At 36.7% G+C, this 115,343-nt stretch carries 102 protein-coding genes and 1 tRNA gene; 59 read left to right on the top strand and 44 right to left on the bottom strand.

Features of this window, described 5'->3' with window-relative positions:
• Positions 1-26: 26 nt before the first annotated feature.
• Positions 27-1,208: an acyltransferase family protein gene (locus ACT9TX_RS05470; RefSeq protein WP_481337225.1), complete on the bottom strand. Its 1,182-nt coding sequence runs from the start codon at positions 1,206-1,208 to the stop codon at positions 27-29.
• 289 nt (positions 1,209-1,497) lie between these two features.
• On the opposite strand from ACT9TX_RS05470, the gene ACT9TX_RS05465 reads away from it, so the two are divergent.
• The 12 genes from ACT9TX_RS05465 to ACT9TX_RS05410 all read left to right on the top strand — a co-directional run bounded on the left by ACT9TX_RS05465 (position 1,498) and on the right by ACT9TX_RS05410 (position 15,519).
• Complete coding sequence (locus tag ACT9TX_RS05465) at positions 1,498-3,945, top strand: SLBB domain-containing protein (RefSeq protein ID WP_481337224.1); 2,448 nt, start codon at positions 1,498-1,500, stop codon at positions 3,943-3,945.
• Between the two features lie 2 nt (positions 3,946-3,947).
• Complete coding sequence (locus ACT9TX_RS05460) at positions 3,948-4,970, top strand: hypothetical protein (RefSeq protein ID WP_481337223.1); 1,023 nt, start codon at positions 3,948-3,950, stop codon at positions 4,968-4,970.
• Between the two features lies 1 nt (position 4,971).
• Complete coding sequence (locus ACT9TX_RS05455) at positions 4,972-5,889, top strand: glycosyltransferase family 2 protein (protein ID WP_481337222.1); 918 nt, start codon at positions 4,972-4,974, stop codon at positions 5,887-5,889.
• Positions 5,876-7,099: a hypothetical protein gene (locus tag ACT9TX_RS05450; protein ID WP_481337220.1), complete on the top strand. Its 1,224-nt coding sequence runs from the start codon at positions 5,876-5,878 to the stop codon at positions 7,097-7,099. The genes ACT9TX_RS05455 and ACT9TX_RS05450 overlap by 14 nt, the downstream gene beginning before the upstream one ends.
• Complete coding sequence (locus tag ACT9TX_RS05445) at positions 7,086-8,375, top strand: oligosaccharide flippase family protein (protein WP_481337219.1); 1,290 nt, start codon at positions 7,086-7,088, stop codon at positions 8,373-8,375. The genes ACT9TX_RS05450 and ACT9TX_RS05445 overlap by 14 nt, the downstream gene beginning before the upstream one ends.
• Positions 8,362-9,093 (top strand): class I SAM-dependent methyltransferase, encoded by a 732-nt coding sequence (locus ACT9TX_RS05440; protein WP_481337218.1) that lies wholly within the window; start codon positions 8,362-8,364, stop codon positions 9,091-9,093. Before ACT9TX_RS05445 ends, ACT9TX_RS05440 begins: the two co-directional genes overlap by 14 nt.
• 99 nt (positions 9,094-9,192) lie before the next feature.
• Positions 9,193-10,341, top strand: a complete 1,149-nt coding sequence (locus ACT9TX_RS05435; RefSeq protein WP_481337217.1) for a glycosyltransferase — start codon at positions 9,193-9,195, stop codon at positions 10,339-10,341.
• 14 nt (positions 10,342-10,355) lie between these two features.
• The gene (locus ACT9TX_RS05430; protein ID WP_481337216.1) at positions 10,356-11,444 is read left to right on the top strand and encodes a glycosyltransferase; all 1,089 of its coding nucleotides are present in this window, start codon (positions 10,356-10,358) and stop codon (positions 11,442-11,444) included.
• Positions 11,444-12,574: a glycosyltransferase family 4 protein gene (locus tag ACT9TX_RS05425; RefSeq protein WP_481337214.1), complete on the top strand. Its 1,131-nt coding sequence runs from the start codon at positions 11,444-11,446 to the stop codon at positions 12,572-12,574. The genes ACT9TX_RS05430 and ACT9TX_RS05425 overlap by 1 nt, the downstream gene beginning before the upstream one ends.
• 7 nt (positions 12,575-12,581) lie before the next feature.
• Positions 12,582-13,295 carry a nucleotidyltransferase family protein gene (locus tag ACT9TX_RS05420; protein ID WP_481337213.1) on the top strand — a complete coding sequence of 238 codons (714 nt, stop codon included), beginning with the start codon at positions 12,582-12,584 and terminating at the stop codon, positions 13,293-13,295.
• A 103-nt stretch (positions 13,296-13,398) separates the two neighbouring features.
• Complete coding sequence (gmd, locus tag ACT9TX_RS05415; protein WP_481337211.1) at positions 13,399-14,511, top strand: GDP-mannose 4,6-dehydratase; 1,113 nt, start codon at positions 13,399-13,401, stop codon at positions 14,509-14,511.
• 75 nt (positions 14,512-14,586) lie between these two features.
• Positions 14,587-15,519: a GDP-L-fucose synthase family protein gene (locus ACT9TX_RS05410; protein WP_481337210.1), complete on the top strand. Its 933-nt coding sequence runs from the start codon at positions 14,587-14,589 to the stop codon at positions 15,517-15,519.
• Between the two features lie 4 nt (positions 15,520-15,523).
• On the opposite strand, the gene ACT9TX_RS05405 is transcribed toward ACT9TX_RS05410, so the two are convergent.
• Together ACT9TX_RS05405 and ACT9TX_RS05400 are read right to left on the bottom strand one after the other, a co-directional pair.
• Positions 15,524-16,795: a hypothetical protein gene (locus tag ACT9TX_RS05405; RefSeq protein WP_481337209.1), complete on the bottom strand. Its 1,272-nt coding sequence runs from the start codon at positions 16,793-16,795 to the stop codon at positions 15,524-15,526.
• Between the two features lie 3 nt (positions 16,796-16,798).
• The gene (locus ACT9TX_RS05400; protein WP_481337208.1) at positions 16,799-17,917 is read right to left on the bottom strand and encodes a glycosyltransferase family 4 protein; all 1,119 of its coding nucleotides are present in this window, start codon (positions 17,915-17,917) and stop codon (positions 16,799-16,801) included.
• Between the two features lie 326 nt (positions 17,918-18,243).
• Here ACT9TX_RS05400 and rfbB point away from each other — a divergent pair, with 326 nt between their 5' ends.
• The 12 genes from rfbB (at position 18,244) to pheS (ending at position 28,939) form a co-directional block, all read left to right on the top strand.
• Positions 18,244-19,296 (top strand): dTDP-glucose 4,6-dehydratase, encoded by a 1,053-nt coding sequence (rfbB, locus tag ACT9TX_RS05395; protein WP_481337207.1) that lies wholly within the window; start codon positions 18,244-18,246, stop codon positions 19,294-19,296.
• Between the two features lie 107 nt (positions 19,297-19,403).
• Positions 19,404-19,961 (top strand): dTDP-4-dehydrorhamnose 3,5-epimerase, encoded by a 558-nt coding sequence (rfbC, locus tag ACT9TX_RS05390; protein WP_481337206.1) that lies wholly within the window; start codon positions 19,404-19,406, stop codon positions 19,959-19,961.
• A 98-nt stretch (positions 19,962-20,059) separates the two neighbouring features.
• Positions 20,060-20,917 carry a glucose-1-phosphate thymidylyltransferase RfbA gene (rfbA, locus tag ACT9TX_RS05385; protein WP_481337205.1) on the top strand — a complete coding sequence of 286 codons (858 nt, stop codon included), beginning with the start codon at positions 20,060-20,062 and terminating at the stop codon, positions 20,915-20,917.
• An 851-nt stretch (positions 20,918-21,768) separates the two neighbouring features.
• On the top strand, positions 21,769-22,224 hold the full coding sequence (locus ACT9TX_RS05380) for a MarR family winged helix-turn-helix transcriptional regulator (RefSeq protein ID WP_481337204.1): 456 nt from the start codon (positions 21,769-21,771) through the stop codon (positions 22,222-22,224).
• Positions 22,225-22,274: 50 nt separating this feature from the next.
• Positions 22,275-22,988 (top strand): pirin family protein, encoded by a 714-nt coding sequence (locus ACT9TX_RS05375; RefSeq protein ID WP_481337203.1) that lies wholly within the window; start codon positions 22,275-22,277, stop codon positions 22,986-22,988.
• Positions 22,989-23,000: 12 nt separating this feature from the next.
• Positions 23,001-23,873 carry a pirin family protein gene (locus ACT9TX_RS05370; protein ID WP_481337202.1) on the top strand — a complete coding sequence of 291 codons (873 nt, stop codon included), beginning with the start codon at positions 23,001-23,003 and terminating at the stop codon, positions 23,871-23,873.
• A gap of 95 nt (positions 23,874-23,968) precedes the next feature.
• Positions 23,969-24,496 carry a YceI family protein gene (locus ACT9TX_RS05365; RefSeq protein ID WP_481337201.1) on the top strand — a complete coding sequence of 176 codons (528 nt, stop codon included), beginning with the start codon at positions 23,969-23,971 and terminating at the stop codon, positions 24,494-24,496.
• A gap of 41 nt (positions 24,497-24,537) precedes the next feature.
• Positions 24,538-24,774 (top strand): pirin family protein, encoded by a 237-nt coding sequence (locus tag ACT9TX_RS05360; protein WP_481337236.1) that lies wholly within the window; start codon positions 24,538-24,540, stop codon positions 24,772-24,774.
• Between the two features lie 75 nt (positions 24,775-24,849).
• Complete coding sequence (locus ACT9TX_RS05355) at positions 24,850-25,401, top strand: NADPH-dependent FMN reductase (RefSeq protein ID WP_481337200.1); 552 nt, start codon at positions 24,850-24,852, stop codon at positions 25,399-25,401.
• 51 nt (positions 25,402-25,452) lie between these two features.
• Entirely contained in the window at positions 25,453-27,300 is a 1,848-nt protein-coding gene (locus tag ACT9TX_RS05350; RefSeq protein WP_481337199.1) for an amidophosphoribosyltransferase, read from the top strand.
• 23 nt (positions 27,301-27,323) lie between these two features.
• Positions 27,324-27,830 (top strand): FKBP-type peptidyl-prolyl cis-trans isomerase, encoded by a 507-nt coding sequence (locus tag ACT9TX_RS05345; RefSeq protein WP_481337198.1) that lies wholly within the window; start codon positions 27,324-27,326, stop codon positions 27,828-27,830.
• 80 nt (positions 27,831-27,910) lie between these two features.
• Positions 27,911-28,939: a phenylalanine--tRNA ligase subunit alpha gene (pheS, locus tag ACT9TX_RS05340; RefSeq protein WP_481337197.1), complete on the top strand. Its 1,029-nt coding sequence runs from the start codon at positions 27,911-27,913 to the stop codon at positions 28,937-28,939.
• 72 nt (positions 28,940-29,011) lie between these two features.
• On the opposite strand, the gene ACT9TX_RS05335 is transcribed toward pheS, so the two are convergent.
• The 3 genes from ACT9TX_RS05335 to ACT9TX_RS05325 all read right to left on the bottom strand — a co-directional run bounded on the left by ACT9TX_RS05335 (position 29,012) and on the right by ACT9TX_RS05325 (position 31,100).
• Positions 29,012-30,160: an acyloxyacyl hydrolase gene (locus ACT9TX_RS05335; RefSeq protein ID WP_481337196.1), complete on the bottom strand. Its 1,149-nt coding sequence runs from the start codon at positions 30,158-30,160 to the stop codon at positions 29,012-29,014.
• A gap of 155 nt (positions 30,161-30,315) precedes the next feature.
• Positions 30,316-30,585, bottom strand: coding sequence for a hypothetical protein (locus ACT9TX_RS05330; protein WP_481337195.1), 270 nt, complete (start codon positions 30,583-30,585; stop codon positions 30,316-30,318).
• 83 nt (positions 30,586-30,668) lie between these two features.
• The gene (locus tag ACT9TX_RS05325) at positions 30,669-31,100 is read right to left on the bottom strand and encodes a hypothetical protein (protein ID WP_481337194.1); all 432 of its coding nucleotides are present in this window, start codon (positions 31,098-31,100) and stop codon (positions 30,669-30,671) included.
• Positions 31,101-31,383: 283 nt separating this feature from the next.
• Between ACT9TX_RS05325 and ACT9TX_RS05320 the strand changes: the two genes are divergently transcribed.
• Positions 31,384-32,157: a fatty acid desaturase gene (locus tag ACT9TX_RS05320; protein ID WP_481337193.1), complete on the top strand. Its 774-nt coding sequence runs from the start codon at positions 31,384-31,386 to the stop codon at positions 32,155-32,157.
• A gap of 416 nt (positions 32,158-32,573) precedes the next feature.
• The gene (gene dnaB, locus ACT9TX_RS05315; RefSeq protein ID WP_481337192.1) at positions 32,574-34,166 is read left to right on the top strand and encodes a replicative DNA helicase; all 1,593 of its coding nucleotides are present in this window, start codon (positions 32,574-32,576) and stop codon (positions 34,164-34,166) included.
• Between the two features lie 159 nt (positions 34,167-34,325).
• Here the strand turns inward: dnaB and ACT9TX_RS05310 are convergent, their stop codons facing one another.
• A complete protein-coding gene (locus tag ACT9TX_RS05310; RefSeq protein ID WP_481337190.1) occupies positions 34,326-34,706 on the bottom strand; it encodes a DUF4783 domain-containing protein in 381 nt (126 codons plus the stop codon).
• Between the two features lie 103 nt (positions 34,707-34,809).
• On the opposite strand from ACT9TX_RS05310, the gene gpmI reads away from it, so the two are divergent.
• The 3 genes from gpmI to ACT9TX_RS05295 all read left to right on the top strand — a co-directional run bounded on the left by gpmI (position 34,810) and on the right by ACT9TX_RS05295 (position 37,567).
• Positions 34,810-36,330 carry a 2,3-bisphosphoglycerate-independent phosphoglycerate mutase gene (gpmI, locus tag ACT9TX_RS05305; protein ID WP_481337189.1) on the top strand — a complete coding sequence of 507 codons (1,521 nt, stop codon included), beginning with the start codon at positions 34,810-34,812 and terminating at the stop codon, positions 36,328-36,330.
• A gap of 11 nt (positions 36,331-36,341) precedes the next feature.
• Positions 36,342-36,842, top strand: coding sequence for a heme-binding domain-containing protein (locus ACT9TX_RS05300; protein ID WP_481337188.1), 501 nt, complete (start codon positions 36,342-36,344; stop codon positions 36,840-36,842).
• Positions 36,843-36,937: 95 nt separating this feature from the next.
• The gene (locus ACT9TX_RS05295) at positions 36,938-37,567 is read left to right on the top strand and encodes an RluA family pseudouridine synthase (protein WP_481337187.1); all 630 of its coding nucleotides are present in this window, start codon (positions 36,938-36,940) and stop codon (positions 37,565-37,567) included.
• On the opposite strand, the gene ACT9TX_RS05290 is transcribed toward ACT9TX_RS05295, so the two are convergent.
• From ACT9TX_RS05290 to ACT9TX_RS05250, 9 genes are all read right to left on the bottom strand, one after another.
• Positions 37,562-38,086 carry a GrpB family protein gene (locus ACT9TX_RS05290; RefSeq protein WP_481337186.1) on the bottom strand — a complete coding sequence of 175 codons (525 nt, stop codon included), beginning with the start codon at positions 38,084-38,086 and terminating at the stop codon, positions 37,562-37,564. The two genes, ACT9TX_RS05295 and ACT9TX_RS05290, sit on opposite strands and share 6 nt — an antisense overlap.
• Before the next feature lie 21 nt (positions 38,087-38,107).
• A complete protein-coding gene (locus tag ACT9TX_RS05285) occupies positions 38,108-38,629 on the bottom strand; it encodes a thioredoxin family protein (protein WP_481337185.1) in 522 nt (173 codons plus the stop codon).
• 21 nt (positions 38,630-38,650) lie between these two features.
• Positions 38,651-39,535 carry a MerR family transcriptional regulator gene (locus tag ACT9TX_RS05280; RefSeq protein ID WP_481337184.1) on the bottom strand — a complete coding sequence of 295 codons (885 nt, stop codon included), beginning with the start codon at positions 39,533-39,535 and terminating at the stop codon, positions 38,651-38,653.
• 108 nt (positions 39,536-39,643) lie between these two features.
• Positions 39,644-42,052: a penicillin-binding protein 1C gene (gene pbpC / locus ACT9TX_RS05275; RefSeq protein WP_481337183.1), complete on the bottom strand. Its 2,409-nt coding sequence runs from the start codon at positions 42,050-42,052 to the stop codon at positions 39,644-39,646.
• Positions 42,053-42,066: 14 nt separating this feature from the next.
• Entirely contained in the window at positions 42,067-42,366 is a 300-nt protein-coding gene (locus tag ACT9TX_RS05270; protein WP_481337182.1) for a hypothetical protein, read from the bottom strand.
• A gap of 370 nt (positions 42,367-42,736) precedes the next feature.
• Positions 42,737-43,144, bottom strand: a complete 408-nt coding sequence (locus ACT9TX_RS05265) for a hypothetical protein (protein WP_481337181.1) — start codon at positions 43,142-43,144, stop codon at positions 42,737-42,739.
• Between the two features lie 55 nt (positions 43,145-43,199).
• Positions 43,200-44,792: a hypothetical protein gene (locus ACT9TX_RS05260; protein WP_481337180.1), complete on the bottom strand. Its 1,593-nt coding sequence runs from the start codon at positions 44,790-44,792 to the stop codon at positions 43,200-43,202.
• Between the two features lie 94 nt (positions 44,793-44,886).
• Entirely contained in the window at positions 44,887-47,172 is a 2,286-nt protein-coding gene (locus ACT9TX_RS05255; protein ID WP_481337179.1) for a TonB-dependent receptor, read from the bottom strand.
• A gap of 196 nt (positions 47,173-47,368) precedes the next feature.
• Positions 47,369-47,743 carry a hypothetical protein gene (locus ACT9TX_RS05250; RefSeq protein ID WP_481337178.1) on the bottom strand — a complete coding sequence of 125 codons (375 nt, stop codon included), beginning with the start codon at positions 47,741-47,743 and terminating at the stop codon, positions 47,369-47,371.
• Positions 47,744-47,865: 122 nt separating this feature from the next.
• Here ACT9TX_RS05250 and ACT9TX_RS05245 point away from each other — a divergent pair, with 122 nt between their 5' ends.
• Together ACT9TX_RS05245 and ACT9TX_RS05240 are read left to right on the top strand one after the other, a co-directional pair.
• Positions 47,866-48,168, top strand: a complete 303-nt coding sequence (locus ACT9TX_RS05245) for a hypothetical protein (protein ID WP_481337177.1) — start codon at positions 47,866-47,868, stop codon at positions 48,166-48,168.
• A gap of 110 nt (positions 48,169-48,278) precedes the next feature.
• Positions 48,279-49,181, top strand: a complete 903-nt coding sequence (locus ACT9TX_RS05240; protein ID WP_481337176.1) for a diacylglycerol/lipid kinase family protein — start codon at positions 48,279-48,281, stop codon at positions 49,179-49,181.
• A gap of 71 nt (positions 49,182-49,252) precedes the next feature.
• On the opposite strand, the gene ACT9TX_RS05235 is transcribed toward ACT9TX_RS05240, so the two are convergent.
• From ACT9TX_RS05235 to ACT9TX_RS05220, 4 genes are all read right to left on the bottom strand, one after another.
• On the bottom strand, positions 49,253-51,661 hold the full coding sequence (locus ACT9TX_RS05235) for a hypothetical protein (RefSeq protein ID WP_481337175.1): 2,409 nt from the start codon (positions 51,659-51,661) through the stop codon (positions 49,253-49,255).
• Between the two features lie 277 nt (positions 51,662-51,938).
• A complete protein-coding gene (locus ACT9TX_RS05230) occupies positions 51,939-52,706 on the bottom strand; it encodes a peptidase associated/transthyretin-like domain-containing protein (RefSeq protein ID WP_481337174.1) in 768 nt (255 codons plus the stop codon).
• Positions 52,707-52,811: 105 nt separating this feature from the next.
• Positions 52,812-53,246 carry an IPExxxVDY family protein gene (locus ACT9TX_RS05225; protein WP_481337173.1) on the bottom strand — a complete coding sequence of 145 codons (435 nt, stop codon included), beginning with the start codon at positions 53,244-53,246 and terminating at the stop codon, positions 52,812-52,814.
• Positions 53,247-53,281: 35 nt separating this feature from the next.
• Positions 53,282-55,642 carry an ATP-dependent helicase gene (locus ACT9TX_RS05220; protein WP_481337171.1) on the bottom strand — a complete coding sequence of 787 codons (2,361 nt, stop codon included), beginning with the start codon at positions 55,640-55,642 and terminating at the stop codon, positions 53,282-53,284.
• A gap of 290 nt (positions 55,643-55,932) precedes the next feature.
• Here ACT9TX_RS05220 and ACT9TX_RS05215 point away from each other — a divergent pair, with 290 nt between their 5' ends.
• On the top strand, positions 55,933-56,835 hold the full coding sequence (locus tag ACT9TX_RS05215) for an OmpA family protein (RefSeq protein ID WP_481337170.1): 903 nt from the start codon (positions 55,933-55,935) through the stop codon (positions 56,833-56,835).
• Between the two features lie 72 nt (positions 56,836-56,907).
• Here ACT9TX_RS05215 and ACT9TX_RS05210 read toward each other — a convergent pair whose 3' ends face one another.
• On the bottom strand, positions 56,908-57,780 hold the full coding sequence (locus ACT9TX_RS05210; RefSeq protein ID WP_481337169.1) for a biotin--[acetyl-CoA-carboxylase] ligase: 873 nt from the start codon (positions 57,778-57,780) through the stop codon (positions 56,908-56,910).
• A 16-nt stretch (positions 57,781-57,796) separates the two neighbouring features.
• Between ACT9TX_RS05210 and rsfS the strand changes: the two genes are divergently transcribed.
• The 8 genes from rsfS (at position 57,797) to ACT9TX_RS05170 (ending at position 65,336) form a co-directional block, all read left to right on the top strand.
• The gene (rsfS, locus tag ACT9TX_RS05205; protein WP_481337168.1) at positions 57,797-58,198 is read left to right on the top strand and encodes a ribosome silencing factor; all 402 of its coding nucleotides are present in this window, start codon (positions 57,797-57,799) and stop codon (positions 58,196-58,198) included.
• 67 nt (positions 58,199-58,265) lie between these two features.
• Positions 58,266-60,323 (top strand): ATP-dependent zinc metalloprotease FtsH, encoded by a 2,058-nt coding sequence (gene ftsH, locus ACT9TX_RS05200; protein WP_481337167.1) that lies wholly within the window; start codon positions 58,266-58,268, stop codon positions 60,321-60,323.
• Between the two features lie 6 nt (positions 60,324-60,329).
• Positions 60,330-60,959: a LutC/YkgG family protein gene (locus tag ACT9TX_RS05195; protein WP_481337166.1), complete on the top strand. Its 630-nt coding sequence runs from the start codon at positions 60,330-60,332 to the stop codon at positions 60,957-60,959.
• A 28-nt stretch (positions 60,960-60,987) separates the two neighbouring features.
• Positions 60,988-61,746 (top strand): UDP-2,3-diacylglucosamine diphosphatase, encoded by a 759-nt coding sequence (locus ACT9TX_RS05190; RefSeq protein WP_481337165.1) that lies wholly within the window; start codon positions 60,988-60,990, stop codon positions 61,744-61,746.
• Positions 61,734-62,555 (top strand): hypothetical protein, encoded by an 822-nt coding sequence (locus ACT9TX_RS05185; RefSeq protein ID WP_481337164.1) that lies wholly within the window; start codon positions 61,734-61,736, stop codon positions 62,553-62,555. Before ACT9TX_RS05190 ends, ACT9TX_RS05185 begins: the two co-directional genes overlap by 13 nt.
• Positions 62,556-62,564: 9 nt before the next feature.
• A complete protein-coding gene (locus ACT9TX_RS05180) occupies positions 62,565-63,659 on the top strand; it encodes a mechanosensitive ion channel family protein (RefSeq protein WP_481337163.1) in 1,095 nt (364 codons plus the stop codon).
• Between the two features lie 67 nt (positions 63,660-63,726).
• Positions 63,727-64,914 (top strand): amidohydrolase family protein, encoded by a 1,188-nt coding sequence (locus ACT9TX_RS05175; RefSeq protein WP_481337162.1) that lies wholly within the window; start codon positions 63,727-63,729, stop codon positions 64,912-64,914.
• Between the two features lie 113 nt (positions 64,915-65,027).
• Positions 65,028-65,336 carry a hypothetical protein gene (locus ACT9TX_RS05170; RefSeq protein ID WP_481337161.1) on the top strand — a complete coding sequence of 103 codons (309 nt, stop codon included), beginning with the start codon at positions 65,028-65,030 and terminating at the stop codon, positions 65,334-65,336.
• Here the strand turns inward: ACT9TX_RS05170 and recO are convergent.
• Positions 65,311-66,051 (bottom strand): DNA repair protein RecO, encoded by a 741-nt coding sequence (gene recO, locus ACT9TX_RS05165; protein WP_481337160.1) that lies wholly within the window; start codon positions 66,049-66,051, stop codon positions 65,311-65,313. The two genes, ACT9TX_RS05170 and recO, sit on opposite strands and share 26 nt — an antisense overlap.
• A gap of 117 nt (positions 66,052-66,168) precedes the next feature.
• Between recO and fabD the strand changes: the two genes are divergently transcribed.
• Entirely contained in the window at positions 66,169-67,062 is an 894-nt protein-coding gene (fabD, locus tag ACT9TX_RS05160) for an ACP S-malonyltransferase (protein ID WP_481337159.1), read from the top strand.
• Positions 67,063-67,470: 408 nt separating this feature from the next.
• On the opposite strand, the gene ACT9TX_RS05155 is transcribed toward fabD, so the two are convergent.
• Both ACT9TX_RS05155 and ACT9TX_RS05150 read right to left on the bottom strand, forming a co-directional pair.
• Positions 67,471-68,550 carry an ABC transporter permease gene (locus ACT9TX_RS05155; protein WP_481337158.1) on the bottom strand — a complete coding sequence of 360 codons (1,080 nt, stop codon included), beginning with the start codon at positions 68,548-68,550 and terminating at the stop codon, positions 67,471-67,473.
• 203 nt (positions 68,551-68,753) lie between these two features.
• Positions 68,754-69,893, bottom strand: a complete 1,140-nt coding sequence (locus tag ACT9TX_RS05150; RefSeq protein ID WP_481337156.1) for a glycosyltransferase — start codon at positions 69,891-69,893, stop codon at positions 68,754-68,756.
• A 108-nt stretch (positions 69,894-70,001) separates the two neighbouring features.
• Between ACT9TX_RS05150 and ACT9TX_RS05145 the strand changes: the two genes are divergently transcribed.
• The 10 genes from ACT9TX_RS05145 (at position 70,002) to ACT9TX_RS05100 (ending at position 84,924) form a co-directional block, all read left to right on the top strand.
• Positions 70,002-70,442, top strand: a complete 441-nt coding sequence (locus tag ACT9TX_RS05145; protein ID WP_481337155.1) for a MarR family winged helix-turn-helix transcriptional regulator — start codon at positions 70,002-70,004, stop codon at positions 70,440-70,442.
• 165 nt (positions 70,443-70,607) lie between these two features.
• On the top strand, positions 70,608-72,401 hold the full coding sequence (locus tag ACT9TX_RS05140; RefSeq protein ID WP_481337154.1) for an acyl-CoA dehydrogenase family protein: 1,794 nt from the start codon (positions 70,608-70,610) through the stop codon (positions 72,399-72,401).
• A 547-nt stretch (positions 72,402-72,948) separates the two neighbouring features.
• Positions 72,949-73,716 (top strand): GNAT family N-acetyltransferase, encoded by a 768-nt coding sequence (locus tag ACT9TX_RS05135; RefSeq protein ID WP_481337153.1) that lies wholly within the window; start codon positions 72,949-72,951, stop codon positions 73,714-73,716.
• A gap of 236 nt (positions 73,717-73,952) precedes the next feature.
• Positions 73,953-75,254 (top strand): SWIM zinc finger family protein, encoded by a 1,302-nt coding sequence (locus ACT9TX_RS05130; RefSeq protein ID WP_481337152.1) that lies wholly within the window; start codon positions 73,953-73,955, stop codon positions 75,252-75,254.
• Between the two features lie 10 nt (positions 75,255-75,264).
• On the top strand, positions 75,265-76,746 hold the full coding sequence (locus ACT9TX_RS05125; protein ID WP_481337151.1) for a DUF5691 domain-containing protein: 1,482 nt from the start codon (positions 75,265-75,267) through the stop codon (positions 76,744-76,746).
• A 15-nt stretch (positions 76,747-76,761) separates the two neighbouring features.
• Entirely contained in the window at positions 76,762-77,838 is a 1,077-nt protein-coding gene (locus ACT9TX_RS05120) for an ATP-binding protein (protein WP_481337150.1), read from the top strand.
• A 105-nt stretch (positions 77,839-77,943) separates the two neighbouring features.
• Positions 77,944-80,196, top strand: coding sequence for a DUF5682 family protein (locus tag ACT9TX_RS05115; RefSeq protein ID WP_481337149.1), 2,253 nt, complete (start codon positions 77,944-77,946; stop codon positions 80,194-80,196).
• Positions 80,197-80,284: 88 nt separating this feature from the next.
• Positions 80,285-81,427 carry a vWA domain-containing protein gene (locus tag ACT9TX_RS05110; RefSeq protein WP_481337148.1) on the top strand — a complete coding sequence of 381 codons (1,143 nt, stop codon included), beginning with the start codon at positions 80,285-80,287 and terminating at the stop codon, positions 81,425-81,427.
• 195 nt (positions 81,428-81,622) lie between these two features.
• The gene (gene pta, locus ACT9TX_RS05105; RefSeq protein WP_481337147.1) at positions 81,623-83,710 is read left to right on the top strand and encodes a phosphate acetyltransferase; all 2,088 of its coding nucleotides are present in this window, start codon (positions 81,623-81,625) and stop codon (positions 83,708-83,710) included.
• 17 nt (positions 83,711-83,727) lie between these two features.
• Complete coding sequence (locus ACT9TX_RS05100; protein ID WP_481337146.1) at positions 83,728-84,924, top strand: acetate/propionate family kinase; 1,197 nt, start codon at positions 83,728-83,730, stop codon at positions 84,922-84,924.
• A gap of 815 nt (positions 84,925-85,739) precedes the next feature.
• Here the strand turns inward: ACT9TX_RS05100 and ACT9TX_RS05095 are convergent.
• From ACT9TX_RS05095 to ACT9TX_RS05080, 4 genes are all read right to left on the bottom strand, one after another.
• The gene (locus ACT9TX_RS05095) at positions 85,740-86,492 is read right to left on the bottom strand and encodes a DUF6261 family protein (RefSeq protein ID WP_481337145.1); all 753 of its coding nucleotides are present in this window, start codon (positions 86,490-86,492) and stop codon (positions 85,740-85,742) included.
• Between the two features lie 549 nt (positions 86,493-87,041).
• The gene (locus ACT9TX_RS05090) at positions 87,042-87,374 is read right to left on the bottom strand and encodes a DUF2442 domain-containing protein (RefSeq protein ID WP_481337144.1); all 333 of its coding nucleotides are present in this window, start codon (positions 87,372-87,374) and stop codon (positions 87,042-87,044) included.
• The gene (locus ACT9TX_RS05085; RefSeq protein ID WP_481337143.1) at positions 87,355-87,594 is read right to left on the bottom strand and encodes a DUF4160 domain-containing protein; all 240 of its coding nucleotides are present in this window, start codon (positions 87,592-87,594) and stop codon (positions 87,355-87,357) included. Before ACT9TX_RS05085 ends, ACT9TX_RS05090 begins: the two co-directional genes overlap by 20 nt.
• A 169-nt stretch (positions 87,595-87,763) precedes the next feature.
• Positions 87,764-88,264 carry a hypothetical protein gene (locus ACT9TX_RS05080; RefSeq protein ID WP_481337142.1) on the bottom strand — a complete coding sequence of 167 codons (501 nt, stop codon included), beginning with the start codon at positions 88,262-88,264 and terminating at the stop codon, positions 87,764-87,766.
• 196 nt (positions 88,265-88,460) lie between these two features.
• Here ACT9TX_RS05080 and ACT9TX_RS05075 point away from each other — a divergent pair, with 196 nt between their 5' ends.
• From ACT9TX_RS05075 to ACT9TX_RS05065, 3 genes are all read left to right on the top strand, one after another.
• Positions 88,461-88,904: a hypothetical protein gene (locus ACT9TX_RS05075; RefSeq protein WP_481337141.1), complete on the top strand. Its 444-nt coding sequence runs from the start codon at positions 88,461-88,463 to the stop codon at positions 88,902-88,904.
• Between the two features lie 76 nt (positions 88,905-88,980).
• Positions 88,981-89,730 (top strand): hypothetical protein, encoded by a 750-nt coding sequence (locus tag ACT9TX_RS05070; protein ID WP_481337140.1) that lies wholly within the window; start codon positions 88,981-88,983, stop codon positions 89,728-89,730.
• 231 nt (positions 89,731-89,961) lie between these two features.
• Entirely contained in the window at positions 89,962-91,002 is a 1,041-nt protein-coding gene (locus ACT9TX_RS05065; protein ID WP_481337139.1) for a hypothetical protein, read from the top strand.
• Positions 91,003-91,281: 279 nt separating this feature from the next.
• On the opposite strand, the gene ACT9TX_RS05060 is transcribed toward ACT9TX_RS05065, so the two are convergent.
• Both ACT9TX_RS05060 and ACT9TX_RS05055 read right to left on the bottom strand, forming a co-directional pair.
• Positions 91,282-96,843 carry an alpha-2-macroglobulin family protein gene (locus ACT9TX_RS05060; RefSeq protein WP_481337137.1) on the bottom strand — a complete coding sequence of 1,854 codons (5,562 nt, stop codon included), beginning with the start codon at positions 96,841-96,843 and terminating at the stop codon, positions 91,282-91,284.
• A gap of 115 nt (positions 96,844-96,958) precedes the next feature.
• Positions 96,959-97,450, bottom strand: coding sequence for an Lrp/AsnC family transcriptional regulator (locus ACT9TX_RS05055; RefSeq protein ID WP_481337136.1), 492 nt, complete (start codon positions 97,448-97,450; stop codon positions 96,959-96,961).
• Between the two features lie 326 nt (positions 97,451-97,776).
• On the opposite strand from ACT9TX_RS05055, the gene ACT9TX_RS05050 reads away from it, so the two are divergent.
• The gene (locus tag ACT9TX_RS05050) at positions 97,777-97,941 is read left to right on the top strand and encodes a hypothetical protein (RefSeq protein WP_481337135.1); all 165 of its coding nucleotides are present in this window, start codon (positions 97,777-97,779) and stop codon (positions 97,939-97,941) included.
• Positions 97,942-98,001: 60 nt separating this feature from the next.
• Here the strand turns inward: ACT9TX_RS05050 and ACT9TX_RS05045 are convergent, their stop codons facing one another.
• From ACT9TX_RS05045 to ACT9TX_RS05030, 4 genes are all read right to left on the bottom strand, one after another.
• On the bottom strand, positions 98,002-98,448 hold the full coding sequence (locus ACT9TX_RS05045; RefSeq protein WP_481337134.1) for a hypothetical protein: 447 nt from the start codon (positions 98,446-98,448) through the stop codon (positions 98,002-98,004).
• A gap of 342 nt (positions 98,449-98,790) precedes the next feature.
• On the bottom strand, positions 98,791-101,922 hold the full coding sequence (infB, locus tag ACT9TX_RS05040; RefSeq protein WP_481337133.1) for a translation initiation factor IF-2: 3,132 nt from the start codon (positions 101,920-101,922) through the stop codon (positions 98,791-98,793).
• A 201-nt stretch (positions 101,923-102,123) separates the two neighbouring features.
• Positions 102,124-103,383, bottom strand: coding sequence for a transcription termination factor NusA (nusA, locus tag ACT9TX_RS05035; protein WP_481337132.1), 1,260 nt, complete (start codon positions 103,381-103,383; stop codon positions 102,124-102,126).
• Positions 103,384-103,442: 59 nt separating this feature from the next.
• Complete coding sequence (locus ACT9TX_RS05030; protein ID WP_481337131.1) at positions 103,443-103,913, bottom strand: LSm family protein; 471 nt, start codon at positions 103,911-103,913, stop codon at positions 103,443-103,445.
• A gap of 194 nt (positions 103,914-104,107) precedes the next feature.
• Here ACT9TX_RS05030 and ACT9TX_RS05025 point away from each other — a divergent pair, with 194 nt between their 5' ends.
• Complete coding sequence (locus ACT9TX_RS05025) at positions 104,108-104,344, top strand: hypothetical protein (RefSeq protein ID WP_481337130.1); 237 nt, start codon at positions 104,108-104,110, stop codon at positions 104,342-104,344.
• 40 nt (positions 104,345-104,384) lie between these two features.
• On the opposite strand, the gene ACT9TX_RS05020 is transcribed toward ACT9TX_RS05025, so the two are convergent.
• On the bottom strand, positions 104,385-104,999 hold the full coding sequence (locus tag ACT9TX_RS05020) for an HAD family hydrolase (RefSeq protein ID WP_481337129.1): 615 nt from the start codon (positions 104,997-104,999) through the stop codon (positions 104,385-104,387).
• A gap of 131 nt (positions 105,000-105,130) precedes the next feature.
• Between ACT9TX_RS05020 and ACT9TX_RS05015 the strand changes: the two genes are divergently transcribed.
• Positions 105,131-105,204 (top strand) — tRNA-Ile (locus ACT9TX_RS05015).
• 213 nt (positions 105,205-105,417) lie between these two features.
• On the opposite strand, the gene ACT9TX_RS05010 is transcribed toward ACT9TX_RS05015, so the two are convergent.
• The 9 genes from ACT9TX_RS05010 to traJ all read right to left on the bottom strand — a co-directional run bounded on the left by ACT9TX_RS05010 (position 105,418) and on the right by traJ (position 112,737).
• Positions 105,418-105,744 carry a helix-turn-helix domain-containing protein gene (locus tag ACT9TX_RS05010; RefSeq protein ID WP_481337128.1) on the bottom strand — a complete coding sequence of 109 codons (327 nt, stop codon included), beginning with the start codon at positions 105,742-105,744 and terminating at the stop codon, positions 105,418-105,420.
• A 29-nt stretch (positions 105,745-105,773) separates the two neighbouring features.
• Positions 105,774-106,067: a hypothetical protein gene (locus ACT9TX_RS05005; protein WP_481337127.1), complete on the bottom strand. Its 294-nt coding sequence runs from the start codon at positions 106,065-106,067 to the stop codon at positions 105,774-105,776.
• 28 nt (positions 106,068-106,095) lie between these two features.
• Positions 106,096-107,295 (bottom strand): hypothetical protein, encoded by a 1,200-nt coding sequence (locus ACT9TX_RS05000; protein WP_481337126.1) that lies wholly within the window; start codon positions 107,293-107,295, stop codon positions 106,096-106,098.
• A complete protein-coding gene (gene traN, locus ACT9TX_RS04995) occupies positions 107,292-108,134 on the bottom strand; it encodes a conjugative transposon protein TraN (protein WP_481337125.1) in 843 nt (280 codons plus the stop codon). The genes ACT9TX_RS05000 and traN overlap by 4 nt, the downstream gene beginning before the upstream one ends.
• A gap of 49 nt (positions 108,135-108,183) precedes the next feature.
• Positions 108,184-109,503 (bottom strand): conjugative transposon protein TraM, encoded by a 1,320-nt coding sequence (traM, locus tag ACT9TX_RS04990; RefSeq protein ID WP_481337124.1) that lies wholly within the window; start codon positions 109,501-109,503, stop codon positions 108,184-108,186.
• A gap of 11 nt (positions 109,504-109,514) precedes the next feature.
• Positions 109,515-110,258 (bottom strand): DNA-methyltransferase, encoded by a 744-nt coding sequence (locus ACT9TX_RS04985; protein WP_481337123.1) that lies wholly within the window; start codon positions 110,256-110,258, stop codon positions 109,515-109,517.
• Positions 110,259-110,340: 82 nt separating this feature from the next.
• Entirely contained in the window at positions 110,341-110,841 is a 501-nt protein-coding gene (locus ACT9TX_RS04980) for a hypothetical protein (protein ID WP_481337122.1), read from the bottom strand.
• A gap of 3 nt (positions 110,842-110,844) precedes the next feature.
• Positions 110,845-111,462 (bottom strand): conjugative transposon protein TraK, encoded by a 618-nt coding sequence (gene traK / locus ACT9TX_RS04975; RefSeq protein ID WP_379015527.1) that lies wholly within the window; start codon positions 111,460-111,462, stop codon positions 110,845-110,847.
• 39 nt (positions 111,463-111,501) lie between these two features.
• A complete protein-coding gene (traJ, locus tag ACT9TX_RS04970) occupies positions 111,502-112,737 on the bottom strand; it encodes a conjugative transposon protein TraJ (protein ID WP_481337121.1) in 1,236 nt (411 codons plus the stop codon).
• An 833-nt stretch (positions 112,738-113,570) separates the two neighbouring features.
• Here traJ and ACT9TX_RS04965 point away from each other — a divergent pair.
• Together ACT9TX_RS04965 and ACT9TX_RS04960 are read left to right on the top strand one after the other, a co-directional pair.
• On the top strand, positions 113,571-114,641 hold the full coding sequence (locus ACT9TX_RS04965) for a helix-turn-helix domain-containing protein (RefSeq protein ID WP_481337120.1): 1,071 nt from the start codon (positions 113,571-113,573) through the stop codon (positions 114,639-114,641).
• Positions 114,638-115,138, top strand: coding sequence for a PIN domain-containing protein (locus ACT9TX_RS04960; protein WP_481337119.1), 501 nt, complete (start codon positions 114,638-114,640; stop codon positions 115,136-115,138). The genes ACT9TX_RS04965 and ACT9TX_RS04960 overlap by 4 nt, the downstream gene beginning before the upstream one ends.
• Positions 115,139-115,343 lie beyond the last annotated feature (205 nt).

Here is a 115,343-nt window from a genome sequence, read left to right as displayed (position 1 = left end):
ATTGTTTTTGATACCTATAAAGAAAATTAAACTTTTACGTAAATCTTCTTCTTGTCTAAGATGTACACTATTAGCCAATAAAAAGCAATCATGCATAGTGCATATAATAGAGAGCCATATCGTAAATCGGCTGAAACAATATTTTTACAAAAGTGATTGTAAAACCAAGGAAACGGTGAGGCATATACTTTCGTTCCATCAGGCCCTATGCTTTCAACCCACCTTATTAGCCCTAATACTCTTGGTAAAAAACCACTGAGAACAAAGATGAAAAGAGGGTTTTTGCCAAAAACATCGAAGAATTTACTCCATTTACCAGATGCATTTTTAAACTCTATACAAAAAATTAAAATTGCGATAGTAATAATTGCTAGGCCAGAAGTGTAAAGGGTGTAACTGCTTGTCCATATTTTTTTATTAATAGGAAAAACCATATCCCACAAGTAGCCTACTAATATTAGCGTAGCGCCAGCTACAAATAGGTTGGTAAGCATTTCATAAGACTTGCCTTTTTTTTGAATATAACTACCAACATAGTAGCCAATCATTACCTCAACAATAGTTGCAAATGTGCTAGCTAAACCTTCAGGATCAAAAGGTACACCCTCACCTTTGTACACATGCGGTGTGCCGAATAAGTTAATATCTACTACTGTACCAAAGAAGCCTGATAAACTATAAGGATCCGTTTTGCTACCTAAGCCCAAGCAAAGAAGCCAGTAACCTAAAAGTATTAGCACCGCAATAACCTTAGACCATACATTTTTACTAAAAAATACAATAAAGGCAGCCAAACAATAGCACAAGGCAATACGCTGTAATACGCCCATAATTCTTATACCCGAAATACCATTATCATTATTTATCCAGGTCCAAGTTTTGGCTACTAGTTGTCCATTTTTGTACATGATAAAAGGGCTCCAATTTAAAAACAGCCCAATTAGAAAAATAAGCACGGTACGTTTTAAAACTTTTTTTAGAAAGTAAACTGTTCCTACTTGTTCAAACTTTTGCATTGCAAAAGCCATTGCATTACCTACAGCAAATAGAAAAAATGGAAATACCAAATCAGTAGGTGAGCAGCCGTGCCATTCAGCATGGTCAAGCGGTGCAAAAATGTGTTCCCAACTGCCAGGGTTATTTACTAATATCATTAAGGCAACCGTTGCGCCTCTAAATACGTCTAATGAGTAGTAGCGTTGGTTCATAGCAAAAGCATTTGAGTATATAAATATAGGCTTTGTAGTAACATTTACATAAAAGCGAAACGAGTAGTGTTCTATAGCGTTGTTATTTTATTTGGTAACAATAATATTTTGTACCTATAACGTAGGCTGTTGTTATATATTTGTAAGCCATATTTTTGAGTACGTTAATTGATTAGCCAATGCTGTTTTTATAAGTGCATTCTGTGATTAACGTTGCGAAGCTATGTATATGATAAAAAATTATAACTCAGTCAGAATCTTGTTTACTATCATTAAAAGTCTAATAGTTGTGGATATTAATCGATTAAATGTTACAAAAATCGCTCTCATACTTTGCCTATTTTTAGGCTCGCAATACGTTGTAAGGGCTCAGGATATTTTAAAAGCAAAAGATTTATCTACGTTAAAAGTAGATGCATTGAGCGATGAAGAAGTGGGTAAAATAAGGCAACAATTAATACAAAGTGGTTTAACAGAATCGCAAGCTGAAGAATTAGCCATACTAAAAGGATTACCACCAATTGAGGCACAAAAGTTACGAGCAAGGTTAGCTAGTGAACCGTCTACGGGCTCAGTAAACAAGGCTAGTACCGCCAATATAGTAAAAAATATAAGTAGAACTGTTGATACTAGTGGCTTGAGATACAATGGTGGTGAGCCCAACAAAAGCAATGTATTTGGTAGCGAATTATTTACCAATAACCGCTTAATTTTTGAACCAGATTTACGTATTGCTACCCCAAAAAACTACGCCATTGGCCCAGATGATGAATTGGTAATAGATGTATTTGGGTATCAAGAAGCCAACTATCGCTTACAAGTTTCTGCCGAAGGTACAATAAATATTCCACTAATAGGTATAGTTTATGTTAATGGATTAACCGTAGAACAAGCATCAAAAAGAATAAAAGATAAAATGCAGCAAAATGGTTACGCCAATATTGCTACAGGAAAAACGCTAGTGCAAATAAGTATTGGTAAAATTCGTACCATAAACATTACAGTCATTGGCGAAGCGAAAAAGCCTGGCACATACAGCATTTCGTCTTTATCAACTGTGTTTAACGCCTTGTACCTAGCGGGTGGTCCTACTGATAAAGGTTCGTTTAGAGAGATAGAAATTGTTCGTAATAGTAAAGTATTTGCAAAGCTAGATGCTTACGATTTTTTACTGAAAGGTGACCAAAGTAAAAACGTGCGTTTACAAGACCAAGATGTGATACGTATACCTGTTGCAAAAGTGCAAGTAAGTTTAAGTGGTGAAGTAAAAAGAGAAGGTGTTTTTGAGATTTTGCCAAATAACAGCTTACAACAACTGATAGACTTTGCGGGTGGTTTTAGTAGCGAGGCTTACACTGCATCAGTACAAATAAAGCAAGTTACTGATAAAGAAAGACGCGTTAAAGATTTGCCAAAGGCTGAATTTTTAAGTTATGTACCAACAAAAGGGGACTCTATTTTTGTGGGTAAAATATTAAATAGATATACTAATAGTGTCAACATAAAAGGTGCTATTTACAGACCTGGCACATACGAATTAAGTACTGGACTAACAATATCAAAGCTTTTAGCAAAAGCTGATGGATTAAAAGAAGAAGCATTTAAAAACAGAGGCTTAATTATCCGTACCAATGAGTTGGACTTAACTAAGAAGATTTTACCGTTTAGTGTTCAAAATATCATTAATAAAACGGACGAAGATATTTTATTGCAAAAAGATGACCAAGTTATTATTGGTGCTGCTGATGTCTATAAACAAAACTATACACTAGGATTGCAAGGCGAAGTAAAGAAACCCGGTACATTCACTTATTTTGATGGTATTACGCTAAAAGATTTATTGTTTTTAGCTGAAGGTTTTACAGATGCCTCTGCAATTGATAAAATTGAAATTGCTAGACGCTATGCTGGTGATTCTGTAACAAATGCCAATAATATTGCTGTAATTGTAGATGCTTCATCGGAAAAAAATCTCTCAACCATTGGCGCAGATGTGACTCTAAATCCCTGGGACATTGTGATTGTAAGAAGAAAGCCCAACTATCAAGAGCAAATCAGCATAAAAATTTTAGGCGAGGTAAAATATCCTGGTAATTATACACTTACCACTAAAAATGAAAGAATAAGTAGTATACTAAAAAGATCTGGCGGCCTTACTAGCTTTGCATTTACCGAAGCTGCTAGCCTTACGAGGATAAACAAAGTAGAATCGCGTATTTTGAATGAGGAGAAGTTAAAGAAATTGCAGAAAGATATTGACGATTCAAGCCGTACATTATCGACAGAAATATTTAAACCTACCATAAAAGTTGGTCTCGATTTGCAAGAAATTATAAATCATCCAGGTGGTATAGATGATGTGATATTGCAAGAAGGCGATATATTAAATATCCCAAAGCAACAGCGTGAAGTAAAAGTGAATGGCGAAGTGATGGTACCGTCTGAAGTGGTGTTTAAGCAAGGCGCGAGTTTAAATTATTATATAGATAAAGCTGGTGGATTTACAGATAATGCAAAGGGAGGAAAAGTTTATGTAATATACCCTAATGGAAGTGCTGCAAGAATAAAGAAGTTTTTATTTTTTAAGTCAAATCCTAAGGTAACAGCAGGTGCAGAAATATTAGTGCCGCAAATGCCAGAACGTAAAAAGTCAGGCTTATCTACCACAGAAATAATAGCACTAACAAGCGGTGTTGCTAGCTTGGCAGGTGTAGTAATAGCTATATTAAGATTGTAAATATGAGTAATAACGCCCTTAGTGTTAAAGAGTTATTGAGATTAATAGTGGATAATGTTAAATATTTATTGACAAAATGGCTATCTATAATGTTACTTGGTCTAATTACAGGTGTCATAACCATTTTTGCTGTAAAGTTTTATATCAAACCAATGTATAATGCTAAAACGGTATTCGTTTTGGCTAGTAAGGGAGGCTCTGGCTTTCTTTCTGGTCTAGCAGGTCAATTTGGTCTAGATATAGGGGGTAGCGGTGATGGACCTTTTGATGGCGATAATATAGTAGAAATGTTTAAATCCGAAAATATTTTTAGAAGAATAGCTTTTAAATCAATAGGAAAAGATGTTTTTATAAACTTAATAATTACTCATGAACGTCTTGACAAAGCTCTGATGGCAAAACCCTATTTAGCAAAAGCATATCCTTTTCCTAATGATATAGAAAAACTTAGTCCTTTGCAAGATAGTTTACTCAGACAAATTCATCAGGTTGTAATCAAAAATTATGTAACAGTTGATAAGTTAGACAAAAAATTATCCTACTATTTTATAGAGGCAAAATCTCAAGACCCTAAAATTTCTTATTATCTAAATCAATTCCTTTTAGATGAAACATCTCAGTTTTATATTGAAACTAAGACAAAATCAGCTGTGAATAATTTGAATATGATAGCGCATGAGGCAGACAGTATAAGTCAAATTATGTCAACTAATATTTTGAATACAGGCGAAGAGCTTGACAAATTATATAACTTAAATCCATTACAACAGCGACAAAAGGCAACCTACCAGAAAGGACAGTATAATATAGCTGCACTTTCTGCTGCTTATACAGAAGCCATTAAAAACTTGGAGATAGCTAAAATAACTCTTCAAAGAGAGCGCCCACTTTATCAAATTATTGATAAGCCTTATTTCCCTTTAAAAGCTGAAAAGCCTGGTGCTTTAAAATCAGCACTTTTAGCATCAATTTTCGTTTGCTTTGTCTATACTTTAGTTCTCGTTTTAAAAAGAAATATCGTATAATTTGGAATACACTACATTTATAATATTAATAAATTATAATTCAGATACTCACACGATAGAATGTATTGATTCTATTTTTCAATCCGACGATAGTAATTTTAAAATAATTATAATTGATAATTCAGTCGCCAATGATTCTTCTCAGCGTTTAATTTCTCATTACGATTTAGATTACTGCAACTCGTTTTATCAAGCAGATAATGGTAAAATTATACTTCAAACTGTTAATTACAATTGCGGGTTTGCCATAGCAAATAATATCGGCTATAGCTTAATCAAAAGACATTTTGCAGTATCAAACTTTTATATTTGGGTTTTAAACAATGATACAATTATTCCTTCCGTTGCACTATCAGTACTAAAAAATAAATACAATGAATTAAATCGTACTTGTATTGTGACGAACAAAATAGTTGATTTAGATAATAATATCTGGTATAATGGGGGTGTAATAAAAAAGTTAAAGTGTACAGGTTATCATATAACTGAACCTATATCAGAAAGTGGATTTACAGAGTTTGCTACTGGATGCTCCTTGTTTTTTGAAAATGAGATGGTAGAAAAAATTGGTGGAAAAATATTCGATGAATCTTTTTTTATGTATGCAGAGGATTATGACCTTTCACTAAGACTGGCAAGCCTTAATATTTCTTTATTTGTAGAGCGTTCTTTTGATATTAAGCACAAAATTTATGGCTCATCTGGTTCTAATAAGATCTCTGCATTTGCATATTTCTATATGAATAGGAATAGATTTATCATAGCTAAGCGCTACCTGAATATAGTAGAAATTTTTATTTTTTTATTATATTTTATTCCATCAAGATTATTTTTAGCAATCATAAGTAAAAATATTACGCATATTAAAGGTTTAAATGCAGGTTTTAAAATTCTATTAAAAAAAAATGAAGCTTCCTAAGATAGATTATGTTTTGTTTTTTTTGATGTGTGGACTTTTTTTATCTCCAAGTAGAGTGTCGACGCAAGGCATCTTAGAAATTGATTATGAAAACATAGGATATGCATTTTCCTTTGTTTCCTACTATACCATTATAATAATTATAACAAGTCTTTACATCGGGTTGCGATATAAGATACCTTTAACGATAAAGAAGAGCTATGCTTTCTTTGTATTTGCATTCGTTGGTATTCAAATTATCGCTTTTTTAAAGCATCCAGATATTAGTTTTTTAGAAACCCTTAGTCACATTTTCACCTTTTTATTGGCTACTTTTTTAGTTTCTCAAATTGTTACTGCTCTTATTTTAGAGTTAACGGCTTACTACGCGTGTTTAATATCATTATTTATCGTATGTATAGTAAGCCCGCTGGGGCTTACATTTTATACTCTTTATGGTGAGGGATTTAAGCGAGCAGGAAGCCTTGGTTTTTCACCTAACGATTTAGCAATAGTAGCATTGGTAATGTTAGTTTTTTCAAGGTTTATAAAGCATAAAGTTTTTAAAACACTCATTTTTATTTCAGGAGCCACAGGTTTAATTTTTTCTGCTTCTAGAAAAGCATTATTAATATTATTGACTTATTTGCTTTCAAGAAGTAAAAAAGCCTTATTCATTTGCTCTGTAATTGGGTTAATTATATATATAAATGCATCTGCAATAATAGAGTGGATTTTAAATATTGCTAGCGAGAGTTCAATACCCTTTTTATCGAGATTTGCTTTTATTGCTTCTGATAAAAATACTAATTTGCAAGAAGCATTTACAGATTACGATAGAATAGATTTTTATTCTATTTTTTTTAAAAGATTTAATGAAGTTTTTTTTTTAGGTGAATACTCTATTAACAACGTTTCTCAGAGGTTTTTAAAAGGAAGTACTATGCATTTTCATAATTTTTTATTTGAATGGATTTTACTCTTTGGATTTATAGGAGCCTTTATACTTTTAATATGGGTTTACAATGTTTTTAGTGTGTCTTATAAACTTTATACACGAGGTAAGCTTAATAATAGTAATATTTTATTCTTTCATTTGTTTGCAGCATTTTTAGTTTTTAATTTGTTAGACTATTCGTTTTTTAATCAAAAACTAATTTTTATTCTTATTTTCAGTGGTGAAATGCTTGTGCAATCCTTTTCCTCAAAAGCTATAAATGAACAAGCGTAATATTTTAACGAGGATAGGGTTTTCATTCTCAGGCTCTGTATTTAATCAAGCATCAAACTTACTCTGTGGCATACTATTAATGCGAAGCTTATCTGTGGAGGCATTTGGTATTTATGCATACGTTTATGAATTGGTGACTATTTTAGCTTTTGTATCTGATGGTGGCGTTAGCCAGTTTTTAGTAAAAAAATATGCCAATGAAGGACTTAAAGATCATGACAAAAATCAAGGGTTTCAATTAATTGTTTCTATTTCAATATTTATAATTAGCTTCTTAATTTCTCTTTCAAGCCATGATGTAAATATTGTAAAATATGCTTTTATACTAATGATTGGCTATTTCGTCAATTCATTTTTAAATCAAATTCACTTATATCTATTAGCTCAAGGGCAACTAAAAAGTCTTTTTGTTAAAGACGTAACCTTGAGTATAATCAGAATATTATTTTTTCTAATTGGCTTCTACTGTCACTTTTCTGTTAACTATTTTCTTTTTGCTCAATTTGTGTTAGCGGCCTCTACAATTTTCTTGTGGTTATGTGTGAAGAAGAAGCTGAGTATTTCTTTCATTTTTTCTATTAACATAGATAAAATATACATATTTGAACTACTAAAAAAAAGTGGCTTTCTTATCTGTTTAAATGTTTTGTATTTTTTTTATATGCGCATTGATTTAATAATGATTAAACAGTTGCAAGGTTTTGAAATGGTAGGTTTATATAGTGGTGCCACAAGATTCTTTTTTCCACTATTAATTGTTTCTTCTTCTTTATATCAAGCATTTTGTTCTATTTTGGTTAAATCTAAAGAAGGTACTACATTGGCAAGTTTGCAGAATAAATTAATAAACTTACATTTTTTCATAGGATTAGCAATTGCAATATTTTTTTATTTTTTTTCCGATGTCCTATTCAGTTCATTGTTTGGAATTAAATACAGCGAATCCATACAATATTTTAAAGCGCTTATTTGGATTTTACCTTTACTACTTGTCTTAGAAAGTGTAAATGCTTATTTTATTACTCAAAGCCAATATGAGTATTTATTTCTTATGATAATTCTAATAGTTTGTATTAAAGTTGGGCTAAACTTTATATTGATGCCCAAATTTAAAACATTGGGTAATATTTATAGTTTTGGTATTGCTACATTTAGTATATTACTATTGCATCAAGCAAGGCTTTATAAAAAAGGTATTCGTTTTTATTATATACTTTTAGCTATTTTATTTGCAATAATTGTAAGTTTTATAAAAATACAATATGTCTACGAATAACATCTCAATTGATTTCGAAAAGGATTCTTATTATCATAAACCAAAGGATTCAAAAGCGGCTAAGTCTCTTTCATTTTTTTACAAAGTAAAATATGGTACTTATATTTCAGCATTTTCTAAACATTTTAAAAAGCTAAATAAGCAACCATCTTTTGTTTTAGACATAGGTTGTGGTTCTGGCTATTTTTTACAGTCCATTGATACTTGGTTTCCTACAGCTAAAAAATATGGTCTAGAATACGATTATAGATTAATACCAGAAGCAAAAGAGGTAAACAAGAATTTTGAAATTTGCCAAGGTGATGCATCAAACTTTTCATTTAACCAAAAATTTGACATAATAACCTGCTTACATGTGGTTGAGCATTTAAGCGATCCATCTCATTTTTTTGATTGCGTAAAAAAGCACCTATCTAACGATGGAATTTTTTTAGTAACAACTCCTAATTTAGGTGGGTTAGGGAAAATAGTAATGAAAGAATGTTGGGAGGGATTTAGAGATGATCACATTTCATTAAAAGATTATTCTAATTGGAGAAAATTTATTGAACAATCGGGATTTGAAATCATAAAATCGAGAACAACTTTTTTATCAGGGATACATATTTTTAAGAAGTATAAAGCGCTTAAATACTTTAATTTCTTAGTGCTTTATTTATTCGGTGGCTTTTCTTGGAAATATGGCGAATCTTGTGAATTTTTTTGTAAACACATGTAAGAATAAGGATTTTTCAAATTATTTTGTATAACTATATTGTAAATACGCAGTTTTGACAATATGAAATAATGCAACTTGAATTCTATATGTATGAAGATTATGATAGCATTAATAGTGTCAGATTATGTATTTATTGAGTATGATGGGTGTTATTACAATGCTTTTAATTATAATTATACTTACTATCAATTTTTTAGTCAATTTAAGTATGTTAATTTATATGGCTCCATAAAAAAAGGAACTAATAAACAAATATTAAACTTGCATAAAGTTGACATTACTTATTTTAAAGTATGTGATACGTATGCTAAAAGCTTGATTTGTAAAATTTTAAATGTTAGAAAAATATATTCAGCTATAAGAATGGCTGATTTTGTCTACTTTAAAATGTTTTACATAAACTCAGTTTTAGGTATTATCATCAACAAAGTGTTTTTACAAAAGCCAAGCATACAACTTTTGGTAGGTAATCCAGCACTAGCTTTTTTAGATCGCTCAGATATTATTTCAAACTATGTAATTAGAAGAGCAATTAGTAAATTTATTTTGTTGCTAGTTAAACGTTTGCAGTCTCTAACTAATTTAACAGGATATGTGTCTAATAATCTAAGGCAGATTTATGGGCGTAAACTTAAGAGTGATAGGACATATGTAGAAAATGAATTTATGTTTGCTGAATCATCCTATTTTGAAGGTGCAAAATCTCAAAGTTGCATTGAGTTTCTCTTTGTAGGTAGATTGGTAACCTTGAAAAGAGTAGAAATGATGATCGAAACATTTGAAGAAATTCACAAAGTATACCCAAATACGGTTTTTAATATTGTTGGTGATGGGCCATTAAGAAATGAACTTGAAAAACTTGCATTAAGTACAACAGCATCTAATTGTATACATTTTAAAGGTTGGTTAAAGGGTGATGAAATTTTAAAAATCTATAAGTCGAGCAATATTATGCTTCTGTGTTCAACATCTGAAGGTCTACCATTGGTTTTGTTAGAAGCAATGGCAAACAATATTCTTGTAATAGTAAATAATGTGGGCGGGATAAGTGAAATTGTCACAAATGAGCTTGGTTTTTTAATAGATGATATTAGCAAAGAGAAAATAATAAGGGCTGCCACATATTTTTTTAATAATCCTGAGGAAATGTTGAATAAAACTACACAAGCCTTTGCCTTTGCTAAAAAGCAAGAACTAACACAAAAGATTTCAAATTTTAAGAATAGGGTTTCTTGCATTCTTAACTAATATACATAGGTACTATGCGAATTGGATTAATTTGTTTTAATAATACAGCGTTTAGTGTGATTGCAGATCAGTTTTTAGGATTAGCAATTAGCTGTTCTGAGGTTGATGAGAATAATGAATATTATACCATTGTTTCTAATCAATTAGCCGCAAATCCAGACAGTAAGCATGTTAAAAATATAATTAAATTATCGTATAGTAAAACTAATTTTTTTAAATTATTTAAAACGGCATGGCAGATACATAAGACATTGAAAAATAATAAAGTTGATAGAATTTTTGTTTTTGGCGAAAACCCTCTACATGCTTTAGTTTGTTTGTTGTTCAATGGGATATCCGTTGCAACCATTTTAGATCCAAAAGACCATTCTGGCTATAACCGATTTAATAATGTACTTTATTTTACCTCTAGGGTAATATTAATATCAAACTGCAGACGAATTTTATTAGCTTGTCCTTGCTTGTATGAAATGCTAATAGAAAACTTTAAGAAACTTTTTGGTAAAGATTATATTGAAAAAAAATTAGGGCATCTTGATTATGGTAATTTTTACAATATTGAAGATATATCAATATGTTTAAAAAGTGATGTAGAGAAAGAGTTCGACTTGTGCTATTTTGGACGTATTGAGAAGTATAAAGGTGTTGATTTTTTGATAGACGTTTTGAAAGAATGGGAAAATCAAAATAATAGTGCTTTGAAGTTACTCGTTATTAGTAAAAATTTCGAGATTAAAAATACTACTGAAAATATAACAATTATTAACGATTATTTGAGTACACAAGAATTACTAAATAAAATTGCGTCATCAAAATTTGTAATTATGCCATATTTAGATGCAACAGGTACTTATACTGTACATTTAGCGAATATAGCAGGCGTTCCAGTTATTGCATCAGATAGTGGTTGTTTTCCTTACTTCATAAAAGATCAGGTAAATGGATTTACTTTCAAAGCAGGTGATAAAAGCGCTTTATTAGAAACCCTTATTAAAATGAATACTCTACAATTTAGTCCAAGTGAAATACGAAATTATAATATTAAGCGACATGCTTTAAAAATTACAACTCCCAATTTTGTTAACACAATTACTGGTTGTTGATGTCAAAAAAAAATTCTACAGTTCTCGTTGCTTTTAACCTAAGTGTAGGGATGGAACTTTACTACAAATCCTTGTATGAATGGCTGTCCAAAGAAATATATGTTTATAGTGCATTGGCAGATTATGTTAAAGATGATATATTTTATAGTTCAAAAGATATATCTTGGTTCAAAACAGGTCGTTCTAAGGTTGATTTTATTATATCTTTCTTTAACCCGATTATATATTATAAATATATTAGTGTAATATTTAGTTCAAAATCGCATACAGTTTTTTTTATTTCTAGCCATCCTTTGAACATAATTTTAGTGCCAATAACACGCTTTTTACTAAATAAAAAAGTAGTTGTTCATATTCATGACCCTTTGCCGCATAGTGGCTACAGTTATACATGGAAGTTATTTATACTTTTAACCAACTATTGCCAGTCTTTTTGCGCTAATCATATTGTTGTATTTAGCCAATCTCTTAAACTTATCATAGAAGAAAAATATCGATTACCTAGCTCAAAAATAAGCGTTATTAAACATGGTGCTTGTAGGCAAGAAATAAATCAGCCTCTTGTTAAAGGTTTAAGAAGACAGTATATATCAATGCTTGGAATCATACGAGAATATAAAGGACTAGATGTTTTTTTAAATGCCATTCTTCTTGCACAACCACAATGGGATAACCTCAAACGAAAATCTATCAAATTTTTAATTAAAGGTGAGGGTAATATTGAGTTATACCGTCATCTTATTGATCAAATTGACGAGGATTTGCTTATAATAAATAACGTTAGAATTAGCAATGAGGAGTTTGATGAAACCTTGCAAAAATCTTTGGTATTAGTATTGCCATATAAAGATGCAACTCAAACGGGGAACATTCCATTAGCATATTATAATTCTTGTCCCGTAATTATTTCAAATGTTGGAGGATTGCCAGAACTTGTACTACAGGGCCAAACAGGTTTTATTTTAAAAGAAAATTCGCCTCAAGAACTTTTAAACGAAATCATGTATTTTATTTACAATGAAGAGGTTAACGAAAAATATCAGAATGCAGCCTTTGATTATTATATCCGAAATCTTAAATGGTCAACAATAAGTAAAAAAATCTTTGTAACATTATCGTTGAATAATTGAACAATTAATGCAAGCAATCATCCTCGCAGGCGGCTTAGGTACAAGACTAAGAAGTGTTATTAACCAACAGCCAAAAGCACTAGCACCTGTAGTTGGCAAGCCTTTTTTATATTGGTTAATTACTTATTTACAAAAGCAAGGGGTTACCAACTTTATATTTTCGCTTGGTTACTTACACGAGCAGGTAGAAATATTTTTAAAGGATCAATTTCCCACGCTTACATATCAAACTGTTGTAGAAAATGAGCCTTTAGGTACTGGTGGGGCTATTAAATTATGTTTAAATTTTTGTAATCAAGAGGATATTATGTTAGCAAATGGTGATACCTTTTTTGAATTGAATATTTCGGCTTTTTATCAAAATTTTATTAAAACAGCGTCAGATTGTTCAATTGCCCTAACACCTATGCAACACTTTGATAGATATGGTTCTGTGACAATCACACAAGAAAATATAATTACTGAATTTAATGAGAAACAATATTGCGAAAGCGGTCTGATTAATACAGGATTAGTACTATTTAAGAAGTCGGTATTTGAATCAAAAACTAATTATGCTTCAAATAAATTCTCATTTGAGAAAGATTTTATAGAGCCTAATACATCAAATTTAAAAATAACAGGGTATATTGCAAACGGATATTTTATTGATATTGGTATACCAGAAGACTATCAAAAAGCACAAGTTGAGATAGAATCCCTATTTTTTCGACGTGGCTAATAGCAGATTATTAGATTTAATATTTCAAAGAACACATCTAACGATTATTGTAGGTTTGAAATAATAATCATTTTTTTGAAATTAAACAATAAATACAACACACATGAAAGTAGCTTTAATTACAGGTATTACTGGTCAAGATGGTGCTTATTTAGCAGAATTATTGCTAAGAAAAGGCTATCAAGTACACGGTATCAAACGCAGAAGTTCGTTATTTAATACTGGTAGAATTGACCATTTCTACCAAGATCCACACATACCAGATCGTAATTTAGTTTTACATCATGGCGATTTAACAGATAGCACCAATTTAATACGTATTATACAAGAGGTTCAGCCCGATGAAATTTACAACTTGGCCGCTATGAGCCACGTGCACGTAAGTTTTGAAGAGCCAGAATATACAGCCAATGCTGATGGTATTGGTACTTTGCGTATACTAGAAGCTGTGCGTTTGTTGGGCATGATTAAAAAAACCAAAATTTATCAAGCTTCTACGTCAGAATTATATGGATTGGTGCAAGCTGTACCACAAAGCGAAACCACACCTTTTTATCCACGTTCGCCTTATGCCGTAGCTAAATTATATGCTTATTGGATTACTGTAAACTACCGTGAAGCGTATGGTATGTATGCTTGTAACGGTATTTTATTTAACCATGAAAGCCCATTACGTGGTGAAACATTTGTCACTAGAAAAATAACACGTGCCACCGCAAAAATTGCTTTGGGTTTGCAAGACACAATATATTTAGGTAATTTATCTGCACGTAGAGATTGGGGCCATGCAAAAGACTATGTAGAAGGGATGTACTTGATTTTACAGCAAGAAGTTCCTGAAGATTTTGTATTGGCAACAGGCGTTACTACCGAAATTAGAAACTTCGTTAAAATGTCTTTCGAACAAGTTGGTGTAAACATTGAATTTAGAGGTGAAGGCGAAAACGAAGAAGGCTTTGTTGTGTCTTGCACAGGTGAGTACCAACTACCTGAAGGTAAAGTAGTGGTAAAAGTAGACCCACGATATTATCGCCCTACTGAGGTTGAATTATTGATAGGTGACCCAACTAAAGCCAACGAAAAACTAGGCTGGAAACCTAAATATGATTTACAAGCTTTGGTTACTGAAATGGTAGCTAGCGATTTAGATTTATTTAAGAAAGAGAAACACTTGCGTGACAATGGATTTGCACACAAGAACGAATTTGAAAATTAATATTACAATATTTGTAAAACAGCAGGAAACTTCATCCTGCTGTTTTTTATTTAACAAACATCCAAACAACACAACATGGATAAGCAAGCTAAAATATATATAGCCGGCCATAGAGGAATGGTTGGTAGTGCCATACAAAGGCGACTGGTAAAAGACGGATATACCAATATCATCACAAAAACTTCTAAAGAATTAGACTTACGTAATCAGCAAGCTGTAAATGCTTTTTTTGAAACCGAGAAGCCTACGTATGTTTTTTTAGCCGCCGCAAAAGTGGGTGGCATTGTTGCGAATAATACCTATAGAGCAGATTTTATTTATGAGAACTTAATGATTGAAGCCAATATTATTCATGCATCTTATGTAAATAAAGTAGAGAAATTATTATTCCTTGGTTCGTCTTGCATTTATCCAAAATTGGCACCTCAGCCATTAAAAGAGGAATATATATTAAGTGGTTACTTAGAACATACCAATCAACCTTATGCCGTTTCTAAAATTGCTGGTATAGAATTGTGTGATGGTTATAGAGCGCAATACGGTTGCAACTTTATCTCAGCTATGCCTACCAATTTGTATGGCCCAAATGATAACTACGATCTTCAAAAGTCGCATGTGTTGCCAGCTATGTTGCGTAAGTTTATTACAGCTAAACGTAACAATGTGTCAACTGTAGAATTATGGGGCACGGGTAGCCCTAAAAGAGAGTTTTTATATGTAGATGAAATTGCTGACGCTTGTATGTTTTTAATGGATAGTTATAACGACAAAGGATTGGTAAATATTGGTTGTGGTTACGATGTATCTATTAAAGAATTGGCATTGCTTATAAAAGATGTTGTTGGTTATGAAGGCGAAGTGATTTTTGATACCACTAAGCCAGATGGTACACCAAGAAAATTGATGGATGTAAGCAAGATTAATCAACTAGGGTGGACATCTAAAATTACATTAGAACAAGGTATCAAAATGGTGTATGAAGATATAAAAGACACTATTTGGGATTAAGTATCTAGTATAAACGAAGCCATTTATTTAGCCAAGTTTCAAGTTTGTTGTTGCTATCGCAAATGATGAGCATTGGTAGTAACAACATTACTTCAAAAAATACACGGTAACGCACAATTGCACCTGCAAAAGGTACGGTATATCCAATCATTAAATAGTTTATCAAAGCTAAAAACAGTAGCAGCATCAGTAATGGATGTTCAGCTATTGTTTTTAGCTTTTTTATTTGTAGCAATGCAAGCGCTATGATTATTAATACAAACAAAGTTTCTACAGCTGCAAATAGCAATAATGGGCTTTTAGCTTCGGTTATATAAGGTCGTAAGAAGGTATGATTAAGAGCGAACGGCAGCACATTTGCGTAGCTAGAAAATGTACCTACGAGTTGCGGTACAAACATGTACGAGCCACCCTCTAAGTGCTGAAAAGCCTCTTGCCTTTCGGCCATTTTTTGTGGTAAATTAAACCCGTTTGGCCCCAAACTAGACAGAAAAAAAAGCGTAGCAAATCCGAATGTACAAGCACAAAAAACGTACAATGGTTTTGCTTTTAAATATTTACAAGCTGCAAATGCAATTAATACAGGTATTAACGATAAAGCAATAAAATTTCTTACAAGAAGTAGTAACCCAAAGTAAAGAGCAGCTTTAATAATGTGGCTAATTCTGTCGTGTTTGGTGTATTCAACAAAGTAGTACAAGCAGCCACTTAACCCAATAAATGCTAGACCATCTTTTCTAATGCCACTTTGCCAAAAAACAAAGGGTAGAAAAAGAAAAATGATTACGAACGCAATGGCTTTTTTTTGAGGAAAATAATTGGTAAATAACTTGTAAAAAAAATAATGCCCCCAAAAGGTAAGTAGATTAAAAAACAAGACGTTGGTGTAGTAATTACCTCTACTAAAGATATTGAATACAGCAAGCAATTTTATTAAAATACTGTACTGTAAATCTTTCCAATAGTTGTTGGTGGTATCAAAAAAAGTACTTGCTTGGCTTTTGTGATATGAATGGGTAAATAAATCTTGTACAAACTGCCAAGGATGATGCGATAAGGTTTGGTATTCTTCTAAAGATTGACGGTGGTAAGACCAAGTATCATCACCATTGTAAAACCTTAAAAACAAATAGCCATAAATACAACCAAGAATAAGCTTAATAATGAGTATTACACTCGCTTGTTTAAAGCTTAAATCTATAATTCTCTTTTTTGTAAGAAAATAAAACAGTGCAAGAGATAGCAAGAAATATATTGGCAGCAATAGCATCGTCATACCTTAATTTCTAAAGATTGAATTTGTAAGTGCTTGCTCAATTACCTGATTCATTTTGGCACTTATTTTTTCGTAGCTGTAGCGTTCCTCGTACAATTTACCACTGTTTTCGCCAAATTTGACAATACAATTTTGCTGATAAAATTGTGTAATTAGCTTCGCTAATGTAATGTAGTCACCAACTTCAACTGTATTACCATTAAACCCTTCATCTATTATTTCTGCAATACCACCAACTTTTGTGGCTATTATGGGTTTGTGCTTTTGTATAGCCTCAATTAAAGCAATTGGCAAGCCTTCGTAAAAAGTAGGTAGAATCACAATATCGCAATGGTTGTAACAGTTATCTATATCGCTTACTTCACCAAGTAAGCTAATAAAAGTTGCTAGCTGGTATTGTGCAATTAATTGCTCAATATACTGCCTTTGAGGCCCATCACCAGCAAAAGTAAAATGAATATTGGGCAAGCTTTTTTGGTCAACAATATATTTAAGTGCCTTAATAGCAGTGTGGTGGTCTTTCTGTTTTCTAAAGCAAGCTACCATCAACACATTATTAAACACTGTCGTTTGGTATTCACCGTTACTCGATGGCTTGTGCATGTTTGGGCAAACAAATACATGTTTATCATTTAAACCTAACACTTGTTTACCATAACTAGCCGTATGGTCAGATACACAGAAATAACTGTCGCTAAATGGTTTTAAACACCATTCGCTAAGCCTACCAAATAATTGCTGATACCAAGGCGTTCCTTTTTCAAAAGACCAACCATGTACTGTAAAAATATTAGGTGTTTTAGTGCTATAGCACACCATTCTTGCAATAATCCCAGCCTTGCTTGAGTGTGAAATGACAATATCTGGTTGATAGTTTTTTATAATTTCTTTTAAACTAATAGCAGCCTTAATATCATTAAAAATATTGTATGAGTTTTTTAAAGTAGGCAAATGCTGAACGTGGATGTTCATTGCTTCAATTTCTGCAGAAGCAATACCAATTTCGCCACTTACTACTAGGCAATTGTGCTGGTGTGCCAAATGGTCTCTTACACTTTCTACAACATGCCGCTGTGCACCATACATTTTGTCAAGTTGAGTAATTACATGTAAAATCCGCATTCGCTGTATAAAATTATTCTAGCCTATTTTGAGCCGAAATTAAAGGGAATTGCTAATTAAATGGTTTTTATGGAATAAAATAAACAAGAGATACCACGCCTGCTATTTATTGCATCCGTTACTTTAACGAGGGTTCAATAAGTTGGGTTGGCTTTAATTTTAATTTATACATAAATCTTCCAGTAAAGTCTACTATTTTTACAAGAACAAAATGGTGTTTTAATTAGCAATGTTTTGTGATAATATATTTTACCTAAAACCTTTTGAATCGTTTATTTTGCAAGCCTATATTCTTTTTTAAATACTAAAACCTACATCCAACTAGTATGAAAAATATTTTAATTACCGGTGGTGCCGGCTTTATTGGCAGCCACGTTGTGCGTTTATTTGTTACCAAATATCCCGATTATAACATTGTAAATTTAGATGCGCTAACCTATGCAGGTAACTTAGAAAATCTAAAAGATATTGATCAATCGGATAACTACAGTTTTGAAAAAATAAACTTGCTAGATGTTGAAGGCTTGGTAACCGTGTTTGACAAACACCAAATTACCGATGTTATACACCTTGCGGCAGAAAGCCATGTAGATAGAAGTATTGAAAGTCCACTAGACTTTGTGCATACCAATATTATCGGCACGGTAAATTTGTTAAACGTAGCTAAAACCAAATGGGCTGCTAATTTTAGCAAGCATTTGTTCTACCATATTTCTACCGATGAGGTTTATGGCGCATTAGGTGCAGAAGGATTTTTTACAGAAACAACACCTTATCATCCTAACTCACCTTACTCTGCAAGTAAAGCCGCGTCGAACCATTTTGTACGTGCTTATGCAGAAACCTACCATATTCAAACAGTGATTTCTAACTGTTCAAACAATTATGGACCCTTTCATTTTCCAGAAAAATTGATACCGTTGTTCATCAACAATATCATCAACAAAAAGCCTTTGCCTGTATATGGTGATGGCTTGTATACACGTGATTGGCTGTTTGTAAAAGACCATGCAACAGCTATTGATATCATTTTTCACAATGGTAAAGTAAACGATACCTACAATATCGGTGGCTTTAATGAGTGGAAGAACATTGACTTGGTGAAACTACTTTGTGCTTTGATGGATAAGAAGCTAGGCAGAACTACTGGTGAAAGTAAGCAACTTATTACTTACGTGAAAGACCGCCCTGGCCACGATAGACGCTATGCGATAGACGCAACCAAACTGAATAAAGAATTAGGCTGGAAGCCTTCAGTAACCTTTGAAGAAGGACTAGCACAAACCATAGATTGGTACTTAGATAATACAGAATGGTTAAACAACGTTACTAGCGGTAACTACGCAAAGTATTACGAGTCAATGTACGCAAATAGATAAGATAATAGCAACACGGATAAAAGGGATACAATAGATATTTCGGATTATTTGTACACAGGCAGTTATTACAAATCACATTAAAATTCCCCTTTAGGGGCTAGGGGCAAATGAAGGTTCAGGAAACAAAATTGAAAGACTGTTTTATTATCCATGATACAGTTTTTAAAGACGATAGAGGTTATTTTTTTGAGAGCTTTAACTTACAGCGCTTTGCAAGCTTAACAGGCATTACACCCAACTTTGTGCAAGACAATCAGTCAAAATCTAGCCGTGGTGTGTTGCGTGGTATTCACTTTCAGCAAGGTGAACATGTACAAGCAAAATTAGTGCGTGTGCTAGAAGGTAAAGTGTTAGATGTAGCAGTAGATTTACGTAAAAACTCACCCACATTTGGTGAACATGTAGCGGTTGAATTATCCGAAGATAATCATACACAACTGTTTGTACCAAGAGGTTTTGGCCATGCGTTTGTGGTGCTAAGCCCTACAGCTACTTTCTTTTACAAATGCGACAACTTGTACAATAAAGCTAGCGAAGGCGGCATTATTTACAACGACCCAATGATTGGCATTGATTGGCAAATAGATGCTGCAGAATTGTTGCTATCAGAAAAAGACGCAGCATTGCCAACATTAAACGAGATAAAAGACAGCTTATACTTTTAGTAACCCGTTAATCGAAAATTGGTAAACGCTAGTAAATTCCTACCGAAATACGACTAACGATTAACGTAATAAATCATCACTTCAAACTCGAAATCATCATGAAAGGCATCATACTAGCAGGCGGTAGCGGTACAAGATTGTATCCTATTACAAAAGGTATTAGTAAGCAATTAATGCCAATTTACGATAAGCCCATGATTTACTACCCATTATCGGTACTCATGTTGGCTGGTATTAAAGAAGTATTAATCATTACCACACCTGAAGACTCGCCACAGTTTAAGAAGTTATTAGGCGATGGTAAAGACCTTGGCTGCACATTTGAATATGCGGTACAAGAAAAACCGAATGGTTTGGCCCAGGCATTTGTAATAGGTGCAGACTTTGTGGGTACAGATAAAGTAGCTTTAGTATTGGGTGACAATATCTTTTACGGTGCAGGATTTAGTAAGCTACTACAATCTTTTAACGATGTAGACGGTGCCGCCATATTTGCCTACGAAGTAAACGACCCAGAGCGTTATGGTGTAGTAGATTTTGATGACAACTTTAAGGCTCTATCTATAGAGGAAAAGCCCGTAGCACCAAAGTCTAATTACGCGGTACCTGGCTTGTATTTTTATGATAATCAAGTGGTGGAAATAGCTAAGAATATACCACTATCTCCAAGGGGTGAGTATGAGATAACGGATGTAAACCGTGTGTATCTAGAGCAACAACAGCTACATGTGGGTGTAATGAACAGAGGTACGGCATGGCTAGATACTGGCACGTTTGACTCATTGGCAGATGCCAGTGAGTTTGTGCGTGTAATAGAAAAACGCCAAAGCCAAAAGATAGGTTGCATAGAAGAAGTAGCTTACCGTATGGGCTTTATTACCAAAGAACAACTGCTGGTACTAGCAGATAAATATGCTAAAAGTGGCTACGGTGAATACTTGAGAAGATTGAAATAGCACTATATCATTAATACTATATCGAGCCCTCAATACTTAAGAAGTATTGGGGCTTTTTTATAGTAGCGAACAGTGGTGGTAAAATTGCTTTGTTCTAAAATAGCTATACTGGTTAATGAATAAATCCTGCTGTAGCTATACAAATATTATATTTTAATTCTTTTTACATTAGATATGCCTTTTATCTGTACTTCGACTTGCCCTTCGGAACAATCTATACAGCTACAAATGACATTCCGATTTTCAATCTATAATAACGAGTTTATTTTTTACTATTTTATAGCTGCTCTAGGGTTTATAATAGGTTTACCTTTTGTTGAGGGGAAAGTCGAAGAGTGGGTAACCTTTTAGGACAAGAGAGCCCTCAATAGGTGGCGGTAGTTAAGGTGTTACCTCCGTTCTTTTACCTAAAAGGTAAATACAGTTCACCTTTTAGGTGGGTATACCACCCCAATAGGCTACTGTTAGGACACAAACAATTTGTTGACATTATCTTTATAGTTTTAAGAACCGCTTTGAAAAACATCTTTAAGGGTCACTTTGGGGATAAGCGAATAACAAATAGGGTGTATAAGTTACCAAGTTAGCTAGTAGTGTGGAATTTTGGCCGCAAAGGATACAAAGTACTTTATGTTCTTTTGTTGAAGATAATACTACAGATGTAGTATGCGACTCTTTCAACCATGTAGAATTAAAAAAGAGAAATATAAAAACATAAAAATTATTTATAAAATATGTTAATGCAGAAAATATCTCGCCATAATTATTTAAGACTGCTTCACTTTATACGTAATAGAAAAGAGAAAAATAATTTTGCAAATTAGATGTATATACATACATTTGTGTTGTTAATGAAACTAGAACAAGCAATACAGAGTACAAAATTTAAGAATGAAGTGCAGAAAGCATCGTTGAATGTTCTTTATACTGCATGGTGGTTAAAGAACCTAGTGAGTAAAGAATTGAAAGAATTTGGATTAACACATGAGCAGTATAATGTATTGCGTATATTAAAAGGTAAGTATCCTGATCAAATGTGCGTAAGAGATATAGCTTGTAGAATGATTGAGCAAAACTCAAACGTACCAAGGATTATAGACCGTTTGGTAATTAAAAAACTCGTTAAGCGTGCTACTTCTTTAGAAGATAAACGTGAAACAGTGATAACAATTACGCAAGCTGGCATTAGTATTTTGGAGTCAAGCACACTTGCTATTGATACAAAATATGTGAACTGTGTTTCTATTACAGAAACTGATGCTACAGTACTGAATAGTTTACTTGAAAAAGTAAGAGAAAAAGAATGAATTTTTTTGAAAAAATAGATGTATATACACGTAATTAAAAAATAAGAATCATGAAAACGATATTACATAAAGCGAACACAAGAGGTCATGCAAACCATGGCTGGTTAAATAGTTATCACACATTCAGTTTTGCAGGTTATTACAGTGCTGAGAGAATGAATTTTGGTGCACTACGTGTCCTAAACGATGACACCGTTGCAGGTGGTATGGGTTTTGGAAAACACCCACACGATAATATGGAAATAGTATCTATACCATTAAGTGGCGATTTAGAACATAACGATACTACGGGCAGACATGAAATTATTAAACAAGGCGATGTACAAATAATGAGTGCAGGTAGCGGTATTGCACATAGCGAGAAAAATTCTAACCATAATAAAGAAGTGAAATTCTTACAAATATGGGTGCTTCCAAAAGAAAGAAACATTGCACCTCGTTACGAACAAAAATCATTCCCACTTGCTGAGCGCAAAAATACTTTACAAACAGTAGTAGCGCCAGATAATGCTGAGGCTGTCTGGATTAACCAAAACGCATGGTTCACACTAGGCAATTTTGAAGCGGCACAAACTACTAGCTATACTTTACACAATGCAAAAAGTGGTGTGTATGTGTTTGTAATAAAAGGTAGTGTTACTGTAAATGGTATTGCTTTAGAAGAAAGAGATGGCTTAGGTATTACCGAGTCAGATTTGCAAAATATAACCGCAGATACAGACACAGAATTTTTACTAATAGAAGTACCAATGTTATTACATTAAACAAGAAAAACAATGAGATCAGTTAATAAAATTATTGGTGGCAGACCTATTAATGTAGGCAGCATCAAAGTGCAAGAATTACTACCAAACAATGGTGAATTTTTTAGTCCGTTTTTAGTATTTCACCATGGCATTGCTAAAATTGAAGAACATATACCCATAGAGCAACAAGGTGTAGGGCCACATCCTCACCGTGGGTTTAGCGCTATAAGCTTTATTTACCGTGGTGGTGTGCATCACAGAGATAGCAGAGGCAATAATCATAAAGTGTATGCAGGTGGTACGCAATGGACGAGCGCAGGTATGGGCATTATATATAGCGAACGTGTACCTGAAGATATTTTTAATTATGGTGGTGAACAAGAGTTATTGCAAGTATGGGTAAATACACCCGCTGCACATAAAATGAATCAGCCGGCTTATTATCCTGCTACAGCAGAGGAAACGCCAACCATTGTTACAGAAGATGGCTTGACTATTGTAAGAGTGCCTGCTGGCAATGTAAATGGTACAAAAGGCATTATACCAACATTTACTGATGTAACAACCGCAATGGTAGAAATGAAAGCTGGCGGTAGTTATACGTTCAATTTCAATGCAAGCCATAACACATTGGTGTATGTATTGAAAGGCAAAGTACTCATTAATGATACAGATGCAGTTACAACCAAACAACTTGCACTGATGAATAACGATGACGACAGTTTTACCATTACCGCTACAGAAGATACGATGCTATTTGTAGGTAGTGGCGAAATAATCAACGAACCTATCGCATCTCATGGACCTTTTGTAATGAACTATCAAACAGAAATTATGGAGGCTTTTAGAGATTATCAAATGGGTAAAATGGGTGTACTGATAGAAGATGCCCCCAACCCCTAAAGGGGAGTAAAAAATAAAATTCTTAACAAACAATTATTAATAACAACCTCCACAATAACACCCCTTTAGGGGCTGGGGGCAAAAAATTTAAAACAATGGCAACTTACAAAATTGATGCAATGCACAGCGACGTAACATTTAAAGTAAAACACTTAATGATTAGTACTGTAACTGGTAGCTTCACTGGTTTTGATGCAACTTTAGAAGCAGAACAAGCCGATTTAAGTGATGCTAAAATTAGCTTTAGCGCAGACATTAACACCATTTCTACGGGCAACGAACAAAGAGATGGTCACTTAAAAAGTGAAGACTTTTTTGATGCGGCTAAATACCCAACATTAAGCTTTTTATCTACATCGTTTAAAAAAGTTGATGGTAGCGATTACGAACTAGCTGGTAACTTGACTATTAAAGATGTAACTAAACCTGTTGTATTGGCTGTTGAATACGGCGGTACTATGACAGATTTTTATGGTCAGTTTAAAGCAGGCTTTGATATTTCTGGCAAAATCAGCCGTTCAGAATTTAGCCTTACTTGGAGCGCTGTAACAGAAGCTGGTGGTGTGGTAGTAAGCGATGATGTGAAATTGAACTTCTCAATTCAAATGGTAAAACAAGCTTAATCATTCATCTTTAAAAATTTTTCAATCATTAACATTGCTGGATTAATCAAAACGCTAAGTTGAGTTTGGGGTGTTTTACCGAAAAAACAGCGCTTACGTACTCGTTAAATCCTACTAACAAATGCGTTTTTGTATTTATTGTTGAAGGAAAAGCCAATATTTGCGGCCAAAATCTTAATAAAAGAGATGCTATTGGTATTTGGCAAACAAATACGATTCTGCTAGATATTGAACAAGACACTGAGTTTATTGTAATTGAAGTACCTATTAATCATTAAATTATGTGAAATGGTAAACGTGAAATGGCAAACCATTGTCAAGACTTTCACTTTTCACCTTTCACTTTTCACATCATGACCATCGAAATCGTTTCAGGAAGCCCTAGAGCAGCAAGCATTACCGTAAGAATAGCAAAATATTTACAGCAATATATTCAGCAACACCATGCAGAACATACAGTTGGTGTAATAGACGTAAGAGAATGGAAATTGGGCTTTTTAGAAACGGTTTTTAATTCGGTAGAAAATACACCTGAGCAATACAAGCCATTAACACAGCGCATGTTTGCAGCCGATGCATTCATTATTGTTACACCAGAATACAATGGTAGTTACACATCAGAAATTAAAAATCTGTTCGATCATTTTCCTAAGCAAGCACGTAAAGCTTTTGGTCTTTGCACTGCTTCTACAGGTGCACTTGGTGGTGCAAGAGGTACACAACCTTTACTATTACTAGTGCCAGCATTGTTTGGTATTGCAAGCCCAAGTTTATTAATAGTGCCGCACATTGATAAAAAGTTCGACGCAGATAATCAATTAATTGATGCAAGTTTTGAAAAACAAATACACACTTTTATAACAGAATTTCTGTGGTTGGGCAAACAATTGCAGCAGCAAGCATAAATAACATTTTTAAACAAGGGCGAGGTTGTAACTTCGCCCTTTATTTTTACTATGAGCGACGAAATAAAACACGAATGTGGCCTCGCCTATATTCGTTTAAGAAAGCCTTTCTCTTATTATTTGCAAGAACATGGCACTGTAATGTATGGCTTAAACAAGCTATATTTGTTAATGGAAAAGCAACACAACCGTGGTCAAGATGGTGCTGGTATTGCTTCAGTAAAATTAAATGTTGAGCCAGGTTATTCCTTCCTTTCACGATTACGTAGCAACGCACCACAACCTATAGCCGATATTTTTGCCAAAGTAGGCGCAGAAGTACAAGAATTAGCTAAATATCAGCCCGATATTACCAAACATCCAGGATTAATGAAAGGCCATGTGCCTTATTTGGGTGAATTGTTATTAGGCCATTTACGCTATGGTACACAAGGCAAAAACAATGTAGAATTCTGTCATCCATTTATAAAACGTGATACACAACCTGGGAGAAATTTAGCCTTAGCGGGTAATTTTAATTTAGTAAATACCGAAGAACTTTACGATTTACTAAACATAGAACCTGGTATTTTTCAAAAGCAAAGCGACCTTGCTGCAATGATGGAAGTAATTCATCATTTTTTGGTAAAAGAAGATGCTGAAAGTCCTAATTGTGCCAACCTTGTAAATGTGTTACAAAAAGCCATCCCATTATTTGATGGTGGTTATACCATTGGCGGTTTAATAGGTAATGGTCATAGCTTTGTAATGCGTGATGCGCATGGTATTCGTCCTGCTTATTATTATATTAATGATGAAGTAATTGTAGCTGCAAGCGAAAGAGCTTCTATACGTACCGCATTTAATGTAGGCGAAAATGAAGTGCTAGAATTAATGCCAGGTATGGGTCTAATTGTAGATGATAAAGGCAATTATTCTATACAGCAAATTGTAGAACCCAAAGAGCGCCGTGCTTGTAGTTTTGAGCGTATTTACTTTAGCCGCGGTAGCGACGAAAAAATTTATAGAGAGCGCATTGCATTGGGCTATCATTTAAGCAAGCGTGTACTAGAAGATATTAACTATGATTTAAAAAATGCCATTTTCTCTTATATACCAAATACTGCTGAAGTAGCTTTTTATGGTTTGGTAAAAGGCATGGAAGATTATTTAAACAAGATAAAAGTAGAGCGTATTTTAAGCTGGGGTAATGATTTTAGCGAAGAGAAACTTACTGAAATGGTTACTCGTAAAATTCGCCAAGAAAAAATTGCCATTAAAGATGTAAAACTGCGCACATTTATTACCAACGATGATAACAGAAATGAAATGGTGCAACACGTCTATGATGTAACTTATGGCACTGTTCGTAACCATCAAGATACGTTGATAGTAATTGATGATAGCATTGTACGTGGTACTACTTTAAAGGAAAGTATTGTGCGTATGCTAGCTCGTTTAAAACCAAAGAAAATAATCGTTGTTTCTTCTGCACCACAAATTCGCTACCCAGATTGTTATGGTATAGATATGAGCAAACTAGGCGATTTTATTGCCTTTCGTGCTGCGATTGAATTACTTAAAGAACGTGGCTTAGAACATATTTTAACCGAGGCGCAAGAAAGGATTAAAGAATTGCAACGCACTAATCAATTACATACTGAAAATGTGGTGCGCCAAATTTATAAGCCTTTTACTACCGAAGAAATTTCCATTAAAATTGCGCAGTTAATTACGCCAGAAGACATCACTTTTCCTACACAGGTCATCTATCAAACCATAGAAGACTTGCATGATAGCTGCCCTACCAATACAGGTGACTGGTATTTTACGGGTAATTATCCAACACCAGGTGGTAATAGGGTTTGTAACAAAGCCTTTTTAAACTATATGGAAGGCAAAAATGTAAGAGGCTATTAATTTTATAAAGCACCCAAAATATTATGAAGAAAATTGTGTTTATAGCAGCTTTGATAGCGGCTTCTTTTTACGTAGTTAGTTGTGGCAAAGCTTCTGAATCAACAAACACTATTTGCACTAACACGCCTGTGGCTAATGATTCTACTGGATTAATCAATTTTGCAACAGCTAATAATATTACTACCACAAAAGATGTTTCTGGTATGTATTACCAAATTATATCAGCTGGTACTGGAACTACGTCGCCAAATGCTAATTCATTGGTAAGAGTAAAATATAGAGGTACTTTATTAAATGGTAATGTATTCGATTCTACAAAAACAGATAGTACTGCTTCTTTTTATTTAAACCAATTAATAACTGGTTGGCAAATTGGGTTACCTAAAATTAAAGCTGGTGGTAGAATTAAGTTATTAATTCCTTCGGCCTTCGCATATGGCTGTCAAGGTGCAAGAACGCAAGCAGGTGTAGTTATAATACCAGAAAATGCCCCTATTTATTTTGATATGACATTGGTAAGTTTTCAATAATCATTAGTATAAATGGTAAACTAATCAGCGCTTTGCTGTGATAACACTTACAATTCACTTTTCACTATTATCTTCGCCAAATGGAACAGTTGTTACAGCAGATAGAATTGTATAAGCAAGAAATTGCTGCCGCAGAAGCTACCAATGCAGATATGGTAGAAGCATTTCGTATTAAATATCTTGGTACAAAAGGTTTAGTAAAAAGCGTGATGGGCGAAATGAAAAACGTACCAAACGATCAGAAAAAGGCTTTTGGCCAAATACTAAACGAGTTTAAATTTTTTACCGAAAATAAATTTGAAACACTTCAAGCTAGTGTTGCTACCGTTGCAGATGCTGGTGCTTCAATAGATTTGTCTTTACCTGGTAGCCCTGTTGGTGTGGGTACACGTCACCCTTTAAGCATTGTACGCAATCAAATAGTTAGCATCTTTAAACGTCTAGGTTTTGCGGTATCTGAAGGGCCAGAAATTGAAGATGATTGGCACAATTTCGGTGCGATGAACTTGCCAGAAGACCATCCTGCACGTGATATGCAAGACACGTTTTACATTAGCCAAAACCCAGCTTGGTTACTTCGTACACACACAAGTAGTGTACAAGCAAGGGTAATGGAACACCAAAAACCACCAATCAGGGTTATTTGTCCTGGTCGTGTTTATCGTAACGAAACTATTAGTGCAAGAGCGCATTGTTTTTTCCATCAAGTTGAAGGGTTGTATATAGATGAGAATGTAAGCTTTGCAGATTTGAAACAGACACTATATTTCTTTGTGCAGGAAATGTTTGGTAAAGATGTAAAAGTACGTTTTCGCCCAAGCTATTTCCCTTTTACCGAGCCAAGTGCAGAAATGGATATAAGTTGTCTTATCTGCGATAGCAAAGGCTGTAATGTATGTAAGCACACTGGTTGGGTAGAAATTTTAGGTAGTGGTATGGTGCATCCAAAAGTGCTTGAAAACTTTGGTATAGATGGTAACAAATACACGGGCTTTGCATTTGGTATGGGGGTAGAACGTATTTGTCAGTTAAAATATCAGGTAAATGATTTACGCTTGTACAGCCAAAATGATGTTCGTTTCTTAAAACAATTTACTGGCGCAGTGTAAATTGCTGTGCTTAAAATTAAAAACGCCACATCGAAATGATGTGGCGTTTCAATTTACTATATCTAATCTGCTTTATTTAATGCGATACAATAGCCTAAAATCAAAGAAATCAGCGAAATCTGCCCTTGCTAAAAAGCTACACCCAATGCGGTATTTTGGGGTAAGCTGATAAGTAATGCCATACCGCTGATATAAGTTTTTAACAGTATTAATATTTTTAAGATAAATCTCATTGTAAGTATCTGTATTTCTGTATACGTGAAAACCTAATTGCTGACTTAAAATAAACTTACTTAAATAGAATTCGTTACCAACTAACACGCTTGCAAAAAAACTAGATGTGTTGTCATTTGTACTTCGCTTTGTAAGTGCTAAACCCCCATCGTAATATGCCTCAATACCAGCAGTAAGCGCATTTACATTACTTACACGTTTGGTTGCAAATACAGTAGCGCCTACTAGTAATTGCTTTTTATATTTAATACCCACACCGGTCCAGCCATCTTTAAAAGCATTAAATATACCAGTGTAGTATTGAGCCATATTATTATTCTTCCAATTTTTATCTTTTACTCTTTGATAAGATGGCAAACGATTATCGCTGCTGTGGTATAAAATACCTACTGACAATGAAGGGTAGTTAATCCCTCTATTTGGTAATGCAAAGCCCGAATTTGAATTATGATTAAAATTTCCGCTTAAGTAACCACTAAAATGCTTGCTAATATGCACTGATGCACCTATAGATAATTGTATGTAAGCATTCAAATTGGAGCCATAATTAAAATTTGCCGTTATACTCGTGTCTTTTAGGTTTACGTTAGGGCTAGTAAGATACCCTATACCAAGCGCACCTTTTATACGTAGCTCTGCTTTGTTACCTACTTTAAATATTGGTTCTATAAAGTAGCCCACATTATAGGCCTTGCCAAGAATTGGTGTATTAAAGTCAAAATAACTAATTAACAACCCATTTCTACTCAAAAACCCCCACTTCTTATAAGTGCTATAACCACTATGTAAAGTTGACCATTCTAATGCTGCACCTCTTGGCCTTGCGCCTCTCGTGTTTTCAACCTGTTTAGTATGTACTAAAATTGTAGCATTATGAAGTAAGAAGCTATATACAGATTGGTTTTTAATAGCTATTGATGTATCACTCTGTGCATTTGTATTTTGCATTGAGATAACGATAGTTGCAAAAAGTAATAAAAGCCTCATTAGTAATGGTTTAAACAAAATAACAACAGTAATGCTTCATAAAGAAACACTTTTAAGAAATATTGTTGCTTTTGACGAACATTTATTGCAGTTACTAAACAAAAAGGGAGGCAAATAAACATATTTGCCTCCCTTTTTTAATATAGGAACATAATTTAATATTTCTTTTGTGCATCTTTTCTAGCTTGCATTTTTTCTTTTATTTCGGCTTTTTTTTCTGGTGGTAGGCTGTCATACTTAGCCTTCATTTCTTTAACCCTTTCCTTCATTTTTTCCTTTTCCTCTGGTGTAGCATTTTGCCATTTATCTCTTAATGCTTTGCGCATTTCCATTTTTTTCTTAGTTTTTGTGCTGTCTTGCGCATGAGACAATGTTGGTGCAACAGCAAGGCCAACAATCATCAATAGAAAAAACATTTTTTTCATTGTGTAATTTTTAGGTGGTTAAAATTTTCAATACTAATATACAGATACATATTGTAAAGAATGGTTTAAAATTTCCTTTCTTTTTATTGAGTCCCATCTTTACCAATAAATTCATATTTTGACAACAATCCTTCTTTAGTAATTAAGACAACTGCTTTTTTAACACCACGTGAATCTATTTTTATATCTTTCATTGTGGTGAGAGTGTAACCATTTCCTGTATATGTTTCTACAATATCATTGCCTGTTACAGTCTGGTTGCTATAATTTAATTGAATTGTTTTATTATCGATTGCTATAAAAGCCACTTTTATTGGTGGTGTTTCAGAAGTTGTATCAATTACACCAGTAACTAATAAGTAAAGATTCATCGTTTTAATTGCCATCTCATTCTCGCCCCAAAACATATTATTTCTAAAATATTCTGGTGTGAACCTAACACCTTCAAGTATTATTTTATGATTGTTACAAGATATAACTAAAAAAGAAATAAAGAGAATTAAAAACCATTTCATAATCAAATGATTAGGCATCTAAGTTAAAAAGATAAATACTAAAAGGATAGGTAATGCAGGTAAGGCAAAAAAAGGTAAATATAAATTCGTATCTATTATTTAACATCTAATTAGCCTACATAATCGTATCTTACAGTATTACCGCGAAATAATAAATAATTTGATGTAGAAAACAACAATTATATCCACACTTATTTAAACAAGGGTAGAAAAGTTGCATAATAAAATTCTTATTCCACAGAAACTTATATCTTTCTCGCCTTCAATTTTTTAACCCTTTTTTATGCTTGTCATTTTAGTATTCTTTTTTACGCATTGGTTCTTATCATTGTTTTTTCATTCGTTCTTTTTACATCGTTTTGCATCTCATAAAATGTATGAGATTAGTAAAAATTGGGAGCGAATTTTTTACGTCAGTACTTGGCTGGTACAGGGTTCATCTTACTTAGTGCCAAGAGCATATGGGGTTATGCATCGAATGCATCACACTTATAGCGATACCGAGAAAGACCCGCACAGCCCACATTTTTTTAAAGATGTGTACCAAATGATGCGTAGTACGATTCTTATTTTTCGTAGTTTTTTAACTGGTAAAAATTTGCCAGAACCTCAGTTTACCAAAGATTATTTACCCGTTTGGGATAAGTTGGATAAAATTGGGCATCATTCTTTTACAAGATTTTTATTTATGGCAGCTTACACTACTGTATATACTGTGTATGCACCTAGTTATTGGTGGTTTCTGTTGTTGCCTATCCATTTTTTAATGGGGCCAATACAAGGCGCTATTGTAAACTGGTGTGGGCATAAATACGGCTACAGCAATTTCAATAATGGTGATCATTCAAAAAATACATCACCTTGGGGTGTTTTACTAATGGGCGAATTGTTTCAAAATAATCACCATTTTGACAAAGCCGATGCCAACTTTGCAAAGCGCTGGTTTGAGTTTGATTTAACATACCAAGTTATGCGTGTGTTTAACGCAGTCGGTATTATTAAATTGATAGATCATGAACCACCAACACGACTAGAAAATATATCTTTATCAGCTTAAAGTAGTGGTTATAAAATATGTAAAGTGCGTACCTAATTGGGCGCACTTTTTTTGTGCTATTAGGAGGTAAATACAATCCACAAAGGCTGCTATATAGCAAAAAACCAATTTGCCAATATTGCTTACAATTCCAATACAACACAATTTTTTTTCAAAATTATTCTGCACATCAATTTGTGTATTACCATGTGTAAAAAGCGTAAAACTTTTGTTTTTGGTGGATAAGCTTTTGTATTTATGTGAATTAACATGCCTAACTTGTGCATAGCCTGTTGAACCAGTGTGCATTAATATTAATAGTCAATTTGTTTTTATTCTAGATTTTCTAAGTCATATTCGCTCCCCCGTAACAATTTGGTAACATGGTTGCGGGGATAGCAGCAACAATTAAGAACTAAAAAACTAGTAACGATATAATGGATCTAACCTCACTTAATAAAGACCGTAAACGCAGAAAAACCACCGTTGATTTGGGTACGATGGCCTTTGGTAAAGTACCACCTCAAGCACGTGACTTAGAAGAAGCTGTGCTAGGGGCTATTATGCTTGAGAAAAGTGCTTTTGATACCGTAAGTGAGATTTTAAAACCAGAATGTTTTTATGTAGAAGCGCACGAACATATTTTTCGTTGCATGATGAGCTTGCAGCAAAAAAGCCAGCCCATTGATATCTTAACTGTGGTTGAAGAACTACGTTTTAAAGAATTGCTAGAAGCTGTTGGTGGGCCTTATTTTGTAACCAAACTTACCAATACAGTTGTAAGTACGGCCAACATAGATGCACACGCAAGAATAGTGTTGCAAAAGTTTATTCAGCGAGAACTGATACGCATTAGTGGTGAAATTATTGGTGATGCCTATGAGGATAGCACCGATGTATTTGATCTATTGAATGAAAGTGAAGAGAAAATATTTAACGTAACCAAGCACTTTTTAAAGGCCGATTATAAAGAAATGAGTACAGCTTTGGCACAAGCTGTAACACGTATTGATGAAATGCGTACCAAAACAGAAGAGCTATCTGGTGTGCCTAGTGGTTTTCCTAGTCTAGACCGTATTACATATGGCTGGCAACCTACGGATTTAATTATTTTAGCGGCTCGTCCATCTGTGGGTAAAACGGCCTTTGCGCTTAACCTTACACGTAATGCTGCGCTCAATAGCATTAAGCCTACTGCTGTTGGTTTTTTTAGTTTAGAAATGAGTGCTGCACAGTTGGTGCAGCGTATTTTAAGTGCCGAAAGTGAAATACCATTAGAGAAAATTACTCGTGGTAAAATGGAAGATTACGAGTACCAACAGTTACACACAAAAGGTATTAAACGCTTAGAATCTGCCCCTATTTACATTGATGATACGGCAGCCTTAAACATTTTTGAATTTAGAGCAAAGGCAAGACGTTTGGTAAATAAGCACAACGTTGGCATTATAATTATTGACTACTTGCAATTAATGAGCGGTAGTGCCGATAATAAAAACGGTAACCGTGAGCAAGAGATTAGTAATATTTCTAGAAACTTAAAGGCTTTAGCAAAGGAGTTAAATATTCCAATTATTGCGCTGAGCCAGTTAAGCCGTGCAGTAGAAACCCGTAAAGAAAGTAAAATACCACAGTTGAGTGATTTGAGAGAATCTGGTGCGATAGAACAAGATGCCGATATGGTAATGTTCATTTACCGCCCTGAATACCACGAAATTCATAACAATGAAAGTGGCGAAAGTACCAAGGGTGAAACGCATATTCGTATTGCAAAGCACCGTAATGGTTCGTTAGATAATGTTATATTACAGGCGCACTTGCATATTCAACGCTTTGAAGATATTACTGATAGAAATAGTGGTATGATGACTGGTAGTGCTGCTGGCAATTGGAAACCGATAGCGCCTACACCTAGCTCGCCTGTTGGCGGCGCCCCAGATAATGGTGGCGGCGGTAGATTTTTTGTGCAAGGCAGTAAAATGAATACTGGCAACTTTGATGATGGTATTGATGGCGATGCACCGTTTTAAAACTACGCTACGCAAATGCTGCATAGCGATAAGAACGTATAAGTGAGTGACACAACAGCAGCTAAATAGTAGTACAAAAGTTGGTTTACAAATACTCAATACAACAATGAAGGCGATGAATTTCATCGCCTTTATCGTGTAATTATGTTGGTAAATAAACTAGTTGATACGCACTGTAATAATTTGTTTCTCACCATCTTTATTTTTAAGTAAAATGGTAATATTATAACCTTTGCCTGCGTTTTGCAATTTACCAGCAAGGTACATTGTTGCACCCATTTCTCGCTGGCTAGTAAGCTCAAAACCTTTAATGCCATTGTCTTTAAAAAAACTCTGAAACGTAAGACTAGCTTGCGTTTTGCCCACATTTTTAATTTCGTCTTTTTCGGGCAATTTTAAATCTATAAAGTTGTCAAAATATTTGCTAGTTTCTTCTGCATTACCGGTTTTTAAAGCGCTAATAATGGCTGGTACATTGTCGGCTGTTTTGAAGGAAAACAGCACGAAACATAAGCTCATTAGGGTTAAAATCTTTTTCATTTTTTATGGTTTATTAAGGGTTTAAAGGCTAAAAACATGCCAAAGTATCGGGTTTAAATGTAGCAAAGGAAATTGAATAATCAAATGTCTTAGTTTTATGCCCATGAGTACGAAAGCAATTTTAATTATTATGGACGGTTGGGGCTTAGGAAAGTCAAAAACCGCAGATGCCATTCAAAACGCAAAAACGCCGTTTGTTAGTTCGTTATATTCAAAATATCCGCACAGTACGTTGGTTACTTGTGGCGAAGAAGTAGGCTTGCCAGAAGGCCAAATGGGCAACAGTGAGGTAGGGCATTTAAACCTTGGTGCTGGTAGAATAGTGTATCAAGAATTACAGCGCATTAATGTAGCTATACGCAACAAAGAATTTCATACAAACCCAACCTTGCTTGCTGCTATTAAGTATGCGAAAGAGAATGGCAAGCCTTTGCATTTACTAGGTTTAGTAAGCGATGGTGGTGTGCACTCGCATACATCGCATGTAAAAGCAATAGTTGATACTTGTAAAGAACAAGGTTTAACAGAAGTTTATATTCATGCTTTTACAGATGGCCGCGACTGCGACCCAAAAAGCGGTTTGGGCTTTGTAAGTAATTTAGAAAAACATTTAGAAAATACTGTTGGGCAGATTGCTACTATCACAGGTAGGTATTATGCCATGGATAGAGATAAGCGCTGGGAGAGAGTAAAACTAGCTTACGATGCGATTGTGAATGGTATTGGCGAAACGAGTTACGATATTATTGGTGCGATAGAAAAATCGTATGCAGTAGATGTAACTGATGAATTTATAAAGCCTATTATTAATGGTAAGGTTGATAGCAATAAGGCAAAAGTGAAAAATGGTGATGCTGTTATCTGCTTTAACTTTAGAACAGACCGTTGTAGAGAAATTACTGAAGTACTTACGCAGAAAGACTTTCATGAGTTTAATATGGCTAAGTTAGACTTGCATTACACCACCATGACTGACTACGATAAAACATTTGTGGGTGTAAATGTGATGTTTGAGAATGATAACCTTAATAATACTTTGGGTGAAGTTTTAGCTGCAAATGGTAAGCAACAAATACGTATTGCAGAAACAGAAAAATACCCACACGTTACCTTCTTTTTTAGTGGTGGTAGAGAAGCTGTATTTGAAGGTGAAACACGCATAATGGCACAAAGCCCTAAAGTAGCTACTTACGATTTGCAACCAGAAATGAGTGCTTACGAACTAGCTGATAAATTAGTGCCAGAAATAGAAAAAGAGTACGCAGATTTTATTTGTTTGAACTTTGCAAATGCAGATATGGTAGGTCATACCGGTGTGTTTAGTGCCGTAGTAAAAGCTGTAGAAGCAGTAGATGCTTGTGTAGAGAAAGTAGCAACCGCTGCGCTAGCACACGGCTATACGGTATTCTTAACGGCTGACCACGGTAATGCAGATAATATGGTAAATGAAGATGGCTCGCCAAATACGCAGCACAGCGTAAACTTAGTGCCATTGTTTGTATTGTCTAATACTTACAAAGGCGGTGTAAAACCTGGTAAGCTAGGCGATATTGCCCCAAGTATATTAACAGTGATGGGCTTGCCTATACCTAAAGAAATGACTGGAAATATTCTAGTTGACTAATACTAAACACCATGAAAAAAGCATTCAAGTATATTGGTATTGTATTGCTAGTAGTACTAGTAGTTATACAGTTTATTCGCCCAGCAAAAAATATAGCTGCCACACCTGTTGCGCACCACATAAGTAAGCTGTATGCTGTGCCAGCAGATGTAGAGCAAACGCTTATAAAAGCATGCTACGACTGCCATAGCAATAATACCAGATACCCTTGGTATAGCAATGTACAACCAGTGGCTTGGTGGCTTAACAATCATATAAAAGATGGTAAGCGACACTTGAACTTTGATGAGTTTACCACCTATCGTATAGCTAGGCAGTATAAAAAGCTTGAAGAATGTATAGAGGAAACTAAAGAAGGCGAGATGCCTTTAGAAAGCTATACATTGATACATAAAAATGCAGTATTGACGGATGCAGAAAAGCTGTCTTTTGCTACTTGGTGCGAAACAGTAAGAGACAGTATAAAGGCAAAGTACCCTATTGATAGCTTAGTACTACCTAAAAGGAAGTAATTCAGTTATAGTATTAAACAATATTTTTACAAAGAGCATTTACTTATGTAGATGCTCTTTGCATATTAACATTTTAACAGCCTCAATTTATCCATTTGACTACCATTATTTATGAGGATGCTGATATTGCTGTGGTGGATAAACCAGCGGGGTTAGCATCGCAAGCAACTGCATCTGGCAACAATAACATTAGCAATACTTTGCCTGAAAGCTGGCAGCCTGTACATAGGCTAGACCAACGTGTGAGTGGGTTGGTATTATTTGCCAAAAATACTGCAAGCTTTACTATGTTAAGCAAGGCATTTGCCGATAGGCAAGTAACCAAAAAATACCGTGCTGTTGTGGCAAATGAACCACTACAAGCAAGCGCTACGCTAATACATTGGTTATTAAAAGATGGTAAACAACAGAAGGTAAAAGCCTTTAGTAAGGCTGTAGCACATAGTGTAGAAGCGCAGTTAGGTTATGTATTAATTCAATCGTCTTTAAAATATCATTTGCTAGATATTACCTTGCTTACAGGGCGCTTTCATCAAATAAGAGCGCAGCTGGCTGCTATAAATTGTACTATTGTAGGTGATGTAAAATATGGCTATAAGCGTACAACACCTGATGGTAGTATTTTTTTACAATCCTACTATTTAGCATTTGTTCATCCAACTACGCAAGCACCTTTACATTTTGAAATTGACATGCCTGAACTGTGGCATAAATATGGGCTATAAATACTGGTTGATAATGCCGTTGATAAAAGCTGTGGCTTGTGTTTCTTTTAATGCAGCGTACAATTTTCTATCCTGTTTGGCAGCTTTTGCTATTGTAAATTTTAAAGCTTGGTAAGCATTTCTATCGGAGTCATTATTTCTAAGATGGTCTCTAAAAGTGAGGTGCTTTTTTAACTCTTCGCTATTACTGCTGCATACGTACAAATGGTGTGAAATGGTATCTAAAATAGGGTGGTGGGCTAATAGTTTTCTTTTAAACACTTCTCTATCTGCAATACCTTGGTTGCCATTATGGTAATAGCCAATAGCCTCTAGCTTATTTTTTATGCTGACAAAGCTGATAATAGCTTCATTAAAAACAATGTCGATATCAATAATGGATTTAGCAGCTAGTTGTGGTACGGCAGTACTGCCTACATGTTCTATTATAATTGGTAACGGTTGTAAGGCATTATTAAGTATCGTTTTAATGGCATTAAACTGCGTTACCCATTCGGTATTATACGTTTCTATTAGCACAAAGTAGTATCAATCATTCATTTACAACTTGCTTACAATAGCACCTAATTCTTTTACCATGTCGCCATCTTTACCGTATTCAACTACACGGCCTATTTCTTTTCCTGCTTTTAGCACAATAAATGTAGGCACATTGGTAATGTTGTAGGTAGTATGCAAATTGTTTACCGTGGTTTTTTGTCTATCTACAGCTACTAACGTAATGTTGCTTTCAGGATAGCCACTTTTATCTACAAGCTTATAGAAACGTGGTAATAAGTTTTGTGTGTCTTCGCACCAAGTACCACCGAAAACAATCATTGTAAAGTCAGCTTTGTGCTGTTGAAAAGCAGTAACAGCAGCCGCATCTGGCTGGCCATATTGCATGTTTTCTTTAAACCAAGTAAAAGCGGTGTCGCTTTCTATCAAGCTGCGATTAATAATACCTTTCAACATTTTTTTACCTTGATAATCGAGTACCTGATAATTAGTTGATGCTTTTTTACTAGCACCACATGCTGATAATAATACAATGGCTGAAAAGGCGATAATAATTGCTTTCATACGATAATTTGCTTGCTTAAATTAAGTGCCAAGATTGGCTTTTAACTCTAGTAAGAATGACCTAAACTTGGTTAATGATTGTGTAACCTTGAAATTAGTATCTGCAGCCTGCTTATTGTTTTTTAAATAAGCTTTTGCACCTTCTATACTAAACTTACGCTGCCTAATAAGGTGGTAAATTAACTCAAGGTTTTTGATATCTGCTACTCTAAAAAGTCGGTCGCCTTTTTTAGTTTTACGTGGTTGTAAAATGTCAAATTCGTTTTCCCAAAAGCGTATTTGCGACACGTTTACATTAAACCAACCTGCCACTTCTGTAATGCCGTAATACAACTTTTGATTGAGTATGTCGTCGTCTGGTATATTGGTAAGGTCTGCGCTAGCTTCTAAGTCTTTGTGCGATTTTCTACCACGCTTATGAAGGTTAGATACATATTCTGGTTCAGCTCGTTTTGCTGGCATAGGTGTAGCAACTATGGTTGTTGCGGTAGTTACTAACGCTTCTTCTTCTGGTCTTATGTCAACCGTTTCAATAATTAAAGGTTTGGGTGTAAGGCCAATAGCAGGTGCTAATTCTTTTTTAGGTGCTTTAGCTTTTACTTTAACCCTAATATTATTATCGGTATATACAAATGGTTGTGGCGCAGGTTCTGTAGTAGGTGCCTTTGCAGGTACTACAATTTCAGTAATAGGTTCTACCGTTTCTATGTTAAATGCTGCAGACTTGGCTGCATTGTCGCTAGTTGTAGTTGTATCTACAGCAGGTGTTGCATTGGTAAACGATGGTGTGATATCATCGTTAAACACAGCCTCAAATAATGGCTGTTGCACCAATTTAGACTTCTCTTTTTTAGAAGTTTCCACCACTACTGGATTGCCAAATAAATCTAATTGTTCTAATGCCATCTGTGTAAAAGTACAACAGAACTAGGTGCTATGTAGCCTGCAAAAATGCATGGTGGAAAAGATGGGAATTACTGTTTTTGGAAGATTGAAGTTACGATATTTCCCCTGCTATTTTAAGTGCTTCTCTTTCTGCAAAATTTCAAAGTTTCGGCTTACGCTATTACCTTGTTCATCTATAATGGTAATAAGGTGCGGGCCAGGTTTTGGGTTAAGCGATAGCTGATGAAACTGTTGCGTAGTGCCTACAAATGCATCATCTAAATGCCAAAACAGTTTACTGCCTTTGGTACGATGTGTGGCTGTAAAAATGGTATTGCCTTTTATGCCACTTGCTTCTATGGGTACATAAATTTTTGCGCCTTCTTCTGGGTAAATGATATCTAAAACCTTTGCTACGTCTGTATTACAGCCTGGTTTAAAATTGGGTAAAGGTTTGTATTCAGGATGTTTTTGTTGGTAATAATATTCAATAGTTGGTGGTAATACAAACCACGATGTATGTAACATTTCAGCAGGGCTTACGCAATTATCTGTTACACGATAAGTAGCTGTTTTATCCAAATTAATACGCTTGCAGTAAGGGCAAATTGGGGCATTTTTAGCAGCAGTGCTTACCATTACAGTATCGGTAGCACCACAATCCATAGCCGCTTTAAAGCCAGATTGCTTGCAAACATTGATATAGTTAAAGCCACTTGTAGGTGGATTAAACCAAGCACTTTTAGGTAGTAATCTAAAGATATCAAACAAAATAGGGCCTGCAGTATTAATACCTGTTAAGTCTGGCCTACCTACACCACTGGTATTGCCTACCCATACTAGCACACAATATTTAGGCGTAAGGCCAATAGCCCAACCGTCTCTAAAACCAAAGCTAGTGCCAGTTTTCCAAGCAATGCGCTGTGCTGATGAAAACAAATTCCATAAGCCTTCTTCACCCGGTCGCATCACTTCATTCATAGCATTGAAGGTGTGCCAAATAGCGGTGTAGTCGAATAGCTGTTGGTTAACTGTCGACCGTTGACCGTCGACCGTTAACTTAAAATACCTAGGCATCATCCAATCTTTAGCATTCCATTTACCATTGTTTTGTTGTTGGTGATTGTATAATCTAGCCATGCTACTATACACACCTGCTAACTCAAAAGGTGAAATTTCGCAGCCGCCTAATATTAAACTCATGCCATAGAAATCAGCAGGTTTGCTAAGTGTGGTAAGGCCTGCTTGCTTCAGTACATCGTAAAAGCGCTGGTACTTGTACATCTGTAATAAACGTACCGCAGGAATGTTTAAACTTCTACTTAAGGCTTTATTTGCAGGCACTGCACCATCATAACCAAGGTCAAAGTTTTCTGGTGCATAGCCACCTATTTGTGTAGGAATATCTGGTATTAATTGTTTAGGTAAAATAGTACCTTCTGTAAGCAAACTCTCATATAGCAAGGGTTTTAGCGTACTGCCTGGGCTACGAACTGCACTTAACACATCTACATGGCTTTCTATTTCTGGGTTAGATGGCTCGTACACATTACCTATATATGCTTTGATATTGCCTGTTTCAATCTCAATTACCATCGCAGCAGCATTGTTTATTTGATTGCCCTTTAGTTGCTCGTGGTGTTGTAAAATAATACGATTTACTTGTGCTTGTAAATTACCATCAATGGTTGTTTGAATGCTTGTAGCAATTGGCGAGGTTTTATTGATGATTCCATAATCTCTTTTAAATCTATCAAGTAAATGCGGTGCTAATTGTGGTAAGGCTTTCGGCTCACTTGGCAGTGGTTCTAGCTTAGCCAAATTAGCTGTTATAATGGTGATGGTTTTATTGGCAACGAGCTTGTCTAGTAATTCATTTCGCTTACACAGCAAAGTATTTCTGTTTTTACCAGGATGCACCAATGCTGGCGCATTTGGTAATACTGCAAGCGCAGCCATTTCGCCCCAAGACAATTGATTGGCATCTCTACCATAGTAACGCCAAGCTGCAGCATCTAAACCTACCACATTGCTGCCAAAAGGTGCATTGCTAGCGTATAAAGCCATGATAGACTTTTTCTTGTAACTGCATTCAAGCCTAATGGCTGCAATTATTTCTGTGAGTTTATTCCACAAGCTGCGCTTGGTATGTTGCTTATACAAGCGTACTACTTGCATGGTAACGGTGCTACCGCCACTCACCGTTTTTCTGTTTCTACTGTTTTGCCAAATGGCCCTACACATGGCAATAGGATCTACACCGGGATGGTAATAAAAGCGCTTATCCTCAAAAGTGGTGATGCACTTGGTGAATTTCTCAGGTACTTGTTGGTTGTAAGGAAAACGCCACTGACCATCTGCTGCAATACTTGCGTTTAATAAATTACCATTAGCATCAGTAATTACAAAAGAGGTAGGTGCATTAAATAGTTGCGATGGTAGTGATAGGTAGAACCATAGTAGGCATACAATACCAATGCACCATTTTATTTTGCTCGAAGTAGAAAGCCCTTGTATGTAAGTTGTAATTTTTTTCAATGGGTTGTTTAAGTTTAGTAGCTTGTAACCAATAAATTGCTAGCAGCTTTAACAGAACAATGTTGATACTTGCTGTAAGCAGATGCTGCACGTAAATGTATTTGTGTATCAGTTTCCTTTTTAAGCCATCCGTTTAAAGCAGCATCTAAAGTATATGCTTCTGGACACATGAGTTGGGTGGTCCAAAGCAAAGGTTTAGCGCCAGTTTTTTGTATGATGTTTGCAAAATACCATTTGCTTTTGCAAGCAAGAATAATAGCCTCTCTTTGTTGTTTGTCTTGTTTAGTGGGCGTATTGGTAAGTTTAAAATCCATCAACCCATCATGACCAATGTAGGCTAGTATACTTGCGTTACCCGCAATGCCTAGCGTATCTTTTAAAATTGTCGTGTCTTTCTTTGCACCTGCACAGGCGTCTGTAAAATCAGTAGTACATTGTTTTATAAAAGCACCATCATAGGCATCTGCTACTAGGTAGCTATTGCTGGTTTTGTGTTTGAAAATGCAACGTTCAAGTATGTGGTTACTTAGGTTTTTTTCTAGTAGCTACTAGCAGCTATTCAGTTTTATTTTAAAGAAAGACATAACACCATAATCGCAACCCCAATATAAATTATTGGCAGGGGTTTGAACCACTGCCAATAGAATTATGGTGCAGATACATTCTGATTGATTATCAAATAGTTTAGTGCTTTTCGTCTTCCTTATTGCAGGTTTCTATTATTTTATGAAATGTATCGTGTAGACCCGCTAACTTGGTTTTAATTACTTCATCGCTAGATTTTGCTTTAATCAAAGCATCTAATTCTTTAGTGCCTTTTACTAATTCTGCTACTGCTTCTTTAATTCCTTTTTTGCCTTTTAATTCATCAGGCATTGCAGATTTAGAAACAGCCACCGCTTTTTCGTACATTTCTGTTGAGCGTGTTTTTATTGGCTCTAATTTACCTTCTTCACTTGGGTGAAACGTTTCGCTCATTACACCATGAAATGTTTTTAATGCTGGCCACTGTGCTAGTTTAAACTGTGCGCTAACGCTACTTGATACAAAAACTGCAAGTGCTACTAACAAACTCATTTTTAACGACTTCATACTCTATATTTTTTTGACTTTACGAATTTAATGACAAAATTATTGATATTACTATTTAAGCTTTTGCTACTTTTTTTGCTTTCATTTTACAATAAAGCACTAAACCAATAATTACCAATGCTATTTGTGCCATAGCCCAAAACATGGTGCTAAAATCCTTTACTGGTTTGCCAGCCCAAGCCATAAACTCATGCTTATGTAAAATTGAGAAACTATAGCCTTCAATTACATCAATATCATCTACACGCAAAGCTAATTTTCCTGTACATGTTTCTACATAATAACGCTCGTTGTGGTTAGTATTGTAAGCCACTTTAAATACAGGCAGCCTTTTATTCACAAAGCCATATTCGTCTGCAAATTTTACGATGGTATCAATTTTTACAATCTCATTACTTGTGTGGCCGCTGTATTGGCTAGCCAAATAACTAGCATATACAATCTCGCCATTTTGCAATACACTATTATCGGCAGTATTGATGTAAATAGCCGATGGTGGTAGAACAACTTTAGCCTTCATTAAATCGCTATTTGGCTTTTTTGAGTCAGCTTTTGTCTGAAATTGTTTCTTTTTATTTACCTGCCAATAAGCTTGACCATTAATGGCTACAACACTCACATTAGTAATAGGCGCATGTACAGTTTGTTGCAATTGTGTAATAGATAAGTTTAGTTGATTGTTTGCAAAAGCTGGTGCCACTAATACATTGTTTTCCTTTGAAGGCAATATCTTATTAAACGCATGATAAGCACCACTAAACGTAAACATTAATGTAAACAGCGCAATACTAATAGACGTGAAACGATGGCTACGTCTAGCTTTTACAACTGAATTACCAGCAACATTTTTACTTTTAGTAATGAAGAAGATGTAAATGCCCATTAAAGCTGTTAAAAAGGCAAGGCCTACTAAAATGAACTCAACAATAAATTGCCCTTTACCTAAAAACGACAACCAGCCCCAATTGTGAAACCATCTAAAAACAGCATCAAAAATGGCTCGTTTATTATCCATGGCAAATGAAAAACGGTCTTGTGTGGTTTCTACATAAATGCGAATACCATCTGCCCTAGCAAACGCCACTTTATATACTGGCAACAACCTATTGATGCTTTTATACTCGTTATCAAACGCAGTAACCAATGTTGCGTCTGTTACTTTAGCACCCTTACTATTGTTTAATACACATTCACTAGCTGCATCGCAACAGTCGTGTGTACTTGCTGTAGCAGTTAATGCTTCAGTTTTATTGTTTTCGGTTTTATTATTCTCTTGCCCTTCTAAAAACAGTCTCGCAAGGTATTGTGCATATAACCAATCACCATTAGCTAAGCGTTTGCCATTTTTTGTGCTTAAATATAAAGGCACATTATTATTAGATACTTGTACTTGATAAAACCAATTGGTATCAATATGTACAAACCGAACATTGGTGATAGAATCGATATGATTATTACCAAGCGCCTCTTGTAACGGCATTACAATCTTGTTAGTATCTATTGCAGATGCTTGCAAAAATTGGGTTACTACCTTGGGCCTAATGGTGGTCATTATTGGATGCATAAAACCACTTGCAGCCCACAGTATTACTGGTATTGCTATGATGAGTGATGTGGTACGATGCCACTGGTATATTTTCTTTTTCATGATTTTTATTTAAAAATGAACCACATAGACAGATAGGCACATAGCATTGCTATTATTGAAAACTATGCGCCTACTGTGCCTATACGGTAATCAACTACTTGCCAAATTTTAAAGCAACACCTACCGTAATTTCTCTTGGATCGCCAAGTGTGTACGAGTAAGAAGTGCCACCAGAAGCGGTAGAACTTTTAGTTGCATTAATGGCATAAAATTGATTCAATGCGTTAAGTGCATTTACCCAAACTTCTACAAACTTGTATTGATAACCAGCCCTCAAATTCACCACATCAAAACCTTTGTATTGGTAGTTATTAAGGTCATCCATAAAGTATCTAGATTGGTGTTGCCATTCTGCACTTACTCTTAAACCCTTTACAAATACAGGCTTGTAAGTTATTTCTGCATTGCTTACAAAGCGTGGTGCGCCACTCATTTCTTTACCATTGTAGTTTACACCACCAGCAATGTTTTCAACGAACTCATGTTTAGCATTTGTACCACTAAAACGAAATGCCCATTGTGCATTTGGCTTGTAATTAATACCATACTCAATACCATAATGCCTAGTTTTACCAGCATTCTGGTTCATGCTTGTATTGTCTGGTTGTCTTACAGAAATAATTTCATCAGTGCCATTTAACAAATACAAACTCCAATCAACATACAACTTGTTTTTTACTAGCGATAACCAGCCACCTACTTCATAATTTTTGAAAGATTGTGGTAATAAATAAGGCACTTTAGCTACTGAATTGCTGTACAACTCTGTTAGCTGTGGTGGCACGTAACCCTCGCTATAATTGGCATAGAAGCCAATGCCTTTGTTGTTGTACGTGAAGCCAATTTTAGGTGTTACTCTGCTATACATATTGGTAGTATCAGGCGAGCCTTTGGTGATGTTGGTATTGAATTTATAAGTAAACGCATCGTAACGCAACGCAGCTACTAGTTTTACATGCTTTGTAATATTGGCTTCGTAGTTAACAAATGATGCAATATTGGTGATATCAGTAGTATAATCGCTCAACATAGAATCTTTGGCAGGCATTGTGTAGCTTACATATTTACCACTAACCAAATCTTTTTGAATAGAGATAAACTTAGCGTAGTACGATTGTAGGCTTACATCTAAACTAGCACCAGCCACTAACTTACTTTGTAAAAATGCAAAGCGCTGTACATGCTGTGCAAATAAAGCATAGGTTTTAAAAGCATTGTCATTTATCTGCCCACGAAACACCGCAGGGTTTGAAGTGCTACCAACAGAATACGAAGGATTTTGCTTTACAGAATTATCTCTATACATGAACGATACATTGCTTTCGCTTTGTTTGTTCCATTGATGTGTAAGCATCGATTTTATGCGCAAGGCATACACACTTCTAAAGGTGAACGTGTGTTGCGATAAGTAGTTTTTTGTAGCAAACTTGGTGCTATCAAGCGAGCCAGTCATTTGGCTATAATAATCTACATAGCTCAATGTATTACTCCAAGTTGTTTTGTCATTGGCTTTATAATCGGTACGTAAACTAATACCGGTTTTATGAAAGTCACTATAATCAATTACACCATTTCGTTTATCAGCATAATAGCCACTAGCAATAATGCCCCATTTACCTACTGAAGTACCTACTTGTGCATCGGCACGTTTGTAGCCTGTGTTATTCATTTGCACACTTACATTACCACCTGTATAGGCTGGTGCACTTTGTGTAATAATGTTTACTGCACCACCAATTGCTTCAGCACCATACAAGGCAGATGATGGCCCTTTAATTACTTCTATGCTTTTAGCTGCTGGTAAGTTTAGTTCTATTAAAGCATTGTGATTGTACACACCTGTGGTACGTACAGGAATACCGTCTTCCATGTACAAGAACAAACTCTTGGTGGTCATTGGCTGACGAATACTCATTTGGTGTTGCTCGTTGCCAAGGCTTACCATAAACACACCACTTACTTTGTTCAGTACATTGTCTATACGTTGTGCTTTGGTTTCGTCAATGGTTTGTTTATTAATCACAGTAATGGCCACAGGTGCTTCACTACGTTTTTGTGCCGTTTTATTGGCACTTACTACTACCTGGTCTAGCATGTTTACAGCTTGTTGTAAAGCTATTACTATATTGCTAGGTTGCTTTACCGTTACTGTTTGTGGCTCGTAACCAGCAATGTTTACTGTAATAGTATTGCTATTACTTGCTAATGAAAAACTACCTGCTGCATTGGTAGTAGTGGTGTGCTGCTTATCGGTAATAGTTGCACCTTGCAAAACTTCTTTGCTTACTGCATCAATAATTTTTCCGCTAATGGTGGTATTGGTTTGTGCATGTAATTGCGTAGCCACAAATAGTATGGCTAAGTATATGATTTGTTTCATGAAAATTGCTATTGTTGAGTGATAGGTATAGCACTATAGCCTACAAATTGCTTGTGTAAGCTGATGCACTATTGCGTGAGGGATGGCAGCGGAAAGCCCACAGTACCGCTTGCGGTACGAGGACTTGCAGCGAACAGCCCGACCTGCCCAAGCAGGGCACGCCCTAAAAATTAATTAATTGAAAAAAAGTAAATGACTAGCAATTACAAGGCGGGTGAAATATAGGAAACGCTCTGTCTACCGTAGTGTTGATAGACTGAATAAAGTACACTTGCTTTTCAGCAAAACTGTGATGTTGATAAGCGCAGAAGAATGATTTTGAGGAAATCACTTCTGTTTCTTTACCGCTTTTTCGTTCGGCATTTTGCTTATCCTCGTTGGTGTCTTTGTTCAACTTCTTTTTTAGTTGACATTTACCAACGCAACAGCTTTTAGGCTTGGTTCTGTTTTCGCAAAGGTTTTTAGCGATATAACTTTGATTAGCATAAAAGCTACAAACAATCACAGCTTTACTAAACGTCTGGGCTACAAAAGCCACCAGAAATAGTATTGCAATAAATTGTTTAAACATGAGGTAAATGTAAGCAGTGAAAAAATAAAGAACAAAATATTATTGGCATGAGATGCTTTTATTGGGACAATTCTTTGCTTTTTATCATTTACTTTGTGCAGATTTTTAAATTATTTACCCACATGAAATTATTATCCATCGCTGCATATTTAACACTTACCACACTTGCCATTAGCTGCAACAATACACCTAAAGTAGCTACTGAAAAACCTGTAGATGCCACTGCAACAATGCCTGTAGCAGAAAAATATACAGCTAGTATTGTAGACAATAAAAAAGACCCTAGTTGCGGTATGCCAGTAACAGCAGGCATTTCAGACACCATGCATTATAATGATAAAGTAATTGGCTTTTGCTCGGCAGAATGCAAGGCAGACTTTGCAAAAGATGCCGCTAAAAATATAGCCACTGTGCAGTGGAAATAGTGATGCTGTTAGCTGCAAGTTGTTAAAGTATCGCTCAATGATTTTTACCAATCATGCTTTGCACTAACTTGCACGCTTTATCTAACGATTCGGACAAAAGAGTGTACAGCATGAGCAGAAAAATGGTCTATCTCATCAATCCTATTTCTGGCACAGCCAAAAAGGAAGAGATAAAACAACAAATACAACAAATAACTACCGATAAAAATATTCCTTTTGAAATAGTACCTACTAATGCTAGTGGCAATTACGAGTTTTTAAAAGAAAAAATAGAAGCCGATGGCATTACAGATTTAGTAATGGTAGGTGGTGATGGCACCGTAAACCAAATAGCCAATGCACTACAAGGTATTGATGTAAACTTTGGTATTATACCTGTTGGCTCTGGCAATGGCTTGGCTTATGCTGCCGGTATTCCTAAAAAACCAACCGAGGCAATTGAGCTTTTATTTACTGGCACGGCCAAATATGTAGATGCTTTTTTAATAAATAACGAGTTTTCGTGTATGCTGAGCGGTATTGGTTTTGATGCCCAAGTAGCCCACGATTTTGCCAATCAAGATAGCCGCGGTTTACTTACGTACACTAAGCAAAGCCTACAAAACTTTTTTAAAGCACAGCCCTATCAGTTTGAGGTATCGGTAGATGGTTTTACTTTTTTTACCGAAGCGTTTTTTATCAGTATTGCCAATAGTAATCAGTTTGGCAATAATGTAACCATTGCACCACATGCTAGCCTACACGATGGCTTGCTAGACATTGTAATTGTGCAAAAAATGAACAAAGCCAAGCTACCTTTTGCCATACTAAAACAAATACGTGGCAACAATAAATTAGAAGCATTGGTAGAAGAAGTAAGCAGTAAAAACATTCTCTATTTTCAAACAGATAGCATTACGATTAATAACCTAAAACTAGCACCGCTACACGTAGATGGCGAGCCAAAAACCACATCACCAAGTTTTGATGTAAAAATGCTGAAGAGTTGCTTTAGATTGATACAACCGGCTTAAAAGATTGAGTTTTATAAACAGCAAAGCCATCCAAAATTTTGGATGGCTTTATTGTTATTGGTGTAATGTATTTATTCCAACACCTTCTCTATCCTTGTTAGCTTACCTTCTGAGTTAATACCTTCAAGTACTACACGCAATCTTTTGCTGATATCGTTATTATAGAACTCTATTTTGAAGGTTTTGTTCTTTTTATCCGTTAATACAAAAGGGTTCCAATACAATGTGGTACGTACATCTGTTTGGCTACTATTATTTACACTATAGTTAGGGCTGTAGAACTCTTTGTAAGGTGTGTAACCAGCCAATGTTTGGTAGCCCAAACCACCTGGGCCAGGTTCTGATTTCACATCTGCACCTTTACGTGTGTAAATAGAAATTGCACCACCTGCACCGCCGCCGCTAGCACCAAAAAATGGCGGGCGAAATACTTTAATGTATGCCACATCACTCATGGAAATACTTTTTACTTGTTCAATATCCCTAAGTGCTTCGTCTAAATACACTTGAGGTTGGCCACCGCGCCAAGTTAAAGTTGTTTCTCCACCGTTATTATTAATCTGCAAGCCAGCTACCCTACCTTGCAAGTAGCCAAATACATCTAATGCGCCAGAGGCAAATGGATCGTTTACCACATCAAAATTGGTGGCATCGCCACCAGAAAATAATCCTGAAGCGTATTTTTCGTCTAAAATATCTTTAGCGCTTTTGGCTTTAGAATTTACAATTACTTCTTGCAAGTTAGCAGCAGCCATCATTTTATCTAGGCGCAATTTTTCGTTATAGAAAAATTTACTTCTTGCCAATGCAATACTATCTATAGATTTTAGCCCCCATAGTAGCGGCGAACTTGCAATGGTAGTAAACAGCTTGGATGGTGCTTGCGTAAGGCCTGCATTAAAACGAACGGCCGCACGTTCAGTCATTTTTTTATCACCATTAAACTGGTAATAAATTTTAATCGTGTCGTAGAAAGTGACCCCCTTTCGTAAAAATGTTCCTTCTTTTGTAAGTGGCAAAAACATGAATTGCTTACTGCTATCTTTTGCTTGTAATATAAGGTTGATATATTGTGGCATTTGTGCACCGCTTGCTTTATTAAACCCAAATACCGAGCCTTTTATTTGCAAATAATCTGTGTCTTTGGCATTGGTAATTACTGGCGGTTGCGCTTTAGCAATATTAGCCCAGTTAAATCTGCGCCAGCCGTGGGTAAGCATTACCAAATCTAAATGCTGACGCACACTATCTACATCGCTAGAAAAATAGTAAGCAGGATTGTGTAGATAGCCTTTAATATCGCCTGCCAATAATAGTTGTGAAATAATGGTATTACTATTATCAGTTAATAAATCTGCATCGGTTATGGCCATTGACATGTTTGACAAAGTACTATCAGACACATACACATCTATTTTATTTTTACCTCTAGGCTTGGTAGATTTTTCTAACACACGCACATCTGGAAAAAATTCGTAGTCATTATTATTTACAAATACCACACGTTCTGCAATAGGCACCCAATTAGCATCAAATAAGGTTATTTGTAAAATACCACTTGGCAATTCAGATGTTGGTATTTCGCCTACACCTGAAGTTTTTACAGATAGGTTTACACGAGACTTATAAATCTCATGTTGGTTCATGTGTGCTATGGCATTTAGTGTTTTAAAATTTTCTGGTGCATCGGGGCTGCGTTTTATTACAAACAATACTTTGTTACGCAAAGGCTGTACTTGAATAGTTGCAGCGGCTGCTCTTGTTACAGGTATTGGTGTGGTGTGCGATTGCTTGTTTTCATCAATCCATACAGCTGTGTAAGTTTCTTTTGCATTTACATCTAGCGATAAAATACCCATGCCATCATGGTCGGTACCAAACGAATCGATGAGTTCATTTTTAGCATTTTTTAAAGCCCCCGTTACATTTACTGGTATGCCAAACTGGTTGGTGGCTAAAAAGGCAATGCGTTGATTAAGACCACCCACCAAATCGCCAGATTCTGGCAAAAACTGTAAGGTAGTAATAGATTTTACTGGTGCTGTTTTGGTAGCTGTAGCCTGCGACTGATCTATACGTAAATCTTTGTTGTATAAAAATGCTGTATCAAAATTGAGCATCCAATTGGTGTAAGCTTTTGCGTGAATCAACTTGCCTGCATACTTTTCTGGCACTACAAATTGTCCTCGTGCAGATGCTTCGAACATAGGTGCTGATGTGTGGCTGAGTAATTTACCTTGGTCATCAAACCAATCAACATAAAAGTTTTTACTGTAGGTGGTTAGGTCTGTGCCTGTCATTACATAGGCTTTGTACCAAATGGTTTCGCCTTTGTTGTAAATACTTTTATCGAAGTGAATGTGAATTTTTTCTTGCTGATAGTTGTCTGCGTAAAGATTCATCATAGAATCTATTTGCTGTGCAGATAACTTGCAAATACCAATCGTCATTAATGCCAATACAAGGCTAAATTTTTTCATTGTTTCTACTCGCTTAAGTGTTACAAACATCTATTAAATAGTAATGATAGTTACCATTTTTTCATTGGTGGTATTTTTTAAGACGCAAGGGCTAAAAGCTGCCCAAAGTGACGCTGCTGAAAGGCTGCCGGATAGAAGCGGAAAACCCGCTGAAGCCAAGTGCGGTGGCTTTGTGGCGGATTTGCAGCGAATAGCCGGAACAACTGTTGCTAGTACTAGCCAAAGCAGACAGCACATAACCTAAAAAGTTTAAGTTACGCTGTAAATATATGGCTTGTTATTCATCTCGCTTACGTAGGCTGCCTTTTTGTTTGGCGGCTTTATATTGCTCAAAGCATTGCTGTACGTAGTAGCCAAATTCGAGGTCGTTTAAGAATTGTAGTCCTTCGTAACTTGGGCGATATTGTTTCATAAAGCTGTCAATTTCAGGGCTTTGTAGCTTGGTTATTTTGCGTACCAATAATTTATTAAAGCGATAATTGACGTATTTATCTTGCTCTTGCTGCACTAGCCTGTTTTGCAAATATTGAAGGTTGCGGTTGCGCTTAAAACGAAACATATTGATGAATTCGTCTAAATCGAGACCAACGGTAACGCCGCCAGGATTGTAGCTTTGATTACGGCTGAGTGAGATACCTGGCTTTTTAAAATCGAAATATTTTTGGTAGTCTTTACGGTTTTGTAATGAATCGAGGCGGTAATTGCTATTACGCACTTTTACTTCTGGCAATAACGCAGAATAAACGTGTATACTAATATCGAAATTATCGGGATTACGAATGGTATCTACAGCGTAATGCTGTGTATTTTTATTAAGTAATGAAAACCAAATGGTATCGTTTTTATAAACCGATAACCGGTAGCGCCCTGTAGAATCGGTTAAGGTACCACGGCCAGATTTACTAATAACAGCCACCGCTTCTATAGGCTTTCGGGCAGAAATATCGTACACTGTACCGCTAATAGTAACAAACTGTGCAGCTAAGGGCTGGCAAAGTAGAGTGATTACACAAATAAGCAGCAGTAGTTGTAGCCGTTGTATCAAAACGAAAATTATTTATCGTGTAATATTAAAGCACTAACAGGTTATGATAAGCATTTGGCTAGATTATTTAACGGTTTTTTGCATTATCACTATCGCTTCGTTGACTTAAAACACCATATTACCCTTGGTTTTTATTTGCTCATTGGTTAACTCTGCTACCAATTGTACACCACTTATGGTTTTAACGGCTTGCTTTATCCAATTGCATTTATCATCGTCTACCAAGTCGCCTTTCATCAGCCATAAAAAATCCATGTGCTTAAATTCTGGCAATAAATATTCACCATCACAATGGTTGTGGTACAAATAATGGTTTAAAAAGCTATTAGGTTCTTGCGATTGGTAAATAGAAAAATGGTAGGTTCTATCCTTGCGACGCAAGGGAATTTCGTAATCATTATTCAACCGAAAATCAAAGCCCAACAAACTGTTTAATTGCCAGCAAAACTGATAATTTTTTAAAGGTGCAATAATGCCAAGCAGCCTTGTATCTTCAAAAAAGTCATCATTCAGTTCTTCTATGTTGAGGCGTAGTTTCATACTATTCTTCCTTTGAAATAATATCAAATATTATCTTACAATATCCTCAATTTCGCATAATTCAGCATTATTTTCTTCTCACCGTTATTCTCAAAATTGATATTCGCTATAGGATTATGTGCAGAGCCCTCAACTTTAGTTACCGTACCAAAACCAAACTTTTGATGCTCAACACGCATACCTGCTTCAAGGCCACTTGTATCGCTAGCTACAAAGTTTTCCGATGGCACATGCACGGCTGCAACTGCAGGCTTACTGATGGCTGCTGGTTGTAAATAACTTGGTCTTGCATTTTCTGGTTTTTTAGCTGGTGGCGCACCATAGCGTAGGTCTGTTTGTCCACTACTGCTACCGCCACCAAAACCTCTATTCATACGCTCAAAAGCTGTACCCATGTTGCTCATGCCTTGATTTCTTGCACCACCACCAGCGTAGGTTTTATCTAAAAACTCTTCTGGCATTTCTTCTAAAAAGCGGCTTGGCTCGTTTTGTACCAATTGACCAAAACGGTAACGTGCATTGGCATACGTTAACCACAATCTATCTTTTGCCCTTGTTATCGCTACGTAAAATAATCTGCGTTCTTCTTCTAGTTCTTCTCTAGTATTAATGCTCATGGCACTAGGAAACAACGTTTCTTCAATACCACCTACAAACACACAACCAAACTCTAGCCCTTTTGCTGCGTGAATGGTCATTAGTTTTACCACATCCTCATTTTCCTTGTCTTTATCGCTATCGGTAAATAATGACACGTTTTGTAAAAATGCGCCCAAGCCTTTATTACCTACTTCACCATCTTCTTCATTGTCAGGCGTTTCTGTCCACTCTTTTATTGAGTTTAATAACTCTTGTACGTTTTCGTAACGGGCTAATCCTTCAGGTGTTTTATCGGCAAATAATTCTTTCACCAAATTAGTATGCTTGCCTACTTGCACAGCTACATCGTACGCATTCTTATCATTAAGCAAGGTGTTAAAATACTTAATCATCATGGCGAAGTTTTGCAAAGCTTCTAGCGTACCACCTTTAAAGCCAAATTCAGCAGCCCTAGTTACCGCTTCAAACATGGTGATATTCTGCTCATTTGCCACTACTATCAATTTCTCGATAGATGTTTTACCAATACCACGAACTGGATAATTAATAATTCGCTTCAATGCTTCCTCATCTTGCTGATTAACAATAATACGCAAATACGCTATCATGTCTTTCACCTCTTTGCGTTGATAGAAGCTTACGCCACCATATATTTTGTAAGCAATGCCCATTTTGCGCAGGCTTTCTTCGTAAGCACGGCTTTGCGCATTGGTACGATACAAAATAGCAAAATCTTTATTGGCATAATGGTTACGTAGTTGCTGTTCTTTAATGCTATCGGCTACAAATTTGCCTTCTTCATTATCGGTCATGGTGCGCACCACCTTTATTTTATCGCCTGGCTTATTATCTGTCCAAAGCTCTTTAGGTATTTGGCCTTTATTATTATTAATTACTTCATTGGCCACTTTTAAAATGCTCTGCGTACTACGATAATTTTGCTCAAGCTTTACCACTTTTACATCATCGTAGTCTTTTTGAAACTGCAAAATATTCTCGATTGTAGCGCCACGAAAACTATAAATACTTTGTGCATCATCACCCACTACACAAATGTTTTCGTGCATGGCTGCCAATAGCTTAGTAATTTGATACTGTACTGTATTAGTATCTTGGTACTCATCTATCATAATGTACTTAAACTTGCTCTGATACTTAGCCAATGCAGCTGGCTGTGTATTCAGCAGCTCAAACATTTTCAGCAACAAATCATCAAAATCCATTGCGCCATTTTTAAAGCACTTATTGGCGTAAGCTGCATAAATCTGTGCAATGGCAGGTCTGTTAGCCCTAGCATCTTCTTGTTGCAAATGGTAGTCAAACGCATATTCTGCTGGGCCTACCAATGCATTTTTAGCCGCCGAAATTCTATTGTGCACCACATTTGGCTTATAATGCTTGTCATCCATTTGCAGCTCGTTTATCACGGCTTTAATTACGCTTCTGCTATCGTCTGTATCGTAAATGGTAAAATTGTTTGGGTAGCCAATTCTATGCGCTTCTGCACGTAAAATTTTTGCAAATACACTATGGAAAGTACCAATGTATAGGTTTCTCGCCTCGCTATTGTTCAGTATTTTTTGAATACGCTCTTTCATTTCTGCCGCCGCCTTATTGGTAAAGGTTAGCGCCAAAATATTAAACGCATCTACACCATTCGCCATCAGGTGCGCAATACGTGTAGTCAGCACCTTCGTTTTTCCACTACCAGCACCAGCCACTATCATCAACGGGCCGTTTACATGTACCACCGCTTCACGTTGTTGTTCGTTCAATCCACTTAAATAATCCTGCATGGGGCGAAGATAAATCTTCAATTGACAAACAGAATTTGTTTATCCGACAGATTTATACTTGTGGAGAATTTTTCTTGCCCAATAACTATTGTTGCGTCTTGATTTTTTAAATAAAGGGCTTAAAATAATTTTATAGAAAATTAATTAAAAAACGTATGTAATAACAGTGCTTTAGTTTCGTTGCTTTAATTTAAAGTATTAGTCGCAAGGTAACTAACCATTAACCCAACTTTTCTATTTATTGAAACCACTTTGGCATTATTTTTACAGGCTTAAACAAAACTTTAAAGATGAATTATAGACTAGCCATTACAGTAGTAGCCATTAGCTCAGCTACATTATTTTCTTGCGTAGGAAAGAAAAAAGTACAAGAAATTCAAGCACAAGCTGCTGCTAAATACGACGACTTAAACAAAGCTTACCTTAAAAAAGAAACTGACCTAACCGCTTGCCTAGAAGCTAGCAAGCAAAAAGGCCAAATGGCTGATGATTTAACCGCAAAAAACAAACTATTACAAACCGAAATAGACGGATTAAACAAGCAAGTAGATTATTTAAAACAAAATAATAATCAGGTACTTGGTCAGTTAAAAGACCTTTCTGTAATTACTGGTGCACAAGCAGAAAGCATTAAAAAATCAATGGAAAACATTGGTATGAAAGACATGTACATTCAAGATCTTCAAAGTAGCATTGCTAAAAAAGATTCTTTAAACATGGCTTTAGTAATGAATTTAAAAGGTGCTATTGGCAATTTAGATGATGGCGACATCAACATTAAAGTAGATAAAAGTGCCGTATTTATTGATATTTCAGACAAACTATTATTTAAAAGCGGTAGCTACGATGTGACTGATAAAGCAAAAGTGGTACTTGGTAAAGTAGCCAAAGTATTAAACGCACAGCCAAATATTGAGTTTATGGTAGAAGGCCATACAGATAATGTGGCTTACAAAGGCAGTGGCGATTTAAAAGACAATTGGGATTTAAGTGTAAAACGTGCTACTACAATTGTGCGTTTATTACAAACTAGCTATGGTTTAGATCCTAAACGTATGACAGCAGCAGGTAGAAGCGAATACTTACCTGTAACTGATAATACCTCAACAGAAGGTAAAGCAGCTAATAGAAGAACAAGAATTGTGATTTTACCACAACTTGATCAGTTCTTTAAATTGTTAGAGAAAAAATAAGCATGTAAACAAAGTATTAATAAAAATGCCTCGCAAATTGCGAGGCGTTTTTATTTTCAAAACAGTTCATTATTAAATCACCCATTCTACTTCACCAAATTCAAAATAGTCTTTTGCTGCACCAGCTACTTCAAGTTGACCATTAGCGTTTACTTGTTCAATGGTACAATTAAATGCAGCCGAATCTTTTTTCAGTTTTACAACTTGGCCTACTTTGTATAAATGTTGGTTGTATTCAGCTAGTAAACTAGCAAAATCTGTAACTAACAACTGTTGATAGCGTTTTTCTAAACAATCACATAGTGCCTTTGCTTGCTCAACAGTATCAAATTGTTTACCAGTTATTTGCTTTAGCGATACCGGGTTTTTAGCCATTTCGCCAAAAGCAGTTTGGTTAATATTCATACCGATGCCTACCACGGCCCATTGCCACACATTGCCTTTTACAATATTTTCTATTAAAATGCCTGCTGCCTTTCTGTCACGCCAATAAATATCATTCGGCCATTTTATAGAAGTTTCATCACCTGCATACTGGCTAAAAAAATCGTAGCAAGCAAGCGCTACCGCCACATTTAGCTGAAATTGCTGGTGCATAGCAAGTGCTGTACTATCTACAATTACAGATAAAATGATGTTACTACCAGCTTGCGTATGCCATTCTTTGCCACGCTGCCCCTTGCCTGCTGTTTGATGATGGGCAAAGTAAGCCGTACCATGTGCAGCCAAATTAGCTTGTAAACTGTCAATGGCATAACTATTGGTACTATCTATTGCCTCAAATTGTATAAAGGGTTGCCCTATTTTGTTTTTAGCGATGATGGGTGACAAAGAAGTATTATTTTTGATGCAAAGATAGAAGTGAGAAGTTGAGAAGTTGATGCTTAGTTTTACAGCAGTTTTAAAATAAAACAACCGCTCAATCGTCATCCAAATTACATTCATTTAAATTCATTTATTGTTGTCACAGTTGTCAGTTTTAGAAACCCGTCCAAAAAGTGTAACACGCATTACACGTAACTCAAAATTTTTCAAAGCAATTATTGCGTCTATTAAAGATAAAAAAGGCGAAAACATTGTTAGTCTCGACTTACGTAAAATACCAGAAGCCGTAGCAGATTTTTTCATCATTTGCCAAGCTTCATCTACCACACAGGTAAAAGCCATTGCAGATTTTGTTGAACATAGCGTAAGAGAAGTATGCGGGGAAATACCTTATAAAAATGAAGGTAAGGCTTCTTCTCAATGGATTTTGGTAGATTATATCAGCATTGTAGTGCACGTTATGCATCCAGAACAGCGTAAGTTTTACAACTTAGAAGATATGTGGAGCGATGCAGTATCACAAGGCCACGATGACTAAACTTTCACATGGTCTTTTAAACATTTTTAACAGTAAAAGCATTATTTATTTCTTATAGCAAGTATTTATGGCAAAAGAAGATAAACAACCACCAAAATTCCCTTTTCAACCAGTAAATGGTAGTGATGAAAAGCCACAACGCAAAACCCCAAAGTTTAGTTTATATTGGATTTACGCAATTGTTTTTGCAATATTGATTGGCTTTCAGTTTATAGGCATGAAGCCCGAAGCAATAGCTACAACACCAGAAGAGTTTTTTAGTAAAATGCTTAAAAACGGGGATGTTGCTAAATTGGATAAAGTAACCAACACTAACACGGTTAAAATTTATATTAAAGCCGATAGCTTAAGAAAAAGCTTTTACGCAGAAAAACTTAACAAACGTTTTGATGCTGAAAAAGCAAAAACTGCTCCTGCTTTCTTTTTTAAAGTAACAGATTGGACGTCTTTCGAACAAAGACTTGCTAAATTTTACGATGACTATAAAATTGAACCAGTACCAGCTAATGCTATTCCCGATCCAGATTGGTTCAACAGTGGCATTGTAAATATTTTGATTAGCGTTTTAATGTTTGTAGGCCTTTGGGTGTTACTTATGCGCAAAATGGGTGGTGGCCCAGGCGGTGGTGGCGGCCCAGGCGGTATTTTTAATATTGGCAAATCGAAAGCTACTTTATTTGAAAAAGGTGGCACCAAAGTAAACATAACATTTACCGACGTAGCTGGCCTTGACGAAGCGAAAGTAGAAGTGATGGAAATTGTGGATTTCCTTAAAAATCCTAAAAAATACACGGCTCTTGGTGGTAAAATACCAAAAGGTGCTTTACTAATTGGCCCTCCAGGTACAGGTAAAACCTTATTGGCAAAAGCAATGGCGGGTGAAGCACAAGTGCCTTTCTTTAGCCTTAGCGGTAGCGACTTTGTCGAGATGTTTGTAGGTGTAGGTGCTAGTCGTGTACGTGATTTGTTTAAGCAAGCTCGTGAAAAAGCGCCTTGTATCATTTTTATAGATGAGATTGATGCTATTGGTAGAGCTCGTGGTAAAAATATGATGATGAGTAACGATGAGCGTGAAAACACGTTGAACCAGTTACTTGTTGAAATGGATGGTTTTGGTGGCGATACTGGTATTATTATTCTAGCTGCTACTAACAGACCAGATGTTTTAGACTCAGCGCTTTTACGTCCAGGTCGTTTTGATAGACAAATTACTATAGACAAACCAGATGTAAAAGGCCGTGAAGCAATATTTAAAGTACACTTATTACCTATTAAGGTTTCTGAAACTTTAGATGTATTAAAGCTAGCCGAGCAAACACCAGGTTTTGCAGGTGCAGATATTGCCAACGTATGTAACGAAGCAGCGTTAATTGCGGCTCGTAAAGACAAGCAATCTGTAGAAATGATTGACTTTCAAGATGCAATTGATAGAGTAATTGGTGGTCTTGAAAAGAAAAATAAAATCATAGCGCCACACGAAAAAGAAATCATTGCTTATCACGAGGCTGGCCATGCTGTATGTGGTTGGTTCTTAGAACATGCTTATCCATTATTAAAAGTAACCATTGTACCAAGAGGTACTGCTGCATTAGGCTATGCGCAATACACACCTACTGAGCAATATTTGTACAATGTAGACCAGTTAATGGATCAAATTTGTATGACACTAGGTGGTAGAGCAAGTGAGCAAATTTTCTTTGGAAAAATATCTACAGGCGCATCTAACGACTTACAGCAAATTACTCGTATGGCTTACGGTATGGTTACAGCCTACGGTATGAGCGATAAAATTGGTAATGTAAGTTTCTACGATCCAACAACAGAAAATTCATTTACCAAACCATTTAGCGAAGGCACTGGTAAAATAATAGATGAAGAGGTTAAAAACATAATTGATAAGGCTTACACACAAACCTTACAACTATTAACCGATAAAAAAGAACAAGTAGAAATACTAGCAAAAGCGCTACTTTCAAAAGAGGTATTGCACAAAAGCGATGTAGAAGAATTAATTGGTAAAAGACCTTTTGAATCTAAAAAAATTCTGGAAGCAGAACCTGAAATTGTAATTGCGCCACCAGAATCTACCATTATTCCTATTGAAGGTGATAATACAATTGCATAATTTGAGATGACAAATTCGAGAGAAAACATTTTAAGTAAAATAAGGCAGGCATTGGTAAATCCAGTGCCTGTTCCTTTTGCTGGTGGCAACACAAGTGATAATGTGTTTTTACCATCAGTACAAGAATTAGAGATAGAGTTTGCCGAAAACTTTACCAAACTACTAGGCAAGTTTTCTTTTTGTGCCAATATAGATGAAGTGGCTAATAACCTACAAGCATTGGCTACTGCAAGAAATTGGAGTAATATTTTGTGCAAAGAAGATAGCTTAAAGCAACAATTATCTGCAAGTGGCTTTACCAACTTTACAGCTACCGATTTAGCAAGTTGCGATGCCTCTATTACCACTTGTGAAAGTCTTGTTGCCAGAACAGGCAGTATGATTTTAAGTGCTGCGCAGCAAAGTGGCAGAAGTGTGAGTGTATATGCACCTGTTCATATTTGTATTGCCTACACAAGCCAATTGGTGTACGATATAAAAGATGGTTTACAACTCATTAAAACCAAATACGGCGCAAATTTGCCATCGCTAATTACTTTGGCTACAGGCCCAAGTCGCACTGCTGATATTGAAAAAACCTTGGTAGTAGGTGTACATGGCCCAAAAGAAGTATTTTGCTTTTTAATTGATGGATAAAACCTACTGAACTGCCTATATTTATTACATGGATTTACTACCTGCCAAGAAAATATACTTTTTGTCTGACTTTCATTTAGGCGCACCCAACGTGGCTGCAAGCCTTGTACGAGAGAAAAAAGTAGTTGCCTTTTTAGATGCGATTAAACACGATGCGCAAATTATTTTCATCGTGGGCGATATGTTCGACTTTTGGTACGAGTACAAAACTGTTATTCCAAAAGGTTACTCTCGTATTTTTGGTAAGCTGGCAGAGTTAACAGATAGCGGTATTCAAATAGAGTTTTTTGTAGGTAATCACGATATGTGGATGAATGGCTATTTTGAACAAGAGTTTAATATTCCTGTGCATCATCATCCTAAAACCTATAATTTCAATGGTCAGTCATTTTACATTGGTCATGGTGATGGCTTAGGCCCTGCTGACCACGGTTATAAATTTTTAAAGAAAGTGTTTCGCAATCCTATTTGTAATTGGTTATTTGGTCAGTTGCACCCTACATGGGGCATTGGTTTGGCCAATTATTTCAGCTTAAAAAGCAAAGAACGCACAGGTACAAGCGAAGCTTTTTTTATGGGTGAAGACAAAGAGTGGCTACTCATTTACTGTAAAGAAATGATGGCTAAGCAGCACTTTAATTTCTTTGTATTTGGTCACAGACATTTACCCATCGATTATAAGTTATCAGAAACAAGCCGTTACATAAATATTGGTGATTGGATTACTAACTTTACCTACGCATCGTTTAATGGTATCGATGTACAACTTCACAAATGGTTAGACTAAACATACTTTTAGCAATTGTTTTTTGCGGTTATAGCTTTCAAGTAAAAGCCTTAACTGACACAACTTTGCGAGTACAATCTGTAAAAACCATTAACGGTAGTTTTACCAATTTTTCAGTAGATAATTTGGGCAATATTTTCTTAATTACAGCCACCAATCAAATAAAAAAACTCAACAACAATCTTGATAGCGTTGCTATTTTTAACGATGTAAAACGCTACGGTAGTATTTACTCAATAGATGTAAGCAATCCATTAAAAGTATTGGTGTACTACAAAGATTTTGCAACCATTGTAATGCTTGATAAGCAGTTAAACAATAGAAACAGTATTCAACTAAGAGCGCAAAATATTTTACAAGTAAAAGCCATTGCACAAAGCTACGACAACAATATTTGGCTGTTTGACGAGGTAGATAATAAACTTAAAAAGATAGATGAAAGTGGTAATCTTCTTTTAGAAACGAGTGACTTTAGGTTACTGTTTGAAGACAACGCTACACCACAATCTATCATAGACATGAATGGCTTGTTGTACTTGTATAATAGTAAAAAAGGGTGGACCGTTTTCGATTACTATGGTGGGCTTAAAAATCAATACCCAATTACCAACTGGCAAGATGTACAAGTAACCGACAATTACCTTCGTGGCCACGATAGCTGCTTTTACTATACAGCTAACCCCAAACAATTACAATACACCAATATCAAGCTGCCAGCGAGCTTTGCAAATGCTATAAAACTGTTATTACTACAAAACAAAGCCTACGTTTTAACCAAACAAGGCCTAGAAATTTACACCATTCTGTAAATTGCACCCATGCCAAATTTTTTAAACCATACCTTTTTAGGCAATACCATTTTATTGTATTCTGAAGTACTGTTTAGCATTGTAGCAGCACTTGTTTTTAAGCGTTTTATTTCTAAGCGTTGTGCTAGTTTATTGTACAACAAATTGGTATCTCGTAGTAATAAAAATCTACGTAAAGCAGCTTTTGTCAATCTTATTATACCGCCGCTAGATCTGTTTTTGCTATTGCTAATTTCCTTTATAGCGCTAGATAAATTACAATACCCTGCAGAGCTAAATGTAAAGGTGTACAAAATATCACTGTTTCAAATTGTAGATGCTTTGTGCAATATGGCTTTAATTCTATCATTCATTTGGCTATGCCTACGTGTAATAGATTTTATGGCAATGGTACTACACGAAAAAGCGCTACAAACCGCTGACCAAACAGATAACCAATTGGTCATTTTCTTTAAAGATTTTTTCAAAGCCATTCTCATCATTATTGGCTTATTATTAATACTTCGCTTCTCATTTAACAAAGATATTGGTAACCTTATTACAGGCCTAAGCATAGCAGGCGCTGCCATTGCTTTGGCTACAAAAGAAAGCCTAGAAAATTTAATCGCATCGTTCATTATTTTCTTCGATAAACCATTTACTGTAGGCGATAGTGTTAAGGTAAATGCCTTTAGCGGCACTATTGAAAAAATAGGCTTACGTAGCACAAGAATTAGAACCGATGAGAAGACTTATATTTCTGTACCTAACAAGCAAATGGTTGATAGTATTGTAGATAATATCAGTCTACGTACACAACGTAAAGGTTTTTTACAACTAGAAATTAGCCTTAACACTACAGCTAAACAATTACAATTAATTACTCCAAGAATTAAGCAAATACTTCAAAAGCCTGAGGTTGAAAATGTATCTGTATTCTTTAAAGAAACTGGTAAAAATGCACACATTTACGAGGTAAATTATTTCACCACCATCGATCAAACAGCGGCAGATTTTAATGCTTTAAGAGAACAAATAAACCTAGAAATTATCAGCTTTTTAAGTGCTAATAATATTGCTCTAGCTGGCGAAAATGCTGGTGTTACCGTTATTAAACAAGCCTAATGCTTTTACCAAAATAGTAGTTAGCATAAAGTAATTACAGCGCAACTTTACAGCCTAAAACTTTCCTGTGGCATATTTAAAATACCAAGCAGATTACCTTTTTACTGGCACTGAAATATTAGACAGTAACGCTGTATTAATTACCAATGAAAAGGGCATTGTAGAAACCATTACCACTACATCAGAAGCAGGTGATGACATTCAACAATTGCAGGGTTTATTAACGCCAGGTTTCATTAATTGCCATTGCCATTTAGAACTCAGCCACATGAAAGGCATGATACCTGAACATACAGGTTTGGTAGATTTTATTCTGCATATTTTACAGCTTAGGCACAGCAGCGAGGCCGATATTTTAGAAGCAATAGCCAATGCTGAAGCAGCAATGAAAGCCAATGGCATTGTGGCTGTGGGCGATATTAGCAACAATGCGTTAACGCTACAGCAAAAGTTGAAAGGCAGCTTACAATACCATAATTTTATTGAAGTCAGCGGCTTTTCACCAGCTATTGCACAAGTACGTTTTGATACGGCTTTAGCAGTGTACCAAGCTTTTAAAACACATTTTCCTGATAGCACAGTTATGGTGCCACATGCGCCTTATTCTGTATCGCCACAATTGTTTCAACTAATAGATAGCATTACAGCACAGCATATTTCATCTATTCACAACCAAGAAACCAAAGATGAAAATGCATTCTTTTTAACAGGCGAAGGTTTGTTTAATAAACTATACCAAGCCATCGGTTCAGATATTGCAGCCTTTTTTAAGCCATCCAAGCAAACTAGTTTACAAACAGTTATACCTCAAATTCAATCGCCAAAAAAGCTGTTACTAGTTCACGATACATTTACTAGCCAAGCCGACATTGATTTTTTACAACAACAACAAGTGCAAGACTATGTTTTTTGCCTTTGTGCCAATGCTAATCAATATATTGAAAATCTGCTACCGCCAATCAATTTATTTAGGCAAAACAATTGCAATATTGTACTAGGTACAGATAGTTTAGCCAGCAATCACCAGCTATCTATTCTTAGCGAAATACAAACCATCACACAACATTTTCCTGAAATACCAATGGTAGAATTATTAAGTTGGGCTACTATTAATGGCGCCAAAGCTTTGGATATGGATAATAAATTGGGTAGCTTTAGTAAGGGTAAACAACCAGGCATTGTGCTGATAGATAGCATTGACAATAACGGATTGATCTCTTCAACTAGCCAAGCGAAAGTTATTTTACCTGCGTAAAATTAAATCCACAAAAAACCGTTAATATGCTAAACTGTTATCTGAAGCAAGCATATGTGTAATTTATTTTACTATTTTTGTGTTCAATATCCAATACACGAAAAATCATTTGTATGAAGAAAGTATCAATAGTTGTGCTATTAGCCACTATCGCCTTCTTTGTTGTCACCGCTTTGTCTGCTGAAATTGGCAGCGATTTTCTGTTTAGACAAGACACATACGGTTACCCCAATAAGTTTCTTACCATCACTTACGAAAAAGCAGAAATTACCAATCTTGATATCAACACAGAAAATATGGTATTCAACTACCTCGCTTGCTTGGCCATTGTGGGCTGTGTTAGACTGTTATTCTTTTTCATGAAAGTAAAACGCAGACCCTTAGAAGCCTTAAATGCTAGCGCAATATCTCCTGCAAAATAGCCAGACTTCTTAGCTCACCAAAGTCGCTAATATGTAACGACAAAAACTGTAAATACGCATCAGACAGTTGCCTACGCACTAGCTTATTCAGCTTTATATTTTCAAGGTCGTTGTAAAAATTAATATTCGCTAGCTCGCTAGTTATAGCTGCCAATTCACCAGAAATATAGTATTGATGTTCAGGTATATGACTAGTAAATCTGCCTTCTGCAAGGTCTAGCACAGGCGTTTGAATGCTGTATGCACCATGCAATTCAAAGCCTAATTCGCCAGCCAAATGCAGTGTAAAATACAACAGCATATTGGCCGTTAATGTAGCGTTTCCCTTATCCAATTGCTTCAGTGTATCTTCTATCAAGTAGAATAATTCTGGGTTTGCCTCAGGCTCTTTTAAACTATGTTGCAATAGTTCTACTACGTATAAGGCTACAGTATTTTTTACCACGTCAAACAATACCGTTTCGTACAAATAAGCCCAAGAATAATCTTTTACAAACTGCAATTGCTTTTGCTCGTTGTGGTACACCGTCATGTCTAGTATAGACGCAGGCTGAAAATAACTCGCCTTACCTTGCGACTTTTTAGACGATTGGCGCACACCTTTTACCAAATAACTCTGCACACCAAAAAGCTCTGTGTACACAGTAGTAATCACACTAGTGTCACCATATTTTACGGTGCGCAGTACAATGCCTTTGGTGTTGTGTAATTGCATAATCTAATTATTATATCGCCCTTTTCTAAGCAAATATGGGCAATCATCCCAATCATTTTCATCATTCCTATCAGTCATTGCAAGCTACATCCTTACTTTTGTTCCTCAATTTTTTTTATGAGTAAACAAGCTTTCATTTTCCCTGGTCAAGGTTCTCAGTTCAGTGGCATGGGCAAAAATCTTTTCGACACCAACCCTTTGGCCAAACAGTTATTTGAACAGGCAAACGATATTTTAGGCTTTTCTATCAGCGACATTATGTTTACTGGTACCGATGAAGCCCTTAAGCAAACCAATGTTACACAGCCTGCTGTGTTTTTACATTCAGTTATCGCCTACAAAACTATTGAAGGTGCTACACCCGATATGGTAGCGGGCCACTCTTTAGGCGAGTTTTCTGCTTTAGTGGCAAATGGTACGCTAGCATTTGAAGACGCTTTAAAGCTGGTAAGTATTCGTGCCAATGCCATGCAAAAAGCTTGCGAAATAAACCCTTCTACCATGGCGGCAGTTTTAGCTTTAGCCGATGATAAAGTAGAGGAAATTTGCGCAGCCATACAAACAGAAACTGGTGAAATAGTAGTGGCTGCCAACTTTAATTGCCCTGGTCAATTGGTAATTAGTGGTTCTGTAAAAGGTATTGAAATTGCTTGCGAACGCATGAAAGCATCTGGCGCTAAACGTGCATTGGTACTGCCTGTTGGCGGTGCTTTTCACAGCCCATTAATGGCACCTGCAAAAACAGAATTAGCCGCAGCTATTGAAGCTACAACTTTCAGCACGCCTACTTGCCCTGTGTACCAAAACGTAGTGGCAAAAGCCGTTACCAATCCTTTAGAAATTAAGCAAAACCTGATCGATCAATTAACTGGCGCTGTGCGTTGGACACAAAGTGTACAAGCTATGGTTGCTGATGGTGCTACCAACTTTACAGAAGTAGGCCCAGGTAAAGTATTACAAGGCTTGGTACAAAAAATACATAAAGAAGCAGTAGTGGCTGGTGTAAACTAGTAGATGAGGTATATGTTACCAACTGCATTGCTACTATTTAGCACCGGTTGTGTCACTCACTTGTACATTCTTAACGCTATTCAGCTATTTACAATACTCTTAAAAATGGTTACTTGTTCAGTCAGGTAGCCATTTTTATTTCCAAAACAAGCAAGGTGTTATAACATGTAAGCTATTTTAAGCTTAAAACCTGCAAAGTGTTACAACATGTTGCTTCTAATAAATCTAAATCCTGTAATGCGTTAGAACATGTAGGTTGTTTTTAACTTAAAACCATCAAGGTGTTGCAACATGTAGGCTATTTTAAGTTTGAAACAAGCAAGGTGTTAGAACACGTTGCAATTATTAAAAATGAATAAACAGGGTTTTAAACCTATGTACCTATTGTGTCTATGTGGTAAAACACCTCTATAACTTAGCCTTTACATTCAACGCATCTCTTAGGCCATTGCCTAGTAAGTTAAACGCTAATACTAGTTGCATTATGGCTATACCAGGCGCTAAAGCCAGCATAGGATTGTGTGTGATAATGAAGTTGTAATTCTCTTTTATCATTAAGCCCCAGCTAGGCTGTGGTGGCTGCACACCTACACCTAAAAAACTTAAGCCTGCTTCTATTACTATGGCCGAGGCAAAATTACTAGCCGCAATTACCATTACAGGACCCAATATATTGGGCAAAATATGTTTTACAATGGTTCTTGTATGGCTATAACCTAGCGCCCTAGTGGCTTCTATATATTCTAGTTCTCTTACTGCTAATACTTGCCCACGTACAAGGCGAGCCACATTTACCCACATCGTTAAGCCTACGGCAATAAATACCTGCCAGAAACCTTTGCCCAAAACCAATGTAATAGCAAATACTAATAAGAGTGTAGGAATGCTCCAAATAACATTGGTAAACCACATTACCACATCATCTACCCAGCCTTTAAAATAGCCAGCTATTGCGCCTAGTAATATGCCAATTGAAAGCGAAATAATAACAGCTATTAAACCCACACCAAGGCTTACCCTTGTGCCTACTATTAGTCGGCTTAAAATATCTCTACCAAATTTATCAGTACCTAAATAAAAGGTTTGTTTAGTAACGCTTTGACTAATGGCTGCGGTACTTTTTATGGCTTTTTGCTCAGTAATACCATCATCTACAAATTGCTCATACATTAAACTATCGCCTTTTATGGCATAGCTAGTTATTGGTACAAACTGTGCATTATCGGTAGTACCATTAAGCAATTGCGAAAAAAAAGAGGTATGAACTTGCTGTTCTTTAGGTAGCTGTAAAAACTGTATGCTAAAGCCGGGTTGCTTGCTGCCTATTTGGGCAATAATGCGGTTAGCATTACTTGTATTATCTGGGGCAAAAAAATAAGCAAACACTGCAGGCAGCAAATTAATTGCTATCAGTATCAAACCAATAGTAGCGCCTTTGTTTTTAAAAAGGCGTTTACCGAACGTAGCATTGTTTTTACCTATTTGCACAAATTGGAAATAATTATTTAGTGAAATTTATAGTAGTAAATTTTTTGAATGGTTTAAACGATAATTAACCAAGCTAGTCGAAAATAAAAATTCATAACATGAAAAACATTTTATTACTACCAGTTTTGTTAATTGTAATGGTTGCCATGATTATTTATGCTTGGATGCCCGAGAATGACAAAAAATGGTTCAGCCGTTCTTAGTTATTTCACAGTTCTCCCTTTCCATTGGTAGTTGCCAAATAACCCAAATGTACCAGCCATTGCGGTGTACACAATATGAGGAAATTGCAACAATAAATGCCAAGCTCGCAACTCTATCTTAAAAAACGCAGCAATATCTACTGCAAACAAAGCCTCTACAAAGGTTTTAGCCGCTAGCAACCCTAGCCAATATAATAACACCATTGGTTGCCACACAGCCAATAAAGGCATTAATACCAACCCTATATTCAACAATAAAATAGCCCAAAGTATCACTACTACGCGTACATCTTGGTAGCTATTGGTTTTACTAGCCCATCTTATGCGCTGGTTTAAAAAAGTGTGCACTGTAGGCATAGGCAAAGTAGCTATTACCGCTTGTGGGTGGTAAAGAAAACCTATTTGCTTAGGGTACTTGTTTTGTATCTTATTCATTAAAAACATGTCGTCACCACTCGCTATTTTGTCTACATGTTTATACCCTTCTACCTCGTAAAAGACGGTTTTCTTAAACGCTAAGTTGGCGCCATTGCACATAGCATGAAACCCTGCCGATACAGAAGCAGCCGTAATGCCTTGCAAGGCCATAAAGTCTATACACTGAAAAGCTGCTAATACCGAGCCATCATTGGTAAAAGCAACAGGTGCGCCTACAAATACCACTTCATTACTTACTATATAGTCGTTGTACAAGGCTAGCCAGTTTGGTTGCGCTGCACAATCCGCATCGGTGGTTACAATCCAATCTTTAGTGGCCCTACCAATGGCGGTTTCTATGGCTTTCTTTTTGTAAGAATTCAGTTGTTGGTCAAATACAATATCGGCTAGTTGTATCAGTTGTATATTGTTATTGGTAGCTTGTAATGCTTTTACTATGGCTGCGGTTTCGTCGGTTGAGTGGTCGTCTATCACTATTATTTCGTACAAGTGGCTTGGGTAGCTTTGCTGTAAAATTGAGGATACACAGTTGCCTATATTGGCCGCTTCGTTGCGTGCAGGGATGATAATGGTAAAATTGGTGCTTGGCTGTGGCAGCTGTGGCTGGTACACTTTTAATTGTAAAAACCAATGACGATAGGTAAGCATTATAAATAAATACATTGCCATAAACACTATCATGATAACGAGAAATACTACCATACTAACAAAGAAACAATTTAGCCCCAATAAACCTTATAAAATTTAACAACAAAATTCTTGGGCATTTAAAAAAGGTTTCTATCTTTGATTAGTTGCATAAACAACTATATGCCAAACAACCAATTTAAAAGAGGAGAATTATACAGCGTCATAAACGGTATGGCTAGTACAGCTGTTGCCCGACGCTTACAAAAAAACTTTAGATCTGCCGGGCTTGAAATTACAATAGAGCAATGGAGCATTTTGTATCACTTGTGGAAAGAAGATTGCTTGAGCCAACAAGAACTATGCAATCGCACATTTAGAGACAAGCCAAGCATTACAAGACTGATAGACAATTTAGAAAAGCAACAATTGGTAAAGCGTACCGCATCGGCTACCGATAGGCGCATAAACTTAGTATGTCTTACAGACAATGCTAAGAGCTTGCAGCAACAAACCATAGACCTAGCCAACCAAACGATGAACGAAGCGTTGATAGGTGTAAGCAAAGACGAGATTGAAGTGGTAAAGAAAGTATTTCAGCAAGTGTATGATAATCTTGTCTGAAAAGTGACTTAGCAGAATGGTTTAGTTGTATTGGATGTAACTGTGACTAGAACCTCAAGACCAATAGACAATCTAACCGATGCAGTGTGCGACGCAACGAAGCTAAATAGAGAACAAAAAGTTGGTAACATAAATAATTTACAATAACACTTAAATATTCTTGCCATGAGTATTACTACAGAAACTGCAACAGCCCTAAAAGGTGGTGAATGGATTATTAAAGAAAGTAATCCACACGATACATTTATTCCTGAAGATTTTGATGAGGAACAAACCATGGTTATGGATATGTGTCACCAATTTTTACATACAGAAATTGACCCAATACTAGACCGTATAGATAAAATGGAGCTAGGTTTAATGCCATCGCTGATGGAAAAAGCAGGCGAGCAAGGTTTGCTATCTACCTCTTTTCCTGAAAGCTTGGGTGGTTTGGGTAAAGATTTTATAACCTCTACTATTGTAAACGAAGGCCTTGGTGGTGGCTACTCATTTAGCGTAGCTATTGCTGCCCATACAGGTATTGGTAGCTTACCTATTTTGTACTTTGGTACCGAGGAGCAGAAACAGAAATACATACCTAAGCTTGCTAGTGGTGAGTGGAAAGGGGCTTATGGCCTTACTGAACCAAACAGTGGTAGCGATGCATTGAGCGCAAAAACAACAGCCGTGCTAAGTGAGGATGGTAAACGCTATATCTTGAATGGTCAAAAATGCTGGATTACCAACGGTGGCTTCGCCGATGTGTACACCGTTTTTGCCAAAATAGATGGCGATAAATTCACTGGTTTTATAGTAGAGCGTGGTTTTGAAGGCTTTACAAAAGGACCAGAAGAGCACAAAATGGGTATTAAAGGCTCTTCTACGGTGCAGTTGTATTTTCAAGATTGTAAAGTACCTGTAGAGAACTTACTAGGTGAAATAGGTAAAGGCCATGTGATTGCCTTTAACATCTTAAATATTGGTCGTTTAAAACTAGATGCTGCTACCCTTGGTGGTGCTAAACGAGCTGCTGATACGAGTGTGCAATATGCCAATACGAGGGAACAGTTTAAATTACCTATCTCTAAGTTTGGCGCTATTAAGCACAAACTAGCCGATATGTGCATTAAGCTTTGGGTGTGCGAAAGTGCGTTGTACCGTACCGCTAAATGGATAGATGATACTGAAAAAGCCCTTGAAGCAAATGGTACACCATTTAACAAAGCCCTACTAGGCGCAGCCGAAGAATTTGCCATTGAGTGTGCCATGCTTAAAGTGTATGGTAGCGAAATGCTAGACTTTGTAGTAGATGAAGGCGTACAAATACATGGTGGTAATGGTTTTAGCGATGAATATTTAATAAGCAAAGCCTACAGAGATAGCCGCATTAACCGCATATATGAAGGTACTAATGAGATTAACCGCCTGCTAACAGTAGATATGGTGCTTAAACGTGCCATGAAAGGCAAGCTAGACCTAATGGGCCCGGCTATGAATGTGCAGAAAGAACTGATGAGTATTCCTGATTTTGGTAGTGAGGACGAAGGTGCTTTTGCTAAAGAACTAAAATACATTGCTAACTTTAAGAAGGCCATTTTAATGGTAGCAGGTGCTGCGGTACAAAAGTTAATGATGAGCCTAGATAAAGAACAGGAAGTATTGATGAACATAGCAGATATGGCGATAGAAACGTTTCATGCAGAAAGTGCTTTGCTACGCTTAATGAAACTAGCTGACAGAAACGGCGAAGCCGCTACTGCCCTACAAGCAGATATTGTAAAGACTTACATTTACGATGCTGCTGATAAGATAAACAAAGCTGGTAAAGATGCCCTTAACAGCTTTGCAGAAGGCGATGAATTACGCATGATGCACATTGGCCTTAAACGCTTTACCAAGGTAGAACCATTTAACAGTAAAGATGCTAGAAGACGTATTGCTGCTAAAATGATTGCAGATAATAGATACAGTTTCTAAAACATTGGGTACTAATATTTAAAGAAGCGGCTAGTGTAATGACTAGTCGCTTTTTTATGGCCTAGCCTAGGGATAGGAACACGGATGACGCCGATTGTCTTGTCCTAAAAAAGTTTTCAGGTTGTTTATTAATCCTGTTCTTAATTTACAATAGCAGATTATTTTCATTAATAATTCTTCCATATTTTTTTGATTTTATCTACCATGGTAGAAAAGGCAATGGCTGTAAGTTCTGCTTCTTTCAATAGCTTCTTTAAATCAAGAATTCTTCTCTCTAACTGATGGGTGGCAAAATCTTATTTCATGCTTGCTTTTTTGCCATAATGATGCGCTTAGTTGCAATATTACCATTTTGGCTTTAATACTTGCTTTGGCATAACCTAATTGGCGCATCCATTTAACTAACGTGCCATTCTCTTTTAATTCACGAGTGTACTTCTGCCAGATAAATTATTTGCTTAATTTACTCTCCAAGTAATCTTGGACAGCTGAATTCTTCTCTGATTCACTAAAATACTGTTGCGACTTCTAAATAATGACTCTTGAAATGATTTACACTTTAATAATTTTGTGTAAACATATTTCAGGACAAGACATTATGGAAATAGACGCACATTGTGTACGGGCAGATGAGGAAGGCTTCAAAGGGCATATACTGGATGTAATGTTGAGGATGGGCTACTACCGAACCCAGCACTTGATGTTTACCTGTGTACAGGCACAGGCAGATGAGAATAGCTATGCCATACCAGTATTTTGGTTGCGTACCAATGTAGCGGCTATTAAAGAAAACAAACAAGCACGTAGCATACGTAACAAATGTGCTAGGTTTACCGTAAATATAGTACCAGCAGTAGTTACCGATGAAGTGGAAGCTTTGTACAACTTATACAGCAATCATGTACCATTTTCTACCAGTGATACTTGTACTTCGTACTTACACCAGCCTTATTTAGACAATCCTTTTGACTCGTATATGGTGCATGTGCGTAATGGTGATATGCTTGTAGCGGTAGGTATTTTTGACAAGGGCACTACGACTATAGCTGGTATTATGAACATGTATCACCCTGCCTACCACAGTTTTAGTTTGGGTAAATGCATTATGCTACACAAAATAGACTTTGCTAGAGCCAATGGTATTGCGTGGTATTATACTGGTTATATAAGCACTGCAAGCACTCGCTTTGACTATAAAACTTTCCCAGATATGGCATCGGTAGAGGTGTACCTGCCAGTAGAGAAGAAGTGGGTGCCTTACCGCTTTATGGATAAGGAACATTTGCATGATTACTACTTAAATAATTTGGTGTAGGGAGAGCTGTTTGCCACAAAGGCTCTAAGACAGAAAGAAGCAGGAAGATTTCTAAAGGCGAAGAACACAAGGATTTTTGTAAAGGACATAAAGAAAGACAAAAGCCCATAGACAATCGGCTATACATTAAAGATTAAGAATTGATTGACCCATTAGAAGATTCTTTTAGAAAGATTCTATGATAGATTTTTGTTGATGTGTTCTTTGCCTTTTATCTTCATCGCAAACATTTTGTATTGCAATTTACTGAAGATCAAATACTAGCACTTGCACCCGATGAAGCCTCAAAAAAGGCTGGCAAAGACTTATCTACACCTAGTAAATGGGTGAGTAAAGGCATGAATAAACAAGCCATTTGGGGCGAATGTCAAGGTAGTGGCAGTAAGCCTTATCAAACACAGATAGATATTGTATCGCTTGCGTTTAAATGTTCGTGCCCAAGTAGAAAATTTCCTTGTAAGCATGGCTTGGGATTACTATTGTTTAACGCTAGACAAAGTACCGCCTTTACTGATATTACAGCACCAGCTTGGGTAGCTGACTGGCTTGCAAAAAGAACTGAAAAAGTAGAAAAAAAAGCTGAGCAAGTTAACAAACCTGTAGATGAAGAAGCGCAAGCAAAGTGCCTGCAAGCAAGAGAACAACTGGTAGAAGAAGGCATTGGTGAACTATTACTTTGGTTGAAAGATATTGTACGCAAAGGCATTATTCATTTACCACAAGATGGTAGTGCTGCCTTTGATAATATGGCTAAACGCATGATAGATGCAAAAGCGCCTGGCATAGCGAATATGGTAAAATCGCTGGGTAGCATTAACTTTTATAAAGATGGCTGGGAAGGTCAATTCTTACAACAACTTACACATATTTATTTAGCTATTGCAGCTTTTAAAAATAGAGATGAACCTAAGCGATTGTACGATGCTGATATCAAAACGCAAATAGGATTTACCCAAAACCAAGAAGCCTTAAAAGAGCAATCAGGTATTGAGGATCATTGGTTAGTATTAGGTAAGCAAATAACCGAAGAAGATAACGTAACTACTGAGCGCAGTTGGCTGTATGGCACTACCAGCAAGCAATACGCATTGGTATTACAGTTTAGCGTTCGTGGCCAAGGCATCACATTTACGTTAACACCAGGTGTGTGTGTACAAGCTGAATTGGTATTCTTTCCATCCATAGTACCACTTAGAGCTATTATAAAAAAACAAATAGTCAGTACCCATATAGCGTTCCCAATTGGCTTAGCCAACTGGCAAGAAGTAACAGCGTTTTTGGCTTCGCAAAAAGCACAATTACCTTTTACTACTACTAGCCCTTTAATAGTGCAAGAACTAACACCTGTATTCATCAATAATCAATGGTTTTTACAAGATGCATCACAGGCTATTATGCCTATTCACCAAGCAGAGAATGTGATTTGGAAATTGCTTGCAATAAGCGGTGGGCAAGGCTTACAAATGGCTGTATTAGCCCAACAACATAGTTTTTTACCAATTGGTGTATGGGCAAATGACACGTACATTAGTTTATAAAATATAGCACATGAACGAGTGGCAGCAGGTAATACAAAACGCCTTAATAGGCACAGATAAACAAACCATTTCTACCAATGAGATGGATGAAAATTTATTGCCTGCTATTACTACCATCACTAGTAACACAGGTATTGATAAAGAAGAACAATTTTTACAAATAGCTACGCTTGTTCATCAATATACATTTTGTGGTACAGAGCCTATTGTTAAAGCAGACAGTAGCATTCCTATTTGCGAAGCAGAAATACAAGCCTATTGCAATAGTAATGCTACCAATATTTTGAAAGAGATATTGTATGAAGATAGTAGCAGCCTACTCGCTATGTGGCTACAATTGTGCGCTAGTAAACAACAAGTTGTAGCACCTGTATTGCTACCTGATATATTTGAAAAAGCTGTACAACAAAAGTCTCTAAGACAATATATTGCTTGTTTTGGTAATCGAGGCGAATGGTTGAGTCAATTTAATACTGCTTGGCAATTTGCAACACCTACTAGTGATGAAGAGCTATGGCAAAGAGGCACTGCTAATGAACGTAAAACAGTATTACAACAATTACGTACAACCAGCGCAACGCAAGCTAGAGAATGGTTACAAGAAACATGGTCACAAGAAAATGCAGCTTCTAAACAAAGTTTGCTAGAAGCCTTTGCAACCAACCTTTCAGATGCAGATGTACCATGGCTCGAAAGCCTTACTAATGAAAAAAGCAGCAAGGTAAAAGAGGATGTATTGAAACTATTACAGCAAATACCGAACTCGACTATCGTACATCAATACACATATTTTTTACAGCAATCGCTATTACTCAAAAAAGAGAAAACCATGTTTGGCTTATCATCTAAGCAAGTGTTAGAAATTGCAGTACCTAATGATATACCTTCACAATTGAAACAACATGGGCTAGAATCTTTAAGTAATAAAAAAGAGTTCACCGATGATGAATGGATGGTGTTTCAATTGATAAAACATGTACCACCAAAAGCGCTAGAACAACACTTGCAATTACAGCCGCAAAACATTATTGAACTGTTTCAAAAAGAAGATACTACCAAGAAGTTTATATCGGCCATTGTTACAGCAACCATAAGGTTTTCAAGTAAGCAATGGGCTATTGCATTGATGCAATTTAGCAATGTTTTTTATCTAGATATCTTGCCATTGATACCTATACAACAACAGGAATTTTACAGCAAGCAATTCTTTAAAGGTAATGAGCAAAGCATTATACACCACGCTACCAATAGAGATGTAGAATGGTCACCTGAATTAACGCAGCTGATATTAAATTATGCAGCAGCTAACCCTTACAATTACAACAAAAACTTTTACAACCAGCATATTCATTTAATACCAATACAGGCACTTAATATGCTAGACAAATGCACACCTACTGAAGGCTACGCTAGTAACTACTGGAACAATATTATAGTACACCTTGAAAAGCTACTAATCCTAAAACAACAAACCATTCAATCATTTCAATAAAATCATAGTAATTATATGTCTACCATCTTACGTCAACATGCCGAAGAATTATTTGCACAAGAACTAGAAGAATTGCAAAAATCAGAATCAGGTAAGCGACCTGCTAGTTGGAAACTAACACCTCAATCGGTAGTTACTTATTTAATAGGCGGCAAGCTTAAAAATGGTTTTGAAATTACACCTAAATACATTGGTAATAGGCGTTTGATGGAAATAGCAGTAGCTACTTTAACTACCGACAGAGCCTTACTGCTATATGGATTACCTGGTACTGCTAAAAGCTGGGTAAGTGAGCATTTGGCAGCCGCTATTAGTGGTGATAGTACTTTAATTATTCAAGGTACAGCAGGTACAAGTGAAGAATCTATTCGCTATGGTTGGAACTATGCGAGACTTTTATCAGAAGGACCAAGTGAAAAGGCTTTGGTAGAAACCCCCGTAATACGTGGCATGAAAAATGGCAAGATTGTACGCATAGAAGAACTCACTCGTATAGGTGCAGATGTACAAGATACTTTGATAACAATTCTATCAGAAAAAACGCTACCAGTACCAGAACTAAATACAGAAGTACAAGCTGTTCGTGGCTTTAATATTATCGCTACGGCAAACAATAGAGACAAGGGTGTAAACGAGTTATCCAGCGCCTTAAAGCGTCGTTTTAATACTGTGATATTACCTGTACCAGATAGCATAGAAGAAGAGATAGACATTGTGCAACGTCGTGTAGCAAGCTACGAGAAAACTATGGAACTACCTGTTGAAAAGCCCGCCCTGCAAGAGATACGTAGAATTGTAACCATGTTTAGAGAATTGCGCAATGGTGTAACACTAGATGGTAAAACAAAAATCAAATCACCCACAGGTACATTAAGTACAGCTGAAGCTATTTCTGTTGTAAACAATGGCTTGGCAATGGCTGGCTATTTTGGTGATGGGCAACTAAAAGCCGCAGACCTCGCTGCTGGTATTATTGGCGCTGTTATTAAAGATCCTGTACAAGATAAAATAGTATGGCAGGAATATTTAGAAACCGTTATTAAACCAAGAGATGAATGGAAAGATGTATATAGAGCTTGCAGGGATTTGTAGGCCCCTTGCCCCTAAAGGGGTAGTGAGTACACAATATTTTCAAACTATTGTTTTACTATTTTACAAGAGCAAAACATATAAAATTCCCCTTTAGGGGTTAGGGGTATGGGAGTTAATATTTTAGGAATTCGTCACCACGGCCCAGGTTCTGCTAGAAATGTAAAAGCATTTTTAGAAAACCTGCAACCAGATATTGTATTGGTAGAAGGTCCGCCAGAAGCAGATGCTTTATTGCAATATGCTACACATACTGAGCTTGTGCCGCCAGTAGCAATACTAGCCTACCAAACAGATAATATTCAACAATCTGTTTACTATCCTTTTGCAGAATTTTCACCCGAGTGGCAGGCCATTCAATATGCTCGAAAAGCCAATATTCATATACGTTTTATGGATTTGCCATTAACGCATTGGCTAGCCATCAAAGATGAAAAGGCAGCAGTAAGTATTGAGCAGCAAGAAGATATTTCAGAAGTAAATAATGATGTCTTTTTAGTAGAAGAAGTTAATTCCTTGCCTACTAAAAGCCCCATACAATACCTAGCAGAAGCAGATGGTTTTGTAGACGAAGAACGGTGGTGGGAAACAATGTTTGAGCATCGCTTAAACAACGAAGAAGTATTTACAGCCATTAACGAAGCCATGCAAGCTTTACGAGAAAGCTTCCCTAAACAACATGACAAAGAAGAGCAATTACGAGAGGCGTGGATGCGTAAAATGATTCGTCAGGCAGAGAAAGAAATGTTTCAAAATATTGCAGTGATATGTGGTGCTTGGCATGGCCCTGCATTAACCAATATGCCTAAAGCAAAAGAAGATAACGACTTATTGAAGGGCTTACCAAAAACTAAAATAGAATGTACTTGGATACCTTGGACCTACGATAGATTAAGCCTCTACAGTGGCTATGGTGCAGGTATCGAATCACCCGGTTGGTACCACCATGTATGGCAGCACCCTACCGATGATGGCACTTTGTGGATGGCCAATGTAGCAGCACTATTTCGCAAAAATGGCATGGATACTTCTGTGGCTCATGTCATAGAATCAGTTCGCTTATCAGAATCTTTAGCAGCTTTACGAAACTTGCCTAAAGCAGGTTTACCCGAGCTAAACGAAGCCACATTAAGTGTGCTTTGCAATGGCGAATCTTTAATGATGCAACTCATTAACAAAGAGCTCATCGTAAGCAATCGCATAGGTACGGTGCCAGAAGAAATTCCTAAGCCGCCGCTTCAAGTAAACATCGAGAAAATACAGAAAAGCCTTCGCTTACCGGCTACTGCTGACTTTAAAGACTACATGTTAGACTTGCGTAAAGAGAACGATTTAGAACGTAGTATTTTCTTACATCGTTTGCAACTGTTAGGCATCAATTGGGGTAGCAAAAGCCATGTAAGTGGCAAGGGTACTTTTAAAGAGCAATGGCGCTTACAGTGGGATCCTTCATTTATTATCAACATTATAGAGAAAGGCGTTTGGGGCAATACACTAGAAGAAGCAAGTAACGCTTGGCTCATTCATCAGTGCGGGCAAGAAACTGCTTTACAGCAAATTGCAACGCTGCTACAGCAGGTTATTCCAGCCGATTTATCCAATGCTGCACAAGCTATTGCACAGCGCATTCAAGATGTTGCTGCCGCCACCAACGATATCATTCAACTAGTGGCTGTATTGCCAGGTTTAGCAGGCATTATGCGCTATGGCAATGTGCGTAAAACCGATGCAGAAATGGTGCGCCATATTGTTGAAAGCATGATTACCCGTGTTTGCATCGGCCTGCCTATCGCCTGCTGTGGTATAGACGAAGCAACTGCTAATAAACTCACAGAAGATTGTGCTAGCATTAACCATAGTATTCAAATTTTACAAGAAAAAGAATACCTAAACGAGTGGCACCAATGCTTAATGAAAGTGGCGTACTTAAACAATGCAGCACCTATGACACGTGGCTTTGCAGCAAGGCAACTCATGGATATTAAAGCCCTAACAAATGAACCACTGCATCAATTATTCTACAGCAGTTTAAGCAAAGCCTTACCTGTTGCAGATACTGCTGCGTGGCTTGAGGGCTTTTTAAAAGGTGGTGGTACGTTGTTATTAATAGATGAAAACTTATGGTTGATTGTGAATGATTGGGTACAACAATTGGATGAAGAAAGTTTTATACAAGCCTTACCACTCATGCGAAGAACCTTCAGCAACTTCACACAAGCAGAAAGAAAAAAGCTAGGTGAAAAAGCAAAACATGGTGGTAAAAATGCATTGTTACTGCCACAGTTAGCATCCAATTTCAACAAGGATAGAGCCATTAAAAGTATACCTGTAATTATGGATTTATTGGGTTACCAACTGTAGTATTACTATGATGCTTTTGTTGCGTCGCACACTTGTACGTTCGGTTCATTGTGCAGCTTTTATCGCAGCGTATTTAAAAAATGAGATTATGAACAAAGAAGAAAATATTCGTCGTTGGCGATTGCTACTTGGCTCGCAACAAAATGATGGCACAGGTTACCAACTTAACCTTCAAGACCAGCAAATGGATAACACACTTGGCGCCTTGTACGATAGCGATAAGCAAGGTGGCCTTGGTTCTTCATCACCCAACATTAATCGTTGGCTAGGCGATATACGTTCATTTTTTCCTAACACAGTGGTGCAAGTAATGCAGCGTGATGCCTTGGAAAGATTACATCTTACACAAATGCTGTTTGAAAAAGAGATGCTAGAAAATGTAACGCCAGATGTGCATTTAGTAGCAACCTTAATGACGCTTAGTCGTGTAATACCAGATAAAACAAAAGATACCGCAAGGCAAGTAGTGCGAAAAGTGGTAGATGAACTGCTGCGTAAGCTAGCTCAGCCCATGCAACAAGCCGTTATCGGTAGCCTTAATAGAAGCGCTAGAAATCGTAGACCAAGGCACAATGAAATTAACTGGCATAGCACGATTTTAAAGAATCTCAAACATTATCAGCCAGACTATAAAACCATTATTCCTGAAGTAAAAATTGGTTATGGTCGTAAGCGTTCATCACTTAAAGATGTGGTGCTATGTTTAGACCAAAGTGGCTCTATGGGTACATCAGTTGTTTACTCAGGCATCTTTGGTTCGGTTATGGCTTCTATACCTGCTATTAAAACCAAAATGATAGTGTTTGATACAGCCGTGGTAGACCTTACAGAAGAATTAGATGACCCTGTAGACTTACTATTTGGTGTGCAACTAGGCGGTGGTACCGATATTAATGCAGCCCTTACATACTGCAAGCAAATTATCACAAGGCCGCTAGATACGGTGCTTGTATTGATCACCGATTTGTACGAAGGTGGTAATGAAAACGAGATGCGTAAAAGAGCAGTAGAGCTAACAGCAGCAGGTGTAAAAGTGATTGTATTGCTTGCCCTTAACGATGATGGTGCACCAGCTTACGACCATAGCAATGCACAGTTTTTAGCCACATTAGGCATTCCTGTTTTTTTTGCCTGCTCACCTGATAAATTTCCCGACCTAATGGCACAAGCGCTTAGTAAGCAAGACATAGCTGTATGGGCCGCTAAGGAAGATTTAATGATGAAGAAATAATTTTTTAAATCCTCTGAAAGCCTCAGCTCAGCGAATTTTGAAGGTATGTGGCTAGCAAAACAACTAACTTACTGCAATACTTGTTTTATGAGCAAAAAAGGTAACAAAAATGACTTGCGTCATTTTTATACTGCTCACTAAAGCTAAGTTTTGCACTTTGGTAGAACCTATTTATCAAAAGCAAACAACTGATATATGACAAGAGGCGTTTTTATTGCCACTACCGATACAGATAGCGGCAAATCACTAATAGCTATTGGATTGATGAACAAGCTACGTGGTCACTACAAAAATGTAGCGTACTTCAAGCCTATTGTAAAGCATTACCCTAACCAATCTGTTAATAGCCACATAGATACCATTACCTCTTACTTCGGCTTAGAAGATAAGAAGTCTGATATGTTTGCTTTTACAAGAGATGAAGTGATGCGCCTACGCAGCGAGGGCAACGAATCTAAAATCATTGATACCATTATTGCCAAATACAAAAAGCTAGAAGACACTCACGACTTTGTAATTGTTGAAGGCACCGATTTTGAAACCGAAGGCAACACGTTTGAGCTAAAGATAAATGTAGAGATAGCTAAGAACCTTGGCATTCCTGCTATCTTAGTGATTAATGGCGACAATAGATCCATTGACGAAGCGGTAGACTACATGCTTACCTCTGTTAATAGTTTTGCCATTAGCGAGGTGCAAGTGCTAGCATCTATCATTAACAAAGCCAACGAAAAAGATATTGATACCATCAAGCAAATATGCAAAGTGCGCCTACCTAAAGAAATTCTGTTTTCTTGTATCCCTTACCACAAAGGCCTTAGCAGCCCTACAATGAAGGAGATTACAGAATCTGTTGGTGGCAACTTCTTATTTGGTAAAGACTATGGTGATAATCTAGTAAGCAAGTATATAGTAGGTGCTATGCAATTACGCAATCTTTTACCACGCTTAGAAGACAATACTTTAATAGTTACACCAGGCGATAGAGGCGATATTATTTTAGCGGCATTGCAAGCCAATTTGTCTAAAAACTACCCACGTGTTGCAGGCATGATTTTAACAGGTGGCCTGCTACCAGAAGAGCCTATTATCAAGCTAATAGAAGGCTTAGAAAATGTATTTCCTATTGTATGGGTTACTACAGGCACGTTCGATACGGTGGCCAAAGTAAGTACCACCAAATCGCACATTTATGCCGATAATAAAAACAAAATAGAAACTGCCATTACCGAGTTTGAAAAACATGTAGATGTATCAAGCATCGAAGCTCGTATAGAAGCTTTTGTGCCAGAAGGTATTACACCACACATGTTTCAGTACCAGCTGTTTAAGCGTGCTGTGTCTATCAAAAAGCACATTGTATTGCCAGAAGGCGATGATGATAGAATTATTATTGCTGCATCTCGGTTAATCAATCAAGGCATTGTAAACCTTACCATTCTTGGTGTTGCAGCAGATATTCAGTCAGCTGTTACAAGGCTCAATCTTAATTTCGATTTAAGTAAGGTTACTATTGTAGATCCTAAAAACAGTAAACGTTTTGAAGACTATGTACACACCTTGTACGAGCTACGCAAAAGCAAAAATGTAACGCTAGATATGGCACGAGATTTAATGACAGATGTGTCTTATTTCGGCACTATGATGGTGTACTTAGGCGAGGCAGATGGCATGGTATCAGGTGCTAATCATACCACACAACATACCATTAGGCCAGCCTTACAATTTGTAAAAACCAAGCCCGGTGTATCTACCGTGTCTTCGGTATTCTTTATGTGCTTGCCAGATAGAGTAAGTGTTTTTGGCGATTGTGCCGTAAACCCTAATCCTACTTCTGCACAGCTTGCTGAAATAGCTATTACCTCTGCCGAAAGCAGTAAAATGTTTGGTATAGAGCCTAAAATAGCCATGCTATCTTATTCATCTGGCAGTAGCGGTCAAGGTGAAGAAGTAGAAAAAGTAAGGGCTGCAACCGAAATTGTAAAACTTCAAAGACCAGACTTAGCCATTGAAGGCCCTATACAATACGATGCTGCGGTAGACCCTGTTGTTGGTAAGCAAAAACTACCAAACTCAGCAGTAGCTGGCCAAGCTAGTGTATTAATTTTCCCAGACTTAAATACTGGTAACAACACTTACAAAGCTGTACAGCGAGAAACAGGTGCTATTGCCATAGGCCCTATGTTACAAGGCCTTAACAAACCAGTAAACGATTTAAGTAGAGGCTGCACAGTGGATGATATTTTCAACACAGTAGTTATCACAGCTATTCAGGCACAATAAACAAAACTATCTAGCGTATGAAGGTTCTAGTTATCAATTCAGGCAGTAGCTCTATCAAGTATCAGCTATTTAGTATGCCGCAAGCTACCGTTATCTGTACTGGTTTGGTAGAGCGCATTGGTTTAAACAATGCCGTATTAACTTACAAATATTTACGAGGCAATGCTTTTGAAGAATACCAGTTTACAGGCGATATTGCCAACCATACTGAAGGCTTAAAAGCTGTTGCTGATTTATTAACCGATGCTGATAAAGGCGTTATCACTAGCCCTTCAGAAATAGATGTGGTAGGCCATAGAGTGGTACATGGTGGTGCCAATTTTGTAAGCACCGCTTTAATTACACAAGCCGTTAAAGATAAAATTCGCTACCTTTTTTCGCTAAGCCCTTTACACAATCCTGCCCACATGTTGGGTATAGAAGTGGCAGAGCAAGTATTTGCTACAGCTAAGCAAGTGGCGGTGTTCGATACTGCTTTTCATCAAACCATGCCAGCAGTGGCTTACCGCATGGCAGTACCAAAAGAACTGTACGAAAAAGACAAAGTTCGCAACTATGGCTTTCATGGTACTAGCCACAAATATGTGAGCGAGCAAGTAGCTAAGCACTACAATAATCCTAACCTAAAAATCATTTCATTACACCTTGGTAATGGTTGCAGTATCACGGCTATTGCCAATGGAAAATGTATAGATACATCAATGGGTTTAGGTCCTATGAATGGTTTGGTAATGGGTACAAGAGTGGGCGATATTGACCAAACTGTCATTTTCTACATGGTTAATGAACTTGGTTATACCTTGCAGCAAGTCAACGATATACTTAACAAAAAAAGCGGTTTGCTTGGCCTTGCTGGCGTAAGCGATATGCGAGACTTACAAGCCCTAATACAAAAAGGCGATGCCGATGCCATGCTAGCACATCAAATATTTGTGTACAAGGCTAAGAAGTTTATTGGTAGCTATATAGCAGCACTTAATGGTGTAGATGTATTGTTGTTTACAGGTGGCATTGGCGAAAACGATGTGTACACCAGAGGCAAAATCTGCGAAAACCTAGAAGGCCTCAACATTCATTTAGACACAGATAAAAACAGCATTAGAACCAGCAGTATAAGAGAAATTCAAGCCGATAACGCCACTGTTAAAATACTAGTAGTACCTACCAACGAAGAAAAAGAAATAGCCACACAGTGCTACACTTTGTGCAAATAATCTAATCATATTTATTGGGTTACTACACGCTATAATTACGATTATTAGCGTGTAGTTTTTTATGTCACCATCGCTAGTACTACTATGTTACTGCATAGGCGTATTTTGAAAGTTGATTTCGTTGTATTTTTAAATTTATTTATTGAATATAGGTTGCCAAGAATAATATGACGAAGAATTAGATCATTACTCTCTTGTTCAAATAGTACATGAATTTTAGACTTTTTCGCTCTAGAAATTGATAAAGTAACTCTTTTACTGGCTTATCACATTCTCTAATTTTTACGATGGGTAGCTTTGAATGAAATCTATCTCAAGTTTGAAACTTCATTATTAAACTAATAATTAACCACAGTGATTTTCAATTTGTTTATTCCACCAATCACTGTAGAAATAATATGATTTTCACCATCAAAATGATTTTAAACAGGCTCTTATTCATTTCTGATTGTTTTGGTATTAATAAACTTATTCTGCTTCTACTACTATCCATTTACACTTATGCCACCGCTGAAGGTACTGCTTACTAGCGCAAGTTTTTTGTGCTAAACCTTACTTATTTATAACCTCGGTATCTATGAAAAAACAAGTAACTCGCTAGCACGGGTAGGCTATGCTGCTATGCTATGCTACATACCTGTACGAGCCGAGGCAGATAATTGTTGTATGTAAGTTTTAATTTTTCTCAATGGGTTGTTTAAGTTTAGTAGCCTGTAACCAATAAATTGCTAGCAGCTTTTACAGAACAATGTAGGTATTTGTTGGTAACAAAAAAGCCACCCTCTTAGGTGGCTATTATTCGTTCAATTGATTGTTTATGCTTTTGGTGGTGTTACAGGCGCTGCTGCTTTTGCTTGCCTTTGTGTAAGTAACAAATTGTACTTGTCTAGTACACCATTAATGCTGTTTTCTAAAGCCGTATACAATGGTGCTTTTACTGCATCGTCTTCGTATTCTTCTATTTTACCTATCAATACTTTTTGAAACTTAGCCCATGCAGCAATTACATCTGCACGTAAGCTTTTCATTTTTGGTAAAGCATCTTTACTACCGTCTACCGCTGCTCTTTCTGCGTAAGTAGTAGCATACAAAGTATTGGTAGCTTTTAGTTCATTTTTCCATGCGGTAAGGTTAAGTGCTGTAATAGCCGCCGTAAGTTCAGGTGTATTTTCCCACTTATCTATCAGGCTGCTAAGGCTTGCAGTTTCAGATTGAAAGTTAGCATCTACAAGGTCTCTACCGTACACTGCTACACTGTCTATCAACAGTTTGGCATGTGCCTTTACCTCGGGTATCCAACTTTTGTAATAACCATCCATTATAAAACACATACCCATAAATATATCATCTCGGTTGCCATCAAGGTTAAGCAGGATTTGTGTTAATGGATTTTTTAAGCTGAGTTTAAAACCTTCATCTAATGCCAATACGCTGGTATTAAATCCAGCGTACTGCTTTTGTACTAATAAACTGGTAGGGTTAGCCGTAGCAATTACAAATGCTAAATCTTTGCCCTGTTGAATAAACTCAGGATTTCTGAGATAACGGAAGAAGCTTGTGTGTAACATGGTTTAATTTGATTTTATTAGGCGCAAGTTTAATTTAATTTTCTGAGACTATCAAAATTTGCAGTAAATATTTAACAATATGTATTACAAGTTTAAAGATGACCGTATAATAATTAGTTGCTAGCCCCACGGAAAAACCGTGAACCGAGTAACACTTGTTGCTAGCCCCACGGAAAAACCGTGAATAGAGTAACACTTGTTGCTAGCCCCACGGAAAAACCGTGAACCGAGTAACGCTTGTTGCTAGCCCCACGGAAAAACCGTGAAGAGAGTAACGCTAGTTGCTAGCCTCACGGAAAAACCGTGAAGAGAGTAACGCTTGTTGCTAGCACCACGGAAAAACCGTGAATAGAGTAACGCTTGTTGCTAGCCTCACGGAAAAACCTTGGCTATAATAACACCCCGGTCTGCGACCACCCCTCTGCTGAGGGGAATTTGTGCGATGGTTTATTCCCCTCGGCGAGAGAGGTCAGGCAGCTTTGCTGACGGGGTGTGAAACTTGGTGCAAAAAATGGCGGGTGAAGACACCCGCCACTAAGAAAAGGTTTTTTATGCTGCATAAGCCGTTTGCATATTTGTTGGTGCATTTCCTACAAAACGCTTTAATGTATCCGTTAAAAAACCTTTGAGGCTTAAATCTTCATCCAAACTGTGCCAATAAATACCCGTACCATTTGCTTGAATAGTATATTGTAATAGTTGCTCTTTAGTAGCCAATTTCAATAATGGATAACTTGATATTTTTTGTTGAAGTACTGCATTGGTATTTAATATAACCAATAATAAATCCAACTCAGGATGAACGTCAATCGTTTTAATACGCAATCCTTCCACGTAAATTAGTCGTTCAATACTATCGTAATTATTTTGAAAAGTAGTCATTCCATCTAGTTTTAAATTGTTCAAAATTTTCTTGTACATGCCACATGATATCTTTTATTTCCTTGTTGTTAAATTCATGCATATAGGCTATTTCAATAGTAGGCTCTAACCATATTTTTCCATCAGCATTACCTTTTGTTACATGCACATGTATAGGCTCGTTGTTCTCGTTGCTATAAAAGAAAAATCGAAAACCATCTATTAGCAATAATGTAGGCATATGAAACAAAAATAAACAACTTAATTATTAGTGCAAAGATGTTTAGTTATCGTATAAAAATTAATTTCTCAACTATTATAAGTTTCTTGGTTGGTGCTATGCATTACTCAGTTTTAAAGCTATTATCTGTGAAAAAACAAGTAACACCTTAGCACAGGTCGGCTAGCACTCATTGCCTTGCTACAGACCTGCGCCAGTGGATAGTATATACCCAATCTACCCCTGTATTACCTAAAACAGCTGCCCCTTCTTCAACCAAAGTACCATCGGCGTTAGAAATATTAACGGTTACACTTGTTACTTTAAAATCGTCGGTAGCAATTATTACTATTTTCTCGCCTACTTTACCTGTGTAGCCCGATAAATCGATACTATCTATTTCGGGGGCTTGTAGCATATCGGCAACGGCTACATTAAATGCACTTTCGCCTACTTCTGCGTCTGCTTCGTACTCGGCTTTGGTTGCAGGATTAGCAATGGCTGATTTACCATATAAAATGGCACGTTGAAACTTTTGTTGGTGCGCTACCTGACCTGCTGTGGGTTCTTTGGTAGATTGCTTAGGTACTTTACTTACGTAAGTTTTACCATTGCGTTGCGAGAACACTAAAATGTTGCCTACTTTACCACTTAGGCCGTGGGTGATGATGTTGTCTTTGGACTGTGCCATAGATGTTTGTATTTAAAGGTGAAAAAATGCTTTATATACGTTCATCGGGGGGTATTGCTAAAATAGGGTTTTATATATTGTAAAATAAAGAACTTGTTGTTAGTTTTATAATATTAAGGAAATTTTAAGGTTTGGTGGGCAAGTGCAAAATGAAAGTGGCGGGTATTTTCACCCGCCACTAAGAAAAATAAAGAAAATGACATACTTCATGCCTCAATCAATCTATTTACTATATATTTGGTTTATGGGTTTTTGTTTTAAAACTATTTTTAAAGCTGTAATAATGAATGAAACTTACCAAAATCTGCTATCTTCTGTCAAGCCAGAAGTTTTTAAAAAACATTTTTTTCGTAGTGTTTGCGCCTTAGAAAATGAATTTTTAGAGTGCGATAAAGAAAATTATTTGGCTATTTTTAAGACTAAGAAATTCAGAGATTGTTATACAACTAACGCAACTGATTCATTTAAAATTAACATTGATACCAAGATACCGTTAGTATATCAGAAGCTTATTTTTAAAACATACCATGCTAGTTTAAATTATTTAATTATTCAAGCTAGATTTGGTTTAGAGCCAGTCGTAATTAATGATTTGGATATGTTATGCCGCATTAATGATAGTTTAATTGAAAAATCTTAGTACCCGCTTCGTCTTTCGCATTATACCTAACAGTTTTCTAAATAGTTTATTAAATTATATTTTTAACTACTCATTTATGTCAAAACTAATACTGTATAAAATCATTTTTATAGCTCTATTATTTCTCTCAATCCCATCTCTTTCTACTTTCTGCCAATCATCTACTAGTGTTTCTAAAAGTTGTGGTAAGTGTGGGCGTTCTGTAAGCCAATATGCTAAAGCAGGTGATAAATGCCCTTATTGTGGTGTAACATGGGGTAAAGAAAATACCTCTAAGTCAACTACCAAATCAGATTATCCTTTAAGCATTCAACCACCTGCTAATGCAAAAATACTTTATGGTGGCGAAGAAACTATCACTGATGATAGTAAAGCTACAAAAACAGAAACTGAAGCATGGATTTTAGAAAAATTAATAAAATGCACTGAAGAAGAATATGTAATAGGTAGTACCTACTATTCGCATGGGAATTACACCCAAAAAAATTACAGTTTTAGTTTCGATAAATACTACCTGATTATAAAGCATGATGATGTACCAAGTAGTAATACACCAAGTATTTTAGCTTCTACAATTACCGATATTATACCAATTTACGATGTAAGTAAAGTTTCTAGCTTTGATGATAACATCGCAATAGAAACATTTAATTCTACTATTCAAAGAAAATTAGTCAATAAAAGCGGTCTTTATACATCTACTAGTAATTTTTTCTCTTTAAAATTCCTATATAATTCAGAAACAGATTTGGTTAAAAGAATTAACAAAGCATTTTTACATTTAAAAAAGTTTTACAGGAAGCCAATTTCTAACGAAGCCTTTTAGCTGTAATATCTAGCTATTAGTAATTTAGTTTACTAAAATACAATTTATGAGAATTAAAGAGTCATACGGCATGTCGATATTAATAGTGTTTGGTGTTCTTTTTATAATTATGGGTATTCTTTTTCTATTTGATACTAAGTCTAGAGATATGTCTTTAAAAGCAATTTTAATGGGCATAGGTATGATTCTAATATCTGTAATACGTAATAGTCAAATTCGCAAATAGCTTATATGGATATTTACTTGAAGAATTTATTGCCCCGTTTAAAAGCATATGGTCAAAAATTAGATAAAATAGAAAGCTTTGTAGATAAAACTTGGGCTAAGTATGATGATACTGTATCATCGTTTCAAACCTACCGTTTTTTACGTAATGGAAAGCTTTTAATAGCCAATTCTGGCTTTGTAAATGAGTTTGATTGGAAATACCTAGCACCCGATAGTCTTTATGTTAAAAACGAAAACTTTAAAGGCCATGATGGTATTATGTATAGGCAAGGTTTTTTGTTAGATGCCTTATTGGTAATGTTTATTGAAGGCAACGAATATAAACCTGTAATTTTTTATAATGAATTAGCTATACCCAATGGTGATGTAGTAGGATATTTACAAAGGCTTTTTATTAAAAAGCATAACTTAAAGAACACACACACAGAAGGGAAGTATTTTTATACAAGCGAGTTCGATACTGGCATAGTTAAAGGTTCTAGAATTTTTGATAACAACTTGGAGGAACTAAATGATAAAATTATCACTATTGGTGATAGTGAATATACAATTAAAAATAATAGAGTTATCTCTGTTAGTACACGTTTCTATTTAAAATCATCGTTAGGTGATATTTCAGTGATTTCGCCAGCAGCAGAAATTGTTGTAAATTCTAAGGTTTTTAGTTTAGAGGGTAAGGCATTGAATGGCAAAGTAAGGATAATAGATAACAACAGCATTTCTTCAATTAAAGTTAAGAATGGTTTAATAGTAAATATTAATACAGTGGGGGATTCTGTTTTTGTAGGTTTCATAATGGTCGTAATTGTACTAATAGGTTACATTTTATACCTTTTCCTTGTATCTGCTAGTAAAGAAGCTTTACAGCCCCAATTAGAAAGTATTACAAATTCTGATTCCTTAAAACTAGCAGATTCTTTAAAATATGTAGACTCTTTAAAAGCAGTTGAACTAATGAATACTCTAGCAGCAGATACTACCAAGAAAGACACCACCATTTTAACTAATGACTTAATAGTAGATTCAATATCTTCTCAACAATAATTTTTGGAAGTAGGTTAGGCATAATTTTTTGCCTTAGTTTCTTTCCATCGATTTGTAAGGTGCAGTGAATAAATATGCCCAGTGAGGGGTAGATTGCTTCGTACCTTACAATGACTGGTGCCTTTTACCTACGCTTCAATAAAAGCCCCACAGCGAAAAGAACGTACAAGTGTGCGACGCAACGATGTTACATAGTAGTACCAAAGCTGGTGACATCAACTAATAAAAAAGGGCAAAAGCAGTTTTATTGCTTTTACCCTTCTTTAAATACTAAGCTTTTTACTCTACAATTTCTACCCATTTACCACTTACGCCACCGCTAATGGTATTGTCGTACATGCCTTCGCAGTACACACCTGGCCAAAAATATTTACCTAGATAAGCAGCGTTTAATTGCACATAATAGGTGAGGGTTTCGCCTGCTTTGATGTTGAAATATTGGTACACTCTATCGTCTCTTATATCCATATAATCGCTAGCAGAAGACTTGAACTGGCCTTCGCTATTGAATAATCTGGTGTTGAGAATTTCCCAACCACTTGGGAAGATTTGCGATAGAGCCATTTGCTGATAGGCACCTCTTGTGCCGGGATTTTTAACGGTAACTTTTGCCACAAAATCGCTACCCTGCTTGAGTTTGCTAATATCAATACTTTGCCCACTAGTGCTGAGATAGTTGACAGATACTACTAGCACATTTGGATTGTTGGTAACAGGTATAGGTGCTGTGCTTACAGGTTTGCCTTCGTTAATAACACGTACATACAACACGTTGCTACCCTTGTTGGCAATTTGAATATTGCCTTTACCATTTTGCCAAGTGATGGCGTTTTGTGCAATGGTGCTGTTGCTACTAATAGTGGTTGATTTACCATTAATACTTGTGGTATAAGACAGCTTTTTACCGCCACTAGTTACGCCACTATATTTTGCAATAGCCAATAAAGCATAGGCGGTGGTTTGTGTGCTGTACCATTGTTCTTGCGATAGTTTGCTGGCTACTGTACGTACTAATTGTTCTGCTTCTGAGCGGCGGCCCATGATGGTGAGTGTTTCTAACACCATGGCTTGGTCACGTACATCGCTACCATAAGTAACGCCAGGAAAAGGCTTAGTAGTAAAGGTGGTAGGCAAACCACTGATTAGCTGTAGTGCTATTTGTTGCTGACTAACCAAGTAGTAAGCTGCCGCCAAGCGCCATTTGCCTTCTGGGGTTAAAAACTTCCATTCTTTTAAGCGGTTCATAGCACCAATTTCTGGTGACTTAGCTAGGGCTAATAAGTATAAACGATAAGCCTGCGTTAAATCAGAGCCATAGTATGGTGCTGTGTTAACGTTCCACGCAAGGGCTTTGTTACGTTCAAATGCTTTCCATTGCTGCAATAAATAAGTTGGTACAACATAGCCTTTGGCAGATGCTTCTAGCAAGAAGTGACCAGCATAGTTTGTGCCCCATTCATCGCTAGCATCTACACCTGGCCAATAACTAAAACCACCATCGTTTTGCTGGAAGTTTTGAATTTTAGCAATAGCTGTGCGAATGTTATTGTCAATGGTTCGTTGACGATCTTCTGGTATATCCATTAATTGGTTTAAAGCTAATTGAGGAAACACCGCAGAAGTCGTTTGTTCAATGCAGCCATGCGGATAATTGATAAGGTAGCCTAATCTTTTTTGCAAGTTAATAGCTGGTATAGCAGATACTTCAAGCGTTGCCTTGCTGCTTTTGTCGTCACCAATCATGCTTGCCAATGTGTTGTAACTAGTGCCAGGTTGTAAGGTTGCTTCAGTAACTTGTGTAACTACAGGGTTAGGATTACGCACATCAATTTCGGTTTCGTACACCGCTTGCTCTTTACCACTACTAGCTATTACTTTTACTTTACCAATGCCTGTATTGGCTTTTACCTTGGCATTAAAATATACTGTTTGCTCGCCTGTTTTAGTAAAGCTGACGGTCTGTGTACCAGCACTTTCAATAAATGGATTGCCTTGTATGCTAAGGCTTACATTCTTGATATTGTTTTCTGTAGCAAAGATGGTAACAGGAATTTTAAACTCTTCTGTAGGCCCAAGTACTCTTGGTAAACTAGCCAACATCATCAAAGGCTTTTTCACGGTAACCGTTTTCTCAGCCATACCATAAGCACCATTACCTGCTGCAATTACCATAGCACGAACGCTACCCATGTATTGCGGCAACGTAAAGTTGTGTGCATGACTACCACCGCTAGTAGTAAATGGCCCAAGAAAGCTCACCACAGGCTTGAAGCGGTTAGCCTTTCTTGTTTTTGAAGCTGCACCATCAGCATCACCACCAATGGTAAGAATGCGTTCAAGTTCGCCGCTCCAAGCGCCAATAACATAATCGTAAACGTCCCAACTTTTTACGCCTAAAGCTTCTTTGGCATAAAAATATTGGTGAGGGTCTGGTGTTTTAAAATGGGTTAAATCTAATAAGCCATCGTCTACTAAAGCAATCACATAGGTCATTGGCTTGCCATTGGTTTCGCTTACGTTGATAGTAGTGTTTTGTTCTGGCCTTATTACGTCAGCCATTTTAATAACTGGCTTTAAAATGGTGTTTTTGTCTTCAACCAAAATAGGCACTACACCATACATTCTTATTGGTAAGTCGTTAATGGTTTGTGCATGTGGCTGTATCAAGCTTACGTTTACGTACACATTTGGTGTCATGTCTTTTTCTACTGTAAACGCATATTTTGTTTGCCCAGCTTCTGTGTTTGTCCAGAAGGTTTTAAGCACTTTACTGCCAGTTTCTATGCTTATTAATGCTTTGCCACCTTTACCTGAAGGAATCGTAAGTGTACATTTTTCACCCACATTGTATTTCTCTTTATCGGTGCTAAAAGACAGCATAGTAGCAGCAGACGCATCATCATTATTACCACGGCTGCGCCAGCCATCATTATCTACATAAAAGGTTTTACCAGTAGTGTGGCCACTTCTTGTGTCTTTCACTAGAATTAAATATCTACCCCAATCATCCTCGTTAAAATTAGCTGTGTAAATGGCTTTCCCATTAGCTGCTGTAATGGTTTGTTTATTGATGAGCTTGTTGTAATTATCTTGGGTAAAATTGCTTAGGCCTTCACCACTGTTATCCCACCACCAGCGCCATTGAATTTTATAAAGGGTTACTTCTAAGTTAGTAGCACCATTGGTAGGCTGACCATCTGTATTTACATCTACAATATCGAAGCGTTGTTGTTTACCACTTTCTATGTAGCCCCAGTTGTCTTTACTTTGTGGTACATGAACACCTGCGTAAGAAGTATAAGGATGATAAGGCAGCGCAATATTATCAATACTAAAATTACCACCGGGTTCAAACACTTTTACGACTAAGTTGGCCAATAACATACCGGGTGCATCTGTACCTGCTTCAAATGAAGGACTTACCGCTGCTGTACCTTCAGCGTTTAAGCTGCCATCAAAAATAGTTTTGCTTTGTGTAGTAAATGCTGTGGTAGGATTGTCAAATACATAGTCTTTAAACTTATCGAACGTGGTTGTTTTTTTATACAACTGCGCATCTACTTTGGCTTTTAAGTTCTGTGCTTTTGCACCAAATAGCCAAGCTGCTGATAGTGTGCCTGTGGTAGTGGTATTTTTACCAAGCGCAGTAAGGCCATTGAAGTTTAAGTTGATTTTTAAACGGTTTGGCATTACCGTTTCTATCTTCAATTTTTTATCGAAAGTGGCAGCACCAACTTTTACTTTGCAGGTCCAGTTGCCTGTTGGTGCATCCGCATCTGTAGCCATCTTAAACACATTAAAACCACCTTCTGCATTGGGTTTTACAATGCGTTTATACAATTGTCCTCTTGGTGAGATGAGTTGTAATTCTATCGGGTGGTCTTTTGGTAATTTGTTGGTTTTATCTTCAATAATGCAGCTTAAAAACAAGCTGTCGCCTGGGCGCCAAACACCACGTTCACCAAATATGAAGCCCTTAATGCCATTCTTAATTTCTGCGCCAGCCACATCAAATTTTGATAGCATTAACGAGCTGCCATCATCTAGTTTTAGATAGCTTTTTTCGGTGCCTTTTTTTGCAATTAATAAAAACGGTTTGCGTTTAAGGTCAACGATAGCGATGCCTTCAGCATTTGTTTTTGCCTTGCCAATAACTTGTTGCTGATAGTCTAGCACTTGCAGTTCTACATCTTGCATTGGGTCGGTAGTAATAATATTATTTACCGCAACAAACAAGCTATTGTCATTACCACGTTTTGCGGTTAAGCCAATATTGGTAGATAGGATATTTCTGCTTGCAAAACGTTCGCTATTATAATAACCCTTGCTGCAAGGATTATTGCGTTGTTCCCAATTATAGCCATAAGGATAGCTATCAGAATAGCGTCGCCAAAACTCATCATCATCGTCTACTTGGCCATCTTCATTATCATAATAGTTTTCTGCCTCTTCATCATCTTTTGCCTTTTCAGTAGTAGCACAAGCGTATAAAGAATATTCTGGTCTAAACGCAATATGGATGCGGTAAATAGCGCCTGGCTCTGTATGAATGTATTTATCTAAATTTAGCGAGAATCTATTTTTCTTGTGCAGATTCATGCTCTTGTCTTCATCTAATTTTACAGTAGCTTGTACAATAGGTTTGGCTACTTTTCTTAGCTCGTAACCTTCGCCATCCAGCTTATTGCTTTGTAAAAATTGTGCAATGTTGTTCTCGTAAATTTTAATGATAGAGATGTCAACAGCTTTAAGGTTTATGGCATCAAATGGCAACACAATTTTACCGCCACTATTAGGCAATATCACGCCTTTGCCTGCAATACTTACAGAAGGTAGCCTGTTCTCGTAAAACACATTGGCTGTATAGCCTTTGGCTAATTTGTCTTCCCATTGATTTTGTATGCCTTCGCTAATTGATACAGTATAATTACCATCTAACTTTACAGGCGCATACACTTTTACTTCGCTACCTAAAATGGTATAGCTTAAAGCTTCTTGCCCACTAATGCCAATTAAACCTTCCAATGATTGTGCAATAGACAACGGATCGCTAAATTGTACCAAAGCATATTGTTCGTCATCTTGTATTACACGTACATCCAACACTTTAAAATCACCAATGGCTGGAATGACAATGTCTTTGCTATCTTTTAAAGTAATGTTGAGTGGTTGACCATCCCAACTAAGCGACAATGTTTGTGCAATGGTAGTTCTAGCAATGTTTTCAACTACAAATGCATGGGTTTTATTGGCCTCATTATGTTGCCATGTAATTTTCTGATTACTACCATTAATATTGGCTCGTAATAGTTGTTCAACTACTGCACTTGTTTCTACATCAGCAGTAGTAAGTTGGCCTGTAAGTGTCATCGAATTTTTACCACTTGCCTTCAAGCCATAGTCTTCAACTTGAAATGATGGGTTAATGGTTTCTACATTAAACTTAAAGGTGCTGTAGCGGTTAGGTACATCAATTACATTGTCCAATTCAAATGCTACTTCATACAATGTATTTACACTCAAATCCTTGTCAGGCTTAAATTCTATGGTTCTAGCGTCTATCCAATAGGCTTTACCTTCTACCGATGGTGAGAATGAAAAAAGCTTCTTGTTAATAGGCTCGTTTACTGTATGTGTTACACTAGCATCTGTAGCAAGTTGAATGCGAATAGCACCTTTTTTAGAGACAGTACCAGATGTGTAAGCCTCTATGTACTTGCTAAATGCGGGGTCAATTTGTACAAGTTTTTTAGAGCGATGACAAGCGGTTGTGAAAACAATAGCTGCAAGCAAAATGTACCAACTTAATCTATTAAGTGGCAGTTGGGTGTGGGCTTCCATAAATGTAGTTTGACTTTGTAATTGAGGTGAGGTTTTGAGGAGTTAAGTTATGGAATTATTTCTCATATTACAAAGGCAAATATTTGTTAAAAGCTAAAAAAGTTTTTTTAGTTTTTTAATGATCTAGCAAGCCAAGTTCTGGTTGAGCGTATTTATATACCTTAAAGTAAATGGTGGTTTTCGTTTGAAAAATGCCCTCTATTTTAGAGATTTCATTAATAAAATGCTCAAGGTGGTCGTTATCTGTACACATTACTTCTACACCAAGGTCATAATCGCCCGAGGTACCCGCCAAAAAACTTACTTCTGGCATAGCAGCAATGGTTTGAGCAATTTGTTCTTTTAATGTTGTGGGCCTAATATATACCGCAATATGTGCATAGCATCTAAAACCAACTTTTGCTGGGTCCACTCTACCTGTAATGTTTATCACTTTTTCTTCAAGCAATCTGTTAAACCTTGTACGAATTGTTCCAATAGATACATCTAGCTTTTCTGCAATTACTGTAAACGATGTTCTACCGTCTGTTTGCAAGTAATTCAAAATGGCAAAATCCATCTCATCTAAGTGTATATCAGATTTTAGTTTTGGTCTATTTTTTTCCATAGCTAGTTTTATACGAGGTAGTAAATATATACAAATTCACCGCTTCACTTTTTATAAATATCTGGCTATTTTATAAAAAGACTGTAATACTTATTGCTTATTTTAAAACTAATGCACTAAATCTAGTCTTTTTTAAATCTTCTAGTCGTTATATATGCCAATAAATCATCTATTCTTAGCTATTGCTATTGTGCTAAAAATAGTAAGTTAACCGAACGAATGAAGTATAAAAAATTAATAATTATGCAGGTGGTCAATTTGTAGATGTTACTCCTAATAAAACAAAACCAGTTATCTAGTCAGTTAATGATGAATTACTATCAGAAATGACATGCTCTACCCATGCTGACTTTGATGCCACTGTGGCTGCTACAATAGCGGCTTTTTCCTGCTTGGGTAAAACGATTATTAAAGAACGTGTGAAAGTATTTTTCAGATACAAAACCTTGCTTGAAAAGCATTTGCAAGAACTGTCAGAATTGTGTAGCTAAGAGAATGGTAAAATTTAAGGTGTAGAGTAAAATTCTTACTATAGCAATTGTTAACCTATTTTAGTACAAGACAGATTGTACTTTATATTTCTCATACACTTCAAAGCTGGCACCGTTGGTAGTTTTCAATGTCCACCAATTTTTATCATCCTGCATTTTAATGTAGTAAGTGGTATTACCTTCAGCATCGGATGTTTCTGTTACGCCAGTAACTTTTTTATCTGCATGTTTCCTTTGCAAGGCAAATAAAATGCTAGTTGGTAATTCTTTTTCTGTGTAGTAACGCATCGAACGAAGAAAATTGCCATCCTTATCAAAGCTTACTCTTGTTTGAATGTTGTTCATTTTAAAATAGGCTGTAGGTTGCTCATTTGTGCCGCCCCATTCTACTTTCGCAATGTTTGGAAAAGCGTTGCCAAATGCTTTTAAAACTTTTTCGTTTGGTTCTGCAAATGATGCAATTGCTAAGGCCATGAAGATTGCCATTAAGGCTGTTACTTTTTTCATAATAATTGAGGTTTGTTGTTTTTAATTTTGATCTTTAACGCACCAAAACTAAAAACGTAACAAGCCTACACAGGAAGATATGGACTAACGGCTGTTAAATATTTGCTAACCGTGTTGTAACATTATTTTTTGCCTAAAAACGGATAAAAACACCCAGTATGTAGAGATAATACAGCACTTATTTTCTACTTTAGGTTGGAATTGCAATGGTTAACCTTTTGTTAAGCAGTAAGAATGGTTTTTGGTGTAGGTGAATTTTATTTCTTGATGCTTTATAAGCAATAAAAAAGGGCTGCTATACTAGCAACCCTTTTCTAAAAAATATCTGTAACTAAGTACTATTTACAAAGTACGTTTTACTTCTTCTTCTTCGTAAGCTACAATAGTATCGTTTACGTTTAAGTCGGCAAAACCTTTTACAGTTAAACCACACTCATAACCATTGTTTACTTCCTTCATGTCGTCTTTAAAGCGTTTTAAGCTGCCCAATTCAGCGAAACCGCCTTCATGTCTTGGGTACACCAAAATACCGTCTCTAAATACACGAATCTTGTGGTCACGTTTAATTTTACCTTCTTGAACATAACAACCTGCAACGGTTGCTTTGTCAAATTTATACACCTCACGTATTTCCACTGTCGCAACTTCTTTCTCTTCAACTTTTGGTTCCAACATACCTTCCATCGCACTTCTAATTTCGTCAATAGCAGTGTAAATGATAGAGTATAATTTCACCTGTACACCTTCGTTTTCAGCTAGTTTATTAGCTTGAGATGAAGGACGCACGTTAAAGCCTACAATAATAGCATCTGAGGCCGCAGCTAATAAAATATCGCTTTCTGAAATTTGACCAACCGCCTTGTGTACAACACGAATGGCAATTTCTTGATTAGATAGTTTTTGTAATGAGTCACTTAATGCCTCTACTGAACCATCCACATCACCTTTAATAATGATATTCAATTCTTTAAAGTTACCAAGTGCCAAACGACGACCGATTTCATCTAAAGTAATGTGTTTTCTAGCACGTAAACCTTGTTCACGAGAAATTTGCGCACGTTTAGTAGCTACTTCTTTTGCTTCAGATTCTTCTTGATATACTTTGAATTTTTCACCAGCTTGTGGTGCACCATTTAAACCTAATATTACTACTGGTGTAGATGGTGGCGCAATGGTAATACGTTGGTTACGCTCATTAAACATCGCTTTTACACGACCGTAGTGCTGACCAGAAACCATCAAGTCGCCCTGACGTAAAGTACCATTTTGTACAAGTATTGTGGCTACATAACCACGACCTTTATCTAAAGATGCCTCGATAATAGAACCGGTAGCTTCTTTTGCAGAGTTAGCTTTTACGTCTAACAATTCGGCTTCTAGTAATATTTTTTCTAGCAATAAATCAACATTTAAACCTTGCTTAGCCGATAATTCTTGGCTTTGGAATTTACCACCCCAACTTTCTACCAAGATATTCATACCAGCTAATTGCTCGTATATTTTTTGAGGGTTTGCGCCATCTCTATCAATCTTATTTACCGCAAAAATCATTGGTACACTGGCTGCTTGCGAGTGACTGATAGCCTCTTTAGTTTGTGGCATCACAGCATCATCAGCAGCAACCACAATTACAGAAATATCGGTAACCTTAGCACCTCTTGCACGCATCGCTGTAAACGCTTCGTGACCAGGTGTATCTAAGAAAGTAATCGCCTTACCATTTGGTAATGTAACCTCGTAGGCACCAATGTGTTGTGTGATACCACCAGCCTCACCTGCAACCACATTCGCATTACGAATATAATCTAGCAATGAGGTTTTACCATGGTCAACGTGACCCATGATCGTTACAATTGGTGGACGACTTTCGTTATCTTCTAGTGCATCTTCTTCATTGTCATCATCCTCATCTATATCATCAACACCTATAAATTCTACTTCAAAGTCAAACTCGCTTGCTACTAATTCAATTACTTCTGCATCGAGGCGTTGGTTAATACTAACCATAATACCTAAGCCCATACATTTTCCAATAACATCTGCAAAGCTTACATCCATTAGGTTGGCTAATTCACTTACAGTAACAAATTCTGTTACTTGTAGCTTATTGTCATCACCACCCATTTCGTTTTGCGCATCAGCAGCTTCTTCGCGTTTTGCACGGCGATATTTAGCTTTCAAGCTCTTACCTCTACCACCGCCACCACTTAGTTTGGCTTGTGTTTCCTTAATTTTATCTTGAATTTCTTTTGCGTCTATTTCCTTATCATCTCTACGAGTAATTGGACGATTGTTACCACCAGTTGGTCTGTTACCGCCACCACCCTGAGGACCACGGTTAAAGCCGCCACCGCCTTGAGGGCCACGATTAAATCCACCACCACCTGCACCACCATTACGGTTATTAGCAGGTACAATTGGTCTACTATTGCCAGTACCTGGTGCTTGAGGTGCTGGTGCCTGACCTTGCCCACCTCTATTAAAGCCACCACCTTGTTGCGGGCCACGATTTTGGAAATTTCCACCTCCGCCTTGCTGACCACCATATGGCTGCGCACCGCCTACGCGTCTGTTATCTACAGGTATGCGTTTGCGAATTTTGCGTTCTTCAGCGCTTAATGGTTTTGGTCTAGTATCGCTATCTACTGGCAATTCAATTTTTCCTAAAATTTTAGGGCCAGTTAGTTTCTCAACTTCAATATTTTCAATTACAGGTGCACTGTCTTCAACAACAACAGGCGCAACTGGTGCTACAATCACTTCTTGTACAGGTGCTTTTACAACTGGTACAGGCTCAGCTATTGGTTTTGATGCTTCCACCACAGGTGCAACCTTTGGTGCTACTTTTTCAACAGTTGGTACTGGTGCACTAACTGGTTCTTCTTTCTTTTTTACACCTTTTTTTGGTCTAGTAGAATTGTCTATAGCAGATAAATCTACCGTACCAAGTATTTTCGGACCCTCTAATTCTGGCGCCTCAATTCTAACAATTTCGTTAGTATCCTCAGGTTCAGTAACTTTTGTTTCTACAACAGGTGCTATTACAGCCACTGGTGGTGGTGCTACCTCTACTTTTGGTGCTTCCACTACTACTGGTGGCGGAGCCACTTCTACTACTGGTGGTGGCGGTGCAGGTGCTACAACTGGTGTAGCTACTGGTTCTTCTTTAGGCGTAACCACTGCAGGTGCTGGTTTTACAGCATCTTTTCTAAAAGAGATTTCTTCCTCATCTCTTCTTTTACGTTCACTTTGTTGGCCCTTAGGTATTTCTACCTGATCAGCTTTGTTTTTAGCTTGCTTATCGCTTTGAAACTCAGCTTGTAAAGCACGATACATGTCTTCAGTAAGCTTAGTTGTAGCAGTAAGGCCATCCTTGTTAAAGCCACGTTTTGCCAAAGCATCTACAAGGGTATCTTGACCCACGTTAAACTCTTTAGCTGCGGCTAATAACCTTGGTAATTTCAGTTCTGACATTCAGTGTTTTTAATTTGTCTTAAGTTTTAAGTTACATACTCTCTTAAAACTATTTTATATTTTTATGAGACCAACTTTAGCACTTTTATGTTGCTTTTGTTGCGTCGCACACTTGTACGTTTTGTTCTTTATTGTGCTACTCTGATAGTTAATTCTAAATTACACTTAAAGTAACCTTCTTACTATCAATTACACCACAAATTAAGCACCTTCTTCTTCTCTTTCAAATTCCTCTTTCAGAATTCGTAATACGTCGTTTATAGTTTCTTTTTCAAGGTCTGTTCTACGTTCAAGTTCTTCTGCAGTTAAGCTCAATACGCTCTTAGCAGTATCGCAACCTACACGTTTAAACTCATCAATAATCCACATTTCAATTTCATCGCTAAATTCATCTAAGTCAATATCAAACTCGTTGCTTACTTCTTCATCTTTTCTAAACACATCAATCTCGTAACCAGTCAACTCACAAGCTAGTTTAATATTTACACCACGACGACCAATAGCAAGCGATACTTGGTCTTGCTCTAAGTAAGCATCTACTTGTTTTTTGTCCTCATCAATCTTCATGTAGCTAATTTTTGCAGGCGTTAATGAACGCTGAATTAACAACTGATTATTGGTGGTATAGTTAATGATATCAATGTTTTCGTTTTTCAATTCACGTACAATACCATGAATACGGCTACCTTTCATACCTACGCAAGCACCTACAGGGTCAATACGATCATCGTAGCTTTCTACAGCAACTTTTGCTCTTTCACCTGGGTCACGTACTATTTTCTTAATAGAAATTAAGCCATCCATAATTTCAGGAACTTCTATTTCTAGCAACTTGGCTAAAAACAAAGGGCTTGTTCTAGATAAAATGATAACAGGATTATTGTTTTTCAAGTCTACACGCTCAATTACTGCACGTGCATTTTCACCTTTTTTAAAGTAGTCTTGTGGTATTTGTTCAGATTTTGGTAATATCAATTCGTTGCCTTCTTCATCTAGTAACAACACCTCTTTTTTCCAAACCTGATAAACCTCAGCAGAAATAATTTCGCCTACACGTTCGTTGTATTTTTTAATTAATTCTGTTTTCTTTAAATCACCAATACGGCTAGCTAAAGTTTGTTTGGCAGCCAAAATAGCTCTTCTGCCAAAGTCTAGCATATCCATCTCTTCGTACAATTCTTCACCCACTTCAAAGTCAGGCTCAATTTTAATAGCTTGCGTATAAGCTACCTCAGCCAAGGGATCTATCACCTCACCATCTTCTACAATCATTCTTCTACGAATAATTTCAAGGTCACCTTTTTCTGAGTTTACGATAACGTCAAAATTATCGTCGCTACCATATTTTTTACGCAACAAGGTTTTAAAAACATCTTCTACTACCTTCATCAGCGTAGGTCTGTCAAGGTTTTCTGCTTCTTTAAAATCCTGAAAGGCATCTACTAAATTGATACTTGCCATACTGTTATATTTACAATGTGCGATGTATGATGTACAATTATTACATCGTAGAATCGCTTTTAAAATTTAATTTGTACTATTGTTGATTTTATATTTTCAAAAAGTATTTCTACTTGTGCTACTACTAGTTTTTTGCCTTTGCCTTCGCTCGTTTCTATGGTAATAGCATCTTCTGCAACATCAAGCAAAACACCCTCTCTTACCGTTGCATCATTTAATACAACTTCTACACCCCTACCAATATTTTTTTGGTATTGACGGTGCATTTTTAAAGGCTCGGTAATACCAGGGCTAGATACTTCTAGGCTAAAATCGCCCTCAGGATACATGCCTGCTTCTTCTATAAACTTGTATAATTGCCTGTTTATTTTTACACATCTATCTATCGGTAAGCCAGTATCTGCGTCTAAAAACACCTTAATGTTATTAGTGGGTTTTATTTTTAGCGACACCAAAAAAATCTCTGGGTCGTTAGCAATAACACCGTTAATAAATGATTCTAATACTTGTATTTGCTCTGCTGCTGCCATAGTTAAAAAGAAGAAGGGAACGACCTCGTTCCCTTCTGTTATTCGTTCTTTCGGTGCAAATGTAATGACTTGAGGCTATAAGTGCCAAATTATACTGTAAATATTTAAACATAATCTACTGATTGGTGCCAATAACGTGAAGCATTTGTGAAAATGCCCTGCGAAATGGGATAGCATATTACCTTTGCAGCATTATGATAAAGTTAATTTTTTGGTGCTTTTTAATATATTGCTTATACCGTTTCGTATTTGAATTGGTAATTCCTGTAAGCCGTACAGTTTCTAAAATGAAAGAAACAGTACAGCAAATGCAAGAACAACAAAGTTTTCAGCAACATACTACAGCTCAGCAGCCACAGCCAGAAGCGCCGAAAAAATCTACCACTACTAATACCAATGATGAGTATATTGACTTTGAAGAAGTGAAATAAACTAGTATTCAAGATACAAGGCTCAAGTAATCAAGTACAACTACAACTCTAAATCTAAAACCGTTTTTGGCGCAACGAGATGTATGGTTTTTATGCCTAGTGCATCTGCTGCTTCAATATTTTTGATGGTATCGTCAATAAATAATGTTTCTTCCGCCAATAGATTCTGTTCTTCTAAAATAGCTAAAAACGAATTAGCATAAGGCTTCCGCAACCCTAAATACTGCGAATAGTAAGCTTTTATAAAATGGTCATTAAAATCGGCTTTACCAGTATTTTCTTCATAGATTGCCATAAAAGCATCGTAATGAATCTGGTTGGTATTAGAAAATAATAAAATATTGTATTTATCTTTTATTGCTTTCAACCATTCTAAACGCTCTAGCGGAAAATTACCCAACATAGCGTTCCAAGCTTCTTTTATTTCAGCGTCAGTAAAATTTACTTTGCCATCTTGCCTAAAACGTTCGTAGAATTCTAGCTCTGATATTTTACCCGTTTCTAAATCTTCAAACAAATGGTTAGCATGGTGCTGCGTAAATAAGGCATCAAAATCTTCAATACCTAGCTTAGTAAATGCGTCTTTCGTTTTTTGATAATGAATTTCTAGGAAAATACCCCCTAAATCGAATATGATATTTTTAATTTGCTGCATTTTGCAAAAATAATAGCCAAAACTTAAAAATAGAATTGGATAATATTTTCAAATCTTTATTTTTGCCGCCTCAAAAGAAAAGTTAATAGTTCTTACATATCATTTAAGTCGAGATTAACCACTCAACTTTAGGGCCTATAGCTCAGTTGGTTAGAGCACCTGACTCATAATCAGGGGGTCCCTGGATCATGCCCAGGTGGGCCCACGTTGAAAATCAAGCAGTTATGACGTAAAAATCATAGCTGCTTTTTTATTTTTCTGGAATTTGCACAAAATTTGCACAAACCTCATTTTAACCGACAAATACATGATGCAACATTATTGTAAAGAGCTTCTTCAAAGGTACTAAATTTTTTGCCATAAAAAAAGAGGTTGCCAATAATTTTAGCAACCTCTTTAACGCCCACAACCCTTACTATTATTGCTGCCGCTGCAATAGTTCCTGAATATCTTTCAGCAAGAAATACACTCTTGAACTTACTTTTAACGGTTTCAGTTTCCCTTTCTTAATCCAGTCATAAAGTGTCGGTTTGGAAATATGGAATATGCTACAAACTTCTTTGGAACGGTACAATGGCTTATAGGTAAACTCGGAAGGCAATGCAGCAGTTGCATCTTTCTTTTCTTTCTCCATGATGCACATTTCTTCACGGATGACCTGCCTAATCTGTTCCAAAAAAATGTCAGGCTCATACGGGAACAACATGGGGGCAGCGGTCTTTCCATTTTTATCTTCCCATCCCATAACGACACTTTTTACTTTTTTACTAATAATTATAATTCAGCTACCAATAAATAAACCTTGCTACCTTGGTTCTTTTTGAAGGAAGGCACATACTTGATATAACCATAATCGCTCAAGTCTTTCACACATTTGTGGTAAGTCGTAGCTGCTGATATTTTTGCAATAAGCATGATTTCATGACTGAAAGCATTAACTGGGTTCTGGTACTGATGCTCTTTCCAATATTGCAGTAGGGCAGCATACAAACCAATATGGGTAATGCTAATGCGAGGGTCACTCTCAATAGCATTAAAAAAGTCCGAAAGTGGTTGTAACTGTTCCATTAAAGATGATTAATCCTGTTTATTTCCTTTAGCTGATGGTTTGCTTGTTTTTTCTTTTGTTCGAAGCCTTTGGTGCAGCATCGCTATCATCCGAACCACTTTGTTTCTCTTTGGCATTTTGCTTTGATGATTGCCTTTCACCATTTCCCTGTTTTTCATATTGCCCTTGTTTATTGCCGATGCGTTGCATATTGCTGTCATAGATATTGATGGTCTTGAACTGTGGGTTGGCTTCAATGAACTGCTTTTGCTCGCTACCGTTCTGCATAAATGTTACGGATTGGCGGTTGCCTTTTTGTAGTGATTCTATCAGCCTTGTTTTATCCTGCTCGGTGTCCAGTTCCTTAATGGGATGTTTATTAAGTGCTGCATTGATGTCGTACCCGTAGTTCTCATGGAACTGTTTGAACTTGTAGTTCGCATTTGCATCTGTCTGTTTAAAATCAAGCTGCACCCAAGCATTATAAACCTGGTCTTCCTTGTTCGTGAGGTCTTTGTTTACTGCCCTGCCATTCATAAGGTTATAGGCCTCTTTCAATGTAATGTTACTGCCCTTGTTGATATAGAAGGCCTGCGACATATCTTCCTTAGATTGTTCGGGCTTCAATGAAACATCGTAACGGTTAAAGAAATACATATCCGTCTCTGCCGATTTTTTAAAGTGCAGGACAGCCGATACATCATCGTTGCCAAATTTTGCTTTATGGGCAATCTGAAAATCTGGTGACTGTTTTTCGATTTTTGTCTTTAGCTCATTTTCAAGACCTTCACCAAAGCCTGTGTACTTTACCTGATCTTTCAGGAAGTCAAAATTTTTCTGGTTCATGATTTTTTGATTTGATAATGATAAAATATTTGTTTGTTGCTGTTCGATATGGTCTATCAATGCATCCGTGAATGCATTCCCTTCCTTGTTGAAGAGTGGATTAGCATCAGCATCCTTTTGGGTCAATTGGTACTGTTCCGTTTCTGCTGCCAGTGCTTTGCCATAGGGCACTTGTTTTAGGACATCTTCTATGCCATTGAAATGCAATACCTGAAAATTGTCGCTGTCACTGATGTTGTTCTTTACAAACCCATCAGCATCGCTTCGCTGTTTGAAAAAATACACATCCGTTTTGTCTATAAAGTACAGTGAACGGTTGTACGCCATCCAATGTTCGTCCTTCGATAGTGCAATGTTCACGAGGTCGAGCACTTCATCTGCTATTGCATGGCCATCTGTCATATAATTGGTTTTGCCTTCATAATATGCCTGTTCTTGAGTTTAAGTTGCAGGTCTCTGCCACCGCCCTTTTCGATGATATGTACATCAAGGTATTTGTTATCGGGAAGGGTGAGTTTTGGAACAGCAACAACAAAATATTGCTGATGCTTTCCGGGTACGGTTTCTGTTTCGCCATAATAATACAGGGGCTGCAGTTCTGTTTCCTGCGAGGCTGTACGTTTTGCTTTTTGCTTGTCCTTTACTGCAAACCTTATGGCATCCATATCATAACTGACATTCGACTTATTGTTGATAAAGAACTTGAAATAGAAAACGTCATTGGCTATGTAGAGGCTAACCAATTTTAGCTTCATTTCACCATGTTTGTCTTTTCGGTGCAGGAATGTTTTCTTTTTTTCCATGACTTTTTTTGACAGGTCGTACAGTTCCTTTGTATGGTCTTTCTGTTCGCTGAATTCTATTTTCGTAGTGCCCTGTTTCTGGAAAACAATAGTCAGGTGCATGGGCGTATCGCTGTAGCCAACATTAAACGAGTAAAGATTGCCATCGGTAGTTATCACAGTAAGGTTTGTCTCAGCAAAACTGTCAAGGGCAGCCTTTACCTGAAGCACATTTTCAACACCCTTTGCTTTTTGTGCAAGGATGTCCTTGCTGCCCCTGTCCACGCTTTTGATGGCATAGGGAAAAACAAGATTGGTTGTTTTGTAATAGGTCACCGCTATTGTGTAGGGTGCAATCACCGAATCTTTAGTTATAGGCATTTCTGTTTGTGCGGATGCCTGAATGTTCATTAGTAAAATGATGATCCCTGTTATCATTACTGCACATATCTTTTTCATACTTGGGAATTTTTAAAATGATTGATTTTTGTTTGAGATTGTTTATGGTTTAATTTTTCTGATTTTGCTTTTCATCTTGCAGCAATACTTTGTAACCTGCTTTTACGGATACTTTGATGAGTTTTACTTTTTTGCTGAACAGCGTTTTGGCGGCTTCGATACCAGCACTAGCGGCTTGTGCACCTATGGATGGATCCAAAGAAGTGTAGCCGATGCCCTGCAATGAACGGTCGGCCGATTCCTTGGCCACATCACGGGAAATGGCACCGGGTATATAAATGCCATCCATACCGTCAAGGTCATATACCTGAAGCTGAACCGGGAAAAGTGAATTGCTATAACGGATACTATTAACCTTGATGCCCAGCCTTTCCCCATTGAGCTGTGCCGTGCCGTAAACAAAATTGTTCTTGGGTACCAGCACACCATTAATGTAGATGTCGTTCACAAGCCGCAGCTTGACAGTAGAACCGTTTACCAGGGTTTGTGTTTCATGGATGACTGCTTCAATGGCATTTTGGTTGTTGCTTGCATCCATCATATTATCCAATGAATAGAAGCCGTTCTGCCGTACACTACCATGATTGTTCGTGTCTGATAGTGGCTGGATAACGGTCTGGTTGTCCAATAGGGAAACAGCATCATTGTGTGGGTTTACCGCAACAGGAAAAACTTGGCCTTTATTGGATTCAGAGTTTTGTTTGATGCGTTCCTGTACACGGTCAGGGTGCTGGATGTCCAGTATCTTTTCAAGCATACCACCCAGTTGCTGCATTTCAGGGTCTGTACCATCCTTCTGGTTCATGGCAACCATCATTTGTTCCAACCTGTCAACATCACTGCTGTTCACATTGTTATTGCTTGTACGATAAGGGGCTGCAATGTTGCTCTCGGTACTTGTTGACTGGCTAGTCGATTTATTGAGGGCATTATTCAATTCTGCCAATTTACGGTACACTTTAGCTTCGTTAGGGTCTGTCTTGCCAATACCAGTGTTGATGTGACTGTTCCTTTTTGTTATACCATAATTGCCCCTGAATATCGAAGTATCCAATTCATCCAAAACCATATTCGTATCAAGCTTTGTACGATAGTTGGGGTCGTTTTTCAATAGCTGCTGTAGCTTGAGCGAATCCGATGCAGCTTTCTCATAATAGCTGAGTTTGTCCAATGGTTTGTCATCCTTGAGGTTGGCACCTGGCAATTGCATGTTGAACCCTTTTTTAATATCCTGTGCCGAGGCGTTATCTGTTTTTCCACCACCCAATGACCAGAACATAAGGGTCATAAAGGGCAGTACCAAAAGCGGCAGTATCAACAAGAATTTACGCTGCCGCAGGAATTTCTGTGAATGTGTTTTCTGTTCCATGATTTTATTTTTTATTGTTTGAAATTTAGTTGCAAAGCATTGGCTACATGGTTACATGCGGATGCTTCTTTTAATCGTTCGTTGCAGATGTTGATATAATCTACTGGTTCATTGAACTGTGATGCGTACTCGTTTTTCTCTATCCCTATAAAACGCCTTTTTTCAAGTACAGCAGCAACAAGGAAACTACTACTGCCACAAGCATTGTCAAGTATAATATCCCCTTCATTTGAGTAGGTTCTGATGAGGTAACGCCCCAACGACACAGGTTTCTGATTTGGGTGATAAACCCTGCCTTCCGATACTGCCGTATTGCTGTATAGATGGTCTTCTTCATGGCATACCACATCATTTGGGTACCTCAAACCATTGCTCCTGCTTGTGGTGGAAGCATGGATGCCATAACTATTGTTGGGCTTGCTATGCCTTCTTGCCGTATAGGCTTTCCCATTGGACATTTGGGGGTTATAAACTGGCTGTTTCCTGTAGAAAATGCAGATGTCCTCATGCCGCCTCAATGGTTGCTTTTTTGCGTTCAGGTAATTAGTGGCGACCGATTTTATCCATACAATTTTGTACTTGAATATTTGTGGGTTGCTCATGATTAAACTGGCAGTAAAAAGCCCTTGCGAGGTCAATGCAAACACACCATTGTCCACTGTTACCCTTTCGTATTCTTGCCATAATCTCTCTAGGTCTATTGGCTTGTCCCACGGGTTTGCAGTAGTGCCATAGGGCAGGTCGGCAAGTACCATACGGATACTCTTGCTTGGAATGTCCTTCAATATTTTAAGGCAGTCCCCCTCAATTACCCTGTTCACATAATCCTTCATTGCCCTACTGTTTTCTTGATTGTAACTGATAGATTTTTTCAACGAGTGCAACACTGTCCATCAACCCCGGACGTTGTGCTATAATATCCTGATAAATCAATTTACCAGAAGGGCTTCTCGCAAGGCTGTCCATATAGTCCCTAAAACTTTTTATTCGTTGGTATTCATGCTTGGTGATACTTACTGAGGACTTTGTGTTTTCATCGCCAGATTTTCCTGAAGACAAAGCGGTTTTGATTCGTGTTACAGGGATGGCTGTTGAAGGCTTGCCTATCAGGTTACTGGCAAACAGGTAGATGCTGAGGCTACCTGTAACAAGGCAGAAAAATACCAACATGACCATCTTGCCATTGCCCGATAAACGTTCCGTTTGCTTCTGCATAAAGTTTGCCCAACGTTGTTGCCAATGGATGCACCATGCAACAATATTCTTTGCTATCCTACCCTGGGCGACATTGTCCCCGACAGGTTCTTGTTTCTTTTTATTTCTGAAGATGGAAAACATGACTTATCGGTTTTCGGTTTTTAAATCTTTGTTGTCAATGGTCGTCCAGCGTTCAATCAAGAAACCGTGGGGGTTGTTGTCCGAACGGCCAACATTGCGTAAGTATCCTTCTGTAATAAGGCTGCGTGTAACCGTGCTGGTAGTGCGGATGATATGTTGGGTAGCATAGCAGCGGAAATAGAACGGGTATGAATCAATGTTCAGACTGGTGCTGTCCACTTTGATTTCTTGGCTGATATTGCCAGCTATCACATTGGCATAGTAACCTTGTTCTTTAAGGTTATCATATTCACGTTTTGCCGAGCCATCTGCGAGATATAGTGCCTTGGTAATATTTGCCTGTATCACTTTTTCATCGGGGTCAAGCGTGAAGAAATACTGGTGGAAGTTTTTGATATGGTCTTTTGCCTCTACAGGGATATTATCCTTACGGTCAGATGCGTAAGCTTCCAATGCTTTGCCGTTGGCCAGTATATAAACCTTGCTTTGCATCTCATATACCAGCCTAAAACTCTTGAATATTGCAAAGCAACTGATGATTGCACATGCGATTACCACAACAAGCGTGAATATGCGTATATGCCTGAATGAGGTATCTATATTTTGCATTTTTTTGAACATGGGTTATGTTTTTGTATTGTTAGTAGATAATTGAAGGGTTCAAGATTTGCCCGATAGCTTGTCCTGCATGTACCCAGATTTTCCTGAAGGATTCCCTTCATTGAAATACCCAGAATTTGCACCGTAGCTGCCCATGCTACTGCTCATCCTTCCTGCTGAACTGCCCATTGCATCCACGGCCATGCCAGCACCGGAAGACATGGTATTGATAGCACCCATTGAAGTATTGCTGAAAAGGCTGGTCACTTTCTGTACCATGGCACTGCCCCCACCTGCATTGACAATGTAGTTGGCGACTGATGGCACTGTGAAATACCCAACGATACCAATAATCATGAAGACGAGATAGGCGACATCCGTTGAACTGAAAAAAGTATCACCAGAAGACTGTACCTGACCAATATCGAGTTGCAGCATCTTCTCCTGTATTTTACCAATAATGGAACCGAAAATATTGGCAACGGGCAACCAGAGGAAGTAGTTGATATAACGTGCCATCCATACCGTTAACGTGTGCTGGAAACCATCGAACACAGCTATCCCGAATACCAATGGTCCCAATATGGCAAGCACAATCAAATTGAATGTCCGCAGTGTATTGATGCAGAGTGCCGCTGCTTCATAAAGTACCCTCAATACTTCGCTCATCCATTCCTTGACAGAATTACGGAAGTTGTAAGAGGCTTTTGACATGGCGAACTTGATGTCGTTGCCCACACTTTCAAACATACCCTCATTGCTTCCAGTAGGGTCATCGGGGTGGGTGTACTTGTACCATTTATCCCTATCACCACTACCGGATTCGCCCACATACATCTGCCATGTATCTGTCTTCTTGATAGCTGCTTCTTTTTGTTTGAGCAGTTCTGTAATGGCCTTGTCGGAATCCTTGACCATTTCAGCAGTGGTCGTTACGGTTGGTTTCATGATGCCATTGATTAGCCCCAGTACCGATGGAAATATCATTACCGCAAAGCCTATCACGAAGGGACGGAACAATGGGTACGTTTCTACATCCTCAAAAAGATTGTCTGTTTGTGCTTCGTTTAAAGAAGCTGTATTATTGTTATTTTCTTCTAAGGCTGCTGTTTTTGTTCCTGCATATTGAGTTGGTTGTAGGCCATTGTCACTATCTCTTTTTTGGGCTTTCGCTTTGCTGGAAATAAAATTGAGGATGTCGCTTGAGTAGAACCGAAGACAAATAATAATGTACCATGCAGATAAAAAGAGGGCTACAAAAGTTAAGTAGGTCGTCCAAGAGATGTTTGTAAACATGTGGTTTTGTTTTTTATTTTAAGTGATACATCACGGTCATTTTCCCGATGACTTTGATAGCTTGATTTCTGTACAAAGGAACGGTCGCAGAAAGACCGTTATCAAGTCCAACATTTGTTGTACGCTTGATTGTACCCGTTGTACCCTATTGATAATCAATGAGAAAAAACATAAAAAAAGCCAAAAGTATTTTTTGGGCTTTTAGAAAATAATGATGGATTGGAATGATGAGGACGGGGTTTACAGGCTTGGATATCTGCTTTAATATTTCTACGCCTTTGGCTATTAGCGTCAAGTTAAGTTTGTATATTCCTAATAATTTCTGTCATATTGGTTCTGTCGTTTCTTACTTCGTATCAACAGTGTTTGATGGATTTTTCATTAAGTTTTTTTGCAGGTTAATGGACTCTATTAATCGCACCCATATATATGTAATCTGTGATTATACACAAATACATCTCTTTTGCTGGTAGATCAAATTGTTATACTGCACGTACAACCGCTGTATGATTAAAAAAAATATCAGTATCGGGAAAATGCTTTTTCTACTTTATACATATTGGACACTTATTAAGCAGTATTTCTTGCAGTTGCAAGCTACTTTTTCAGCCTTTAAAATCATCTTTATTTATTACCAGCGTGCCTTACTGATTTCTACTATAGGTAAAGACCTAGAATATCTTAACGGAAGTACAATAGCTATAAGCTTGTTAGCTTTATTACAACTATTGGTAGCTGTAAATCGTGGAAAGAATTATTTTTATACTTGTTGACAATACGAATATATTTTGTACTTTTGTCAACAAGAAGCATTTCTTAAAACTAAACAACTAATGGAAAATGTGTTTTCAAATAGACTGATAGCGGCACGTAAAATGGCTGGTTTATCGTTGCAAGGATTGTCCGACAAACTGGGCAATGCTGTAACCAAGCAGTCGTTGAACAAATACGAGCAAGGTGTGATGCGACCTGATAGCCAATTGCTTATTGCACTAGCAGGTGCATTAGCAGTAACTGTTGACTATTTTTATTCTACACCGAGTGTTTTGGTAGAGTTGACCAATGTGAGTTATAGAAAATATTCATCTAAGCTTACCAAAGCTGAAGAGGTATCTGTTGAAGAAAAGACTAAAGAAGGTTTTGAACGTTATTTTGAGTTGGAAGAGATTTTAAATTTTCAGGAAAAAAACAAATATTTCAATTACCCCAATATCATTAGTACCCCAGAAGATGCAGAACAGGCTGCTAAGGCATTGAGACTAGATTGGGAACTTGGCTATGACCCTATTACCGATGTTGTAGAAATGCTGGAAGACAAAGGGTATAAAGTAATAGAAATAGATGCCCCTGATGCTTTTGATGGCATGAAGGCAGACATTAGCGGCAAGCCCGTAATTGTTTTAAAAAAGTGCAAAACTGAACAAGAGGATGTGGTACGCAAACGCTTCACTGCGTTGCATGAACTGGCACACCATGCCCTACAATTTTCGGACACTTTAACAGAAAAGCAAGAAGAAACACTTTGCCATTCATTTGCAAGTGCGGTATTGTACCCAGAGGACATGGCAAGAAAGGAATTATATAAGGACAGGTTTCATTTTTATGAACGGGAACTTGTTATTATCAAACAGCGATGGGGCATTTCGATAGCTGCCATTTTTAGCAGGGCAAAACAATTGGGTATTATCAACGACCATGTGTATCGGATGTTCAATAGGAATTACCGACAACGTAAACTTCATTTGAATGAACCTGGCAGGTTTTTAAGTAGAGAAAAACCTACCCGTATGGAACGGCTTGTATATCTGGCATTGGCAAAAGAAGTATTAACCATCAATGAAGCTGCACATTTTGCAGGTATTTCCTCGTGGAAACTTCGTGAGCAAATGAACCAGATGGTATGAAAGTAGTTGTGACGGATGTAAGTGTATTTTTTGACTTGTACAAAATTGAAGCCCTACCAGAATTTTTTGCATTGGACTTGGATGTGTGTACGACAGATTTTGTGTACAAAGAAATACTGCAAACGGAACAGAAGGAAACATTTGAATTATTTGAACGTAGCAATAAGTTGACTATTTTAACTTTTACTGCCGAAGAAGAACTGGAAGTGAGCCAGTTTAAAACGAAGTGGCAAAACAGGTCGTTGAACGACAAAACCATATTATGGAAATCGTTGCAATTGAAATCCGTTTTATTGACCTGTGATGGCAAGTTGAAAAAGGAAGCCGAGCACCACAATATTGAAGTGCATGGCAGTATTTGGTTGGTAGAGCAAATGGTGGAACATTTTATTGTGGGCAAGCCAAAGGGCATATTGTTATTGGGACGCTTAAAGCAAACCAATTTTAGGCTGCCTATGGATGTGATAGATAAGTTGATTAAAAAATGGAAGACATAAAAAACCGAAGCTAATGGAATGAGGCTTCGGCGGAATGAAATGAAATTTTAAGTTTGGACGCCTATTATTTCTTTCGCCGCTAAGGTAGCAGATTTATCTGCTTTACCAATTATTCCTTGGGCGAAATGCAGGGCAAACGCATCTAAATTTATTTTTTGCATACTTATTAAGTAAAGGCGAACGTTTTGGATAGAAAACATTTATG

Source organism: Parasediminibacterium sp. HNIBRBA5674, from assembly GCF_056745525.1.
Note: the sequence above shows the minus strand (reverse complement) of the source record. Positions and strands in the feature narration are given on the sequence as shown.

What these genes read in the sequence shown, in the direction of transcription:
- ACT9TX_RS05470 (WP_481337225.1), bottom strand. Translation starts at nt 1,208, where the DNA reads ATGAACCAACGCTACTACTCATTAGACGTATTTAGAGGCGCAACGGTT.
- ACT9TX_RS05460 (WP_481337223.1), top strand. Translation starts at nt 3,948, where the DNA reads ATGAGTAATAACGCCCTTAGTGTTAAAGAGTTATTGAGATTAATAGTG.
- ACT9TX_RS05450 (WP_481337220.1), top strand. Translation starts at nt 5,876, where the DNA reads ATGAAGCTTCCTAAGATAGATTATGTTTTGTTTTTTTTGATGTGTGGA.
- ACT9TX_RS05445 (WP_481337219.1), top strand. Translation starts at nt 7,086, where the DNA reads ATGAACAAGCGTAATATTTTAACGAGGATAGGGTTTTCATTCTCAGGC.
- ACT9TX_RS05440 (WP_481337218.1), top strand. Translation starts at nt 8,362, where the DNA reads ATGTCTACGAATAACATCTCAATTGATTTCGAAAAGGATTCTTATTAT.
- ACT9TX_RS05435 (WP_481337217.1), top strand. Translation starts at nt 9,193, where the DNA reads ATGATAGCATTAATAGTGTCAGATTATGTATTTATTGAGTATGATGGG.
- ACT9TX_RS05430 (WP_481337216.1), top strand. Translation starts at nt 10,356, where the DNA reads ATGCGAATTGGATTAATTTGTTTTAATAATACAGCGTTTAGTGTGATT.
- ACT9TX_RS05425 (WP_481337214.1), top strand. Translation starts at nt 11,444, where the DNA reads ATGTCAAAAAAAAATTCTACAGTTCTCGTTGCTTTTAACCTAAGTGTA.
- ACT9TX_RS05420 (WP_481337213.1), top strand. Translation starts at nt 12,582, where the DNA reads ATGCAAGCAATCATCCTCGCAGGCGGCTTAGGTACAAGACTAAGAAGT.
- gmd (WP_481337211.1), top strand. Translation starts at nt 13,399, where the DNA reads ATGAAAGTAGCTTTAATTACAGGTATTACTGGTCAAGATGGTGCTTAT.
- ACT9TX_RS05410 (WP_481337210.1), top strand. Translation starts at nt 14,587, where the DNA reads ATGGATAAGCAAGCTAAAATATATATAGCCGGCCATAGAGGAATGGTT.
- ACT9TX_RS05405 (WP_481337209.1), bottom strand. Translation starts at nt 16,795, where the DNA reads ATGACGATGCTATTGCTGCCAATATATTTCTTGCTATCTCTTGCACTG.
- ACT9TX_RS05400 (WP_481337208.1), bottom strand. Translation starts at nt 17,917, where the DNA reads ATGCGGATTTTACATGTAATTACTCAACTTGACAAAATGTATGGTGCA.
- rfbB (WP_481337207.1), top strand. Translation starts at nt 18,244, where the DNA reads ATGAAAAATATTTTAATTACCGGTGGTGCCGGCTTTATTGGCAGCCAC.
- rfbC (WP_481337206.1), top strand. Translation starts at nt 19,404, where the DNA reads ATGAAGGTTCAGGAAACAAAATTGAAAGACTGTTTTATTATCCATGAT.
- rfbA (WP_481337205.1), top strand. Translation starts at nt 20,060, where the DNA reads ATGAAAGGCATCATACTAGCAGGCGGTAGCGGTACAAGATTGTATCCT.
- ACT9TX_RS05380 (WP_481337204.1), top strand. Translation starts at nt 21,769, where the DNA reads ATGAAACTAGAACAAGCAATACAGAGTACAAAATTTAAGAATGAAGTG.
- ACT9TX_RS05375 (WP_481337203.1), top strand. Translation starts at nt 22,275, where the DNA reads ATGAAAACGATATTACATAAAGCGAACACAAGAGGTCATGCAAACCAT.
- ACT9TX_RS05370 (WP_481337202.1), top strand. Translation starts at nt 23,001, where the DNA reads ATGAGATCAGTTAATAAAATTATTGGTGGCAGACCTATTAATGTAGGC.
- ACT9TX_RS05365 (WP_481337201.1), top strand. Translation starts at nt 23,969, where the DNA reads ATGGCAACTTACAAAATTGATGCAATGCACAGCGACGTAACATTTAAA.
- ACT9TX_RS05355 (WP_481337200.1), top strand. Translation starts at nt 24,850, where the DNA reads ATGACCATCGAAATCGTTTCAGGAAGCCCTAGAGCAGCAAGCATTACC.
- ACT9TX_RS05350 (WP_481337199.1), top strand. Translation starts at nt 25,453, where the DNA reads ATGAGCGACGAAATAAAACACGAATGTGGCCTCGCCTATATTCGTTTA.
- ACT9TX_RS05345 (WP_481337198.1), top strand. Translation starts at nt 27,324, where the DNA reads ATGAAGAAAATTGTGTTTATAGCAGCTTTGATAGCGGCTTCTTTTTAC.
- pheS (WP_481337197.1), top strand. Translation starts at nt 27,911, where the DNA reads ATGGAACAGTTGTTACAGCAGATAGAATTGTATAAGCAAGAAATTGCT.
- ACT9TX_RS05335 (WP_481337196.1), bottom strand. Translation starts at nt 30,160, where the DNA reads ATGAGGCTTTTATTACTTTTTGCAACTATCGTTATCTCAATGCAAAAT.
- ACT9TX_RS05330 (WP_481337195.1), bottom strand. Translation starts at nt 30,585, where the DNA reads ATGAAAAAAATGTTTTTTCTATTGATGATTGTTGGCCTTGCTGTTGCA.
- ACT9TX_RS05325 (WP_481337194.1), bottom strand. Translation starts at nt 31,100, where the DNA reads ATGAAATGGTTTTTAATTCTCTTTATTTCTTTTTTAGTTATATCTTGT.
- ACT9TX_RS05320 (WP_481337193.1), top strand. Translation starts at nt 31,384, where the DNA reads ATGCTTGTCATTTTAGTATTCTTTTTTACGCATTGGTTCTTATCATTG.
- dnaB (WP_481337192.1), top strand. Translation starts at nt 32,574, where the DNA reads ATGGATCTAACCTCACTTAATAAAGACCGTAAACGCAGAAAAACCACC.
- ACT9TX_RS05310 (WP_481337190.1), bottom strand. Translation starts at nt 34,706, where the DNA reads ATGAAAAAGATTTTAACCCTAATGAGCTTATGTTTCGTGCTGTTTTCC.
- gpmI (WP_481337189.1), top strand. Translation starts at nt 34,810, where the DNA reads ATGAGTACGAAAGCAATTTTAATTATTATGGACGGTTGGGGCTTAGGA.
- ACT9TX_RS05300 (WP_481337188.1), top strand. Translation starts at nt 36,342, where the DNA reads ATGAAAAAAGCATTCAAGTATATTGGTATTGTATTGCTAGTAGTACTA.
- ACT9TX_RS05285 (WP_481337185.1), bottom strand. Translation starts at nt 38,629, where the DNA reads ATGAAAGCAATTATTATCGCCTTTTCAGCCATTGTATTATTATCAGCA.
- ACT9TX_RS05280 (WP_481337184.1), bottom strand. Translation starts at nt 39,535, where the DNA reads ATGGCATTAGAACAATTAGATTTATTTGGCAATCCAGTAGTGGTGGAA.
- ACT9TX_RS05270 (WP_481337182.1), bottom strand. Translation starts at nt 42,366, where the DNA reads ATGGATTTTAAACTTACCAATACGCCCACTAAACAAGACAAACAACAA.
- ACT9TX_RS05265 (WP_481337181.1), bottom strand. Translation starts at nt 43,144, where the DNA reads ATGAAGTCGTTAAAAATGAGTTTGTTAGTAGCACTTGCAGTTTTTGTA.
- ACT9TX_RS05260 (WP_481337180.1), bottom strand. Translation starts at nt 44,792, where the DNA reads ATGAAAAAGAAAATATACCAGTGGCATCGTACCACATCACTCATCATA.
- ACT9TX_RS05255 (WP_481337179.1), bottom strand. Translation starts at nt 47,172, where the DNA reads ATGAAACAAATCATATACTTAGCCATACTATTTGTGGCTACGCAATTA.
- ACT9TX_RS05250 (WP_481337178.1), bottom strand. Translation starts at nt 47,743, where the DNA reads ATGTTTAAACAATTTATTGCAATACTATTTCTGGTGGCTTTTGTAGCC.
- ACT9TX_RS05245 (WP_481337177.1), top strand. Translation starts at nt 47,866, where the DNA reads ATGAAATTATTATCCATCGCTGCATATTTAACACTTACCACACTTGCC.
- ACT9TX_RS05240 (WP_481337176.1), top strand. Translation starts at nt 48,279, where the DNA reads ATGAGCAGAAAAATGGTCTATCTCATCAATCCTATTTCTGGCACAGCC.
- ACT9TX_RS05235 (WP_481337175.1), bottom strand. Translation starts at nt 51,661, where the DNA reads ATGAAAAAATTTAGCCTTGTATTGGCATTAATGACGATTGGTATTTGC.
- ACT9TX_RS05225 (WP_481337173.1), bottom strand. Translation starts at nt 53,246, where the DNA reads ATGAAACTACGCCTCAACATAGAAGAACTGAATGATGACTTTTTTGAA.
- ACT9TX_RS05220 (WP_481337171.1), bottom strand. Translation starts at nt 55,642, where the DNA reads ATGCAGGATTATTTAAGTGGATTGAACGAACAACAACGTGAAGCGGTG.
- ACT9TX_RS05215 (WP_481337170.1), top strand. Translation starts at nt 55,933, where the DNA reads ATGAATTATAGACTAGCCATTACAGTAGTAGCCATTAGCTCAGCTACA.
- ACT9TX_RS05210 (WP_481337169.1), bottom strand. Translation starts at nt 57,780, where the DNA reads ATGAATGTAATTTGGATGACGATTGAGCGGTTGTTTTATTTTAAAACT.
- ftsH (WP_481337167.1), top strand. Translation starts at nt 58,266, where the DNA reads ATGGCAAAAGAAGATAAACAACCACCAAAATTCCCTTTTCAACCAGTA.
- ACT9TX_RS05195 (WP_481337166.1), top strand. Translation starts at nt 60,330, where the DNA reads ATGACAAATTCGAGAGAAAACATTTTAAGTAAAATAAGGCAGGCATTG.
- ACT9TX_RS05190 (WP_481337165.1), top strand. Translation starts at nt 60,988, where the DNA reads ATGGATTTACTACCTGCCAAGAAAATATACTTTTTGTCTGACTTTCAT.
- ACT9TX_RS05185 (WP_481337164.1), top strand. Translation starts at nt 61,734, where the DNA reads ATGGTTAGACTAAACATACTTTTAGCAATTGTTTTTTGCGGTTATAGC.
- ACT9TX_RS05180 (WP_481337163.1), top strand. Translation starts at nt 62,565, where the DNA reads ATGCCAAATTTTTTAAACCATACCTTTTTAGGCAATACCATTTTATTG.
- ACT9TX_RS05170 (WP_481337161.1), top strand. Translation starts at nt 65,028, where the DNA reads ATGAAGAAAGTATCAATAGTTGTGCTATTAGCCACTATCGCCTTCTTT.
- recO (WP_481337160.1), bottom strand. Translation starts at nt 66,051, where the DNA reads ATGCAATTACACAACACCAAAGGCATTGTACTGCGCACCGTAAAATAT.
- fabD (WP_481337159.1), top strand. Translation starts at nt 66,169, where the DNA reads ATGAGTAAACAAGCTTTCATTTTCCCTGGTCAAGGTTCTCAGTTCAGT.
- ACT9TX_RS05150 (WP_481337156.1), bottom strand. Translation starts at nt 69,893, where the DNA reads ATGGTAGTATTTCTCGTTATCATGATAGTGTTTATGGCAATGTATTTA.
- ACT9TX_RS05145 (WP_481337155.1), top strand. Translation starts at nt 70,002, where the DNA reads ATGCCAAACAACCAATTTAAAAGAGGAGAATTATACAGCGTCATAAAC.
- ACT9TX_RS05140 (WP_481337154.1), top strand. Translation starts at nt 70,608, where the DNA reads ATGAGTATTACTACAGAAACTGCAACAGCCCTAAAAGGTGGTGAATGG.
- ACT9TX_RS05135 (WP_481337153.1), top strand. Translation starts at nt 72,949, where the DNA reads ATGATTTACACTTTAATAATTTTGTGTAAACATATTTCAGGACAAGAC.
- ACT9TX_RS05125 (WP_481337151.1), top strand. Translation starts at nt 75,265, where the DNA reads ATGAACGAGTGGCAGCAGGTAATACAAAACGCCTTAATAGGCACAGAT.
- ACT9TX_RS05120 (WP_481337150.1), top strand. Translation starts at nt 76,762, where the DNA reads ATGTCTACCATCTTACGTCAACATGCCGAAGAATTATTTGCACAAGAA.
- ACT9TX_RS05115 (WP_481337149.1), top strand. Translation starts at nt 77,944, where the DNA reads ATGGGAGTTAATATTTTAGGAATTCGTCACCACGGCCCAGGTTCTGCT.
- ACT9TX_RS05110 (WP_481337148.1), top strand. Translation starts at nt 80,285, where the DNA reads ATGAACAAAGAAGAAAATATTCGTCGTTGGCGATTGCTACTTGGCTCG.
- pta (WP_481337147.1), top strand. Translation starts at nt 81,623, where the DNA reads ATGACAAGAGGCGTTTTTATTGCCACTACCGATACAGATAGCGGCAAA.
- ACT9TX_RS05100 (WP_481337146.1), top strand. Translation starts at nt 83,728, where the DNA reads ATGAAGGTTCTAGTTATCAATTCAGGCAGTAGCTCTATCAAGTATCAG.
- ACT9TX_RS05095 (WP_481337145.1), bottom strand. Translation starts at nt 86,492, where the DNA reads ATGTTACACACAAGCTTCTTCCGTTATCTCAGAAATCCTGAGTTTATT.
- ACT9TX_RS05090 (WP_481337144.1), bottom strand. Translation starts at nt 87,374, where the DNA reads ATGACTACTTTTCAAAATAATTACGATAGTATTGAACGACTAATTTAC.
- ACT9TX_RS05085 (WP_481337143.1), bottom strand. Translation starts at nt 87,594, where the DNA reads ATGCCTACATTATTGCTAATAGATGGTTTTCGATTTTTCTTTTATAGC.
- ACT9TX_RS05080 (WP_481337142.1), bottom strand. Translation starts at nt 88,264, where the DNA reads ATGGCACAGTCCAAAGACAACATCATCACCCACGGCCTAAGTGGTAAA.
- ACT9TX_RS05075 (WP_481337141.1), top strand. Translation starts at nt 88,461, where the DNA reads ATGACATACTTCATGCCTCAATCAATCTATTTACTATATATTTGGTTT.
- ACT9TX_RS05070 (WP_481337140.1), top strand. Translation starts at nt 88,981, where the DNA reads ATGTCAAAACTAATACTGTATAAAATCATTTTTATAGCTCTATTATTT.
- ACT9TX_RS05065 (WP_481337139.1), top strand. Translation starts at nt 89,962, where the DNA reads ATGGATATTTACTTGAAGAATTTATTGCCCCGTTTAAAAGCATATGGT.
- ACT9TX_RS05060 (WP_481337137.1), bottom strand. Translation starts at nt 96,843, where the DNA reads ATGGAAGCCCACACCCAACTGCCACTTAATAGATTAAGTTGGTACATT.
- ACT9TX_RS05055 (WP_481337136.1), bottom strand. Translation starts at nt 97,450, where the DNA reads ATGGAAAAAAATAGACCAAAACTAAAATCTGATATACACTTAGATGAG.
- ACT9TX_RS05050 (WP_481337135.1), top strand. Translation starts at nt 97,777, where the DNA reads ATGACATGCTCTACCCATGCTGACTTTGATGCCACTGTGGCTGCTACA.
- ACT9TX_RS05045 (WP_481337134.1), bottom strand. Translation starts at nt 98,448, where the DNA reads ATGAAAAAAGTAACAGCCTTAATGGCAATCTTCATGGCCTTAGCAATT.
- infB (WP_481337133.1), bottom strand. Translation starts at nt 101,922, where the DNA reads ATGTCAGAACTGAAATTACCAAGGTTATTAGCCGCAGCTAAAGAGTTT.
- nusA (WP_481337132.1), bottom strand. Translation starts at nt 103,383, where the DNA reads ATGGCAAGTATCAATTTAGTAGATGCCTTTCAGGATTTTAAAGAAGCA.
- ACT9TX_RS05030 (WP_481337131.1), bottom strand. Translation starts at nt 103,913, where the DNA reads ATGGCAGCAGCAGAGCAAATACAAGTATTAGAATCATTTATTAACGGT.
- ACT9TX_RS05025 (WP_481337130.1), top strand. Translation starts at nt 104,108, where the DNA reads ATGATAAAGTTAATTTTTTGGTGCTTTTTAATATATTGCTTATACCGT.
- ACT9TX_RS05020 (WP_481337129.1), bottom strand. Translation starts at nt 104,999, where the DNA reads ATGCAGCAAATTAAAAATATCATATTCGATTTAGGGGGTATTTTCCTA.
- ACT9TX_RS05010 (WP_481337128.1), bottom strand. Translation starts at nt 105,744, where the DNA reads ATGGGATGGGAAGATAAAAATGGAAAGACCGCTGCCCCCATGTTGTTC.
- ACT9TX_RS05005 (WP_481337127.1), bottom strand. Translation starts at nt 106,067, where the DNA reads ATGGAACAGTTACAACCACTTTCGGACTTTTTTAATGCTATTGAGAGT.
- ACT9TX_RS05000 (WP_481337126.1), bottom strand. Translation starts at nt 107,295, where the DNA reads ATGACAGATGGCCATGCAATAGCAGATGAAGTGCTCGACCTCGTGAAC.
- traN (WP_481337125.1), bottom strand. Translation starts at nt 108,134, where the DNA reads ATGAAAAAGATATGTGCAGTAATGATAACAGGGATCATCATTTTACTA.
- traM (WP_481337124.1), bottom strand. Translation starts at nt 109,503, where the DNA reads ATGGAACAGAAAACACATTCACAGAAATTCCTGCGGCAGCGTAAATTC.
- ACT9TX_RS04985 (WP_481337123.1), bottom strand. Translation starts at nt 110,258, where the DNA reads ATGGTACTTGCCGACCTGCCCTATGGCACTACTGCAAACCCGTGGGAC.
- ACT9TX_RS04980 (WP_481337122.1), bottom strand. Translation starts at nt 110,841, where the DNA reads ATGTTTTCCATCTTCAGAAATAAAAAGAAACAAGAACCTGTCGGGGAC.
- traK (WP_379015527.1), bottom strand. Translation starts at nt 111,462, where the DNA reads ATGTTCAAAAAAATGCAAAATATAGATACCTCATTCAGGCATATACGC.
- traJ (WP_481337121.1), bottom strand. Translation starts at nt 112,737, where the DNA reads ATGTTTACAAACATCTCTTGGACGACCTACTTAACTTTTGTAGCCCTC.
- ACT9TX_RS04965 (WP_481337120.1), top strand. Translation starts at nt 113,571, where the DNA reads ATGGAAAATGTGTTTTCAAATAGACTGATAGCGGCACGTAAAATGGCT.
- ACT9TX_RS04960 (WP_481337119.1), top strand. Translation starts at nt 114,638, where the DNA reads ATGAAAGTAGTTGTGACGGATGTAAGTGTATTTTTTGACTTGTACAAA.